111 protein-coding genes and 3 pseudogenes (2 of these 114 only partly in view) are annotated in these 115,343 nt (G+C 44.1%); 76 read left to right on the top strand and 38 right to left on the bottom strand.

Annotation, left to right across the window (positions count from 1 at the left end):
* Nucleotides 1–952: the 3' portion of an amino acid permease gene (locus KXZ66_RS21235; RefSeq protein WP_133954122.1), read on the top strand. The gene continues 452 nt to the left of window position 1, outside the view; 952 of the gene's 1,404 nt are visible here — the last part of the coding sequence; its start codon lies off the left edge, out of view; its stop codon occupies nt 950–952.
* A 72-nt stretch (nt 953–1,024) separates the two neighbouring features.
* Nucleotides 1,025–1,915, top strand: coding sequence for an arginase (gene rocF / locus KXZ66_RS21230; protein WP_003226959.1), 891 nt, complete (start codon nt 1,025–1,027; stop codon nt 1,913–1,915).
* Between the two features lie 33 nt (nt 1,916–1,948).
* Here rocF and KXZ66_RS21225 read toward each other — a convergent pair whose 3' ends face one another.
* A complete protein-coding gene (locus KXZ66_RS21225; RefSeq protein ID WP_003226961.1) occupies nt 1,949–2,065 on the bottom strand; it encodes a Phr family secreted Rap phosphatase inhibitor in 117 nt (38 codons plus the stop codon).
* Nucleotides 2,066–3,163, bottom strand: a complete 1,098-nt coding sequence (rapG, locus tag KXZ66_RS21220; protein WP_017695778.1) for a response regulator aspartate phosphatase RapG — start codon at nt 3,161–3,163, stop codon at nt 2,066–2,068. It lies immediately after the preceding gene.
* 110 nt (nt 3,164–3,273) lie between these two features.
* Here rapG and KXZ66_RS21215 point away from each other — a divergent pair, with 110 nt between their 5' ends.
* The 6 genes from KXZ66_RS21215 (at nt 3,274) to fdhA (ending at nt 7,623) form a co-directional block, all read left to right on the top strand.
* On the top strand, nt 3,274–3,744 hold the full coding sequence (locus KXZ66_RS21215) for a GNAT family N-acetyltransferase (protein ID WP_219144742.1): 471 nt from the start codon (nt 3,274–3,276) through the stop codon (nt 3,742–3,744).
* Between the two features lie 140 nt (nt 3,745–3,884).
* A complete protein-coding gene (locus KXZ66_RS21210) occupies nt 3,885–4,622 on the top strand; it encodes a YiiX/YebB-like N1pC/P60 family cysteine hydrolase (protein WP_101502631.1) in 738 nt (245 codons plus the stop codon).
* Nucleotides 4,623–4,631: 9 nt separating this feature from the next.
* The gene (locus tag KXZ66_RS21205) at nt 4,632–5,795 is read left to right on the top strand and encodes a hypothetical protein (RefSeq protein ID WP_219144741.1); all 1,164 of its coding nucleotides are present in this window, start codon (nt 4,632–4,634) and stop codon (nt 5,793–5,795) included.
* Between the two features lie 15 nt (nt 5,796–5,810).
* The gene (locus tag KXZ66_RS21200) at nt 5,811–6,059 is read left to right on the top strand and encodes a DUF2651 family protein (protein ID WP_003243630.1); all 249 of its coding nucleotides are present in this window, start codon (nt 5,811–5,813) and stop codon (nt 6,057–6,059) included.
* Nucleotides 6,060–6,163: 104 nt separating this feature from the next.
* Nucleotides 6,164–6,334, top strand: a complete 171-nt coding sequence (locus KXZ66_RS21195; protein WP_003244248.1) for a hypothetical protein — start codon at nt 6,164–6,166, stop codon at nt 6,332–6,334.
* Between the two features lie 62 nt (nt 6,335–6,396).
* Nucleotides 6,397–7,623, top strand: a complete 1,227-nt coding sequence (gene fdhA, locus KXZ66_RS21190) for a formaldehyde dehydrogenase, glutathione-independent (RefSeq protein ID WP_095252472.1) — start codon at nt 6,397–6,399, stop codon at nt 7,621–7,623.
* A gap of 33 nt (nt 7,624–7,656) precedes the next feature.
* On the opposite strand, the gene KXZ66_RS21185 is transcribed toward fdhA, so the two are convergent.
* Nucleotides 7,657–8,070, bottom strand: a complete 414-nt coding sequence (locus KXZ66_RS21185) for a hypothetical protein (protein WP_219144740.1) — start codon at nt 8,068–8,070, stop codon at nt 7,657–7,659.
* A 184-nt stretch (nt 8,071–8,254) separates the two neighbouring features.
* Between KXZ66_RS21185 and KXZ66_RS21180 the strand changes: the two genes are divergently transcribed.
* The 4 genes from KXZ66_RS21180 to KXZ66_RS21165 all read left to right on the top strand — a co-directional run bounded on the left by KXZ66_RS21180 (nt 8,255) and on the right by KXZ66_RS21165 (nt 11,560).
* Nucleotides 8,255–8,425, top strand: a complete 171-nt coding sequence (locus tag KXZ66_RS21180) for a CxxH/CxxC protein (RefSeq protein WP_003219122.1) — start codon at nt 8,255–8,257, stop codon at nt 8,423–8,425.
* A gap of 80 nt (nt 8,426–8,505) precedes the next feature.
* Nucleotides 8,506–8,985 carry a 23S rRNA (pseudouridine(1915)-N(3))-methyltransferase RlmH gene (rlmH, locus tag KXZ66_RS21175; protein WP_003226975.1) on the top strand — a complete coding sequence of 160 codons (480 nt, stop codon included), beginning with the start codon at nt 8,506–8,508 and terminating at the stop codon, nt 8,983–8,985.
* Nucleotides 8,986–9,320: 335 nt separating this feature from the next.
* On the top strand, nt 9,321–10,811 hold the full coding sequence (dgt, locus tag KXZ66_RS21170) for a dGTP triphosphohydrolase (protein ID WP_219144739.1): 1,491 nt from the start codon (nt 9,321–9,323) through the stop codon (nt 10,809–10,811).
* A gap of 26 nt (nt 10,812–10,837) precedes the next feature.
* Complete coding sequence (locus KXZ66_RS21165; protein ID WP_219144738.1) at nt 10,838–11,560, top strand: nucleotidyltransferase family protein; 723 nt, start codon at nt 10,838–10,840, stop codon at nt 11,558–11,560.
* 491 nt (nt 11,561–12,051) lie between these two features.
* Here KXZ66_RS21165 and fbp read toward each other — a convergent pair whose 3' ends face one another.
* Nucleotides 12,052–13,977, bottom strand: coding sequence for a fructose-1,6-bisphosphatase (gene fbp, locus KXZ66_RS21160; protein WP_219144737.1), 1,926 nt, complete (start codon nt 13,975–13,977; stop codon nt 12,052–12,054).
* A 490-nt stretch (nt 13,978–14,467) separates the two neighbouring features.
* On the opposite strand from fbp, the gene KXZ66_RS21155 reads away from it, so the two are divergent.
* The 5 genes from KXZ66_RS21155 to KXZ66_RS21135 all read left to right on the top strand — a co-directional run bounded on the left by KXZ66_RS21155 (nt 14,468) and on the right by KXZ66_RS21135 (nt 17,895).
* Nucleotides 14,468–14,617, top strand: coding sequence for an epipeptide YydF family RiPP (locus KXZ66_RS21155; protein WP_014478520.1), 150 nt, complete (start codon nt 14,468–14,470; stop codon nt 14,615–14,617).
* Between the two features lie 57 nt (nt 14,618–14,674).
* A complete protein-coding gene (locus KXZ66_RS21150; RefSeq protein ID WP_003242609.1) occupies nt 14,675–15,634 on the top strand; it encodes a YydG family radical SAM peptide epimerase in 960 nt (319 codons plus the stop codon).
* The gene (gene liaK, locus KXZ66_RS21145) at nt 15,615–16,373 is read left to right on the top strand and encodes a zinc metalloprotease LiaK (protein ID WP_017697257.1); all 759 of its coding nucleotides are present in this window, start codon (nt 15,615–15,617) and stop codon (nt 16,371–16,373) included. The genes KXZ66_RS21150 and liaK overlap by 20 nt, the downstream gene beginning before the upstream one ends.
* Nucleotides 16,374–16,522: 149 nt before the next feature.
* Complete coding sequence (locus KXZ66_RS21140; RefSeq protein WP_014481448.1) at nt 16,523–17,152, top strand: ATP-binding cassette domain-containing protein; 630 nt, start codon at nt 16,523–16,525, stop codon at nt 17,150–17,152.
* A 20-nt stretch (nt 17,153–17,172) separates the two neighbouring features.
* Nucleotides 17,173–17,895: a peptide ABC transporter permease gene (locus KXZ66_RS21135; protein ID WP_219144736.1), complete on the top strand. Its 723-nt coding sequence runs from the start codon at nt 17,173–17,175 to the stop codon at nt 17,893–17,895.
* Between the two features lie 130 nt (nt 17,896–18,025).
* Here KXZ66_RS21135 and KXZ66_RS21130 read toward each other — a convergent pair whose 3' ends face one another.
* Together KXZ66_RS21130 and KXZ66_RS21125 are read right to left on the bottom strand one after the other, a co-directional pair.
* On the bottom strand, nt 18,026–18,184 hold the full coding sequence (locus tag KXZ66_RS21130; protein WP_009968424.1) for a hypothetical protein: 159 nt from the start codon (nt 18,182–18,184) through the stop codon (nt 18,026–18,028).
* 28 nt (nt 18,185–18,212) lie between these two features.
* Complete coding sequence (locus tag KXZ66_RS21125; protein WP_021481059.1) at nt 18,213–18,923, bottom strand: GntR family transcriptional regulator; 711 nt, start codon at nt 18,921–18,923, stop codon at nt 18,213–18,215.
* A gap of 156 nt (nt 18,924–19,079) precedes the next feature.
* Between KXZ66_RS21125 and KXZ66_RS22725 the strand changes: the two are divergent.
* The 3 genes and pseudogenes from KXZ66_RS22725 to KXZ66_RS21110 form a co-directional block, all read left to right on the top strand.
* Nucleotides 19,080–19,238: pseudogene (locus KXZ66_RS22725) on the top strand (PTS transporter subunit EIIB); the annotation flags it as partial.
* 23 nt (nt 19,239–19,261) lie between these two features.
* Complete coding sequence (bglA, locus tag KXZ66_RS21115) at nt 19,262–20,938, top strand: 6-phospho-beta-glucosidase BglA (RefSeq protein ID WP_257475325.1); 1,677 nt, start codon at nt 19,262–19,264, stop codon at nt 20,936–20,938.
* A gap of 288 nt (nt 20,939–21,226) precedes the next feature.
* The gene (locus tag KXZ66_RS21110) at nt 21,227–22,579 is read left to right on the top strand and encodes a polysaccharide pyruvyl transferase family protein (RefSeq protein ID WP_077670845.1); all 1,353 of its coding nucleotides are present in this window, start codon (nt 21,227–21,229) and stop codon (nt 22,577–22,579) included.
* Nucleotides 22,580–22,690: 111 nt separating this feature from the next.
* Here the strand turns inward: KXZ66_RS21110 and ahpF are convergent, their stop codons facing one another.
* The 6 genes from ahpF to gntR form a co-directional block, all read right to left on the bottom strand.
* The gene (gene ahpF / locus KXZ66_RS21105; RefSeq protein ID WP_219144735.1) at nt 22,691–24,220 is read right to left on the bottom strand and encodes an alkyl hydroperoxide reductase subunit F; all 1,530 of its coding nucleotides are present in this window, start codon (nt 24,218–24,220) and stop codon (nt 22,691–22,693) included.
* 13 nt (nt 24,221–24,233) lie between these two features.
* Entirely contained in the window at nt 24,234–24,797 is a 564-nt protein-coding gene (gene ahpC / locus KXZ66_RS21100; RefSeq protein WP_015483942.1) for an alkyl hydroperoxide reductase subunit C, read from the bottom strand.
* Between the two features lie 465 nt (nt 24,798–25,262).
* Nucleotides 25,263–26,669, bottom strand: coding sequence for a decarboxylating NADP(+)-dependent phosphogluconate dehydrogenase (gene gnd, locus KXZ66_RS21095; RefSeq protein ID WP_219144734.1), 1,407 nt, complete (start codon nt 26,667–26,669; stop codon nt 25,263–25,265).
* Nucleotides 26,670–26,691: 22 nt separating this feature from the next.
* Nucleotides 26,692–28,038, bottom strand: a complete 1,347-nt coding sequence (gntP, locus tag KXZ66_RS21090; RefSeq protein WP_003243139.1) for a gluconate permease GntP — start codon at nt 28,036–28,038, stop codon at nt 26,692–26,694.
* Nucleotides 28,039–28,066: 28 nt separating this feature from the next.
* Nucleotides 28,067–29,608, bottom strand: a complete 1,542-nt coding sequence (gene gntK, locus KXZ66_RS21085) for a gluconokinase (RefSeq protein WP_009968422.1) — start codon at nt 29,606–29,608, stop codon at nt 28,067–28,069.
* Nucleotides 29,601–30,332 carry a gluconate operon transcriptional repressor GntR gene (gene gntR, locus KXZ66_RS21080; RefSeq protein ID WP_003243132.1) on the bottom strand — a complete coding sequence of 244 codons (732 nt, stop codon included), beginning with the start codon at nt 30,330–30,332 and terminating at the stop codon, nt 29,601–29,603. The genes gntK and gntR overlap by 8 nt, the downstream gene beginning before the upstream one ends.
* Before the next feature lie 195 nt (nt 30,333–30,527).
* Between gntR and KXZ66_RS21075 the strand changes: the two genes are divergently transcribed.
* Entirely contained in the window at nt 30,528–31,676 is a 1,149-nt protein-coding gene (locus KXZ66_RS21075) for a glycerate kinase (RefSeq protein ID WP_141949333.1), read from the top strand.
* Nucleotides 31,677–31,768: 92 nt separating this feature from the next.
* On the top strand, nt 31,769–32,800 hold the full coding sequence (locus KXZ66_RS21070) for a polysaccharide pyruvyl transferase family protein (protein ID WP_021481049.1): 1,032 nt from the start codon (nt 31,769–31,771) through the stop codon (nt 32,798–32,800).
* A gap of 39 nt (nt 32,801–32,839) precedes the next feature.
* Here the strand turns inward: KXZ66_RS21070 and KXZ66_RS21065 are convergent, their stop codons facing one another.
* Nucleotides 32,840–33,532, bottom strand: coding sequence for an LrgB family protein (locus KXZ66_RS21065; RefSeq protein WP_003227015.1), 693 nt, complete (start codon nt 33,530–33,532; stop codon nt 32,840–32,842).
* Nucleotides 33,502–33,906, bottom strand: coding sequence for a CidA/LrgA family holin-like protein (locus KXZ66_RS21060; protein WP_167568157.1), 405 nt, complete (start codon nt 33,904–33,906; stop codon nt 33,502–33,504). Before KXZ66_RS21060 ends, KXZ66_RS21065 begins: the two co-directional genes overlap by 31 nt.
* A gap of 226 nt (nt 33,907–34,132) precedes the next feature.
* Here KXZ66_RS21060 and KXZ66_RS21055 point away from each other — a divergent pair, with 226 nt between their 5' ends.
* Nucleotides 34,133–34,564 carry a MarR family winged helix-turn-helix transcriptional regulator gene (locus KXZ66_RS21055; RefSeq protein ID WP_003243994.1) on the top strand — a complete coding sequence of 144 codons (432 nt, stop codon included), beginning with the start codon at nt 34,133–34,135 and terminating at the stop codon, nt 34,562–34,564.
* Nucleotides 34,565–34,621: 57 nt separating this feature from the next.
* Here the strand turns inward: KXZ66_RS21055 and KXZ66_RS21050 are convergent, their stop codons facing one another.
* Nucleotides 34,622–35,692, bottom strand: a complete 1,071-nt coding sequence (locus tag KXZ66_RS21050) for an SDR family oxidoreductase (protein WP_172849921.1) — start codon at nt 35,690–35,692, stop codon at nt 34,622–34,624.
* Between the two features lie 130 nt (nt 35,693–35,822).
* Here KXZ66_RS21050 and yxaF point away from each other — a divergent pair, with 130 nt between their 5' ends.
* From yxaF to KXZ66_RS21035, 3 genes are all read left to right on the top strand, one after another.
* The gene (gene yxaF / locus KXZ66_RS21045; RefSeq protein WP_032725021.1) at nt 35,823–36,398 is read left to right on the top strand and encodes a transcriptional regulator YxaF; all 576 of its coding nucleotides are present in this window, start codon (nt 35,823–35,825) and stop codon (nt 36,396–36,398) included.
* 93 nt (nt 36,399–36,491) lie between these two features.
* On the top strand, nt 36,492–37,505 hold the full coding sequence (gene qdoI, locus KXZ66_RS21040; RefSeq protein WP_043940242.1) for a quercetin 2,3-dioxygenase: 1,014 nt from the start codon (nt 36,492–36,494) through the stop codon (nt 37,503–37,505).
* Between the two features lie 107 nt (nt 37,506–37,612).
* Complete coding sequence (locus KXZ66_RS21035) at nt 37,613–38,821, top strand: DUF418 domain-containing protein (protein WP_032725023.1); 1,209 nt, start codon at nt 37,613–37,615, stop codon at nt 38,819–38,821.
* A 29-nt stretch (nt 38,822–38,850) separates the two neighbouring features.
* Here the strand turns inward: KXZ66_RS21035 and KXZ66_RS21030 are convergent, their stop codons facing one another.
* Complete coding sequence (locus KXZ66_RS21030) at nt 38,851–39,306, bottom strand: RDD family protein (RefSeq protein ID WP_015250840.1); 456 nt, start codon at nt 39,304–39,306, stop codon at nt 38,851–38,853.
* Between the two features lie 254 nt (nt 39,307–39,560).
* On the opposite strand from KXZ66_RS21030, the gene KXZ66_RS21025 reads away from it, so the two are divergent.
* Nucleotides 39,561–39,986, top strand: a complete 426-nt coding sequence (locus KXZ66_RS21025) for a DUF5391 family protein (protein WP_021481044.1) — start codon at nt 39,561–39,563, stop codon at nt 39,984–39,986.
* A 100-nt stretch (nt 39,987–40,086) separates the two neighbouring features.
* Nucleotides 40,087–41,319: an outer membrane protein assembly factor BamB family protein gene (locus KXZ66_RS21020; protein ID WP_042976896.1), complete on the top strand. Its 1,233-nt coding sequence runs from the start codon at nt 40,087–40,089 to the stop codon at nt 41,317–41,319.
* 42 nt (nt 41,320–41,361) lie between these two features.
* Here KXZ66_RS21020 and KXZ66_RS22720 read toward each other — a convergent pair whose 3' ends face one another.
* The 3 genes from KXZ66_RS22720 to KXZ66_RS21010 all read right to left on the bottom strand — a co-directional run bounded on the left by KXZ66_RS22720 (nt 41,362) and on the right by KXZ66_RS21010 (nt 43,329).
* On the bottom strand, nt 41,362–41,598 hold the full coding sequence (locus tag KXZ66_RS22720) for an RDD family protein (RefSeq protein WP_257475324.1): 237 nt from the start codon (nt 41,596–41,598) through the stop codon (nt 41,362–41,364).
* 1 nt (nt 41,599) lies between these two features.
* Nucleotides 41,600–41,827 (bottom strand): hypothetical protein, encoded by a 228-nt coding sequence (locus tag KXZ66_RS22715; RefSeq protein ID WP_250540147.1) that lies wholly within the window; start codon nt 41,825–41,827, stop codon nt 41,600–41,602.
* Nucleotides 41,828–41,991: 164 nt separating this feature from the next.
* Nucleotides 41,992–43,329, bottom strand: coding sequence for an aldehyde dehydrogenase family protein (locus tag KXZ66_RS21010; RefSeq protein ID WP_219144733.1), 1,338 nt, complete (start codon nt 43,327–43,329; stop codon nt 41,992–41,994).
* A gap of 142 nt (nt 43,330–43,471) precedes the next feature.
* Between KXZ66_RS21010 and KXZ66_RS21005 the strand changes: the two genes are divergently transcribed.
* A complete protein-coding gene (locus KXZ66_RS21005) occupies nt 43,472–44,614 on the top strand; it encodes a TetR/AcrR family transcriptional regulator (RefSeq protein WP_219144732.1) in 1,143 nt (380 codons plus the stop codon).
* Between the two features lie 517 nt (nt 44,615–45,131).
* On the opposite strand, the gene KXZ66_RS21000 is transcribed toward KXZ66_RS21005, so the two are convergent.
* From KXZ66_RS21000 to KXZ66_RS20980, 5 genes are all read right to left on the bottom strand, one after another.
* Nucleotides 45,132–46,601: a beta-barrel domain-containing protein gene (locus KXZ66_RS21000; protein WP_219144731.1), complete on the bottom strand. Its 1,470-nt coding sequence runs from the start codon at nt 46,599–46,601 to the stop codon at nt 45,132–45,134.
* A complete protein-coding gene (locus KXZ66_RS20995; protein ID WP_041850311.1) occupies nt 46,602–48,785 on the bottom strand; it encodes a peptidase domain-containing ABC transporter in 2,184 nt (727 codons plus the stop codon).
* Between the two features lie 81 nt (nt 48,786–48,866).
* Nucleotides 48,867–49,112: a Blp family class II bacteriocin gene (locus KXZ66_RS20990; protein ID WP_040081239.1), complete on the bottom strand. Its 246-nt coding sequence runs from the start codon at nt 49,110–49,112 to the stop codon at nt 48,867–48,869.
* Nucleotides 49,113–49,135: 23 nt separating this feature from the next.
* Nucleotides 49,136–49,333, bottom strand: a complete 198-nt coding sequence (locus KXZ66_RS20985) for a Blp family class II bacteriocin (RefSeq protein WP_040081241.1) — start codon at nt 49,331–49,333, stop codon at nt 49,136–49,138.
* Between the two features lie 301 nt (nt 49,334–49,634).
* A complete protein-coding gene (locus KXZ66_RS20980; RefSeq protein ID WP_219144730.1) occupies nt 49,635–50,444 on the bottom strand; it encodes an SDR family oxidoreductase in 810 nt (269 codons plus the stop codon).
* A gap of 116 nt (nt 50,445–50,560) precedes the next feature.
* Here KXZ66_RS20980 and KXZ66_RS20975 point away from each other — a divergent pair, with 116 nt between their 5' ends.
* Together KXZ66_RS20975 and htpG are read left to right on the top strand one after the other, a co-directional pair.
* Complete coding sequence (locus KXZ66_RS20975; protein ID WP_219144729.1) at nt 50,561–50,812, top strand: hypothetical protein; 252 nt, start codon at nt 50,561–50,563, stop codon at nt 50,810–50,812.
* A gap of 167 nt (nt 50,813–50,979) precedes the next feature.
* Complete coding sequence (gene htpG / locus KXZ66_RS20970; RefSeq protein WP_003243561.1) at nt 50,980–52,860, top strand: molecular chaperone HtpG; 1,881 nt, start codon at nt 50,980–50,982, stop codon at nt 52,858–52,860.
* A gap of 42 nt (nt 52,861–52,902) precedes the next feature.
* Here htpG and KXZ66_RS20965 read toward each other — a convergent pair whose 3' ends face one another.
* The 5 genes from KXZ66_RS20965 to iolR form a co-directional block, all read right to left on the bottom strand.
* Nucleotides 52,903–54,288, bottom strand: coding sequence for a sugar porter family MFS transporter (locus KXZ66_RS20965; protein ID WP_219144728.1), 1,386 nt, complete (start codon nt 54,286–54,288; stop codon nt 52,903–52,905).
* Between the two features lie 238 nt (nt 54,289–54,526).
* Nucleotides 54,527–54,835 carry a YxcD family protein gene (locus KXZ66_RS20960; protein WP_151262483.1) on the bottom strand — a complete coding sequence of 103 codons (309 nt, stop codon included), beginning with the start codon at nt 54,833–54,835 and terminating at the stop codon, nt 54,527–54,529.
* Nucleotides 54,836–54,838: 3 nt separating this feature from the next.
* Nucleotides 54,839–55,489 carry a hypothetical protein gene (locus tag KXZ66_RS20955; protein ID WP_151869947.1) on the bottom strand — a complete coding sequence of 217 codons (651 nt, stop codon included), beginning with the start codon at nt 55,487–55,489 and terminating at the stop codon, nt 54,839–54,841.
* Nucleotides 55,490–55,750: 261 nt separating this feature from the next.
* On the bottom strand, nt 55,751–56,683 hold the full coding sequence (locus KXZ66_RS20950; protein WP_003243075.1) for an aldo/keto reductase: 933 nt from the start codon (nt 56,681–56,683) through the stop codon (nt 55,751–55,753).
* A gap of 53 nt (nt 56,684–56,736) precedes the next feature.
* A complete protein-coding gene (iolR, locus tag KXZ66_RS20945; RefSeq protein WP_003227050.1) occupies nt 56,737–57,492 on the bottom strand; it encodes a myo-inositol utilization transcriptional regulator IolR in 756 nt (251 codons plus the stop codon).
* Nucleotides 57,493–57,908: 416 nt separating this feature from the next.
* Between iolR and iolA the strand changes: the two genes are divergently transcribed.
* From iolA to KXZ66_RS20870, 15 genes are all read left to right on the top strand, one after another.
* Nucleotides 57,909–59,372 carry a methylmalonate-semialdehyde dehydrogenase gene (iolA, locus tag KXZ66_RS20940; protein ID WP_032725032.1) on the top strand — a complete coding sequence of 488 codons (1,464 nt, stop codon included), beginning with the start codon at nt 57,909–57,911 and terminating at the stop codon, nt 59,370–59,372.
* A gap of 74 nt (nt 59,373–59,446) precedes the next feature.
* The gene (gene iolB, locus KXZ66_RS20935; protein WP_014478486.1) at nt 59,447–60,262 is read left to right on the top strand and encodes a 5-deoxy-glucuronate isomerase; all 816 of its coding nucleotides are present in this window, start codon (nt 59,447–59,449) and stop codon (nt 60,260–60,262) included.
* Between the two features lie 23 nt (nt 60,263–60,285).
* Nucleotides 60,286–61,263 (top strand): 5-dehydro-2-deoxygluconokinase, encoded by a 978-nt coding sequence (iolC, locus tag KXZ66_RS20930; protein ID WP_021481030.1) that lies wholly within the window; start codon nt 60,286–60,288, stop codon nt 61,261–61,263.
* A gap of 32 nt (nt 61,264–61,295) precedes the next feature.
* On the top strand, nt 61,296–63,209 hold the full coding sequence (iolD, locus tag KXZ66_RS20925; RefSeq protein ID WP_003242642.1) for a 3D-(3,5/4)-trihydroxycyclohexane-1,2-dione acylhydrolase (decyclizing): 1,914 nt from the start codon (nt 61,296–61,298) through the stop codon (nt 63,207–63,209).
* A gap of 15 nt (nt 63,210–63,224) precedes the next feature.
* The gene (gene iolE, locus KXZ66_RS20920; protein ID WP_003227062.1) at nt 63,225–64,118 is read left to right on the top strand and encodes a myo-inosose-2 dehydratase; all 894 of its coding nucleotides are present in this window, start codon (nt 63,225–63,227) and stop codon (nt 64,116–64,118) included.
* 14 nt (nt 64,119–64,132) lie between these two features.
* Nucleotides 64,133–65,449: a myo-inositol transporter IolF gene (gene iolF / locus KXZ66_RS20915; protein WP_032725035.1), complete on the top strand. Its 1,317-nt coding sequence runs from the start codon at nt 64,133–64,135 to the stop codon at nt 65,447–65,449.
* 22 nt (nt 65,450–65,471) lie between these two features.
* Nucleotides 65,472–66,506 (top strand): bifunctional inositol 2-dehydrogenase/D-chiro-inositol 1-dehydrogenase, encoded by a 1,035-nt coding sequence (gene iolG, locus KXZ66_RS20910; protein WP_003244482.1) that lies wholly within the window; start codon nt 65,472–65,474, stop codon nt 66,504–66,506.
* A 19-nt stretch (nt 66,507–66,525) separates the two neighbouring features.
* Nucleotides 66,526–67,395 (top strand): sugar phosphate isomerase/epimerase family protein, encoded by an 870-nt coding sequence (locus KXZ66_RS20905; protein WP_086344514.1) that lies wholly within the window; start codon nt 66,526–66,528, stop codon nt 67,393–67,395.
* Between the two features lie 85 nt (nt 67,396–67,480).
* Nucleotides 67,481–68,317 carry a 2-keto-myo-inositol isomerase gene (gene iolI / locus KXZ66_RS20900; RefSeq protein WP_015483926.1) on the top strand — a complete coding sequence of 279 codons (837 nt, stop codon included), beginning with the start codon at nt 67,481–67,483 and terminating at the stop codon, nt 68,315–68,317.
* Between the two features lie 20 nt (nt 68,318–68,337).
* Nucleotides 68,338–69,210 (top strand): 6-phospho-5-dehydro-2-deoxy-D-gluconate aldolase, encoded by an 873-nt coding sequence (gene iolJ, locus KXZ66_RS20895; protein WP_014478478.1) that lies wholly within the window; start codon nt 68,338–68,340, stop codon nt 69,208–69,210.
* A 107-nt stretch (nt 69,211–69,317) separates the two neighbouring features.
* On the top strand, nt 69,318–70,007 hold the full coding sequence (yxdJ, locus tag KXZ66_RS20890; RefSeq protein WP_219144727.1) for a two-component system response regulator YxdJ: 690 nt from the start codon (nt 69,318–69,320) through the stop codon (nt 70,005–70,007).
* Nucleotides 70,004–70,981, top strand: coding sequence for a two-component system sensor histidine kinase YxdK (gene yxdK, locus KXZ66_RS20885; protein ID WP_021481026.1), 978 nt, complete (start codon nt 70,004–70,006; stop codon nt 70,979–70,981). Before yxdJ ends, yxdK begins: the two co-directional genes overlap by 4 nt.
* Before the next feature lie 143 nt (nt 70,982–71,124).
* Nucleotides 71,125–71,898: an ABC transporter ATP-binding protein YxdL gene (gene yxdL, locus KXZ66_RS20880; protein WP_014115765.1), complete on the top strand. Its 774-nt coding sequence runs from the start codon at nt 71,125–71,127 to the stop codon at nt 71,896–71,898.
* Complete coding sequence (gene yxdM, locus KXZ66_RS20875) at nt 71,873–73,741, top strand: ABC transporter permease YxdM (protein ID WP_129010265.1); 1,869 nt, start codon at nt 71,873–71,875, stop codon at nt 73,739–73,741. Before yxdL ends, yxdM begins: the two co-directional genes overlap by 26 nt.
* 13 nt (nt 73,742–73,754) lie before the next feature.
* Nucleotides 73,755–74,102 carry a YxeA family protein gene (locus tag KXZ66_RS20870; protein ID WP_003227084.1) on the top strand — a complete coding sequence of 116 codons (348 nt, stop codon included), beginning with the start codon at nt 73,755–73,757 and terminating at the stop codon, nt 74,100–74,102.
* A gap of 40 nt (nt 74,103–74,142) precedes the next feature.
* On the opposite strand, the gene KXZ66_RS20865 is transcribed toward KXZ66_RS20870, so the two are convergent.
* Nucleotides 74,143–75,108, bottom strand: a complete 966-nt coding sequence (locus KXZ66_RS20865) for an iron-hydroxamate ABC transporter substrate-binding protein (RefSeq protein WP_095252483.1) — start codon at nt 75,106–75,108, stop codon at nt 74,143–74,145.
* Nucleotides 75,109–75,285: 177 nt separating this feature from the next.
* Here KXZ66_RS20865 and KXZ66_RS20860 point away from each other — a divergent pair, with 177 nt between their 5' ends.
* Nucleotides 75,286–75,684, top strand: coding sequence for a hypothetical protein (locus tag KXZ66_RS20860; protein ID WP_003227087.1), 399 nt, complete (start codon nt 75,286–75,288; stop codon nt 75,682–75,684).
* 43 nt (nt 75,685–75,727) lie between these two features.
* Here the strand turns inward: KXZ66_RS20860 and KXZ66_RS20855 are convergent, their stop codons facing one another.
* Both KXZ66_RS20855 and cotNE read right to left on the bottom strand, forming a co-directional pair.
* On the bottom strand, nt 75,728–76,081 hold the full coding sequence (locus KXZ66_RS20855) for a hypothetical protein (RefSeq protein ID WP_043858345.1): 354 nt from the start codon (nt 76,079–76,081) through the stop codon (nt 75,728–75,730).
* Nucleotides 76,082–76,328: 247 nt separating this feature from the next.
* Complete coding sequence (gene cotNE, locus KXZ66_RS20850; RefSeq protein ID WP_003227093.1) at nt 76,329–76,694, bottom strand: inner spore coat protein CotNE; 366 nt, start codon at nt 76,692–76,694, stop codon at nt 76,329–76,331.
* Between the two features lie 90 nt (nt 76,695–76,784).
* Here cotNE and KXZ66_RS20845 point away from each other — a divergent pair, with 90 nt between their 5' ends.
* From KXZ66_RS20845 to KXZ66_RS20760, 18 genes and pseudogenes are all read left to right on the top strand, one after another.
* Entirely contained in the window at nt 76,785–77,219 is a 435-nt protein-coding gene (locus KXZ66_RS20845; protein ID WP_219144726.1) for a DUF3255 family protein, read from the top strand.
* The gene (locus KXZ66_RS20840; RefSeq protein ID WP_003242636.1) at nt 77,200–77,757 is read left to right on the top strand and encodes a hypothetical protein; all 558 of its coding nucleotides are present in this window, start codon (nt 77,200–77,202) and stop codon (nt 77,755–77,757) included. Before KXZ66_RS20845 ends, KXZ66_RS20840 begins: the two co-directional genes overlap by 20 nt.
* A 39-nt stretch (nt 77,758–77,796) precedes the next feature.
* Nucleotides 77,797–78,609, top strand: coding sequence for a sugar-phosphatase (gene yidA, locus KXZ66_RS20835; RefSeq protein ID WP_041850318.1), 813 nt, complete (start codon nt 77,797–77,799; stop codon nt 78,607–78,609).
* 154 nt (nt 78,610–78,763) lie between these two features.
* Entirely contained in the window at nt 78,764–79,750 is a 987-nt protein-coding gene (gene yxeI, locus KXZ66_RS20830) for a penicillin V amidase (protein WP_103804019.1), read from the top strand.
* Nucleotides 79,737–79,964, top strand: a pseudogene (locus KXZ66_RS20825) (hypothetical protein). Before yxeI ends, KXZ66_RS20825 begins: the two are co-directional and overlap by 14 nt.
* A gap of 187 nt (nt 79,965–80,151) precedes the next feature.
* Nucleotides 80,152–81,477, top strand: a complete 1,326-nt coding sequence (locus tag KXZ66_RS20820; protein WP_219144725.1) for an LLM class flavin-dependent oxidoreductase — start codon at nt 80,152–80,154, stop codon at nt 81,475–81,477.
* Between the two features lie 13 nt (nt 81,478–81,490).
* Entirely contained in the window at nt 81,491–81,988 is a 498-nt protein-coding gene (gene snaB / locus KXZ66_RS20815) for a sulfur-containing aminoacid acetyltransferase SnaB (protein ID WP_003242734.1), read from the top strand.
* 24 nt (nt 81,989–82,012) lie between these two features.
* Entirely contained in the window at nt 82,013–82,807 is a 795-nt protein-coding gene (locus tag KXZ66_RS20810) for an amino acid ABC transporter substrate-binding protein (protein ID WP_003227109.1), read from the top strand.
* A gap of 22 nt (nt 82,808–82,829) precedes the next feature.
* Complete coding sequence (locus KXZ66_RS20805; protein WP_003227111.1) at nt 82,830–83,504, top strand: amino acid ABC transporter permease; 675 nt, start codon at nt 82,830–82,832, stop codon at nt 83,502–83,504.
* 12 nt (nt 83,505–83,516) lie between these two features.
* Nucleotides 83,517–84,266, top strand: coding sequence for an amino acid ABC transporter ATP-binding protein (locus tag KXZ66_RS20800; RefSeq protein ID WP_003243284.1), 750 nt, complete (start codon nt 83,517–83,519; stop codon nt 84,264–84,266).
* 16 nt (nt 84,267–84,282) lie between these two features.
* Nucleotides 84,283–85,425, top strand: a complete 1,143-nt coding sequence (gene sndB, locus KXZ66_RS20795; RefSeq protein WP_219144724.1) for an N-acetyl-sulfur-metabolite deacetylase SndB — start codon at nt 84,283–84,285, stop codon at nt 85,423–85,425.
* On the top strand, nt 85,422–86,759 hold the full coding sequence (locus KXZ66_RS20790) for an MmgE/PrpD family protein (protein ID WP_128747293.1): 1,338 nt from the start codon (nt 85,422–85,424) through the stop codon (nt 86,757–86,759). Before sndB ends, KXZ66_RS20790 begins: the two co-directional genes overlap by 4 nt.
* 69 nt (nt 86,760–86,828) lie before the next feature.
* Complete coding sequence (gene eutH / locus KXZ66_RS20785; protein WP_219144723.1) at nt 86,829–87,941, top strand: ethanolamine utilization protein EutH; 1,113 nt, start codon at nt 86,829–86,831, stop codon at nt 87,939–87,941.
* A 72-nt stretch (nt 87,942–88,013) separates the two neighbouring features.
* Entirely contained in the window at nt 88,014–88,841 is an 828-nt protein-coding gene (locus KXZ66_RS20780) for a DUF1206 domain-containing protein (RefSeq protein ID WP_151869956.1), read from the top strand.
* A gap of 132 nt (nt 88,842–88,973) precedes the next feature.
* The gene (deoR, locus tag KXZ66_RS20775; protein ID WP_003227124.1) at nt 88,974–89,915 is read left to right on the top strand and encodes a DNA-binding transcriptional repressor DeoR; all 942 of its coding nucleotides are present in this window, start codon (nt 88,974–88,976) and stop codon (nt 89,913–89,915) included.
* Nucleotides 89,916–90,020: 105 nt separating this feature from the next.
* The gene (deoC, locus tag KXZ66_RS20770) at nt 90,021–90,692 is read left to right on the top strand and encodes a deoxyribose-phosphate aldolase (protein WP_014481389.1); all 672 of its coding nucleotides are present in this window, start codon (nt 90,021–90,023) and stop codon (nt 90,690–90,692) included.
* 80 nt (nt 90,693–90,772) lie between these two features.
* Nucleotides 90,773–91,954: a nucleoside permease NupC gene (nupC, locus tag KXZ66_RS20765; protein ID WP_219144722.1), complete on the top strand. Its 1,182-nt coding sequence runs from the start codon at nt 90,773–90,775 to the stop codon at nt 91,952–91,954.
* Nucleotides 91,955–91,983: 29 nt separating this feature from the next.
* Complete coding sequence (locus KXZ66_RS20760) at nt 91,984–93,285, top strand: pyrimidine-nucleoside phosphorylase (protein ID WP_003227132.1); 1,302 nt, start codon at nt 91,984–91,986, stop codon at nt 93,283–93,285.
* Nucleotides 93,286–93,328: 43 nt separating this feature from the next.
* Here KXZ66_RS20760 and KXZ66_RS20755 read toward each other — a convergent pair whose 3' ends face one another.
* The 6 genes from KXZ66_RS20755 to hutP form a co-directional block, all read right to left on the bottom strand.
* Complete coding sequence (locus KXZ66_RS20755) at nt 93,329–94,756, bottom strand: amino acid permease (protein WP_032725050.1); 1,428 nt, start codon at nt 94,754–94,756, stop codon at nt 93,329–93,331.
* 75 nt (nt 94,757–94,831) lie between these two features.
* A complete protein-coding gene (gene hutG / locus KXZ66_RS20750) occupies nt 94,832–95,791 on the bottom strand; it encodes a formimidoylglutamase (RefSeq protein ID WP_219144721.1) in 960 nt (319 codons plus the stop codon).
* Nucleotides 95,784–97,049: an imidazolonepropionase gene (hutI, locus tag KXZ66_RS20745; RefSeq protein ID WP_128747289.1), complete on the bottom strand. Its 1,266-nt coding sequence runs from the start codon at nt 97,047–97,049 to the stop codon at nt 95,784–95,786. The genes hutG and hutI overlap by 8 nt, the downstream gene beginning before the upstream one ends.
* A gap of 12 nt (nt 97,050–97,061) precedes the next feature.
* Nucleotides 97,062–98,720 carry a urocanate hydratase gene (hutU, locus tag KXZ66_RS20740; protein WP_219144720.1) on the bottom strand — a complete coding sequence of 553 codons (1,659 nt, stop codon included), beginning with the start codon at nt 98,718–98,720 and terminating at the stop codon, nt 97,062–97,064.
* Nucleotides 98,717–100,243, bottom strand: a complete 1,527-nt coding sequence (gene hutH / locus KXZ66_RS20735) for a histidine ammonia-lyase (RefSeq protein ID WP_219144719.1) — start codon at nt 100,241–100,243, stop codon at nt 98,717–98,719. Before hutH ends, hutU begins: the two co-directional genes overlap by 4 nt.
* Before the next feature lie 112 nt (nt 100,244–100,355).
* Nucleotides 100,356–100,802, bottom strand: coding sequence for a histidine utilization transcription antiterminator HutP (hutP, locus tag KXZ66_RS20730; protein ID WP_032725058.1), 447 nt, complete (start codon nt 100,800–100,802; stop codon nt 100,356–100,358).
* Between the two features lie 283 nt (nt 100,803–101,085).
* Here hutP and KXZ66_RS20725 point away from each other — a divergent pair.
* The 11 genes and pseudogenes from KXZ66_RS20725 to wapA all read left to right on the top strand — a co-directional run.
* Nucleotides 101,086–101,248 (top strand): annotated as a pseudogene (locus tag KXZ66_RS20725) (hypothetical protein).
* Between the two features lie 135 nt (nt 101,249–101,383).
* Nucleotides 101,384–102,793 (top strand): arabinan endo-1,5-alpha-L-arabinosidase AbnB, encoded by a 1,410-nt coding sequence (gene abnB / locus KXZ66_RS20720; RefSeq protein ID WP_219144718.1) that lies wholly within the window; start codon nt 101,384–101,386, stop codon nt 102,791–102,793.
* A gap of 305 nt (nt 102,794–103,098) precedes the next feature.
* On the top strand, nt 103,099–103,464 hold the full coding sequence (locus KXZ66_RS20715) for a YwqH-like family protein (RefSeq protein WP_151869958.1): 366 nt from the start codon (nt 103,099–103,101) through the stop codon (nt 103,462–103,464).
* A gap of 11 nt (nt 103,465–103,475) precedes the next feature.
* The gene (locus KXZ66_RS20710; protein ID WP_021481005.1) at nt 103,476–103,745 is read left to right on the top strand and encodes a YwqI/YxiC family protein; all 270 of its coding nucleotides are present in this window, start codon (nt 103,476–103,478) and stop codon (nt 103,743–103,745) included.
* A 19-nt stretch (nt 103,746–103,764) separates the two neighbouring features.
* Nucleotides 103,765–105,381: a T7SS effector LXG polymorphic toxin gene (locus KXZ66_RS20705; RefSeq protein WP_219144717.1), complete on the top strand. Its 1,617-nt coding sequence runs from the start codon at nt 103,765–103,767 to the stop codon at nt 105,379–105,381.
* 16 nt (nt 105,382–105,397) lie between these two features.
* Complete coding sequence (locus KXZ66_RS20700; RefSeq protein WP_015250873.1) at nt 105,398–105,736, top strand: hypothetical protein; 339 nt, start codon at nt 105,398–105,400, stop codon at nt 105,734–105,736.
* Between the two features lie 419 nt (nt 105,737–106,155).
* Nucleotides 106,156–107,985, top strand: a complete 1,830-nt coding sequence (gene bglP, locus KXZ66_RS20695; protein ID WP_049140884.1) for a PTS beta-glucoside transporter subunit IIABC — start codon at nt 106,156–106,158, stop codon at nt 107,983–107,985.
* A gap of 21 nt (nt 107,986–108,006) precedes the next feature.
* The gene (gene bglH / locus KXZ66_RS20690; protein WP_151869961.1) at nt 108,007–109,416 is read left to right on the top strand and encodes an aryl-phospho-beta-d-glucosidase; all 1,410 of its coding nucleotides are present in this window, start codon (nt 108,007–108,009) and stop codon (nt 109,414–109,416) included.
* 102 nt (nt 109,417–109,518) lie between these two features.
* Nucleotides 109,519–109,965 carry a universal stress protein gene (locus KXZ66_RS20685; protein WP_003227162.1) on the top strand — a complete coding sequence of 149 codons (447 nt, stop codon included), beginning with the start codon at nt 109,519–109,521 and terminating at the stop codon, nt 109,963–109,965.
* Nucleotides 109,966–110,116: 151 nt separating this feature from the next.
* A complete protein-coding gene (locus KXZ66_RS20680; RefSeq protein ID WP_049140886.1) occupies nt 110,117–111,052 on the top strand; it encodes a DMT family transporter in 936 nt (311 codons plus the stop codon).
* Between the two features lie 164 nt (nt 111,053–111,216).
* On the top strand, nt 111,217–115,343 hold the 5' portion of the coding sequence (wapA, locus tag KXZ66_RS20675; RefSeq protein WP_219144716.1) for a tRNA nuclease WapA. The gene runs 2,905 nt beyond the window's last position; the window shows 4,127 of its 7,032 coding nt (coding positions 1–4,127); the start codon lies at nt 111,217–111,219; its stop codon lies beyond the right edge, outside the window.

Below are 115,343 nucleotides of genomic sequence, written 5' to 3'. Positions count from 1 at the left end.
GGAATCTGAATTCTGGTTCTCAGGTATTAAAATTTTGATTATCCTTTTATTTATTATTCTCGGCGGAGCTGCCATGTTTGGCCTGATTGATCTGAAGGGTGGAGAGCATGCGCCGTTTTTGACACATTTTTATGAAGACGGGTTATTTCCGAACGGCATAAAGGCAATGCTGATTACGATGATTACCGTGAACTTTGCGTTTCAGGGGACTGAGCTGATCGGGGTTGCAGCCGGAGAAAGTGAAGACCCTGAAAAAACGATTCCACGGTCAATCAAACAGACAGTATGGAGAACGCTTGTCTTCTTTGTGCTTTCCATCATTGTCATTGCCGGCATGATTCCGTGGAAACAGGCGGGTGTCGTGGAAAGTCCATTTGTTGCCGTATTTGAGCAAATCGGAATCCCATATGCAGCTGATATCATGAACTTTGTTATTTTAATCGCGCTGTTATCTGTTGCGAATTCAGGTTTATACGCATCGACACGTATTCTGTATGCGATGGCGAATGAAGGACAAGCCTTCAAAGCGCTCGGCAAAACAAATCAGCGCGGTGTGCCGATGTACTCGTTAATCGTAACGATGGCTGTGGCCTGCCTATCCCTTCTGACAAAGTTTGCGCAGGCTGAAACTGTATATATGGTACTGTTATCTTTGGCGGGCATGAGCGCGCAGGTCGGCTGGATTACAATTTCGCTTTCCCAAATCATGTTCAGACGCAAATATATCCGTGAGGGCGGGAAGATAGAAGATTTGAAATTTAAAACACCGCTGTACCCGGTGCTTCCGCTGATCGGCCTAACGTTAAATACGGTCGTGCTCATCAGTCTTGCATTTGATCCGGAGCAGCGTATCGCGCTGTATTGCGGCGTACCGTTTATGATCATTTGCTACATCATTTATCATGTCGTCATTAAAAAACGCCAGCAGGCGAATCGTCAGCTAGAGCTTTAAAACGTTGTCCGCAAGTCATCTTTGTTATAACCCGCATAGGACATTATCTTAAATGTTGAGGTGGAATCACAGATGGATAAAACGATTTCGGTTATTGGAATGCCAATGGATTTAGGACAAGCACGACGCGGAGTGGATATGGGCCCGAGTGCCATCCGGTACGCTCATCTGATCGAGAGGCTGTCAGACATGGGGTATACGGTTGAAGATCTCGGTGACATTCCGATCAATCGCGAAAAAATCAAAAATGACGAGGAACTGAAAAACCTGAATTCCGTTTTGGCGGGAAATGAAAAACTCGCGCAAAAGGTCAACAAAGTCATTGAAGAGAAAAAATTCCCGCTTGTCCTGGGCGGTGACCACAGTATTGCGATCGGCACGCTTGCAGGCACAGCGAAGCATTACGATAATCTCGGCGTCATCTGGTATGACGCGCACGGCGATTTGAATACACTTGAAACTTCACCATCGGGCAATATTCACGGCATGCCGCTCGCGGTCAGCCTCGGCATTGGCCACGAGTCACTGGTTAACCTTGAAGGCTACGCGCCTAAAATCAAACCGGAAAACGTCGTTATCATTGGCGCCCGGTCACTTGATGAAGGGGAGCGCAAGTACATTAAGGAAAGCGGCATGAAGGTGTACACAATGCACGAAATCGACCGTCTTGGCATGACAAAGGTCATTGAAGAAACCCTTGATTATTTATCAGCATGTGATGGCGTCCATCTGAGCCTTGATCTGGACGGACTTGATCCGAACGACGCACCGGGTGTCGGAACCCCTGTCGTCGGCGGCATCAGCTACCGGGAGAGCCATCTGGCTATGGAAATGCTGTATGACGCAGGCATCATTACCTCAGCCGAATTCGTTGAGGTTAACCCGATCCTTGATCACAAAAACAAAACAGGTAAAACAGCAGTAGAGCTCGTAGAATCCCTGCTAGGGAAGAAGCTGCTGTAATAAGAAAACCCCCGCACCCGCGGGGGTTTTTATTTATCCAATCATTTTCTCAGCGACTTTCATTTCCTGTGAATGGGTTTGATGGTCTGCAATAAACCAACCTGATAAAATCACCGCTGCGACGCCTGCGCCAATCAGAAATCTTTTCATTTATATAACCTCCGTTCGTTTAATCAGTTCTTCAATCTGTAATGCTTCATAAAAAAAGTGGGCAGCTTCTTTGTAAAGCTCAAGTTCCCTATACCGTTCGCCAGCCAAAATGGAAAGTTCTCTTACACTGTCATACTCTTTCTCGGACAACAAGTCATCCATATGTTGTTTGCATAAGTGAAACGTTTCCGCATGACCCCCTTCTGCATAAATGGCATATAAAATGTCTATTTTTGCCTCACATATTCTATTCGGCTCAGCAGTCAATTTTTCCTTCACGTCTTGGTAATAAGATAAGGCCTGTTCTTTCTTTTTGATCTTAAACAGCTCTCGTATCAGCAAGTAGGCAGAATGATAATAATAGGCGGAGCGGGCATACTCATCGTTCCGTAGAGCCTCCTCTAATTTCGAAACCGCTTCTTCTGATTTGCCGCTTTGCGCATGAAGAAGGCCGAAGTTATGCAAAAGCTGGGCTTCAAAAAAATGATCCTCTAATTCACTCGTGATCCGAATTGCTTCGTCCAAATAAGCCTCAGCTTCTTCAAACTGGCTCATCTCTGTAAAATTGCCTGACATGGTAATCAGCGCTGAAGCCAGCTTCTTTTTATAATCTGTCTCTTCTCTGAATGTTTTGACTGCTTGCCGTGTATGATTGAGGGATACAATATTTTGTCCAAGCTTATAATAGAGCTTTCCGACCTTCAGGTGAAATTCGGCTTTTTCAATCGGATCGGGAATGTTGTCGAGATACTGCTCTGCATCTTTATACAGCCCAATGGCAATGTCATAATTATTTTTATAGGCCTCATACATGCCTTCAAACAGAAAAAAGTAATATTTCAGCATGTCAGACGTAGCATTCATATGAGAAGGCTCCTCATGCTGAAAGCCCTGTCCTCTCGCCTCGTGAAGCAAAACCTTGTGGCGCAGTTCCAATAAGGAGAAGTAGGCAAGCACCTCCTGATCCTCTTCCATGTCATCCAATAAAGGCTTCACTTCTTCAAATAAACGGGAGGATTCTTCAACTTCATGTTTCTTGATGGCAAGGTACCAATCGTTGAGCATGCTAGCGATTTCTGCGGGTGCGATTTTATTCATGTGAAACTCCTTTCTCTAGTGACTTATCAATCTCAGTTGCTTATTCTGATAGTAACACCTCTTTCTATTTTATGTAAAATCCTCTAGTCAATATATGAAGGAGAGATGATATGACAATTATGCTGAGCCCAATGCAGACAGAAGAATTTCGGTCTTATCTCACGTACACAACAAAGCATTACGCGGAAGAAAAGGTAAAAGCGGGAACATGGCTGCCTGAAGATGCACAGCTTTTGTCTAAGCAGGCGTTTACTGATCTGCTTCCGAGAGGGCTGGAAACACCCCATCACCATTTGTGGAGCCTCAAGCTGAATGAAAAGGATATCGTTGGCTGGCTCTGGATACATGCTGAACCGGAACATCCGCAGCAGGAAGCGTTTATTTATGATTTTGGGTTATATGATCCGTATCGGGGAAAGGGCTACGCAAAGCAAGCATTGGCGGCATTAGATCAAGCAGCACGCAGTATGGGAATCCGCAAGCTGTCCCTTCATGTCTTTGCCCATAATCAGACGGCGCGAAAGCTATATGAGCAAACCGGATTTCAAGAAACAGACGTAGTGATGAGCAAGAAGCTTTAACGAAAAGGGCCGATAAAGGCCTTTTTCTGTAAATGATATCTAAAAATTCTGTAAATAACCTAGTTACTTTCCTTATTTTCCTAATATAATGTGGGTGAGGAAATTACCTTTCCTACACTCACAAGAAAAGAGGAGATGTAATGAAGTTGAAGAAACGAGTGTCGATGTTTTTGGTAGCGCTTACAATATGCGGCGGCCTATTTGTTTCTCCCGCCAAAGCCGTAAAGACCACAAATTATGCTGAAGAAATCGCCGCACTGCAGCCAGGCACGACACCGGAAGAAATCATGAAATCTGCCAGCCAGATTGCCAAACAGCAGCACGTAAAGCAGGACGTTATCCTAAAACAGTTCTATAAGGAAATCACGGCTGATAAAGCAGAAGGAGACCGGCTCGCCAAGGAAAGCGGCATGTCTATCATGGGCGGGTCGTCCGGCACGAAAAAACTCCCGACAAGCGCGAAAGGCAATATCTATTACACGAACTCCTACACAGCCTACTACAATCACGGCCACGTCGGCATGTACTCCGCTGCTGACAAAATTGTTGAATCTGTCCCGAGCGACGGCGTTAGGCAGATCGCGTATAATGCCAGAGACGTGGAAGACAACTCCATTGTGCAAACCGTCAGCGTATCCTCATCTCAAAAAACAGCTGCTGCCGACTGGGCGGTATCAAAAGTCGGCGACCCATACTCATTTAACTTCGTCAATAACAGAAATACCGGCCATGACGGCGCCAAAAACTGTTCAAAGCTCCTATGGTCTGCCTTTTTGCTGAAAGCAGGCATTGATATAGACAGCAACGGAGGCTTAGGCGTGTATCCGCGCGACATCACAAGTTCTTCGTATACGACAACCATCATGACCATTTACTAGGAGAAGGATATGAAAAAGTGGATGATTACCATCGCCATGCTGATTCTCGCAGGAATCGCACTATTTGTCTTCATTTCTCCTCTCAAAAGCCATAAAACCGTAAGTCAGCAGGATCTCAGAAACCCCGATTTCCTGGATGACAAAGAAGTCCTGCTGTATTTTTCATCCTCTGCAGATCAAGATGCATTTGGCGGCGGGAAAAGCTACGCCCTGTTTATCAGCCAGGACGGGACGCTGTCTTCCTTTAAGATGAAGGGCCTTGAGCTGGGCTCAGCCAAGGTTCACGGTGACAGCGTGATGCTGGAGGACAAAAACACGATCTATACGATTAAAGACGGCCTGAGATCTCATAAAAGAACCTATCAGCACACAGGGGACAGCGCAGGCTTTCTGCAAAACACGGACGGCTTTTACACCTTATACAACTCCGGCTACGACAAAAAGAAAGAAGGATACCGCTCAGAGCTGTACCGCCAAATGGACGGAGAGTGGAAAAAAGACGTCATCCCCTACTACATCCGAGCCTCCGGTTTCCATGATGGCGCCATTTACGCACTCGTCCCGACAGCTGACGAAAAAGGCTATCAGCTCCTTCAGATTCAAGCAGATCAGAAGAAGCTTACCTATCTCAGCATAACGGAATGGCAGTACCGGGAAGGAGCCTCAGTCGAATCCCAGCTTGCCGTGGACGACCAAGCTGTGTATGTTATGGTTCGCGGCCAAAAAGCCCACAATCTCTATCAAATGGTCAAGATCAACAAAAAAAGCGGCAAAGTAGAGCTGCACGATATCGCCGAATACAAAAACGACGAACAAACGATATACAGCTCCATGCCCTTCAGCTTTAAAAACAGCTTTTTCCCTTATGACGGGAACCTGTATTTCATTGACGGCTTCGGAAAGGTACACAAAATCGATGCCAAGACAGGAAAAACAAGCATCGTCTTCACCTTTTCCCCGGACAAAATGAAAGCCGATTTCAAAGAAATCACCCAAAAAGGCAGCAGCCTCTATTTCTTCACATACACGTATCACAAGCCTGCCTACATTGAACAGTACAGCCTGAAAACCGGAAAGAAAATGAAAGAAAAAGAGATTGGGAAGGTAAAGGATGTCGTGACGCCGAAGAGTCATTTGAAGCTGTATGATGTTGAGGTGATGAAGAGGTTTTAAGGCAAGGAGGGTAGTATGGGAGCCATCGCCGTTTTATTTATCGTTTTTGGTTTTCCGATCGTCGCAGGTGTATTTGGTATAGCGGGTCATTTTTTATTTAAAAGATTTTGGGTGGCACCGCTCATCGTTCTTATCACGAGCTTGATATTGTTAGTTACGTTAGCTTCGGGGAATAGCTCATTCATATTTTGGGTTGTTATGTATACGGCAATTGCGTTAGTAACGAGTGTTGCCACATTATTTCTCAGGAAATTTTTTGAGTGATCTCTGTTTATGAAGAGACTGGTGTGAAGTCTCTTTTTTTGTTGAACCGAAGTTTGCAGAGGATTTTGGGTATGGTTTAGAAACGAATCCAAAGGAGGAATTACATGCAGACAAATCGGGTTATTCTTCTGGCAGTTATGATCTGCCTGGTTTCGGCCATTACTGTGTTCTTGTTAAATGGATGTAAAGTCGACTTCTTAGACATCGGCGGAACCATTATTGGATGCTTTCTTGGCATATTTGTTGTTGTAAGAATACAGAAAAAACAGTCGTGAAAAAGGGAAAGAGTCATGCCGAACCGAAGTCATGTTCAAGGACGGAGAGTCCAAACACATGAATGGGAGGAATGGCGTTGACAGGAAACAAAGCGGTTGTGTACAAAGGCAAAGGGACTGTAGCGGTGGAGGATATCAGTTATCCGGAGTTAATCTTGAGGGACGGGCCCGGCGTCCCGAAGGCGAATGTGAATCGAAAATGTGAGCATGGGGTTATTCTCAAAGTCATTACAACCAACATTTGCGGAAGCGACCAGCATATGGTCAGAGGCCGCACAACGGCGCCTGAAGGCTTGGTGCTCGGACATGAAATCACCGGAGAAGTCATTGAAACGGGGCGTGATGTCGAATTTATCAAAAAGGGCGATATCGTATCCGTTCCTTTCAATATTGCCTGCGGACGCTGTGTGATGTGCAAAACGCAGAAAACGCATGTGTGCCTGAATGTCAATCCGGACCGTCCGGGATCGGCTTACGGCTACGTCGATATGGGCGGCTGGGTCGGCGGCCAGTCTGAATATGTCATGGTGCCATACGCTGATTTTCAGCTTTTGGTATTCCCTGAGAAAGAACAGGCGTTAGAAAAGATTCTCGATTTGACCATGCTGTCGGACATATTCCCGACCGGCTTCCATGGAGCTTACACAGCAGGCGTACAAACAGGTTCAACCGTTTATATCGCGGGAGCGGGGCCTGTTGGCTTGGCAGCTGCACACTCCGCTCAGCTCCTAGGCGCCTCCACCGTGATTGTCGGCGATCTGAACGAAGACAGACTGGCACAGGCGAGAAGCTTCGGCTGTGAAACGGTCAACGTACAAAAACACGACCGCCTCGGCGAGCAAATTGAACAAATACTAGGTGAACCAACCGTTGATGCCGCAGTGGACTGTGTCGGCTTTGAAGCATCCGGACACGGCAATCAAGGAGAAGCGCCTGCCGCCGTGCTGAACTCGATCATGGACGTCACCCAGGTCGGGGGTAGCCTTGGCATTCCAGGCTTATACGTGACCGAAGATCCCGGCGCAAAGGATGCGGATGCCAAAACAGGCTCATTAAAAATCCGCTTCGGACTCGGCTGGGCCAAAGCCCACACCTTCGTCACCGGACAAACGCCCGCCATGACATACAACCGCAATTTGATGAAAGCGATCCTGAGCGGCAGAGCGCAGATCGCAAAAGCAGTCAACGCCACCGTCATTTCTCTGGACGACGCGCCAAAAGGCTACAGCGACTTCGACAAAGGCGCAGCCAAAAAATTCGTCATCGACCCGCATGGAACATTGAAGTAAAAGAAAAAGCCGGACGTTCTCAGAACGCCGGCTTTATTGCTGATAATCCGTTTCTTCAATGCGGTTTCCCGTTTCATCCTGTACGATGAATTCCCCTTCGATTTTGTCCAGTCCAATCAAAATATAAGGGTTTTTCTCATTTGCCTTAGGAGCAGGTTTTCGTTTCACAGTTACAATCGTTTCTTTAGGTGAGAATTTGACGTCTGACACTTCAAGCTTCTTATCTTTCTCGCTGCTTCCGAGAGACACAATAACCATTTTTCTTCCTTCTAAAATGGTGAAGACTTGATATCCTTTTACATCATCATGCATTTGAAGGTAATTAGCGTATATTTCTAAGTCTGGACTGCCCTCACTGATTCGATCCTTCTCCAACACCCAATAAGACGGCTGACACCCAGCAAGCAGCAACATGATCACAAAAAGCCAAACCCATTTGAGCTGCAAATGTAGACCTCCCCACACATCGGTTACATCCAAACTAACATACGGGCGAAATAGAGTCATCAACAGCTTGTTTGTCGAATTGTGGATAAAACTCAGCCCGAAGCACTACTAACATGTGAATAAATAGGTTATATTGAGAAGAGAACAATTGTAAAAATGGAAGAAAACATCGGAGGATTTGAACATGAAACAAGCGTATTATTCCTGTGAAGAACACATCGAAACGGTGTTGGATATGTACATAGACGACCACGAGCTGCCGCCCGAAATCAGAAAAATCGAACATACTAACAGTTTATCCACAGCCTGTGAATTATGTGGAGACCCCGCAGTATATATAGTGGGGAACGAATGATCTTACACAAAATACAGAAAAGATATCCACAATTGTGGACAACATATATGAATAACTTGTTTTTAAAGTGGGGATGACCTGTGAATATCAATATTGTGACAATCGGAAAACTAAAAGAAAAATACCTCAAGCAAGGCATTGAAGAATACACCAAACGACTTTCGGCCTACGCAAAAATCGACATCATCGAACTCCCGGACGAAAAAGCGCCGGAAAACCTAAGCGACCAGGACATGAAAATCATAAAAGACAAAGAAGGCGACCGCATCCTATCAAAAATCAGCCCCGACGCCCACGTCATCGCCCTCGCCATCGAAGGAAAAATGAAAACATCCGAAGAACTAGCCGATACAATAGATAAGCTGGCTACATATGGAAAAAGCAAAGTCACCTTCGTCATCGGCGGATCACTCGGATTGAGTGACGCAGTGATGAAGCGAGCGGATGAAAAGCTGTCATTTTCAAAAATGACGTTTCCTCATCAGTTGATGCGACTTATTCTGGTGGAACAGATTTATCGGGCTTTTCGGATCAATCGTGGGGAGCCTTATCATAAATAGAGGCAAAAATTTTTGTATATTGGGCGGATATTTACTATTTGAAGCAGGGGCAGAAGGGGTTGATAAACCTTCTTTTTCTGTTTAAGAGGGGTACTAGATAAACCATACGCAGAGTTGAACTAGGTAAAAGATTGTCTAAGTCACTTCATTAAATAACTATTTCATGAAGTTAAAAAAGGATAGCATCTATAGCATTCTAATTGTAATATTATTATTTTTAAGACTGACTAGGTTAACTTCACCGGTACTTTTATGATTTTCTTTAAGGAAAAATTTAGTTAAAATTATCCAATTTATTTGTTATAATTATTAAAATGTTTTAAGGGGGATATAAGTTGGAAACGAATATTAAGTGGCGAGACTTACTAAATGAAAATAGACATAAAGATAAATATAAAGATGCAGAAAAGATTGCAAAAGAAAACAGGGAAAAGGAAGAGAGAAAAGCCAGTGATTTAAATATGATTCATGATCACAGAAATGAATTTGAACGTGATTATGATCGTATTATGAATTCTTCTTCTTTAAGAAGATTACAAGATAAGGCACAGGTTTTTCCTCTTCAAGAAAGTGATTTTATAAGAACTAGGCTTACCCATTCGATGGAAGTATCGTCGATAGCAAGGTCATTTGGTATATGGCTTGAAAAATGGTTAATTGAAGTGAAAGAAGAATTGGGCAGTGAGGATTATGGGAAAATCCCTGCTATTTTAGCAACTGCAGGATTAGTACATGATTTGGGTAATCCTCCTTATGGTCACTATGGAGAAGATGTTATAAAAAATTGGTTCAAGACATATTTTCAGGAAAATAAGGATATTCCATTAACAAATCCTCAAAAGAATGATTTCATTAACTTTGATGGAAATGCACAGGGGCTAAGAATCTTAACTAGACTACAGTTCTTAAATGATCAATTTGGAATTAATTTTACCTATGGCACATTATCTGTGCTTTTAAAGTATCCATTTGATTCCTCTGATGACTATGCTGTTGAGAATGGGAAATTTGGTTATTTTCAGCAGGATATGGAAATTGGAACAGAAATTATTGACCAAACAGTTAAGATTCCAAGAAAAAGAAATCCTTTAACCTATTTTTTAGAAGCTGCAGACGATATTGCATATTTAGGTTCAGACGTGGAAGATGGGGTAAAAAAGAAAATTGTTCCTTGGGAAAAGATATTTGAAGAACAAATCATAGAAAAAAATATACACGGAATTTATCATGCGTATAAAAGTGATATTGATGGCTTAAAAGAAAAACATAATAAGGCAAAGAAACAGGGTTTTCCAGATTATTTACTGACAAGTGTCCAAAATTTTAAGGTCTGGGCGCAAGGACAAATGATAAGAGAAATTAAAGAGGTTTTTTTAGAAAATTATGAACAAATAATGAATGGTAATTTTGGTGAAGAAGAGTTTTTAAAGAAGACAAATAATGCACATCGTTTAAGAAAATTTCTAAAAAACTTACTTCAAGAATATATTTTTCCTAATAAAGAAGTTTTATCATTGGAGTTAGTTGGTGACTCAGTTTTATCGGACCTACTGACAATGTTTGTAAAGCATTGTATAATTAACGATACAGACGATTTTGAGAATGAATCGAAACCAAAATCGGGCAAGTTATTTAGGATGATATCCGAGAATTTTGTTTTTGTTCACTTAATAAATGACGATTTTAATAACCCAGCAAAGGGTAAAGAAATAAAAAATTTAGATTTATACTCAAAGTTATTATTGATTACAGACTTTATTTCAGGTATGACGGATTCTTACGCATTGGATTTACATCAAAAGCTAAAAGGTGTTAAAATGCCTTAAAAATGACATGAGGGAGGATGATTATCATGGAATTTATGCCACAAATTAGAAATGATTTTTATGATGTTTTATCTAATCGTCCTACCGCCAGAAATTTAATTAGAAATCTAGAGCAGAAGAGTAATTTATTAATGTTTGGTGGATGTATTAGAGATTATTATGAACACCAATTTTATTATATCCCACGTGACTTTGACATCGTTATAACTGATTTAGATCAAGAATTAGAAAGTTTCCTCCAAAAATTTAACTTCAATTATAAGAGGAATAAATTTGGTGGATACAAGATAATAGTAGATGATTTACAGTTCGATATGTGGGAAATTGAAAATACTTGGGCTTTTAAAGAAAACATAGTTGAGTATAAAAGATTCCTTGATCTTAATAAAACTGTGTTTTTAAATATTGATAGTATATTTTATGATTTAAATAAAGGATTGCTATTTGATGAGGGTTTCAGTAATGCAATGACAACCAGTGAAATAGATATTGTATTAACACCCAATCCTTATCCAGAGCTAAATATAGCCCGAGCATTTAGGTACAAATATAAGTATAATTTAAAGTTTTCTAATCAACTTCAAGGGTATCTAAATAAATGGATAAATAACTTTGAGGATAAGTTATATGCTATAAACTATTTAAAAGATATAGAAATAAAAAGATATAAGACTTCTATTATAGACTGGAACTATGAAACTTCTAATACTATATTTCACAGATATAAAAATATAATTGTATCTGGTTAAGAATGGCTTGGGGGAATTTCCTAAGCCATTTTATATTTTGTAGAAAAATTGCTCCCTCTATAACACAAAGAAGTAGGACTAATAATTAATCCTAATCGTTTTTTTGTAATTAAGTTGTATTAGTAATAATTACTTTACCTAGCTTAATTCATTAGGCGATATCGAAATGCATTTTCAATGGTAAATTTTTTGCCTCTTAAATAACTACGGAGAACCGTACCATAAGTAGAGACAAAAAAAGTTATAACTGAAAGTGGTTTTGTCTGAAGTGGATAATGGCTGTGAAAATATCATCGTTATCCGTTTCACGATATAGCTTCTGTATAGGTGAAAAGGTCTTGGGATATATTGATCTTGTAAAATTAAAATTGAATTCAATTGGTATATTTAACGCACTGGTGAAAGGCAAATAACCAGACCTTGTTAGCAATTTGCTATACAAAATGAGAAATCATCAAAAAAAAGAGCCCAGAGAATAATCCCTGAACCCCTCACTTCATATACCGATACTCCCGCAAACTCTCCAAAATCGCAACTTCCTGCAACAGTTCCTCACCCACATTCGTTTCCTTCACTTTCTTCCGCTCTAGCTCTTTGTCCACTAATCGTTTCACCGTTAACACATCGGTTCCGGTGCTTAGGACTTCTGCCTTGGAGTTGAAGTGTTTATGGGCGACGAGCTGCATGCCGTAGGAGTTGTATAGCAGCGTGTAGCCGGCGATGCCTGTTGTGGATTGGTAAGCCTTGGAGAAGCCGCCGTCGATGACGATCATTTTTCCGTTTGCTTTGATTGGGTCTTCTCCTTCGATCTCTTTTACGGGTGTATGGCCGTTGATGATATGGCCGTGATCTGGATTGAGGCCGAATTCTGCCAGGATGTTTCGGCAGGTTGCCTCGTCTTCGCGTAAATAATAATACGGATTTTTCTTTTCTTTATGCGTTTCCTTCTCTTTGATGAAATACCGCTCAAATGTCGTCATGGCACGTTTTCCGAAGAGGGAGGAGTATTCGCCTGTCCATAAATACCAAGCCATATCTGTCGCCAGGTCATCGGTTTCTTCCGGGTGGGCAAAGGCTTCCCGCAAGAATCGTTCAAATACATCGAGCAGCTCACGGCCCGCATACGGTTTATCCTCAATCATCATCGTTTCCATATTGCCATTTTCATCGACAGGAATACAGCCGTGAATCAACAGGTTGCCGTTATATTTTAAATAAAGGCTGCCTTTTTTCATCATAAAATTCATATGGCGGCCCAGCTTTTCGGAATGCTGGACAGAGAATAGCAGCTTGTCTATGACCTCTGCTTCTTCTTCTAATAGCTGATCTGGCTGCTCCGGATTAATCGTCGCAAAGCAGGTGTTTTCCAGCTGATATGTTTTTCCGTTCAGCGTGATTCCGTTTTTGTCATAATCTATTTTCTCTAATAACAGCCGCTCTTCCATATTAAAGTTCGGCCGTCTCTTGATAATCGGGCTCTCGAGCTTGAATTGGATCATCGCAATCGCTTGATGGATTTTTGTGATTTGCTTAATCTCATCCTCTGGCCTGTTGTCGTCTGCTTTTGGACGGAACGCTGGATTATCATCATAATATTTTTCGGCCAGGTTTAGCAGCGGTCTCAGGTTGATGCCGTACACGTCTTCAATAATATCCAGGTTGTCGTAGCGGGCACAGATGCGGATAATATTGGCCAAGCACACTTTGGAACCGGCATAGGCGCCGATCCAAAGGACATCGTGATTTCCCCACTGAATATCGACAGAATGATAGTTGATCAGTTCTTCCATAATTCTATCCGGCTGCGGTCCGCGGTCGTAAATATCGCCGACCACATGCAGATGGTCGACCACCAATCGCTGAACGCTGTAAGCAAGGCCGGTGATCAGCTTATCGGCTTGGCCAAGCTCAATGATCTGATCAATGATTTCGGAGTAATATTGCTCCTTGTTGCCAGCTTGTTCTGTTTTGTATAGCAGCTCCTCCGTAATATAAGCAAATTGGGCAGGCAGTGCTTTGCGTAATTTGGAGCGGGTATACTTGGAGGAGCAATATGAAACGAGCTTAATCATTCGATGAATCGTTTCTTTATACCACTCGTTTAACGCTTCTTTCGCATCAAAGTCATGTTTGATTAACTTCAGTTTGTCTTCCGGATAGTAGACCAATGCTGCTAATTCATCAATTTCTCTATCGTAAATGACACCGCTGAAGATGTCGCGTATCTTCTCTTTGACTCGTCCTGAACCATTACGCAGCACGTGCTGAAATGCTTGATACTCCCCGTGCAAATCACTGACAAAATGCTCAGTGCCCTTTGGCAGGTTCAATATCGCTTTCAAATTGATGATTTCTGTTACCACTTTTTCTTCACAATCGTATTTTTGTGCGAGTAGATCTAGGTACTTGCTTTCCAAAATCGTCCATCCCCTTTTTAGAATAAACCCCTATATATGATCATGTGCATGATAAGGTGAAATTAAAAGTATGACATTATTTTTAAACATTGGACCTTTATATGATAGTACCGCATAACTGCTTTTTATGACAATTGAAACGAGAGAAAGAGATGCCAAATGGGGTAAGCAAGAGCTTAAAACAGCTTTTCAGTAGTATCCATAGAGGATCTTGCAGGTTGGTTTGGGGTAAGATTGTTTGCCTCATGTCTTCCACTTAAAATCTGTATATCCCTTAACTAGTGTAGTCAATATTGATGTTTTACTTTTCATTACGAAGCTTTAAATCAAACTATGGCCTTTCATTCGGTATAGCTTAGAGGGGCTAGAGGACTATAGGCTTTATATACCAAGAATAGTGACATTTTTCAGATTTTTTAGGTACAATATATTGACATGTATTGAATCATATAGAATAATTGGTTTATATTAGAAAAGAAGGAGGGATAATATGAAAAAGGAAAACACTAACAATGAGACTGTGAAAAACTTAGAATTTAAGGGTCTATTAGATGAATCACAAAAGTTAGCAAAAGTGAATGATCTTTGGTATTTTGTAAAATCAAAAGAAAATCGCTGGATTCTTGGAAGTGGTCATTAATTAGAGGGGTACAAAGGAGAGTCTAACTCTCCTTTACCATTTGTTGGGGGATATTTCATGTATAATAAAACTGTATCAATCAATTTAGATTCAAGGTGTAATGCATCCTGTGACCATTGTTGTTTTTCTAGTTCACCAACTTCAACAACCAGGATGGAAAAAGAATACATAAGAGAGTTAGTAACTGAATTTGCAAAAAACAAAACCATTCAAGTGATTTCTTTTACAGGTGGGGAAGTTTTTTTAGATTATAAATTTTTAAAAGAACTAATGGAAATCATTAAACCATATGAAAAACAAATAACGTTGATCTCTAATGGATTTTGGGGTTTGAGCAAGAAAAAGGTCCAGGAGTACTTTCATGATATGAATTCTTTAAATGTGATAGCACTGACTATAAGTTATGATGAGTACCATGCTCCATTTGTCAAGTCTTCCAGTATTAAAAACATATTAGAACATAGCAGGAAATACCCTGATATCGATATTTCTCTTAATATGGCAGTTACCAAAGACAAAATGTCCAACCATATTTTAGAGGAATTGGGGGATTCAATCTTAGGTGTAAAGATAACAAAATTTCCAATGATATCAGTTGGCGCTGCTAAAACTAGAATTAAGCAAGAAAACATACATAAATTTTACAGTCTTGAAGATGAAGATTCCTTACATTGTCCCGGATATGACATTGTATATCATCATGATGGAGAAATTTATCCATGTTGTTCCCCTGCTATTTTTGAAACGAAAATAACCCTAAGGGAAGAATATAACCAAAGTTTCGAAAGAACCGTGGAAAAGTTAAATTCCAATTTGCTATTATTTATTCTTAGAAAAGAAGGATTCAAATGGTTTTTGAATATTTTAAAAGAGAATAACAAGATAGAGGAATTTGACATTCCTTATGAATTTTCCTCTATTTGTGGAGTTTGTGGTTCCTTATTCAACTCTGCAGAAAAAATAAACTACTTCTATCCTTATATGGAAAAATACTATAATGAAAATTTTAAAGTATGAAGATGAAAAATATGAAGTGCTTGTGCAAAACAACGTATTTATAAAAGACAAAAAAAGCGGAGAATACTATAAAAATAGTTTAAATTCTCTGTCAGATGAACAATTATTACGTTTTAAAATGTATAAAGAGAAAGTATCACCAAAGTTTTTTTATCTGTTCTTATCCTTTACGGCTCTCATGTTCATATTAAATTATATTCATTTAATAAAATTGCAAAATGGATTGTCCTCAGTATTTTACGGCTGGAAAATGTGGATAATTATAGTTATTTACTTTATAATGAATATAGTGCTTCATGAACTGGGACATATTTATTCCTTAAAATTTTTCGGGAAAAACTTTGATAAAGTGGGATTCAAACTGAATTTTTATGTATTTCCTGCTTTTTATGTCCAATTGAATGAAACCTATATGCTATCAAGAAATGAAAAGATAATCGTTCATTTATTTGGCTTGTTTATCAATTATTTTTTAATAAACACATTAGAATTAATAAATCAATTTACATTTTCCAGTGAAGCATTAACTATGGCATTTATGCTTTTCTCGTCTACTTTATTGTGGAACTTAATTCCAATACTGAATTCTGATGGTTACAAAATTCTTTTAGCTTTTCTGAGCTTAGATGAATATAGCCGTTTTAAGACAAATCATTGGTTAGTTCTTACGATTCAAATTATAGGGATTGGCCTTGCAGTGAATTCAGTTGTACATTGGATATTATATATTGTAAACTAGAGTAAAAGATCTCCAAATTAGCCATCTAAAAACATTTCTTGCGCTTCCAGATCGGAAACGAAAGAGGTACCTCAAAAGCTTAGACATTAGTAACAAATCACAAGGCAGAACATTTTATTATTATGCAAATATTTCCTAGGAGTATGTATATGAATATAGCGAATTACACTTTAAAAGTGAAAGGCAAAACGTTACTTCAGGACACCGACTTGCATTTTTCGAGCGGGAAAATTAATCACGTTGTCGGAAAAAATGGAGTCGGTAAATCACAGCTTGCTAAAGACTTTTTGTTGAATAATAGCAAAAGAATCGGCAGAGATATTCGTCAAAATGTTTCTTTAATATCCAGCTCTTCGAATATACCTAATGATGTTTCTAAGGACTTTTTATTACACTTTTTGAGTAAAAAATTTGATGCAGAAATGATAGATAAAATCGCACATTTACTTAATCTGGATAATATTGATGGAAAAGTTCTGATCAAAAATTTGAGTGATGGACAAAAGCAAAAATTAAAATTGCTCAGTTTCTTATTAGAGGATAAAAATATTATTGTTTTAGATGAAATAACGAATTCATTAGACAAAAAAACGGTTATAGAGATTCATGGCTTCTTAAACAAGTATATTCAGGAGAACCCCGAGAAGATTATCATCAACATTACACATGATTTGTCTGATTTAAAGGCGATAGAAGGGGATTATTATATATTTAATCACCAAGAAATTCAACAATATCATTCAGTGGATAAATTAATTGAAGTGTATATAAACGAGTAATAAAACAGTGGGGGCTTGAGATGAAATTAGAGTTTAAAAAGAGTATTAGCAATAAAGTTATCATTATTTTAGGAGCAATGTTTGTATTTTTATTTTTGCTGGGTTATTTTTTACTTGTTGGAATTGATAAAGTCAGCAATGTTACACCTGAAATGTTTTTCTTTAGCTCCTATACTGTTGCGACCCAGTTTGGTTTGATGTTATTTTCATTTGTTATAGCTTTCTTTATTAATAGAGAGTATTCAAACAAAAATATTCTCTTTTACAAGTTAATTGGAGAGAACATCTATACTTTCTTTTATAAAAAGATAGCTGTTTTATTTTTAGAATGTTTTGCATTTATAGCGCTAGGCCTGCTAATCATATCGTTGATGTACCATGATTTTTCGCATTTTGCATTATTACTTTTTTTATTTTCTGCAGTTATACTGCAGTATATTCTAATTATCGGAACTATAAGCATGTTATGTCCTAATATATTAATTAGTATAGGTGCCAGTATCGTTTATTGGATGACTTCTGTTATCTTAGTAGCTATAAGCAATAAAACGTTTGGTTTCATTGCTCCTTTTGAGGCAGGTAACACTATGTATCCCCGAATAGAAAGAGTGCTGCAATCTGATAACATGACACTTGGGAGTAATGATGTTTTATTTATTATTTTTTATTTAGTTTCAATTATTATCATAAATGCGATTATCCTTCGCTTTTCTAAAACTAGATGGATCAAAATGGGCATTTAATAAAGGAAGCTACTTCACAATGAAGTAGCTTTTTATGTGCACCTATATATCATTAACATCAAGATTAATGCATGTGACTGGCTGAGTTTGTTAAGGGAAGGATGTTTTTCTGTTTGCATCGCCCAAACTATTATTGTTTTTCTTTCACCATCTTTACAAAGAGGAAAAAGATAATGAATACGATAAAGTAGTTCATCGGATTCTTAACGATACTCATCTCTAGTGAAATCTGTAAGAGTATCCAGAGCGCAAAGATGGCTAGTATTGCAGGAATGATGATTTTGTACATGTCGACCACCTTCCATAGTGAAGCAGCCCTATAATAAAAAACTATTAGCCTGTACGACAAACTGCGACTGCTTATAATTATACGAAATCTTCGAGTAATCAAACGGCTGCCCATTCGTCAGGTGAAAAATACTTTCTATATACAGCTTCGGCAGTCCAGCCTCTAATCCCAAGTATTCCGCTTCCTCCTCATTAAGCTGGTCCACGTGCAGAAACAAATCAGAAAAACCAATCTTCAACCCCAGTCCTTCCCGGATGTAATGGAAGATGGAGTGGGAGACGATTTCGTTGTTTAAATACGTCACGATCAATTTGTTGTAATAGGATTCTTCGTAGCAAAGGGTCTGGCCATTGATGTAACGGACCCTTTTGACATAGTAGATGTCCTCGTCCATTCCGATGTTCAGGTTTTCCGCCGCTTCCGGAGTTGGCTTTCTCACGTCTAGTTCGATAACTTTTGAGGTGACGTTGAAATCCTCGAGGTCTTTTTTAAATCCTTGATTCGACAGAAGGCTGATATAGCCTTTTCGTTTATGTTTTCTGACGAAAATGCCGCTTCCTCTGACCTGAAAGATCGCGCCTTTTTGCTCTAATAGCTCGAGGGACTTTGTGATGGTGCTTTTGCTGACTTCAAACTGGGCCATGAGGGTTTCTAGGACTGGCAGTTTGTCTCCCTGCTGAAGCTGGTGTTCTTCTATATATGTTTCAATTTCCGCTGCGATTTGCTGGTATTTTAACATACGCATTCCTCATTTATTCGTTTAGTTTCACTTGTCAAAATTATAGCATAAACCGCTTACAATGATAGTTAGTGCGTAAATATTTTGTTTCGGCATTGATAAATTATACCGGTACAATTATAATGAAAGCGTAACCAAAACGAAGGAGTGGGTGAAATGTCGGGGAAAGTGAGAGATTATACGAGACTAGCAAAAGACATTTTAGAGGCCGTAGGCGGGGAAGAGAATGTGATTGGGGCTTCTCGCTGCGCTACCAGACTTCGATTGGTGCTGAAGCGGTCTACCCCTAAAGCGAAGGATATCGTGAAATCGATGCTACCATCCCGGCGTCATTACGGTTGTCATGGTGGCGCCTACAAAGCCTGCGTTCAGCGTCCGGCGTCGAATTGCTTGCGCACATCTGGCTGGATACGGTGACATTAGGCGGCACGCCTTTTTCCTTGAAGGTAAAAGAAGGCGATACCGTCAAAAAAGGCGAAGTGCTTGTTGAGTTTGATAAGCTTTCATTGAAGAGATTGAGGAAAGTGCATTGCATCAAAAAAAATTTACAGTCAAAAGCTGAGGAGGAATTAAACATGGGAAACATGCCGAAGGATTTTTTATGGGGCGGTGCTTTAGCTGCCCACCAATTTGAAGGCGGATGGAATCAAGGCGGTAAAGGGCCGAGTGTCGTCGATGTGATGACAGCGGGTGCGCACGGCGTGCCGAGAAAAATCACGGATACGATTGAAGAGAACGAGTTTTATCCGAACCATGAAGCCATTGATTTCTATCACAGATACAAGGAAGATATCGCTTTGTTTGCAGAAATGGGATTAAAATGCCTGCGGACGTCCATCGGCTGGAGCCGCATTTTTCCGAAAGGCGATGAGGCTGAACCGAACGAAGCGGGTTTGCAGTTTTATGATGATGTGTTTGATGAATTGCTGAAGCATGGGATCGAGCCGGTCATTACCCTGTCTCACTTTGAAATGCCGCTGCACCTGGCAAGAGAATATGGCGGCTTCAGAAACCGGAAAGTCGTGGACTTCTTCGTCAACTTTGCAGAGGCTTGCTTTACCCGTTACAAAGAGAAAGTGAAGTACTGGATGACATTTAACGAGATCAACAACCAAATGGATGTGAACAATCCGCTGTTCCTATGGACGAATTCAGGTGTTGTGGTTGGCGAAAACGAAAACGCCAAGGAAGTCATGTATCAAACGGCGCACCACGAATTAGTGGCGAGCGCCTTAGCAGTGGCAAAAGGAAAAGACATCAATCCAGAGTTCCAGATCGGGGCCATGGTATCACACGTGCCGATTTATCCTTTCTCCTCCAATCCTAAAGATGTGATGCTGGCTGAAGAAGAAATGAGGCAGCGCTATTTCTTCCCTGATGTGCAGGTTCGCGGTTATTATCCAAGCTACGCGTTGAAGGAATTTGAGCGAGAAGGCTACAATATCACATTCGAAGACGGCGATGATGAGATTTTAAGAAACGGAACCGTCGATTACTTAGGCTTCAGCTATTACATGTCAACAACTGTGAAAAGCGATGTGAAAAATGATAACACTGGCGATATTGTAAATGGCGGCTTGCCGAATGGTGTCGAAAATCCGTACATCACTTCGAGTGACTGGGGATGGGCGATTGATCCAACCGGGTTGAGATATACGTTAAATCGTTTTTATGACCGATACCAAATCCCGTTATTCATCGTTGAAAATGGCTTTGGCGCAGTGGATACGCTGGAGGAGGACGGCAAGGTTCATGATCCGGAACGCATTCAATATTTAAAATCGCATATTGAAGCATTGAAAAAAGCGGTCACGTACGATGGTGTTGATTTAATTGGCTACACGCCGTGGGGCATTATTGATATTGTCTCCTTCACAACTGGCGAAATGAAAAAACGCTACGGCATGATCTATGTTGATCGTGACAATGAAGGAAACGGATCCATGAAGCGGTATAAGAAAGATTCCTTTGAGTGGTACAAAAACGTCATTCAAACGAACGGCGAGGAACTATAAGAAGCTGGCCCGAATCGAGCACGTTTACCGAGTGCCTGATTCGGGTTTTTGGCATGATCCGAGCCGATATCCAATAATGGGAATAGATTACTAGCGCTGATTGCTATGTTATGATTTCACCTGTAAGATCCTTTTTTGTATAATTTAATATTAGAATGGAAGAAAGGGAGAGAGTTTGTGAGTAAAAAGGGATGAAAGCGGGTGTCCGGCTGAAGTTTTAAGATCATGATAGAGTTCCCTAAGCAAATCTCCTGAAAGTAAATTTGGCGAGGAAGGGGCAACATCACATTGAAAAACATTTTAATAAGAGCTGGCATATCACCATTTGATACATTTAATGCAGCTGAAATGATTGTTCGCAACTCCATTGGCGGCAACGTAGGAAACCTAGTATATGCCTACAGTGTGTTTCGCACGCTGATGACAGAAGGAACGACGATTACTCCTGATTATTATCGGATTAATCCAGCGGATGCTGAACAAATTAATAAAAATTATGATATGTATATTATTCCGCTGGCAGATGCATTCCGCGAGGATTTCGTGCCTTCTTTACGGAAATATACCCAATTAATTAAGAAACTAACCATTCCGGTTGTTGTGATTGGTGTTGGTTTGCGGGCTCCGTTTGAACCAAAATTAAATGAAGGTTTTCCTTTTGATGAGGATGTAAAAGCGTTTGTACGTGCTGTGCTGGAGAGATCAAATATGATCGGTGTCCGCGGTGAAATTACAGCGAAATACCTTTCCAGATTAGGCTTCCGTGAAGGCATTGACCATACGGTGATTGGCTGTCCTTCTATGTATGCGTTTGGCAGAGAACTGAAGATAAGAGAAACTAATATCACAACAGAATCTATGGTGACGGTTAACTCATCAAGACTGTCTCCAAAGCATGTGCTGGACTTCATTACGAGAAGCATGAAAGAGTTCCCGAATCATTACTTTATCCCGCAATGGCGAAAAGAAATGATTCTGACGTATGCGGGTGCGCCTGCGCTAGCGAAGCCTGCTGATAATTATCCGGTCAGCATGGAAGACCCGGCTTATCAGAATGATAGAGTCCGATTCTTTTTAAATGTGCCGACTTGGCTGGATTTCCTGAGAAAAGCCGATTTGAGCTTTGGCGCAAGGCTGCATGGAAATATCGCAGCGACGATTGCCGGTACACCGAGCCTGTTGCTTCCGAAAGATGCCAGAATGCGTGAATTAGCTGAGTACCATCAATTAACGCATGTCATGGCAAATGAGATAACCGATCAGACAAAACTGTCAGAATTAATTGAAACACTTGATTTTCATCAGCCTGAGAAACGGCAAGCGCAAAACTTTGACCATTTCATCAGCTTCTTGAATCAAAATGAATTAGACCATATTTATAAAGAGAAAGCGATTCCTGATACCGTTCCTTTTGACGAAAAACTATCTAACACGAAGCTTCTTCCGCCTGTGACTACAGTTAGCGGCTGCAGTTCCACAGAAACAGCGAAACGCTGGGAAGCGCTGATGGCATTAGAAAATGCCAAAAAGGAAAAAACCATTAAAGATCTGAAAAAAAAGGTCAAAAAGTATCAGGGCACGTTAAATAGAAAATCAGTGCGTATCGCTTTAAAAACAGCAAATATGCTGAGTGTGAAGTGACCATTCACTAACATTACAACTATATTACAGTTGTATAAAACTTGCAATATTTTTGGAATAAAAAAGAAAGCCGCAATGCTGCCAATCTGGCAATATTGCGGCTTTCTTATATTAGTTACGGATTAGGTAATCAAACGCGCCGAGGGCGGCAGTTGCACCTGATCCCATAGAAATAATAATTTGGTTGTACGCACTGTCTGTGCAGTCGCCGGCAGCAAATAAGCCTGGTACGCTTGTTGCGCCGTGTTTGTCGACAATAATTTCGCCCATGCGGTTGCGTTCAACCGTTCCTTCTAACCATTCTGTGTTTGGCACGAGACCGATTTGGACGAATACACCTTGAAGTTCAACGTGTTTTTCTTCGCCTGTTTCGCGGTCTACATATGTGATGCCGTTAACGCTCTGATCACCTGTGATTTCTTTTGTTTGTGCGTTTTTCACGACAGTAACGTTAGGCAGGCTGTAGAGACGTTTTTGCAGGACTTCGTCTGCTTTCAGTTCCGGCGCGAACTCTAGCACAGTAACATGATTCACAATACCTGCTAGATCAATCGCTGCTTCGATACCAGAGTTTCCGCCGCCGATTACCGCAACGTCTTTGCCTTCAAACAATGGCCCATCACAGTGCGGGCAGTATGCGACACCTTTGTTTTTGAACTCTTGTTCACCAGGTACGTTGACATTTCGCCAGCGTGCACCTGTTGAAAGGATCACTGTTTTACTTTTCAGGACAGCGCCGTTTTCGAGTTCAAGTTCGAACAGATCTTTCTTCTCAAGGCGTTTCGCACGCTGAAGGTTCATGACATCAATATCATATTCCTTCACATGCTCTTCAAGACTTGCCGCTAACTTCGGTCCTTCCGTCGCTTTGACGCTGATGAAGTTTTCGATGCTCATGGTGTCGAGAACCTGTCCGCCGAAGCGCTCAGCGACAACACCAGTGCGGATGCCTTTACGTGCAGTGTAGATCGCTGCACTTGCACCAGCAGGTCCGCCTCCGACCACAAGAACGTCAAACGGCTCTTTGTCAGCAAACTCAGATGCATCTGTGCCGCTGCCCATTTTCGCAAGAATTTCTTCAAGCGTCATACGGCCGCTTCCGAAGGATTCGCCATTCAGGTAAACGGTCGGCACTGCCATGATGTTTTTGCTTTCAACTTCTGCTTTGTATGCTGCACCGTCAATCATCGTGTGCGTAATGTTCGGGTTCAGCACGCTCATCATGTTTAAAGCTTGTACAACATCAGGACAGTTGTGGCATGTCAGGCTGATATAAGATTCGAAGTGGTATTCACCGCTGATCTTCTTCACCTGATCAATGACTTTTTGGTCCACCTTAGGCGGTCTGCCGCTCACTTGGAGCAACGCCAACACTAATGATGTGAATTCGTGGCCCAGAGGGATACCAGCGAAAGTTACGCCAGTGTCTTCTCCGACACGATTGACACCGAAGCTTGGCGTTCTGTTTAATTCAGCTTTTTCAACTGAAATTTTCGATGACATGGAAGCCAGCTCATCAACGAGAGCCAGCATGTCCTTTGAAATGTCATCTTCGCCTGCGCTAACTTTGAGAACAATGTCATTCTCAATTAGCTGCATATATTGATTTAATTGTGCTTTGATATTTGCATCAAGTACCAATTGAATGCACTCCTTAGATTTTACCTACTAGATCAAGGCTAGGTGTAAGAGTTTCGCCGCCTTCTTCCCATTTAGCCGGGCAAACTTCACCTGGGTTTTGACGAACGTATTGAGCTGCTTTTACTTTGTTTACAAGGTTGCTTGCGTCACGGCCGATACCGCCTGCATTGATTTCAACAGTTTGGATAACGCCGTCTGGATCGATGATGAATGTTCCGCGGTCAGCAAGACCAGTTTCTTCGTCAAGAACATCGAAGTTGCGAGAAATTGTTTGAGATGGGTCACCGATCATTGCGTAAGTGATTTTGCCGATTTTTTCAGAGCTGTCATGCCAGCCTTTGTGTACGAAATGAGTATCTGTAGAAACAGAGTATACTTCAACACCTAATTCTTTAAGAGCAGCATATTGTTCTTGAAGATCTTCAAGCTCAGTTGGGCATACGAAAGAGAAATCTGCTGGGTAGAAGCAGAATACGCTCCATTGGCCTTTCAAATCTTCGTTTGTTACATCGATGAATTCACCGTTTTTGAATGCTTTTGCTTCGAATGGAAGTACTTCTTTACCGATTAATGACATAATGTATATTCCTCCTAAAAATGTATTAGAAAGCATATTCGCTTTCAATAATAATTCTAATTATATATGAATTATTAATTAATATATATTTTTTGTCAAGCGATAACCTACTTTTTTTCATCTTAATAAAGGTGTGACAGGTAGGATTTAGGCATTTCTTTTATAACAAATGAGAGGCTGATTCTCAATTAGACAAGGTTTTCAGGGATTTTTGTAAATCAGAATGACAGGCCGTTTTGGCATTTGAACATTTTATGACACCATGGTCAAGGGCAAAGGACAATGGCCAAAAGCAGAATAGAACGGAACAGCAAGCTGCTGTCACATGATGATCTTGGGGATTGTTTCTAGCTATTATTGTATCACTGTTTATGATATTTAAAACATAACTTATGTCTTCTGTTGTTTGGGATAGAAGAAAAAAACACGGTTCAGTTGAAAACTGACCGTGTTTTTGATGACAGGTTATTCAGACCAATTCGTATGGAAAACGCCGTCCATATCAGTCCGTTCGTACGTGTGAGCGCCAAAGTAATCGCGCTGTGCCTGCAAGAGGTTCGCATTGGAACGCCCTGTGCGGTAGCCGTCGTAATAAGAGAGCGCGGTAGTTAAGCATGGGAAAGAGATTCCAGTGCTGATGCCCTCGCAAACGACTTTTCGCAGGCCTGTTTGATAGTCATGGAGCTTATCTGTGAAATAAGGCGCGATCAGCAGGTTTGCCAGATTTGGCTGCTCACTGAATGCTTCGCTGATCACGTTTAGGAAATCAGCGCGGATGATGCAGCCGCCTCGGAAAATCAAGGCAATGTCTTTGAGCGGCAGATTCCAGCCGTAAAGCTCAGATGACATCTTATATTGGGCAAAGCCTTGTGCATAGGCGCATACTTTCCCCATGTAAAGAGCCTGTCTGACGTATTCAATCCAGGTGTCTTTATCCAAGTGTTTTTCTTCGGCTTCCGGGCCTGCTAATACATCTTGAGCTGCCATCCGTTCTTCTTTTAAGGATGACAAGTAGCGGGCGAACAAGGACTCTGTGATGATCGTGGACGGGATGCCGTTATCAATCGCCTGCATGCTCGTCCATTTTCCAGTGCCTTTTTGGCCGGTTTTATCAAGGATGACATCGATCAGAGGCTGTCCTGTTTTTTCGTCTTTTTTGCGTAAAATCTCAGCTGTAATCTCTATTAAATAGCTTTTAAGCTCACCTTGATTCCATGTTTCAAAAATAGATGCAATTTCATCGAGCGGCAGACGAAGCGTTTCTCTTAGAAACGTATACGCTTCTGCAATCAGCTGCATGTCGGCATATTCAATGCCGTTGTGCACCATTTTTGTAAAGTGCCCTGCCCCTTTTGGTCCGATATAGACACAGCAAGGGTCATCTCCGACTTGGGCTGCGATTTTCGTCAGGATAGGAGCGGCTTTCTCATAGACGTCGCGATCTCCGCCCGGCATGATGGAAGGCCCTGTTAACGCACCGACTTCACCGCCGGAAATGCCGACTCCCAGGTAGCCGATCCCTTTTTCCTTCAGCTCGTCATATCTTCTTTCTGTGTCTTCATAGTGGGAGTTTCCTCCGTCCATGATGACGTCGCCTTCTTCAAGCAAAGGCTTTAATGATTGGATGACGGAATCTACGGGTTTTCCCGCTGTGACCATCAAAAAGATTTTTCTTGGTTTTTCTAACGATTGAACAAAGTCCTCAAGCTCGTAATACGGGCTGAGAGATTGTCCATCCAGCTTTTGGATAAGCTGGTCCGTTAAATCTCTGGTGTAATTATAGACAGCGACGTTTTCGCCTTTATTTGCCATGTTTAAGGCGATGTTGCTTCCCATTACGCCTAAGCCTATGACACCAATCGAATTGAACATGTGTTACAGCTCCTTCTTAATTTCATACAACTAAACTTAACAATAAAATGAATCCCAGTCCAGCAACGGAAATAATGGTTTCCAGCAATGTCCATGTGGCGAATGTTTCTTTCATGCTTAATCCGAAGTATTCCTTGAACATCCAGAAGCCGGCGTCATTGACGTGTGAAGCGATGACACTTCCGGCTCCTGTTGCGAGTACGACTAACGCCAGGTTAACATCAGAATGGCCCAATAACGGAATGACCAGACCTGTTGTGCTTAGTGCGGCAACAGTCGCCGATCCTAGAGAAATGCGCAGGATCGCTGCGATGAGCCATGCCAGAATGATTGGCGATAATGCCGTTCCTTTGAATAAGTCTGCTACGTAATCGCCGACACCGCCGTTGATCAGCACTTGTTTGAAGGCGCCGCCTCCTCCGATGATCAAAAGCATCATGCCGATTTGTGAAATGGCAGTTGAACAAGAATCCATCACGGTTTTGACTGGAATGTTGCGCTTGATGCCCATTGTATAGACTGCGACCAATAACGAAATAATCATAGCAGTCGATGCGTTTCCAATCAATCTGATAAAAGCTAAAACTCCGTTATCTGCAAACCCGATTGTTTCTTGAAGCAGGTCGATAATGGTCGCGACCGACATGATGATAATCGGGAGCATTGCAGTAAAGACACTGATTCCAAAGCCGGGTGTTTCTTCAAGGTTAAACGTTTTTTGTGTGCCGAGTGATGCAATATTGCCGTTTTTCGCAAATGATGCAGGAACGATTTTTTTCGCGAACTTTGTAAATAACGGCCCTGCGATGAGCACTGTCGGAACAGCAACAATAAAGCCGTACAGCAGCACTTCTCCAATGTTTGCGCCATACTCACCGGCGATCGCCGTAGGTCCCGGGTGCGGCGGCAGGAAACCGTGTGTGACGGATAGTGCCGCGACCATCGGGATTCCGAGAAATAAAATAGAAATCTTCAATTCTCTTGAAATCGCAAAGACAATCGGAATTAATAGAACCAGTCCTACTTCAAAAAATAACGCAATCCCAATAATGAATGAGGCAATGACAACGGCCCATTGAATATTTTTCTCACCGAATTTGTTGACGAGCGTCATCGCAATGCGCTGTGCGCCTCCTGAATCCGCGATCAGTTTGCCCAGCATCGCACCGAGTCCGAAGATGAGCGCGATGTGGCCAAGAGTCCCCCCTATTCCTGCTTCGATGGAGCTGACAACTTTATCGAACGGCATCCCGAGTGCCAGTGCCACGCCGAACGATACGACCAGCAGGGAAATAAATGTGTTTAATTTTAAGCCCATAATCAGAAATAGTAATGCTAAGATCCCAAGTGCAACGATGATTAACGGCATGGTAATGCCCTCCCCTTCATGTCATGTACTATTTGTGTGTGATTAAGCCCCTCTGATAATCTGCAATTTGTGTATATTGATTTTCTAATAATCTTGATAGATTGATGAAAATCGGCATTAATGTTCTGTATTCCTTGGCTGAGTCTTCGATCGGCGTATGTCTGTATGTGCTGCCGATCATATCGGACACGGCGTCGAAAGAATCGATTTTTCCTGTTGCATACAGGCCTAAAATGCAGGCGCCGAGACATGAGCTTTCGTAGCTTTCCGGAACGACAACCTCTGATTCGAAGATATCCGACATCATTTGGCGCCAAACCTCCGACCTTGCAAAACCCCCTGTCGCTTGGATGCGGGTTACCGGGCCATCCATGCATTCAGTTAACGCCAAGAACACCGTGTACAGGTTGTAAATGACGCCTTCCAATGCCGCGCGTATCATATGCTCTTTCTTATGCGACATGGTCAAGCCGAAAAATGAGCCGCGTACATCCGGATTCCACAACGGAGCGCGTTCTCCGGCAAGATATGGGTGGAACAGCAGACCGTCAGAACCGGGTCTGACGCGTTGGGCAATTTTCGTCAGCACGTCATATGGATCAATGCCCAGCCGTGTCGCTGTTTCGATTTCGGAGGAGGCAAACTCGTCTCTGATCCAGCGAAGGACGATGCCCCCATTGTTCACAGGTCCCCCAATAACCCAATGCTTGTCCGTCAAGGCATAGCAAAAAATTCTCCCTTTTTCATCGGTTTGCGGCTTGTCAATAATCGTCCGAATGGCACCGCTTGTACCGATGGTGACGGCGATTTCACCCTTTTTAATGGCGTTGACGCCGAGGTTGGACAGCACGCCGTCGCTGGCGCCGATGACAAAAGGCGTTTCCGGATCGATTCCCATTTGGATCGCTATTTCCGGGCTGCAGTGCTGAAAGATCTCGGTTGTCGGCACGAGTTTGGATAAGTGATCCGGCGTGATGCCTGCGATGCGCAGTGCCTCTTCGTCCCAATCCAAGCCCTTCAGGTTCATCATGCCTGTCGCTGATGCCAATGAGTAATCGATGACATACTCATTGAACAGCTGTTTAAAAATGTATTCTTTGATGCCGATATATTTTTTTGCCTTGGAAGCGATTTCTTTTCTTTCATTCGTGATCCAGGCAATTTTACTTAACGGTGCCATCGGATGAATCGGTGTTCCCGTCCGTTTGTACACCTCATGTCCGTTCAATTCCTCTTTGATCTTATGCGCCCAGCCTTCACTTCTGTTGTCGGCCCATGTAATGCATGGCGTCAGCGGCTTGTCATTTTCGTCGATTGCAATGACGCTGTGCATGGCGCTGCTGAACGAAATGAAAGAGATCCGTTTTTCGGGATGCTGTTTTGTAATTCTCGCTGTTGTATGGATGACTGCCTGAAAAATCTCTTCCGGATTTTGTTCAGCTGTTGAGATGTCCGGTGTATAGAGCGGGTAGCCGATGCTTTCTTTCTGTACCACATCTCCGTTTTCACTGAACAGCACAGCTTTTGTGCTTGTCGTGCCGATATCGATTCCTAACATATAACTAGTCATTGTTGTATTCAGCTCCTTTTGCCAGCATTTGTTGTGAGAGCCATAGGTCTTCTACCTTATCCTGCACATCATCAAAGTTTTGGTGAAGAGACTGAATCATCAGCGCCCTATCCTTTGTTTTGATGGCTTGAATATAAAGCTCGTGGTTATCTAAAATCCTTGTGAAGTCTTCATACTTTTCCTTTAACCGTACCCGCATCGATAAAAGAATAAAGCTTTCCATGACGGGTTTTAGATTGTTCCAGATCATCTGAATGTATGAATGATCAATCGCTCGGATAATCGTTTCATGGAACAGCACATCTTGAAATGAAAATTCGTCAGCGTCCTCATATTTGATTGAGACTTTCATCATCTCAAGAATTTTGCTGAGATCCTTAACTAAAGGCTCAATGTCTATTTTGACAAGCCGTTCAAAGACAAATGTTTCTAATAGTAACCGCACATCATAAATTTCCGCGATTTTCTTCTCAGTTAAACCAATTACGACCGCTCCCATTCGTTCTAAGCGGATGATTTTTTCGGATGCGAGTATTTTTAGCGCTTCGCGAACCGGCGAACGGCTTACTGAAAACTCGGCGGCGATTGTATTTTCTGATAAAATGGTACCGCTTTCAATCAGGCCTGAAACGATCCGCATTCTCAGCTCGTATGCGACACGAACCCCGGTTGACGCTTTTGAGAGCCATTTTGCGGGATACAACAGGTCTTTGGAGTCTAGCATACACTCACCTTCCTCACTCAAGGAGTATACTTGTATACAAGTATGATAACGTGAATATTTCTTTTATGCAAACACTTTCATTTCTAATTTTTAATAAAATTTTTCCCAATCATTATGGTATTTATTTCTAAATGGAATATGGTACATTGGAGATAACTAGCATAAGTGAATCATGTTTTGAAAGAGGGGATTTGGATGAAAATCATCATTGCACCTGATTCTTTTAAGGAAAGCTTATCAGCTCTGGAGGCAGCCGAAGCGATAGAAAGAGGTTTCAAATCGGTCTTTCCGGGTGCTGATTACAGAAAATTGCCGGTGGCGGACGGCGGCGAGGGAACCGTTCAATCTCTAGTCGATGCGACCAACGGAAGGATCATAGAGCAAGTTGTCACAGGGCCGCTGGGGGAACCGGTGAAAGCTTTCTTTGGCATGATGGGAGATGGGAGAACAGCTGTGATTGAAATGGCTGCTGCTTCAGGGCTGCATCTGGTGCCTATTCATAAGCGAAATCCGCTCATCACTACAACAAGGGGAACGGGAGAATTAATCGGAGCGGCTCTTGATGCAGGAGCGGAGCGTTTGATTATCGGAATCGGCGGAAGCGCCACGAACGACGGGGGAGCCGGGATGATTCAGGCATTGGGCGTAAGGCTTCTTGATAACTCAGGCCGCGAGATTGGCCCAGGGGGCGGCGCGTTATCTCAGCTTGCATCAATAGATGTTAGCGGGCTTGATTCCAGATTGCGGAATGTCAAACTGGAAGTTGCCTGTGACGTGGACAATCCGTTAACAGGACCAAAGGGTGCTACGGCTGTTTTCGGGCCGCAAAAAGGCGCGACGGCCGACATGCTGGATGTACTAGACCAGAACGTAAGCCATTTCGCTGATATGGCAGAAAAAGAGCTCGGATCAACCTTCCGAGATACAGAGGGCGCCGGTGCAGCGGGCGGTCTTGGATGGAGCCTGCTGACTTATCTTCAGGCTGACCTGAAAAGAGGCATTGATATTGTCCTTAATGCGATTGATTTTGAAAGTATCGTTCAGGATGCAGATCTTGTGATTACCGGCGAGGGACGAATCGACAGCCAAACGGTTCATGGAAAAACGCCGATCGGCGTAGCCAAGGCGGCTAAATCATACGATGTGCCCGTCATCGGTATTGCGGGATCAGTATCACGAGACAGTGATGCCGTCTATCAACACGGGATCGATGCGCTTTTCAGCATCGTCCCCGGAGCCGTGCCGCTAGAAGACGCGTTTGAACATGCCGCGGAATATATGGAAAGAACGGCGCGGGACATTGCAGCGTCTATCAAATTGGCGAAAACGATGTTTCTGATATAGCCGATGCACATGCCAATGCATAGCCATCCTTCTTTTTGGGTAGAGACAGTTAACACACAATGAGGAATTCATCCCAGAAGGAGGACGCAGATATGACTGTACAAGAAATCAAAGGCAAAAAACTAGTAAAAGGCATTGCGCCAAATGTGGAGCCGGAAGCTCTGTTAAATGATAAACGAAAAGTATTTTTGTTTGGTTCCCCTAGTTACACAAACATTGGCGACCAAGCGATTGCGTATGCGGAAGAGAAATTTGTCAAAAATCATTTTCCGTATTATGAATACATTGAGATTATGGATTATGCGACGGATGAGGGCATTGAACTGGTGAAGGAGATCATTCGTGAAGACGATATTGTCTGCTTTACAGGCGGAGGGAATTTAGGAAACCTTTATCTTGATATTGAGGAAGACAGAAGAAAGGTCTTTTCGGCGTTTAAAGACTACAAATCAATTTCTCTGCCACAATCCGTTTATTTTGAGGATACAGAGGAAGGACAGAAGGAAAAGAAAAAAACACAGGATGCGTACCATCAAAATACAAACTTAACGATTGCTGCGCGTGAGACGCAAACACTGGATGTTGTGAAAGAGACCTTCAACTCCAATGTGATCTTTACACCGGACATGGTGCTTTCCTTGGATATTGTGCCGCGAGAGCTCGAGCGGGACGGCGTTCTCTTTATTTTAAGAGCGGATAAGGAGAAAGTGACTGACGAAGATTTTATTTCACAGATGAAGCAATGGGCAGAAAAAACAACTTACACAGAGCGTACCGATACGGTGCTGGATACGGTAGACACCATCGATTACGCTGATCGTGAAAAGCATTTTATGGAGATGCTGGACCGCATCGGCTCCAGTAAATTGGTGATTACCGACCGCCTTCACGCGATGATTTTTTCGATTATCACCAAAACACCTTGCCTTGTCTTTGGAAACAGCTATGGCAAAGCCAAACATTCATATCGGGATTGGCTTGAAAGCTTAAACTTCATTGAATATACGGATAAGAATGATGTTGAGGAGCTGGAGCGCATGATTGACCGCCTGCTTCAAGCAGAACCGAATGACGTTGATTTATCTAAGGACTTTCAGCCGTTGATTGATTTTTTTGCTTCTTAAACGAAAAAGACTGCCCTCCCCCGGGGCAGTCTTTCTTTGTTAAATATGAAACAGCCAGACGACGAGCGGGCCGAAGAATGAGCCGAGCACCGCACAAAGCGTCATGGAGACGGAACTCATGGATACGGCCAATTCCCCATATTCCAACGCTTTGGAGGTACCCAGTGCATGGGAGGCGCTGCCTAATGCAATGCCTTGTCCAAGGGAACTGCGTATGCGAAGCCATTTTAGGAAAAGAGGCCCGAGGATGACGCCTGAAAAGCCCGCAATCATGACAAATACGACTGTCATGGAAGGGACGCCGCCAAGACCGGCGGCGATCTGAATAGCGACAGGGGTTGTGATCGACTTTGGCAGAATGGATAATAAGAGATCATGATCAATCCCGAATGCTTCTGCGAAGATCAGCCCGCTGATCATTCCCATGCATAATCCGACCAGGACGCCGCCTAGAATGGGAACACAATGTTTGACAATGATATGCCATTGTTTATAAAGCGGATAGGCCAGTGCCACGACAGCCGGCCCAAGCAAAGAATTGATCCATTTCCCCCCGATCATATAGCCTTCATAGGAAACATGAAACATCATCAAAGCCGCTACAATCAAAATTGTCGTTGTCAGAACAGGGATAAGAAATGGAAGCGGGAATCGCTTATAGAGTTTGACCATCGCTAAATAAGCGGCAACTGTTAAAAGAATTATAATGATCGCGATACATGCTTGCTGCATTTCTCTTTCTCCTTTCGTTTTTTTGCTTTTTTCTCTAATAGCTGGCTGGCGAATCCAGCCGCAATGATCGTGACGATGGTGCTCAGAACGACTGTAATCAGCAGCATCAGACCATTGAATGAAATGAGAGACGGATAGTTTATCACTCCTGTCATTGCCGGGATGAACAACAATGGAAGGAAGGATAATAAAAACCCTGCTCCGTCTTCAATGAGGGAGACGGGAACAATACGGAGGCCCAAGCAGACCAGAAGCAATACCAATCCAACGATGCTTCCTGACACGGGTAAATGAAACAGATGCTGAATGGCTTCCCCGATCATAAAAAATACATATAATATCAACACTTGCAAGATAATTCGTATGACTTTCACATCAAGTGCTGCTCTCCAATCAGAACAGCTTCCTCCTTTCTGGTGCTTGCTTCTAAGATGGTTCTGAGGAATCGCTTTACTTTCTTTTTATATGATTGTACTATACAAGTATAATAATTGATTTAGTCATATAACGACTTGTATTTATTCAGTTAATGTACATTTGTATTATACAAGTATATATGATGTTGTCAATGCCGGAGATTGGAATAGGGAGCGAGAGCGATTGCAAAATCAAAATCCAGTTGAATTAATTGAATATGAGCTGACGACTTTTATCAGGAGAGCTGTTTATCTGGATCAATCGGAGAAAAGAACAGGGAATTTGGAGAGATCTTCGTACTTATTACTGAGACAATTGGATGAGTTTGGGCCTGCTCGTGTTAAGGAATTGGCAGAATCGTTTAAGCTTGATATTTCTACTCTTTCAAGACAAGCAGCTGCATTAGAGGCAAAGGAGCTCATCTATCGTTTCTCAGACCCGTCTGATGGGAGAGTCAGCCTGTTTACCATTACAAAACTCGGCAAACAACTATTAAAAGCTGATCAGCAAAAGCGCCTTGAACGTTATGAACAGATGCTGAAAGAATGGTCAACACAGGAAAAAGAGATGTTTGGCGAGCTACTGCAGCGTATGAACAAGGCTTTTATCGATTAACAGCTAAAAAACCCATGGTTCCGCTGGAACAGCATGGGTTTTTCTTATGGTCAGAGATTATCTGCATCGTTTGGCGGCAGCCCAAGCCACTAGTCCGGCAACAACAGCCGCCGATACAATGGGGCGCTTCGTCGCTTTCGTGTAGTAGCTTCTTGACCTCATCCATCCTTTATTTGTGCCTCTGTCATGCATACCGCAGCCCGCATCATAAAGAGCGCTTTCTTCTCGCGGTTTGGACGGTCTTTCGGCATGCTGGCTGTGATACATGATTTTTTCCATCAGTCTGTCGGTCAGACGAGGGAAAAGCGCGCCCAGCATGGCGATGGCTTTGGCCTGTGACCCGATGTACATGTCGCGCTTAGGGTGTTCGGCGGCAAACAGGATCGCTTCGGCGACTGCTTCCGGTGGATAGATCATGGAGCGGTAATGAGCCGGCTGTTTGTCGAGGTAGCTGTGCGCATGCTCGTTATATGGTGTGTCAATTCTGCCCGGGTGGATGAGCGTTACCGAGACGGGCGCCTGTTCCTTTTCAAGCTCCATTCGGATGCTTTCCGTCCAGCCGTGAAGCGCAAATTTGGCAGACGCATATGTGGATTGAATGACTGTTCCCCTGTCTCCGAACAGGCTTCCTACATTAATGAGTGCGCCCGGCACACCTCTGCCGGTGTAGTGTTTGACAGCCGCTCTTGTTCCGTAAACAGGTCCCCAGAAATTTGTGTCGAACATGCGCTTCATGTCTTCGACGGTGACGTCCATGGCATGTCCGAAAGTCGAGACGGCCGCATTGTTGACCCATGTGTCAAAGCGGCCGAATGTGCTGATCGCGGTTTCTGCGATGCGGTTGACGTCCTCTTCTTTTCCGACATCCGCCTTTACCCATATGGCGTCGTGCCCTTTTTCCTTAAGTTCATCAGTGAGCTCCTTCAGCGCGTCTTCATTTCGCGCTGCTGCCACGACCTTTGCGCCTTTTTCTGCTGCCATTCGTGCCGTGACAAGTCCGATACCGCTTGAAGCGCCGGTAATGACGATTACCTGATCCTTGAGTTTTTTCAGTTTGATCTTCGTTTTCATGCCGGGGTTCTGTTGTTCAAGCTGCTCTGTATTCGTGACTGAATGATCAATTGTCATTGAGAGATCCCTCCTAGACGCTGTTTTTGTACATTACCCCATCCGGAAGGGTCTTACCCCTTTTGACAATCACAGGGTTCTTTTTTATATTATATAAGTCGCTCTACCATACCTAGGAGGGAATGTTTTAATGACTAGCAGAGGAGATTCACGTGAAAAAATCCTTCACACGGCGTCACGTCTGTTCCAGCTGCAAGGATATCACGCGACAGGTTTGAACCAGATTGTAAAAGAAAGCGGTGCTCCTAAGGGATCGCTTTATCACTTTTTTCCGAAGGGCAAAGAAGAACTAGCAATTGAAGCGGTTACATATACGGGTAAGATCGTTGAACATCTGATACAGAAAAGCATGGATGAATCCTCTGATCCTGTTGAAGCGATTCAGCTTTTTATCAAAAAAACAGCCAGCCAATTTGATAACACAGAAAGCATTAAAGGTATTCCAGTCGGTTTGCTGGCGAGTGAGACAGCGTTAATCAGTGAACCGCTGCGGACGGTTTGCATGAAGGTGTTTAAAAGCTGGGAAGCGGTTTTTGCCAGAAAATTAATGGAAAACGGATTTGCAGAAGAAGAAGCAAATCAGCTTGGAACGCTGATTAATTCGATGATTGAGGGCGGCATCATGCTTTCGTTAACGAATAAAGACAAAACGCCTCTTCTTCTCATTGCCGAACAAATACCAGTGCTGGTGAGAAAAAAAGGGTAGCATTTTGTTATCCTTTCTCCTACAATTATATAGAACGGTCTAGACAAATAAATGATAATATATAGACTGGTCTAAATTGGAGGAAGCGATAATATGAAAACATTATGTAAACATTCATTGCCTAAAGAAAAAATGCCTTATTTGCTCCGGAGCGGAGAAGGCGAGCGCTATCTGTTCGGCAGACAGGTTGCCACGGTGATGGCGAATGGGAGGAGCACAGGTGATTTGTTTGAGATCGTGCTTCTTTCCGGGGGAAAAGGAGATGCCTTTCCGCTTCACGTCCACAAGGACACACATGAAGGAATTCTCGTTTTGGACGGGAAACTGGAACTGACACTTGATGGTGAACGCTATTTATTAATATCAGGTGATTATGCCAACATTCCGGCGGGAACACCGCACAGCTACCGGATGCAGAGCCACAGAACAAGACTGGTATCTTACACGATGAAAGGAAACGTAGCGCACTTGTATTCCGTTATTGGGAATCCGTATGATCACGCTGAACATCCGCCGTACGCAAGCGAAGAAGTCTCAAACGAGCGATTTGCAGAAGCAGCCGCTGTAGCGGACATTGTATTTCTAGATGAAGGAAAGCCTGCATGTTCGGCCAAATTAGCGGAACTTACAGAGCTGCCAGATGGAGCGGTTCCATACGTTCTTGAATCTGGAGAAGGAGATCGCCTGTTGACTGGAGATCAGCTTCACCGCATTGTGGCTGCACAAAAAAATACAGATGGCCAGTTTATCGTCGTATCCTCTGAAGGCCCTAAAGGTGACCGAATCGTTGATCACTACCATGAACATCATACAGAAACATTTTATTGCCTTGAAGGTCAGATGACGATGTGGGCAGATGGCCAGGAAATTCAGCTGAATCCGGGAGATTTCCTGCATGTCCCTGCAAATACCGTTCACTCCTATCGCCTTGATTCTTACTATACAAAGATGGTGGGCGTATTGGTTCCTGGTTTATTTGAACCGTTTTTCCGGACGTTAGGCGACCCGTATGAAGGCCACATCTTCCCATGTGAGCCTCAGGCTTTGCGCTTTGATCGCGTTTTGCAGAATATCGAAGCATTAGATTTAAAGGTGATGAAACCATAAAGATGACAAGATTGTAAGGTTTTCATGCCGGCCTGACACCTAAATCGATGTTTCCGCGCTTCATTTTTTCATACCCTTAAGGTACAGAAAAAAGGAGCGTGATGGCTATGTCTTCATTACAGCCGACTTTAACAAATGAGCGGATCGGTGTGCTTGATGTGCTGAGAGGAATGGCGATTTTCGGCATCTTATTTGTCAATCTGGCACATTTTAGTTATCCGGATATGTATTTGTCTATGCTTGGAAAAGAGAATTTTTTCATGGATAAGTGGTCTGAAGCTGATTTTGCCGCCGCAGACATACTGAAATTCTTCATTCAAACAAAATGTATTTTATTGTTTTCCTTTTTATTTGGATTTGGCATGGTTGTCATGATGGAGAGAGCAGAAAACAAAGGGAAACGGTTTGTTCCGTTATATGTGAGAAGGTTAATGGCGCTTCTCTTGTTTGGAACGATTCATGCCTTTTTGATATGGGACGGGGATATTTTAACAGAATATGCCCTGCTCGGTTTTGTCCTGCTCTTGTTTCGAAAAGCAAAGCCGAAAACACTGCTGATATGGGCGGTCTCTTTGTATCTTCTGTTTTCCATTCCGTTCATGTTGACAAGTTTTGATCAATCAAACGGACAGGAATGGGTACAAGCGGTAACACAGCAGGCAAAACAAGCGATTCATGTTTATGGAAGCGGCAGCCTGAGGGACATTGCAGAACAACGGATCCATGATCGTCTTGTTTACATGTCTTCGAATGGCATGCTTACGTATAATCCGCTCAACTTTTTCTTTGCATCCATTCCATATTTCAGCATGTTTTTGCTGGGAGCTGCGGCAGCAAAATCACGGTATTTGCATGAACCGGAAAAGCATCGCAAAGGATTAAAACGATTATGGATGGCTGGGCTTGTCATCGGCATCGGCGCCCATGTGCTGTACAGTGTAACGGAAAAGGAACTATTTCTGCTGATTGGCGCGCCTTTCCTCATGTTTTTCTATGTTACAACGGTTGTCTATCTTTATCATAAAACAAAAGTGAGAACAGTGTTGCAATCATTCTCCGCTGTTGGGAGGATGGCATTTACCAATTATTTGATGCAGTCTATTGTGTGTACTTGGATTTTTTATCATTACGGCTTGGGCCTGTATGGAAAAGTGTACCCTGCTGCGGGCGTGCTCATTACAATTGCTGTTTGTGCCGTTCAAATGGTCTTCAGCCACCTTTGGCTTCGTGTCTTTCGGATGGGGCCGTTTGAGTGGCTGTGGAGAAGCGCTACGTATCTGTCGTGGCAGCCTATTGTAAAGAAAACAAAAGTCTAGATGCCTATTGGCGTCTAGACTTTTTTCTATTATTTATACACGACACGTGTTTTGCAAATGATGTCATGCAGGCCTTTTTTCTCTCCAAAGGCGATCATGATAAACCCGATATAAAAGATGATTCCAGATAAGATATAGGCAAAGTAACGGCCAATTCCCTGTCCGACAGAAACCCGTTCGCCTTGTTCATTGACCACTTTCAGGCCAAGAATTTTTTTGCCAAGTGTGCCTTGCATTTTAGAAGCTGTGAGCAGCCCGTAATATAATACGCTGATGACGATCATGATCAGCATAGTAGGCAAAAATGCAAGCGTCATGTATTTCACTAAATACTCTTCTTCCGTCATGTAAGGGTTTGTTGCCACAGCCCCAGCTACAAAAACAGAATTGATCACAAATAGAATAATATAACTAGGAACAGATACAATAATGCCATCAATAAAATAAGCTAAAAAACGAATCCAAAATCCTGCTGGTTTTTCCATGTATTTTTCTCTCTCCTCTGAATTAATCTGGAATAGTATACTTTGAAAAACAAGTACATGCAATATGGTATGGTGATAAAATCCTGATATTACAGAAAAATGAGTCTTTTATCCTTTGTTTTTTACTATATAAATATACTAGAAAGAAGCATAGCATTTGTGTATGCATTCTGGAATTTTTTAATAAATAATGAATTTTCTACACAGCTCTCTTATAATGAAAAGGTTAATATTTCTATCTAAGGAGGAGTTTGATGTCTAGAAAAAACAGCGTGGCGATCATGACAGCCATTTCTGCGTTTCTTTTTTGCGCTGTGATCGTGGCGGCTTCACTTTCGCCGCTGGCCGGAACGGGAGCGGCGGCCAATCAGTTTAATTCAGTTGGCATGTGGTCAGCTGTCGGTATGATCCTTGTATTGTATTTCATTCCATTTCTCGTTTATATGCTCGGAGTCGATGCAATGAGGTATGTCATGGCGGTGCTTTGCGGCTTCGGGCTTTTGATTCATTTGTCTTCGGCCGGTTTTATCTTGATGTTTAGTTTCTTTAGTGACCATCTGCTTTCTGAGGTGATCTTTGTTTTCGGAATTAGTCTCGCTGCGGCTGCTGTCAACGTCATTTGGTTTGTGTCTGCATTTCGGCCGGGTGCTGAAAAAACGTCTGCGCATACACTTACATAGTTTTCTAGTTTGTGATGGTTTTGTGAAATAGATTTATAAAATGGATGAATATGTTATGATGGTCACAAATTAGAAGTTACATATAATGGGGGTCTCAATGATGGTCAAGTCATTTCGTATGAAAGCTTTGATTGCGGGAGCTGCGGTGGCGGCGGCTGTTTCGGCCGGCGCTGTTTCTGATGTGCCCACTGCCAAAGTGCTTCAGCCGACAGCTGCTTATGCGGCGGAAACGGTGTTTTCTCAAAATAATGGAGCATCTGGCTTTTTGCCAGGAAGATATGATGTACAAGCGATGGCGCCTGCCATGTTTAACTGGTCACGCGAAAGCCGGTTCGCCGGAAATACAGACGGGACGCTGAAATGGCAAAACGACATCAGAACGACTCCGCAAAATGGAGCGGGGGCTGTGATTGACGGAGACGGCACAGTATATCTTCATTCCAGAGACGGGGAAATGAAAGCCTTTAATCCAGACGGCTCAGTCAAATGGGTGACTGGCAATCTTGGAAAAACATATACGCAATCTCCTGTACTTGGGACCAACGGCGTTATCTATTTGGCATCCTATGACAAAAAGATTTATTTTATTGACAAAGAAACGGGAGAAATTTTAACAACGGTTCCGTTAAGCGGCGGGCCAAGCTCTGAAACGGTGATCGGTTCAGACGGGACGTTGTATTTCTCAACACTTGATAATTATGTTCACGCGATCAAACCGACGTCAAAATCAACCTGGACAGAGCGCTGGAAGTTGAAAACAAATGGTGTCGTCAGCTCTGTGCCGGTGCTTGCCAAAAACGGCACCGTGTATGTCGGCACATATAATTACGTGTTTTATGCGATCAACTCCGGAACCGGACAGGTGAAATGGTCCAGAACGACGTCAAATGCGTTTAAAGGATATCCGGTGATTGATAAGGACGGAAACATTTATGCCGGCAACCAAGATGGACAGCTGTATGCCTATACATCAACAGGCAGTTTGAAATGGACATTCCCGTTAAACGGGTTCTCCAGCTCATCTCCTGCGATTGATCATAATGGCAATATCTACATCGGCTCAGGAAGCGGCGAGCTGTTTTCCATCAGCAAAAACGGGGATATGAACTGGTCATTCTACACAGACGGCCCTGTCAGAACGGCGCCGCTGATTGACGCGAAGGGAACGGTTTATTTCGGGTCAGATGATATGAAGGTTTATGCGGCAGACGCAAACGGCAATGAATTATGGAGCTATCAAACCGACAGCAACGTCGTGTCTTCTCCTCAGCTCGCTGAGGACGGAACGCTTTATATTGGAAGTTATACGAAGCTGATGGCTTTTGGGAAATAGTAAAACAGGCTGGCGAGGTTAACTCGGCAGCCTGTTTTTTGATCAATCAAGATATTTATTTTTATAGACAACTTTTGTCCCGCAAATATAATCGTGTAATGCCAGTTTAGAGGGGAAAGCCGCCATAATGTAACCGATATACAAAATTCCGGATGGTATGTAAGCGAAGAAACGGCCGAAGCTGTGCCAAAAAGAAATACGCTCACCATGCTGATTGACAACGATGATGCCCATGAGTTTTTTTCCCAATGCTGCTTGCATGTTTGAAGAAGTCAGCAAGCTATAGTAAAATAGCGAAAATAAATATGATGGCCAAAACAGGGATTGTGCCAATGATCAACATGAAAAACTCATATTGGGCTTCTGACATGTGTGTACCTGCCGCATCAATGAGTGGCAACACAATGAAGGTGTTAATGAAAATCATAATGAAAGAGAATATAGCTATAATAAATACATCAATAATAGAGGCGGCTGCCCGAATCCAAAATCCTGCTGGTTTTTCCATGTATCATTTTACTCCTTTGAAGTTTTCTGGGATATTATACGTTAGAGGCTGCAGGGTTTGGTCTCGTAGTAAAAATGGTATTTTATCACTTTTAATCTCTTTATTTAGGTGATATAAAGATAAAAAAAGAACCTGCAAGATGATGCAGATTCTCTTCGTTACGATTATTTGGAGGCTTGAATAAATACACCCTTCTCATGAGAAAACTCTTTGAATCCGTATACCCCATGATAGGAGCCGATTCCGCTTGTGTTTACGCCGCCGAATGGCAGGTTGACGTCACTGAAATGGACGACGACATCATTGATGGTGGCATTTCCTGATGTCGTGTGCTGAAGGACGTTGTCAATCAGGTCTTGGTTTTTGCTGAACACATAAAGTGCAAGCGGTTTATCGCGGTCATTTACGTAATCGATGACCTCGTCGATGTCTTCATAGTTCATCATTGGCAGGATCGGTGCGAAGATTTCCTCCTGCATGATTTTCATGTCAGGCGTGACGTTTTTCAAAACGGTTGGCGAGATCGTGCGGTCGCTGGCATCGAATACGCCGCCGAACACCACTTCCGCCCCTTTTTCGATGGCATCGTCGAACAGATCTTTGACGCGGTTGAAGTTGCGGTCATTGACGATCTGCGTAAATTTGCTGCGGTCTGGGTTATGATCATCCTCCATAAATCCAGCGTTGACGACTGTTTGTAAAATCCCCGCGAACCGGTCCTGAACGTCTTTTTTAATGAACAGGTAATCAGGTGCGATGCAGGTTTGGCCGGCGTTTACGAATTTCCCGACGGCGATCTTTTTCGCTGCGTCCATCAGATCGTATTCACTGTCGATAATCGTCGGGCTCTTGCCGCCAAGCTCAAGTGTGACAGATGCCAAGTGTTTGGCAGCCGCTGTCATGACGATTTTCCCGACATTTGTGCTTCCAGTGAAGAAAATGTGGTCGAACGGCTGATCAAGTAGTTCGGTTGCCACCTCAACCTCTCCTTCAAAAATCGCGACTTCTTTTTCATCAAAAGCGTCTCTTATCACTTTAGCGGCAATGTTGCTCGTGTTCATCGTGAAATCGGACAGCTTCACAATCGCGCTGTTTCCGGCTGCGAGAGAAGCGGCAAGCGGCGCCATCGTCAGCATAAACGGATAGTTCCACGGGCCGAGGATGAGTGTGACGCCTTTAGGCTCGTACATAAGAATTCCGTTTGCGTCAGGGCTTAACGATGAACCGACTTCTTTAGGCGCCATCCATTGTTCCAGGTTATTCATATTATCTCTGATCGCTTTTTTTGTTCCTTCGATTTCCGCTTTTTTGACCTCGTGATATGGTTTGCGGACGTCTTTGCGGATCGCTTCGATGATTTCTTCTTCATGTTCGATGACGGAATCTAAAAAGCGTTGAAGCTTTTCTCTCCGCTGTTCCGCTGTTGAAGCGCGCAAGGCTTTTTGCTGTTTTTTCTGAAGCTGAAAGACACGCTGGATGTCGTCCTTTACTTGCTGTTCCATTGTAAAATCCTCCTCATTTGCTTTCTTCTTTTCTCGGACCTATTATAAGGTGGTACCTTTTCTGTAAGAAAGACAACGGTGAACCATCTATACGTTACCGTACATATATCGAAGATCTGTCTAATGATTGGAGGTGTCTTTTGTGCCGGAATCTGCCGAAGCTCAAGTGAAAGAGGCGCTGCTGGCTTTATTGAAAGAAAGAGATATTCAACACATCACAATGAAAGAAATCGCTGAGAAGGCCAAAGTGAGCCGCGGATCGCTCTACCTTTATTATGAGGATAAGTTTTCAATCATTGAGGATGTGATCGAAGACATGAAGGAAGGACTGGGCAAAGCGCTTTTTGACGCCTTCAGTCATATGGATACCCTTCATTTGAACAAAAAACGGCAAACGGTGCATCCGACGCTGTCCTTTGTTCATGAGCATCGATCCTTTTTTTCTGTGATGATGAACAGAGGGCATTTCCATCGTTTTTTTAGGGATGTGTTTCAGCAGGATGTGCTGCTGACTCCGGTCCATGTGAATTTGACGCCGATCGAACGGGAAATTTACGGACATTACCGGGCCTTGTACACGTACGCGATTATCCTGTATTGGCTGAATGAGGATGCGGCCGCGACTCCGGAAGCTATCAGCCAAAAGGTATGGGAGCTTGTTTCTCAAAAGAGATTTTATTGGCTGTTTGGACAAGCTGTGCCAGGAGAGCGAGAGAAGGACAAGCAAATCGACAGGCGTGTGGTTCGAACGAGAGAGGCGCTCCAGAAGGCATTTCTGGACGTGCTGGCGGAGAAAAAAGACTACGCAGCCATCACAATTTCGGATATTACCCGGAAAAGCAATATCCGCCGTGCAACCTTTTATGATCACTATGCCAATAAGGAGGAATTGCTCCAAACCATGATACAGCGATCATGTGCGGAGATCATTGATCACCTGACGATTGCCTCAAGTCCGAATGAGCTTTCCTTCGAAGAAGCGGAGGAGGCGCTCGCCGGCCTGCTTTCTGCTTTAGACCGCATGCCTATTGTCCATTTGCTCAATCGGGACTGGGTTGTTCCTCATGTGATACCCGAGTTGCTCAAAGCGTTGGAATCATTTTATCTGCATCAGCAAACTAATATTCCTGCGGAGAAAAAGCTTTATGCCTATTATGTATCGGCGATGATTATCGGGCTGATATTGTATCGACTCGATGAAGGGAAGGCGCATGCGCCGGAAGTGCTGGCGAGGAAGTTTTTGCAGTTTTTGGATGTGAAGAAGTATAAGGTTGTATTGCTATAAACGAGAGAAACCAGCCAGTGGCTGAAATGGAAGGCCGGAGAGTAACTTCAGTATGTTATGAAAAGAAAACCTAAGAGAGGTAACGTTTACAGGATATAAATTTGCCCGGATAGTCAGTCCGGGCTTTGTGTCGTTATGTCACTTGGTCTTGTGAGTTTCTTTCTTTTCTTTCAAAGTGAAATTTAAAAATAGAAGGGCTAAAAGAATTAGCGCAATGTTCACCGACCAAGATTTCCAGCTTGAAGTAGGATCTAAAATCGTATTGAAGAGCAAGTGAATGATAGAAGAAAATGAAAAGAGTAAAAATAATAGTTTGTTTTGCGACATAAATTGCTTGACCTTTCTGTTGAAAATTTAGTTGTAATTATAGCATAATTACATAAAACAAGAAATAAATCCACAAAAATGAAATTGCATAATAGTTTATTTTGAGTGGTTCACTTATTCTAAGTACATTATTTCAGACCGGTGAGTAACCCATAAACAGATTGCCTCTGTTGGATTTATATTTATTATATTATTGTAAATGTAGTATTTCTAGTAGATAATCAATGTACCTTTTAGAATCCACTATAATTGATACATCGGTCTGCATTCCATTTTTTAAGTGTAAAGTTGATCCGTTATCGTTCATAACTTTATTTTTCTCTATTGTGCTTTCAGCAATATAAAATTTTTGTCCGTTTTGATCACTAATACTGTCTGGACTTATTTTTGTAATGACACCTTTGATGGTTTGATTTGTATTTTCAATATGGAATCTTACTTCATCTTTTTCATTAATATTTGTGATCTCATGACTCGGAATATAAATATTAGCTTTAAGCTTCTCTTTATCAGGGATAATAGTCAAAATAGCAGTGCCTGCTTGTAAATTGTCACCTGGAGATATATTTGTTAGTACATTAACATAGCCGTCACTTTCTGCTTTTATTTTATATTTTTCTAATTGTAAATCTATCATCTTTAGATCATCCTCTTTTGATTTAAGAGTGGTCTGAAGATCTGTTTGCTTTTGAGATGTCTGATTTAGCAAGTTTGTTTTGAGCTGTTCAATAGAAAGCTTATAATTTGTTTCCTCTGAGTTATCGGAATCACTGTCAGAATCGTCACTTTTAATTGAACTGTTAATCTCATCAAGAGATTGATTTAATTCGTCTTTTTCTTCACTTAGTTTTACTAACATATCTTGTTTTAAACTTTCAAGCTGTCCGTTCAAGTTCTCTTTCTGCTGTGAAAAACGGTTTTTATCGAGCTCATCTTTCATCTTCCGTAGATCATCAAGCTGCTGCTCTACATTTTGTTTGTTAGTTTGATAACTATTATAGTAAGAACTGTACTTATCATCCTGTTTGGCAAAGGATTTATTGTTTTTAATGGAGTCTTGCAGATCAGAAATTCTTTGAAGCTTTAGTTTGACTTTGTTTTTTGTCTTATCCAGACTATCTTTTATGCTTTCTTTCTGCTTCTTAAGTTTTTTCTGCTGAGTTTTTGCATTTTCTTTTGATGACTCTAACAAAATACTTTGTTTTTCGTACGAGAGATATTGATCTTGATAACCCCAATGATCGTCCTCACTGAATAAATTTTTGTCATTTTCAATACTTTTTTTTAGAGTTTTGTTTAACGCAGCTTGTTCTTTTAAATCTTTGATATCTGCTTTAACAGCTTTTTTCTGCGCTTGGATTTCCGTATTGTCTAGAGTTAATAGAGTATCTCCCTTTTTCACCTTATCAACCTGTTTAATGTCAACTGTTTTTACTTTGCCGGCTATCTCGTTTGTTACGTTGCTGTTAGGCTTTGTATATTGGATGTCAGCTGTCGTTTTTAGAATCACTTCTTTCTTTCCATAGAAACTAAAAACAATACATGCAATAAGTAAAGCTATCAGTATATATGTAAAGAAAACACCAATTGGTTTGGGTTTTGATTCATAGAATTCTCTGCTATCCTTCAAATCATGTAAATTGAAAAAGTTACGTTTCATCTAAATAGTCACCATCCCTCTGGATGGCATTTGGTTCTCCCACAACTCATAGTACTTGCCTTTTTTCTTCAATAAATCATTGTGGTTCCCATACTCTATGATTTCTCCATTTTCCATGACAAATATTTTGTCACAATTCATAATTGTACTCAAACGGTGAGCGATTATAATCGTAGTTATACCAACAGTCTGATCGTATATCATTTTTGATATTCCCTGTTCGGTAGTCGTATCGAGATTGCTTGTTGATTCATCCATTATGAGAATGTTAGGTTTTCTTAATAATGCTCTGGCAATTGCGAGTCTTTGCTTCTGGCCTCCAGATAAATTAGACCCGTTTTCCTCTACGAGAGTATCGTATCTCATTGGTAAATCATTGACAAAATCGTGTACATTTGTTTGTTTGCATACTTCTATAATCTCTTCAAAGGTAAAACTGCCTGAGTTACCGAGCAGAAGGTTTTCAAAAATGGAACCCTGTATAAAGTGAGATTCTTGAGGGATATAACTTATACTTTCTCTTAATGAATGAGCATGAATATCATTGATATGATAACCATTAATTAAAATATCACCAGACTCAGCTGTATAAAATTTCATTAAGAGCTTAGTTAGAGTAGATTTTCCGGAACCGCTCTCTCCAATAAAAGCGACTTTCTCCCCTTTATCTATACGTAGTGTAATATCTTTTAGGATTAGTCGCCGAGTACCATATCGAAAGTTAATTTTAATAAATTCAATTGGGCCATTAATAGACCCTGGCGTTGTTATTTGAGCATCCTTATCTTTTATTTCGTGTTCTACTTCTAGTATTTCTCCCAGTCGTTTAGAAGCAACAGAAGCTGACTGGAGTTTCGATTGAAGGCCTATTATGTTCTGTAAAGGATTCAAAAAATATGTTAACAATGCATTGTATGTAATGAGCTGACCTATTGAAAGAGTTCCTTTCATCACTTGAGTTGAACCAATCCACAATATGAATGCTCCACTTGCTAAATCCAAAAACATTTTAATAGAATTTTGAAGATTATCGATAACTCCATGCTTAAAAGCAGAGCGCAAATATTTCACAAATCTCTTTTCTGTCTCATATGACATCATATATTCAGCATTATATGCTTTAATTGTTTCAATACCGTTAAGTGTCTCAACTATTTTTGAAGTCAGCTGAGCATTGTTTTCCATTTCAGTATTGTTGATGGATTCATATGGCTTCATAAAAAACCAAACTGTAAGAACATAAAATGGGATAAAAGCCAATGTAATTAAAAATAAAGTTGTATTTTGTAGATATAAAAAGATGCCTACCATTACAAGCATTACTGTATCAAGTACTACTGATAGAGAGGCGCTAATAATAGCATCAATTACTTTGCTAGCATCATTAAATCTAGATATAATCTCCCCGATCTTTCTAGTGCTAAAAAACTTCATCGGTAAGCTAAGTACATGTTTGAAATAACCAAACATTATTGAAATACTTAATTTTTGGCCCAATAATATCATTAAATATTGCCTAAAGGCTGTTAAAAGGACTTTAAATAAGTACATAATGATGAGGCCGAATGAAAGTATATGTAACGTGCTATTCAATCTATTTGGTAAAATCTCATCAATGACCGTTTGAAAATAAAAAGTCCCCATAATACCGAAAACTGTAATGATAAAGGATGCTAAAATTGTGTGGATGATCAATGATTTTTGATGAAGTATTAATTTGAATATATCACTTCGTATAGTACTGGTCTCTACATGGATCTTATATGTTTCAGAAGGAGTCAGTAAAATTAAGATTCCTGTCCAAACCTCTAAAAATTCTTTTTTTGTGTACTTAATGATTCCGCGGCCAGGATCTGCAATGATAATCTGGTCTTTTGTAATTTTATGAATAACAACATAATGTAATAATTGTCCATTAAGAATGATATGTGCAATAGCCGGCAGTGTAAAGGGTTCTTCTAAAGCTGTTTTGTCAGCTTTTACTCCTTTTGCTGAAAAGCCTAATTGTTCAGCTGCTCTGACTAGTCCAAGTGCGCTTGTGCCTTGTTTATCTGTTCCCGCAATATCTCGAATTTTATTTATTGATAATTTGGAGCCGTAATGCTTCAATATAGTGGCTAGACAAGCTGCTCCACAGTCTTTTTCATCAATTTGTTTTACATATTGGTACTTTTTAAAGAACATCTAAATACTCCATGATTCTAATTATTTTAAAAAAGAAAGACAATCTGTTAATCAAACAGATCGTCTTAAGTTAAGGGATTTTTAAGCCCCTTTATATCCTAAGTAACCACCGATGGCTCCTCCAACTACAACACCAGCGGCAACTCCCCATGCTCCACCTAGTCTTCCATATTTCGCGCCATTTTGGGCCCCTTTTACTACACCGCCTAGTATAGCTCCTCCTGTGAGTCCTCCAGCTACACCATCACCATAGCCTGAACCCCCTTCTACTAACTCAAGCTGATTATCAGATAAGACTTCAAAACTTTTATTTTCTAAATTATTCATATGTATATTCCCCTAACATTGTATTATTTTCTGTGATCCAAAGCGTAACCAATAGCGTATGCAGCAGCTCCATAATGAGCCCCAACAAAAGCGCCCGCTGGACCACCAAACATTCCTCCGATTGCAGCTCCATCAGCAGCAGCAAATAGAGTATTCTTCGTAACATTTTGCCAGTTTCCGCCTTCCACTTTTTCTAATTCTAAATTAGATAATTCTTTCATAAATAACCCTCCTTTTGTACTGGTTTCCTAGTTATTCTAGTATAAATTATTGGTAAAATCAATATCATTTACTATATTTTTCTTTGGTAATTAACTTACTTTTAGATGATGAAGATGTTGGAGTTTATTTAATTTCTTTTGGACAAACGACTTGACTTTAAATGTATATTCAAGAGGATAAATTGGATTATTACTATAATGTTCTAATAATCTACTGTATAAGATTTTTGAAATGCTAATCCTAAATTCAATAAAAGAGGGCAGATTTCTATCCACCCTCTCTTAATGAATCATCTGAATTTTATTTCCACTTCTCATCAATCAGCATCTTCCCAGGCCATGTATATGCCATGATGCCGCCGTCTGCGGTGATGTCTTCTCCTGTAACGTATGAGCTGTCGTCTGACGCGAGGAACAGCGCTACTGTTGCCATTTCCTTCGGCTTACCGAGGCGTCCGAGCGGCGTGACCCATTTGTTGGCTTCGCGGAATGTTTCACCCATTTCCTGTTCTTTGGTGCCTGCTAATTTGTCAATCAGCGGGGTTTCGATCGTACCCGGCGAAATGGAATTGACGCGGATGCCGTCTCGTGCGTAGTCGATGGCCATCGCCTTTGTCAGGTTGGTGATACCGCCTTTTGCGGCGTTATAGCCGGAGCGGTCAAGATCCGCGGCACGGCCTGACATGGAGGAGGTGTTGATGATAGAGCCTCCTTTTTCGAGCATGAGCGGAATCAGATATTTGCTGCAAAGGAACGTGCCGCGCAGGTCAACAGCGATAATGCGGTCAAACAGGTCAACCGGATATTCATGCACCTTTCCGCCCTCCTGATCAACGCCGGCATTATTAAACAGAATATCAATCGTTCCGCATGCATCCTTGATTTGATCAGCAAATGCTTTCACACTGTTTTCATCTGACACATCGAGGTAAAAGGATTCGGCCTGTCCTCCGTTTTTTCTGATTGCATCCACTGTTTCTTCCATTTGATCTGTATTGATATCTCCGATGATCACGCGCGCGCCTTCATTGGCAAAAACCTCTGCCGTCGCTTGACCAATGCCGGTCGCGGCGCCTGTGATCACTGCTGTTTTGTTTTCAAGTCTTCCCATGATACGAGACCTCCTTTTACTATTTGTCTTCCCGCTATGTGCAGTCATAAACATGCGAGAAAAGGAATGCCAGCATATGTTAAGATGGATTAGAAATTGTTGGGAGGTTTGCAAGTTTGAAGGTACAGCATAAGAAGGAGCTCACATTTTATTGCTTCGTGACCATTCCAGCTGCATTTGTTGTGCTGACTGTCATCTCTTTTGTTTTGCGAGAGATTACGTTTCCGGTGACTGCAAGCGCATTTCTGAATGCTTCATGGCATAATCTATTGTTTTTGATACCGTTCGGTTTGTTTTTCTACCCGGTGCATATATGGATGAAGCGGGAGTTTGGCCGCTGGAATGACACAGAAAAAAAGAGAGGATGATGAAGCCTCTCTTTTTTATGAGAATGAGTGAGAAAAAGAGTGAAAACAAATCCAACTAATGTTAAATTTACATATATATGCATCTATCAATCTAATTGACAATTGTCATCTTATGTGATAAATAGATGCTGAAAAGGGTTTACATAATGGTAAAGGAGCGATCAAGAGTGGCAAAAAAAGAGTTTAAAGCAGAGTCTAAACGCTTGCTGGATATGATGATTAACTCCATTTATACCCAAAAAGAAATTTTCCTGCGCGAGTTAATCTCCAATTCGAGTGATGCGATTGACAAAATCTATTACAAAGCGCTTACGGACGATGCGCTTACGTTTGATAAAGACAGTTACTACATAAAGGTCGCAGCTGACAAAGATGCGAGAACATTAACCATCTCTGATACGGGGATCGGAATGACAAAGGATGAGCTTGAACAGCATCTTGGAACAATTGCAAAAAGCGGTTCCCTCGCGTTTAAAAAGGAAAACGAGCTGAAAGACGGACATGACATTATCGGGCAGTTCGGTGTCGGTTTTTACGCGGCATTTATGGTTGCCGATGTCGTGACAGTCATCAGTAAAGCGCTTGGCAGCGAAGAGGCTTATAAATGGGAGTCTGCGGGTGCAGACGGCTATACGATTGAGCCGTGTGAAAAGGATTCTGTCGGTACAGACATTATCCTGAAAATCAAAGAGAACACAGAAGATGACAGCTATGACGAGTTTTTAGAGGAATATCGTTTAAAAGCGATCATCAAGAAGTACTCCGACTTCATTCGCTACCCGATCAAAATGGATACAACCATTAATAAGCCGAAGGAAGGCAGCGAAAATGAATTTGAAGAGGTGCAGGAAGAGCAGACGGTCAACAGCATGGTGCCGATCTGGAGAAAAAACAAAAGCGAGCTGACAGATGAGGATTATGAAAAATTCTATGCTGAAAAGCATTACGGGTTTGATAAACCGCTCACACACGTTCATATCAGTGTGGATGGAGCCGTTCGCTACAACGCGATTCTATTCGTCCCTGAAAACATGCCGTTTGACTACTATTCCAAGGAATATGAGAAAGGCTTGGAGCTGTATTCCAATGGCGTGCTGATCATGAATAAGTGCGCAGACCTGCTACCGGACCACTTCAGCTTTGTGAAGGGCATGGTCGATTCTGAGGATCTGTCGCTGAATATTTCCAGAGAAATGCTGCAGCATGACCGCCAGCTGAAGCTGATCGCGAAAAACATCAGCAAGAAAATCAAAAGCGAGCTGCAAAGCCTGTTGAAAAAAGACCGCGAGAAATACGAGACGTTCTACAAGTCGTTCGGCAGACAGCTGAAATTCGGCGTGTACAATGATTTTGGCGCGAATAAGGATCAATTGAAGGATCTCCTATTATTCTACTCTTCAAAAGAGAAAAAACTGGTCAGCTTAGACGAGTATGTTTCCAGAATGCCAGAGGAGCAGAAATTCATTTATTACGCGACCGGTGATTCTTACGACCGCATTGAGAAACTGCCGCAAACGGAAATGGTGGCAGACAAAGGCTATGAAATCCTCTACTTTACTGAGGACATCGATGAGTTTGCAATTAAAATGCTGGCTTCTTATCAGGAAAAAGAATTCAAGTCCGTATCAAGCGGAGACCTTGGCATAGACACGGATGAGGATCAAAAGCAGTCCGAGGAAGAGGAAAGCAAGTATAAGGATCTGTTTGAGGAAATGAAAAACATTCTGTCAGACAAAGTGAAAAACGTCAGAATCTCAAAACGGCTTAAATCACATCCAGTCTGCCTTGCTGCTGACGGCGAAGTGACAATTGAGATGGAAAAAATCTTAAACGCGATGCCTGACAGCCAAAATGTGAAGGCAGAAAAAGTGCTGGAGATCAACCCAAATCACGAGGTATTCCAAACGCTGCAGGACGCGTTTGAACAAGATAAAGAGAAGCTGAGCCTGTACACAAACCTTCTGTACAATCAGGCGCTTCTCATCGAAGGCCTGCCGATTCAGGACCCTGTGGAATTTACGAACAATATTTGCAAGGTCATGGTGTAAACAGAAAAAGGAATCGTCCCATAAGGAGACGATTCCTTTTTTTTATAATGTACGCTCATTCAGCATTTGGTTTTGGGTGCTTTTCTTCTTTTTAAACCGGTTTTTCAGGCTTGCTTCAATTTCCTCCAAGCTTTTCCCTTTGGTTTCCGGCACCATGTAGAAAGCGAAGAAAAATGAGAGAAGACAAATGACTGAGAAAACCATAAAGACCCATGCGATGCCCATTGCGCTTAGCATCAGCGGGAAGACGAGCGACACGATCAGGTTAGCTGCCGATAACACCAAAGTCGTGAACCCTGTCGCGGCTCCGCGCGCTTTGGACGGGAAGAGCTCAGGCATGAGCACCCACACTACCGGACCCCATGTCGCCTGGTAAAAGACGATATAGACGCCGAGAAAGACTACTGTCATCCACGCTGTTGATGCGGAAAGCCCCAGTGTCAGGAGCACGCCTGATAAAGCAGCAAGGCTCAGTGTGATGCCGACACTTCCCCAGATCAGAAGTTTTTTGCGTCCGACACGGTCAATTAAGATCATGGCAGTGATACACATGATGACGTTGAGGATGCCGATCCCCATTGTGCCGAGCGCCGAAGCTGATGTGCCAAGACCGGCCTTCGTAAAAATGGTTGGCGCGTAGTAGATGACCGTGTTAATGCCGACCGCCTGCTGGAAAATGGCAAGGCCGACGCCAATCAGAAGCATGGGGCGAATCCATTTGGCTTTCAGCACGCCAAGTGTCGTTTCTTTTTTCTCCGCTTCCCCTTGCTTCATCTCTGCCAATTCCATTTCGATGTCTTTGGGGTCATGAGTGATGTTCATGATGCGTCTCGCTTCTTCTTCACGGCCGCGCTTCACGAGCCATCTTGGCGATTCCGGCATGAACGCGATGCCGATTAATAGAAGCACGGCAGGCACTGCGGCCAGACCGACCATCCAGCGCCACGCTTCAAACGGTGTGAACAGGTAGTTCACAATATAGGCGAGCAAAATTCCTGTGACAATCATTAAGTTGTTCATTGTGCCGAGTGTACCGCGAATTTTTGTCGGTGCCATTTCGGAAAGATACACGGGCACAAGCGCCGTTGAACCGCCGACGGCCAATCCGAGTATCACCCTAGATGCAATCAGCATGCCGATTGTTTGAGAAAACGCGCAAGCGAGCGCACCGATAATAAAAATGATGGAAAGGACAAATACAACCTTTCTCCTGCCCCAGCGGTCTGAGCATGTGCCGCTCAAGGCAGAACCGAAAATCGCGCCAAGGAGCAGCATGCTGACAACCAATCCTTCTGTCAATGTCGTTAAAGGAATATCGTTATTGATAAACAGGAGTGCTCCGGAGATAACACCTGTATCGTAACCATATAGCAGTCCCCCTAAAGCGCCGAAAAAGTAGATCATATATTTCCTTGTGTCTTTCTTCACAAATGTCTCCTCCTCAGTTGTTGAGCCAATGAGTATCTAAAAATATGTAACAAAGTTAATAGATTAGTACCCATTTCCTATCTCATTTGAAACATTTGTTTTGAAAAAACGGAAACATTAAAGCCAAAAGAGATGATCACAGATCCGCTGAGTTTAGGAAAAACGAAATAACTTTATGCTCAGAGAAACCATTATAAAAAACCTTACCCGCGCGGAGTAAGGTTTGATTAAGACATTTTTATTCTTCTGCTTCGTTGACGAGAACCAAGGCGGAGAAGCCTTTTTTCTTATCAAATTGCAATTCAACGACGGTAACGTCCGGATTGAAGTTGTGGTATTCCTCTAAGAACTGAATAATGCCTTCTGAAATGTCATCTGACATAAGCTGCTTGTGGTGCAGGCCAAATGTAGCTTCAGCGAAGAACCCTGTACGCTTGTTGTACGATAGTTCTTTTACTTCAACGTCTTCAGGGTAGATATCTTCTTCATTAGAAATATACACGCAAATTCCGTCTACAATTTCTTGCTCATTTAATATTAATCTCATTGCCTAAAATCTCCTTCTATACGTCTTCGGTGCTTTAAATGCGCGAATCAATGCGATGACAATGATTAAAATAATGATCAAAGCAATGATATCAACGATCCAGGCAATGGGTGAAGCGCCATACGAAACATAGCCTGGGCCTCCGACTGGATGATAGGTGTAACCCCATGGGTGCATCATGCTGATCATGAACATACCCATTGTAAATCCGCTATAATATCCAAACCATCCTGATGGCGCGAAACCTGCGTGATAGTAATGATTGACTGAAACATAACGTCCGCCAACATAAGCTTTAGACGTTTTTCCGCTGTATGTCTTTCCGCTTACTTTTGATGTAGCGCCGGAAAAGGTCCCTGACGATTTTTTAGAGCTTGATGAGCTTGCCTTTTCCGAAGGCTTCTTTTTAAGCGAAATCGATGATGATGAATCGTCAGACGTCTTGGATTTTTTGCTAGAAGAGCTTGATCCTGAGCTGTAGCTTGATTTCGGGCTTGATTTATAGCTTCCGCTGTATGACGAGCTTGAACTTCGGCTGCTGTAACTAGATGATGAGCGGCCGCTAAAGCTCTTTGCATGAGAAATCGTTGATGGCAGCAGTACACCTAAAGCAACGGTTACTGCAACTAAGGCTTTTACATATTTAAGTTTCATTCTGTTTCCTCCATAGACCATCGAAACGGTCCGCTATTCTGACCAGCAAATAAAAGAAGCTGGGTCAGCTTTATTTCATATGAGCTAGATGATATGAACGTTTCATACTTTTGCTTTCTCAATCACTTTCTTTCTGAGATAAACTACCTTTATTTTATCGGATTTATGGCTCATTTTGTAAGGTTTTGCTTCAAAATCAGTTATTTAGGAATTTATCGCACAAAAAAACAGCCTTCTCCATTGGAGAAGGCTGCTTTCTTCTTATGCGAACAGCTTATCAATAAATGAAATATCCTCTTGAGAAAGCGTCACGTCGGCTGTTTTGATGTTATCAATCAGCTGATCGGCACGTTTTGCTCCCGGGATTAAAATATCAATTTCCGGTCTTGCTAAATACCAGGCCAATACGATGTGAGGGATATCCACGTTGTGTTTTTCGGCAATCGGCGCAAGCTTGTTGACCTTTCTGATATTTTCTTTGAAACGCTCACCCTTGAAGTGTTCCTGTTCGTTTCGCAGGTCGCCTTCTGGGAACGTTGTATCTTCTGTATACTTTCCTGCCAATAAACCTGATACGAGCGGGAAGTAAGGGATAAATGAAATATTATGCTCCTTCGTATACGGGAAGAATGTTTTTTCCGCTTCACGGTTTAACAGGTTGTATTCGCCTTGCAATACATCTACCAAACCGTCTTTGTTTGCTTCTTTCAATTGCTCTAAAGAGAAGTTGGATACACCGATGGAACGGATTTTTCCGGCTTTCTTCATCTCATTCAGCGCGTTAACGGCTTCATCCTTAGGCGTATGTTCGTCAGGGAAGTGAATGTAGAACAAATCGATATAATCGGTATTCAAGCGCTTCAGGCTTTCATCAACTGATTTTTTAAGAAAATCTGGTGAATTATCAAAGACAAAGTCATTGCCTTGTTTTCTGTGAGCGGCTTTTGTCGCGATGACAACATCTTCACGGTTGAATTCACGCAGCACTTCACCAATTAATTCTTCGGAACGGCCGATCCCGTAAATGTAAGCGGTGTCTAACATTGTCACGCCATTACGGATCGCCTCGCGCACCAATTCTTTTCCGGTTTCTTCATTTAGGTTCGGGTAGAGGTTATGTCCTCCGACAGCATTTGTTCCTAATCCGATAGGGAATACCTGCAAGTCTGATTTTCCGAGCTTCGCTTTTTTCATGATCTGCCTCCTAGAATAAAATGGATGATAGACTCTCAACACTATTGTAAACGTTAGGCCAGATGAATGCCGATTTGATGCTCATTGCAGTACTGCGTGTACTCGTCGTCTAATGGCTGAGAGGTCACAATGCAATGCAGCCTGTCAAACGGTGCATACGTCAGAAGCGTTGATTTTCCGAATTTAGAATGGTCAGCCAATAGATACACTTCTTTTGCTTTTTCCGAAATCCTCTTTTTAATTTCATACTCCAGCAGGTCCGAATTGGTCAATCCGTGTGTCAGCGTCGTTCCGGTAGCAGACATAAAGGCTTTGTTGATATTGTACTTATCAAGCATAGCCGGGTCGTCCATGCCGACAAAGGAGCGGGTTTTTCTCTTATAGTTGTTTCCGATAATGATTAAGTTGATATTCTTCAAAGCTGACGCCGCATTGATAATGTCTAAACTGTTGGTTAAGATGGTGACATTTTTGGCTGGATCAAGCGTATCAAGAATAGACTTTGTCGTCGTTCCTGAATCAATGAAGACCAAATCGTGATCTTCAATAAATCGGGAAGCATAATGGGCGATTTTTGTTTTTTCATCCTGGTGCTGAATGGTGCGATTTTCAAAAGGAACTAATGCGGTTTTTTCAATAGATGTTACGCCGCCGTATACTTTTTCAATCGCACCCTTTTCTGTAAGCTTGTTGATATCACGTCTGACTGTGTTTTTGGAGACATTGAACACCTGGCACAGCTCATCTAAGGAAACAGTGCCATGCGATAAAATGTACTCCTCCATTTCCTGAATCCGCATCAGTTTCATATTAAAAACTCCTTCTTGAATCTTTACGTAACATAAATATATAATGAAAACCAAAAGTTAATCAATAGTTGCTTAAAAAATGATAACATCGGTGTATATCTTTTGCAAGGTTCGACGGGCTTCTCTTACCTCTCTTACTTGATTAAAAGATTAATATAATAAAAATAATGAAAAAATTTAGTGTTTATGATTGACTTATGGGTATTATGCGATTAGAATATAACCAAGAAATGACCAAAAAGTAACCTGTTGTGCATGAAATGGTTGCTTGTATGTAAATATGCATCCGCCATTTATTTTTTTGGTTTTTTTGAAAGCGTTTAATTCTTGGCTTGCTGAAAAGTGGATATTGATATGAATCTATCCGGAACCATCCATACAAGTGTATGTGTTTACTAATGAAGGAGGCAATAAGAATGGCAGAAATCAGAAAATTAAAAAACTACATCAACGGTGAATGGGTTGAAAGCAAAACAGATCAATATGAAGATGTCGTCAATCCGGCGACGAAAGAAGTACTATGCCAAGTGCCGATTTCTACACAAGAGGATATTGATTACGCAGCGCAAACGGCGGCTGAAGCATTTAAAACATGGTCAAAGGTGGCGGTTCCGCGCCGTGCCAGAATTCTATTTAACTTTCAGCAGCTGTTGTCTCAGCATAAAGAAGAACTGGCTCATCTAATTACCATTGAAAACGGAAAAAACACGAAAGAAGCTTTAGGTGAAGTGGGACGCGGGATTGAAAACGTAGAGTTCGCCGCTGGAGCACCTTCCCTGATGATGGGTGACTCACTTGCTTCCATCGCAACGGACGTTGAAGCGGCGAACTACCGTTACCCAATCGGAGTTGTCGGCGGAATCGCGCCATTCAACTTCCCGATGATGGTTCCTTGCTGGATGTTCCCGATGGCGATCGCGCTCGGCAACACATTTATTTTAAAGCCATCTGAGCGGACTCCGCTGTTAACAGAGAAATTGGTTGAGCTTTTTGAAAAAGCGGGCCTTCCGAAAGGGGTGTTCAACGTCGTATACGGTGCGCATGACGTTGTGAACGGCATCCTTGAGCATCCCGAAATTAAAGCAATTTCATTTGTAGGCTCCAAGCCAGTAGGCGAATACGTCTACAAAAAAGGAAGCGAAAACTTAAAACGCGTTCAATCTCTGACTGGCGCGAAAAACCATACGATTGTCTTGAACGATGCGAATCTTGAAGACACGGTCACAAACATCGTTGGAGCTGCCTTCGGTTCTGCCGGTGAACGCTGCATGGCTTGTGCGGTTGTGACAGTTGAAGAAGGAATCGCCGATGAATTTATGGCGAAGCTGCAGGAAAAAGTGGCGGACATTAAAATCGGTAATGGCCTTGATGACGGCGTGTTCTTAGGACCGGTGATTCGCGAAGACAACAAGAAGCGCACGCTCAGCTATATCGAAAAAGGTCTTGAAGAAGGTGCCAGACTCGTATGTGACGGACGTGAAAATGTGTCAGACGACGGCTACTTTGTCGGCCCGACGATCTTTGACAATGTCACAACAGAGATGACGATCTGGAAAGATGAAATTTTCGCTCCGGTCTTATCTGTCATTCGTGTGAAAAACCTGAAAGAAGCGATTGAAATCGCCAATAAGTCTGAGTTTGCGAACGGCGCCTGCTTGTTCACATCCAACTCAAACGCAATCCGCTACTTCCGTGAAAACATTGATGCGGGAATGCTAGGAATCAACCTTGGGGTGCCGGCTCCAATGGCGTTCTTCCCATTCTCAGGCTGGAAATCTTCATTCTTTGGAACGCTGCATGCGAACGGAAAAGACAGCGTCGACTTCTATACACGTAAAAAAGTGGTAACGGCAAGATATCCGGCACCTGATTTCAACTAAACGATGAACAGCCGAACGGCGTCCATGTGCGCTGTTCGGACTCATTCTGCCAATAGAAAGAGGAGGGCTTCACTATGAGTTATTTGTTGCGTAAGCCGCAGTCGCATGAAGTGTCTAATGGGGTCAAACTCGTGCACGAAGTAACGACATCCAACTCTGATCTCACTTATGTAGAGTTTAAAGTGTTAGATCTTGCATCAGGTTCAAGCTATACAGAAGAATTGAAAAAACAAGAAATCTGTATTGTGGCGGTAACGGGAAAAATTACAGTGACAGATCATGAGTCGACTTTTGAGAATATCGGCACGCGTGAAAGCGTATTTGAACGAAAACCGACAGACAGCGTCTATATGTCAAATGACCGTGCATTTGAGATCACAGCGGTCAGCGACGCAAGAGTGGCGCTTTGCTATTCTCCATCGGAAAAGCAGCTTCCGACAAAGCTGATCAAAGCGGAAGACAACGGAATTGAGCATCGCGGGCAATTTTCAAACAAACGTACTGTTCATAACATTCTTCCGGATTCAGACCCTTCAGCTAACAGTCTATTAGTAGTTGAAGTCTATACAGACAGCGGCAACTGGTCCAGCTACCCGCCTCACAAACATGACCAAGACAACTTGCCGGAAGAATCTTTCTTAGAAGAAACGTACTACCATGAGTTAGACCCGGGACAGGGCTTTGTATTTCAGCGCGTATACACAGATGACCGTTCTATTGACGAGACAATGACTGTGGAAAATGAAAACGTTGTCATCGTTCCTGCGGGATACCACCCGGTAGGCGTTCCGGACGGATACACATCCTACTATTTAAATGTCATGGCAGGGCCGACGCGAAAATGGAAGTTTCATAACGACCCGGCGCATGAGTGGATTTTAGAACGCTAACAAGTGAGGAGTGGCTGTTTACGATGAAGTATACATTCAATGAAGAGAAGGCTTTTGACATTATTGCCATCGGCCGGGCATGTATTGACCTGAACGCAGTCGAATACAACCGCCCAATGGAAGAGACGATGACATTTTCCAAATACGTCGGCGGTTCACCTGCGAATATCGCGATCGGCAGCGCGAAGCTTGGCTTAAAAGCGGGCTTCATCGGCAAAATTCCGGATGACCAGCATGGAAGATTCATAGAGTCCTATATGAGAAAGACCGGCGTTGATACAACACAGATGGTTGTTGATCAAGATGGACACAAAGCAGGCCTTGCATTTACAGAAATCCTCAGCCCTGAAGAATGCAGCATTTTAATGTATCGCGATGATGTGGCGGATCTTTATCTTGAGCCTTCAGAGGTAAGCGAGGACTATATCGCAAATGCGAAAATGCTGCTTGTTTCCGGGACAGCGCTCGCCAAAAGCCCGTCACGGGAAGCGGTATTAAAAGCTGTTCAATACGCGAAGATGCATCAGGTTAAAGTGGTGTTCGAACTGGATTACCGCCCGTATACGTGGCAGTCATCAGATGAAACAGCCGTTTATTATTCTTTGGTTGCCGAGCAGTCTGATATCGTCATCGGCACACGCGATGAATTTGATGTGATGGAAAACCGCACAGGCGGAAGCAATGAAGAATCCGTCAATCATTTATTTGGCCATTCAGCCGACCTCGTTGTCATCAAACACGGCGTCGAAGGCTCTTACGCATACAGCAAATCCGGCGAGGTATTCCGCGCCCAAGCGTACAAGACAAAAGTGCTGAAAACCTTTGGAGCTGGTGACTCCTATGCGTCAGCCTTTATCTATGGCCTTGTCAGCGGAAAAGACATTGAAACGGCATTGAAATACGGCAGTGCTTCAGCTTCCATTGTGGTGAGCAAGCACAGTTCGTCAGAAGCGATGCCGACTGCGGAAGAAATCGTACAGCTTATTGAAGCACAGTCATAATTGAAAAAGATCGAGTAAAGGTGGGATCGTTTGTGGGTAAGAAAATTCGCTTAACAACAGCACAGGCGCTGATTAAATTCTTAAACCAGCAGTACATCCATGTTGATGGAAAGGAAGAGCCTTTTGTCGAAGGGATTTTCACAATTTTCGGTCATGGAAACGTATTAGGGATCGGGCAAGCGCTTGAGCAGGATGCAGGCCATTTGAAAGTCTATCAAGGGAAAAATGAACAAGGAATGGCGCATGCGGCCATGGCGTACAGCAAGCAAATGCTGAGAAGAAAAATATATGCAGTGTCTACATCCGTCGGACCAGGAGCGGCTAACTTGGTGGCGGCAGCCGGCACTGCATTGGCAAACAATATCCCAGTTCTCTTGATTCCGGCAGACACATTTGCGACAAGACAGCCAGACCCTGTACTGCAGCAAATGGAGCAAGAATACAGCGCGGCGATTACGACAAACGATGCATTGAAACCTGTATCGAGATACTGGGACCGCATTACGCGCCCTGAGCAGCTGATGAGCAGTTTGCTGCGCGCGTTTGAAGTCATGACTGATCCGGCAAAAGCAGGTCCGGCAACGATTTGTATTTCTCAGGATGTTGAAGGGGAAGCATACGATTTTGATGAAAGTTTCTTCGTCAAACGGGTTCACTATATTGATCGCATGCAGCCGAGCGAGCGCGAGCTTCAAGGTGCGGCGGAGCTGATTAAATCCAGCAAAAAACCTGTGATTCTCGTCGGCGGAGGCGCAAAATATTCCGGTGCGCGCGATGAATTGGTTGCCATTTCTGAAGCCTATAACATTCCGTTAGTTGAAACGCAGGCAGGAAAGTCTACCGTTGAGGCAGATTTTGCGAACAACCTTGGCGGAATGGGCATCACAGGTACACTTGCGGCAAACAAAGCGGCCCGCCAAGCTGATTTGATTATCGGCATCGGCACAAGGTATACAGATTTTGCGACATCCTCTAAGACCGCTTTTGATTTTGATAAAGCGAAGTTTTTGAACATTAACGTCAGCCGAATGCAGGCGTATAAACTTGATGCATTCCAAGTGGTGGCGGATGCGAAAGTGACGCTTGGCAAACTGCACGGCTTGCTTGAAGGCTATGAGAGCGAGTTCGGCACAACGATCCGGGAGCTGAAGGACGAATGGCTAGCTGAACGCGAGCGTCTCAGCAAAGTGACGTTTAAGCGGGAAGCATTTGATCCGGAAATCAAAAATCACTTTTCTCAAGAGGTCCTGAATGAATATGCTGACGCGTTGAATACGGAGCTTCCGCAAACAACGGCATTGCTGACAATCAACGAGACGATTCCTGAAGACAGCGTCATCATCTGTTCAGCAGGCTCACTCCCAGGAGATTTGCAGCGTCTGTGGCATTCTAATGTTCCGAATACGTATCACCTGGAGTATGGATATTCTTGCATGGGCTATGAAGTGTCCGGGACACTCGGTCTTAAACTGGCCCACCCTGACAGAGAAGTGTATTCAATCGTCGGAGACGGCAGCTTCCTGATGCTTCATTCTGAATTGATCACGGCGATTCAGTACAACAAGAAAATCAATGTGCTGCTCTTTGACAACTCAGGATTCGGATGCATCAACAACCTGCAAATGGATCACGGCAGCGGCAGCTACTATTGCGAGTTCCGCACAGATGACAACCAAATCCTGAATGTCGATTACGCGAAAGTCGCTGAGGGATACGGCGCGAAAACCTACCGCGCAAACACAGTAGAAGAATTAAAAGCGGCGTTAGAGGATGCGAAGAAACAGGATGTATCAACATTAATTGAAATGAAGGTGCTGCCTAAAACAATGACGGACGGCTATGACAGCTGGTGGCATGTCGGGGTGGCAGAGGTATCTGAACAAGAAAGCGTTCAGAAGGCATACGAAGCAAAAGAGAAAAAGCTGGAATCTGCGAAGCAGTATTAGAGGGGAGGCACCAAGATGGGCAAAAATGAAATCCTGTGGGGAATCGCTCCCATTGGGTGGCGGAATGATGACATGCCTGAAATTGGAGCGGGAAATACACTTCAGCATTTGTTAAGTGATATCGTTGTCGCACGTTTTCAAGGCACGGAGGTCGGGGGCTTTTTCCCCGAACCTGCCATCCTGAACAAAGAGCTGAAGCTTCGGAATTTACGCATTGCAGGAAAATGGTTCAGCAGTTTTATTTTGCGTGACGGACTTGGTGAAGCGGCAAAGACATTTACCCTGCATTGTGAGTATTTGCAGCAAGTAAACGCGGATGTCGCAGTTGTCTCTGAACAAACGTACAGCGTGCAAAGCTTGGAGAAAAACGTGTTCACAGAGAAGCCGCACTTTACGGATGATGAATGGGAGCGGCTTTGCGAAGGGCTGAATCACCTTGGCGAAATTGCCGCTCAGCATGGCTTGAAGCTTGTCTATCATCATCATCTCGGCACTGGTGTCCAAACAGCGGAAGAAGTGGACCGCCTGATGGCAGGAACAGACCCTGCGCATGTACACCTCCTCTATGATACAGGCCATGCGTATATTTCTGACGGCGATTACATGGGGATGCTTGAGAAGCATATCGGCCGCATTAAGCATGTGCACTTTAAGGATGCCCGCCTGAATGTCATGGAACAATGCAGGCTCGAAGGACAATCGTTCCGGCAATCATTTTTAAAAGGCATGTTTACGGTTCCCGGTGACGGCTGCATTGACTTTAGAGAAGTATATCAGCTGCTGTTGAAGCACAGTTATTCCGGATGGATTGTCATTGAAGCTGAACAAGACCCCGATGTTGCAAACCCGCTGGAGTATGCATTGATTGCGAGAAACTATATTGATCAGCAGTTGTTGGATCTGGCTTAATGGGGAATAAACATATGGGCAATACCAATGGAGATTCAGCCTTCAATAAACGGACAATCGCGGCAGCATTGGCCAACTATATTGATGCCGGTTCAATTGTGGCAGGCTCCGCCGGTTTATCATTATGGGTCAGTTACCTTAAGCTATCCGATACACAAATCGGGCTGCTCGGCGCGCTGAGCGCAAATGCGATTTCTGCCGCTGTCGGCGCACTGCTTGGCGGGTTTCTGGCTGATAAAGTCGGACGGAAGGCTGTTTATACCAATAGTATGCTGGTTTATGCACTAGGGATTTGTTTGGTTTTGTTCGGGGTTAATTTCCCCATGTTGTTAAGCGGTTACATCATTATCGGTTTATCAGTAGGAGCTGATATAACCGCGTCATGGACCATTATTGCGGAAAATGCGCCAAAGAAGAATCGGGCCAGGCATTGCGGCGTAGCACAAGTCGCTTGGGCCGCGGGCGCTGTCGTTGTACTGCTCCTCTCCGTACTGGCCGGTGACTTGGGACTCTTGGGGAATAAAATCGTATTTGCCCATCTGCTTGTGATTGCGCTGATTACGTACATCCTGAGAATCAGGCTTCCGGAATCAGACGCCTGGCAGACAAAAAATCAGCCGGAGGATGCTCAGGCAGAGAAGCCGGCTGTACTGAATAAGACATCGTATTTTGATTTGCTCAAGCCTATGTATCTAAAAAGCATATTGTTTTTGATGGGTGTGTACTTGGTTTGGAACTTAGCTGCCGGGGTCATGGGCTTCTTTATGCCATACATTTATCAGCAGGTCGGCGGTGTATCTGCCAACATGGCCAACCTTTTGCAAATGGGGCTGTTTATCTTCACAGGATTGGGGGTCGCCTTGATCTTCATGCCCTTTGCCGACAAATATAGAAAAACCGTATTTGGAATCGCCGCTTTCATGGCGGTGATTGGGTGGACACTGTTTCTGCTGCCAGTTGAAGGCCTGCCGATTCTGCTCCTGTTTATTGTCGTGATCGGCATCAATAACGGAGCAGGGCAGCAAGCGAACTATCAGTTATGGGCCAGTGAAATCTTTCCTACGCAATATCGTGCTTCCGCACAAGGGCTGATGTTTTTTCTTGTCCGTATTTCAATAGGGATTTGGAGTCTGTTTGTCCCAATGATTATCACCAATTTCGGCATTGGAACGATGGCTGCAATTCTTCTCGGATGTGTGACGGCCAGTATGATCATCGGGCTGCTCTTTGCGCCGAATACGTCTGGCAAGTCGCTTGAACAAATTCAAGAGGAACTCTACGGGTCTCCTCAGAGCCAAGTAAAGCAAGGAACAGAAAGCAAAATCATGTAACCAACAGAAGGAGTGGCTGTCAATGAGTTTACGTATTGGCGTAATTGGAACTGGAGCAATCGGAAAAGAACATATTAACCGCATCACGAACAAGCTGTCAGGCGCGGAAATCGTAGCTGTAACGGATGTTAATCAAGAAGCTGCACAAAAGGTCGTTGAGCAATACCAATTAAACGCGACGGTTTATCCGAATGATGACAGCTTGCTTGCAGACGAAAATGTAGACGCTGTTTTAGTGACAAGCTGGGGGCCTGCGCATGAGTCAAGCGTGCTGAAAGCCATTAAAGCCCAGAAATATGTGTTCTGTGAAAAACCGCTCGCGACAACGGCTGAAGGATGCATGCGCATTGTCGAAGAAGAAATCAAAGTGGGCAAACGCCTTGTTCAAGTCGGCTTCATGCGCCGTTATGACAGCGGTTACGTACAGCTGAAGGAAGCACTCGATAACCATGTGATTGGCGAACCGCTTATGATTCACTGCGCGCACCGCAACCCGACTGTAGGAGATAACTACACAACCGATATGGCCGTAGTCGACACACTTGTTCATGAAATTGATGTACTGCACTGGCTCGTCAACGATGACTACGAGTCCGTTCAAGTCATCTACCCGAAAAAATCGAAAAACGCGCTGCCGCATTTAAAAGATCCGCAAATCGTTGTGATTGAAACAAAAGGCGGTATCGTCATCAATGCTGAAATCTATGTGAACTGTAAATACGGCTATGACATTCAATGTGAAATCGTCGGAGAAGACGGCATCATCAAGCTTCCTGAACCATCAAGCATCAGCTTGAGAAAAGAAGGCAGATTCAGCACTGATATTTTGATGGATTGGCAGAGACGCTTTGTCGCTGCGTATGATGTGGAAATCCAAGACTTTATTGATTCGATTCAAAAGAAAGGCGAGGTCAGCGGACCGACGGCATGGGACGGCTATATTGCTGCTGTCACGACTGACGCGTGTGTAAAAGCCCAGGAATCTGGACAAAAAGAAAAGGTTGAATTGAAGGAAAAACCGGAATTCTATCAATCTTTTACAACAGTTCAAAACTAAAAAACAGAGGAGTGAAAATATGAAATTAGCATTGGATCCATCCATGTATCGTGATGATTTAACTTTAGAGGAAATGGTCTATAAAACGGCAGAGCTCGGCTATGAATATATCGAATTATCGCCGCGCGAGGATTTTTGCCCGTTTTATAAATATCCGAAAGTCGATTCAGCAAAGATCAAACAATTAAAGCGTCTTTTAAGAGATACAGGTGTTAAGCTTTCATCGCTTCTTCCTCTTTACCACTGGGCGGGACCCGATGAAGACCGCCGGCAGGCAGCAGTGCGCAATTGGAAACGGGCAATCGAAATTGCGGTTGAACTTGAAGTGGATTTGATGAACAGCGAATTCAGCGGTTCGAAATATGATCCTTTAACAAGTGAAGAAAAATTTATCAAATCCATGGATGAGCTTCTGCCAGTCTTTGAAAAAGAAGGCGTGAAACTCAATCTTCAAGCCCACCCATACGATTTTATCGAAACGCACAAAGGTGCGATGGATATGATCCGCGCGCTTGACAAGGATTGGATCAATCTTGTCTACTCGACTGCGCACACGTTCTTCTATGATGACGGCAAAGGCGACATCGAGACCATGTTTGACGAAGCCGGCGACCGCCTCACACATGTTTTATTTGCAGATACCTATAATCATAAAGCGGCTCATGGCCTTCGCTACATCGTCAATCCGCCTGACGCGAAAGTAACGGTTCACCAGCATTTGGACATTGGCCAAGGCGAGGTTGATTTTGATACGATTTTCAGAAAACTGAGAGAGATGAAGTTCGACGGAATTGCGACGAATGCCGTATTTGCTTGGGTCGATGAAAGAGCGGATGAATCAAGCCGATTTATGCTTAAGAAAATGAAAGAAGAATTAGGTCTGGCATAAGCTGAGCATGGAGTTCGGCGGGATATGGCGACAGCCTTCCTGCCGAACTCCCTTCATATCTAAAACGCAGATGGGGGAGTCTGGCATGAAACTTTGTTTTAATGAAGCGACAACATTGGAAAACTCAAACCTTAAACAGGATTTAGAACTATGCGAAAAGCACGGCTATGATTATATTGAAATCCGCACAATGGATAAGCTGCCCGAGTACTTAAAAGATCATTCATTGGCAGATCTTGCGGAATATTTTCAAACCCATCACATCAAACCGCTTGCTTTAAACGCGCTTGTTTTCTTCAACAACCGTGATGAAAAGGGCCACAACGAGATCATCACTGAATTTAAAGGCATGATGGAAACATGCAAAACCCTCGGTGTGAAATATGTGGTGGCCGTTCCGCTTGTGACAGAGCAGAAGATTGTAAAAGAAGAGATCAAAAAGAGCAGTGTAGACGTGCTGACTGAGCTGTCAGATATCGCGGAGCCGTACGGCGTAAAAATCGCGCTTGAATTTGTCGGCCATCCGCAATGTACGGTCAATACGTTTGAACAGGCGTATGAGATCGTAAACACAGTTAACCGTGACAATGTCGGGCTTGTCCTTGACAGTTTTCACTTCCATGCAATGGGTTCAAATATTGAGAGCTTAAAGCAGGCGGACGGAAAGAAAATCTTCATCTATCATATTGATGATACAGAAGATTTCCCAATCGGCTTTTTAACAGATGAGGATCGTGTATGGCCGGGACAAGGGGCAATTGACTTAGATGCCCACTTATCAGCACTGAAGGAAATTGGCTTCTCTGATGTTGTATCGGTTGAGCTCTTCCGGCCTGAATACTATAAGCTGACTGCTGAGGAAGCCATTCAAACAGCGAAAAAAACAACAGTGGACGTCGTATCAAAATACTTCAGCATGTAATGGATAAAGGAGGGGTGGACATGGCTTTTGTATCGATGAAAGAGCTTCTTGAAGATGCAAAGCGGGAGCAATATGCAATTGGCCAGTTTAATATCAACGGCCTGCAATGGACGAAGGCGATTTTGCAGGCGGCGCAAAAGGAGCAATCACCGGTCATCGCCGCGGCTTCCGATCGCCTGGTCGACTATTTAGGCGGATTTAAAACGATTGCCGCCATGGTAGGGGCGTTAATAGAGGACATGGCAATTACCGTTCCGGTCGTGCTTCATCTCGATCACGGCAGTAGTGCGGAACGCTGCAGACAGGCCATTGATGCCGGATTCAGCTCAGTGATGATTGACGGCTCCCATCAGCCGATTGACGAGAATATCGCAATGACAAAAGAAGTCACCGATTATGCCGCAAAACACGGCGTATCAGTAGAAGCCGAAGTCGGCACGGTCGGCGGAATGGAAGACGGACTGGTCGGCGGGGTCTGCTATGCCGATATCACGGAATGTGAGCGGATCGTCAAAGAAACCAATATCGACGCGCTGGCCGCCGCCCTCGGCTCTGTACACGGCAAATATCAGGGTGAGCCGAATCTCGGATTTAAGGAAATGGAGGCTATCTCCCGCATGACTGATATTCCCCTCGTTCTTCACGGGGCATCCGGGATTCCGCAGGATCAGATCAAAAAAGCCATCACGCTCGGCCACGCGAAGATCAATATCAATACGGAATGTATGGTAGCGTGGACAGACGAAACACGCCGCATGTTCCAGGAAAACAGCGATCTGTACGAACCGCGCGGCTATTTGACACCCGGCATTGAAGCCGTGGAAGAGACAGTGCGAAGCAAAATGAGAGAGTTCGGATCAGCCGGTAAAGCAGCTAAGCAGCAGGTCGGCTAAAGAGACCAGAAACCGCCTTGATGGCGGTTTTTTTGTGCGGTGTTGCGTCCATACGCCCAAAACGATTATGATGATGGCAGCAGTGTAAGAAACGGGAGTGGTTCAGTTTGAATAAAATCATGATTGTGGAAGACAGTGAAGACATTCGCGGACTATTGCAGAATTACCTTGAAAAATACGGATATCAAACAGTGGTCGCCGCGGATTTTACAGCTGTTCTTGATGTCTTTTTGCGGGAAAAGCCCGATGTGGTGCTGCTTGATATCAATTTGCCGGCATATGACGGATATTATTGGTGCCGGCAGATCCGCCAGCACTCCACAAGCCCGATCATCTTTATTTCTGCCAGAAGCGGGGAAATGGATCAGGTGATGGCGATTGAAAATGGGGGAGACGATTATATCGAAAAACCGTTTTCTTATGATATTGTGCTTGCGAAAATCAAAAGCCAGATCCGGAGGGCGTACGGGGAGTACGCCGCAAAGCAGGGAGAGAAAGTGGTTGAATATGCTGGCGTTCAGCTCTTTGTGGAACGGTTTGAACTGCGTTTTCAGGATGAAAAAAGCTTGCTTTCTAAAAAAGAAAGCAAGCTTTTGGAAGTGCTGCTTGAGCGGGGAGAAAAGGTGACGAGTCGGGACCGTCTCATGGAAAAGACGTGGGACACCGACATATTCATCGATGATAATACACTTAACGTGTATATCACGCGGCTCAGAAAAAAACTGCGGGAGCTGAATGCGCCTGTTTCTATTGAAGCGGTGCGGGGCGAAGGCTACCAGCTGAGGGCGCAGCCATGAAGCTGTTTCTCCGGTCTCATGCAGTGCTGATTCTGCTTTTTCTCCTTCAAGGGCTGTTTGTCTTCTTTTATTACTGGTTTGCGGGTCTTCATTCTTTTTCTCACTTGTTTTACATATTGGGCGTGCAGCTTCTTATTTTGGCGGGCTATCTTGCCTATCGCTGGTACAAAGACCGCGGCGTGTATCATTGGCTCAGCTCGGGGCAGGAAGGGACGGATATCCCGTATCTCGGTTCTTCAGTGTTCTGTTCAGAGCTGTATGAAAAGCAGATGGAGCTGATCCGGCTGCAGCACCAGAAGCTCCATGAGACCGAAGCCAAGCTGGACGCGCGGGTGACGTATATGAATCAATGGGTGCACCAAGTAAAGACGCCGCTGTCGGTCATTAATTTAATCATTCAAGAAGAGGATGAGCCCGTTTTTGAACAAATCAAAAAAGAAGTCCGGCAGATTGAATTCGGGCTGGAGACGCTTCTTTATTCTTCAAGGCTCGACCTGTTTGAAAGGGATTTTAAAATTGAAGCGGTTTCCCTGTCCGAGCTTCTCCAATCAGTTATTCAAAGCTATAAACGATTTTTTATTCAATATCGCGTTTATCCGAAAATGAACGTTTGCGATGATCATCAGATTTACACCGATGCCAAATGGCTCAAATTTGCGATCGGCCAAGTGGTCACAAATGCGGTCAAGTATTCAGCAGGCAAGAGTGACAGACTTGAGCTGAATGTCTTCCGCGATGAAGACAGGACGGTGCTTGAAGTTAAAGATTACGGTGTCGGGATTCCCTCACAAGACATCAAGCGGGTGTTTGACCCTTATTACACCGGTGAAAACGGGCGGCGTTTCCAAGAATCTACGGGAATCGGCCTCCATCTCGTCAAAGAAATTACAGGTAAGCTCAATCATACGGTGGACATCAGCTCGTCTCCCGGTGAAGGGACGTCAGTTCGATTTTCATTTCTTACAAAAATGTAAGGCTGCGTTAAGAAAACAACATAGCCCGCTTTGTTTCCCCTTGATAACATGGATTTATGTCAAGGGGATTTTTATGTTGAACGTCCCGGCACTACATGAAAGCAGCCCAGATCAACAAGAATAAAACCATAAGGAGGATTTTCATGGCGAATATGCTTGAAGTCAAACATATAAATAAAACCTATAAAGGACAAGTATCCTATCAAGCCTTAAAGCAAATTTCATTTTCAATAGAAGAAGGCGAGTTCACGGCGGTGATGGGGCCGTCCGGGTCCGGAAAAACAACGCTTTTGAATATCATTTCAACGATTGACCGTCCAGATTCAGGCGATATCCTGATTCACGGAGAAAACCCGCATCGTCTGAAGCGGACAAAGCTCGCTCATTTCCGCCGCAAGCAGCTCGGATTTGTGTTTCAGGATTTCAACCTTCTGGACACGCTGACGATCGGTGAAAATATCATGCTGCCGTTAACGCTTGAAAAAGAAGCGCCGTCTGTCATGGAAGAAAAACTGCAAGGCATCGCGGCAAAGCTCGGAATCGAAAACCTGCTCAACAAACGGACGTTTGAAGTATCCGGAGGACAGCGCCAGCGTGCCGCCATCGCAAGAGCGGTCATTCATAAGCCGTCACTCATCCTGGCCGATGAACCGACGGGCAACCTTGATTCCAAAGCGTCAAAAGACGTCATGGAAACGATGCAGAGCCTGAATCAGGATGATCATGTCACGGCTTTGATGGTGACCCACGATCCTGTTGCGGCAAGCTACTGCCGCCGCGTCATCTTTATAAAAGACGGCGAACTGTTTAATGAGATTTACCGCGGGGAAAACCGCCAAGTATTTTATGAACAAATTCTCGATGTGCTGTCTATGCTGGGGGGAAACGCAAATGACCTTTCTTCAGTTCGCTTATAAAAACGTCACGAGAAACAAAAGGGCCTATCTTGCATTCTTTTTAAGCAGCGCCTTTTCCGTTTTGATTTTCTTTACCTTTGCGATGTTCTTGTTTCATCCGGCATTAAAGGAAGGCTACCTGAATAACATCGCCAAAAAAGGCTTAACCGCTGCGGAATGGATGATCTTTGTTTTTTCTTTCTTATTTGTTCTGTATTCGGTTAACGCATTTTTGAAATCGAGAAATAAAGAATTCGGCATTCTGCTCATGCAGGGCATCACGCCGGGTCAGCTGAGAAAGCTCATTACGGCGGAAAATATGATCATCGGCGTCATGTCAATTGCAGCCGGCATTATCGGAGGATTCATTTTTTCAAAGACGTTCTTTACGGTCGGCGCTTATATTTTAGAAATGGACGCGCTGCCTTTGTATATGCCTTGGAAAGCGCTCGGTATTACGGCCTGCGGATTTCTGCTCTTATTTTTCTTTTTATCGCAGTTTACGATCCTTTTTGTCAGATCAAATACGGTTATCAAATTAATAAAGGGCACTGGCAAGGTTAAACCGGAGCCTAAGCCGTCTGTGCTTCTGTCCTTATTCGGCATCGCCTGTCTGTGCGGCGGGTACGGCATGGTTCTGAAAGGCAATGTCCACGGGGCCGAACCGTTTATCATTTTACTGCTCACCGTCATCGGAACATATTTCTTTTTCAGCCAAAGCAGCATATGGATTCTGCGCGCGCTGAAGAAGTGGAAAACCTTTTATCTGCGCGGGAAAAACATCATTTGGGTTTCTGACCTTGTCTATCGTCTAAAAGACAACGCCCGCCTGTTCTTTATTGTCAGCATTATTTCCGCGGTTGCGTTTACTGCGACAGGCGTGCTCGCAATGTACAAATCGACCGTCGGAGCGGAAGAGTCCGCTTATGAAATGGAGTATTTATCTTACAGCAACAATCCAAAAGAACAGACTCATTTGAAAGATATTGACCATGAACTGAAAACACACGGCTTTACGTATAAGAAAGACAAAATAGATGTTTCCTATGTTCGCTATCAGGAAGGAGAAACTGTTCCCCCTGTTTACATGATCAGCAAATCGGATGTATCAAAATACTTCCATGTTAAGCTGAGCGGCCTGAAAAATGATGAGGCTGTCTATTTCCCGGGCACGTATGACCGCAATTTCAAAAACGAAGCGCCGGATCAGCTGAAGCTGCTGAACCAAAAAGGGGAGCTGTCTGATCAAAAACTGTCGGTAAAAGAAGTCAAAAAACCGTTGATCTCATTGAATGCCATCATCGCGGTGAATGATCAAACCTTTGATCAGCTGAAATCACTCGGTGATAAAGCGTCATTATACGGTTACAGCTATGATCATTGGAAAGACAGTCTTGAGATCAGCCAATCCTTGCAAAATGAGATTTACGGCAATTATATCGACGTGCATTCTGATTTTGCTTCAAAAGCCGGGACTTACTATGATACGGTGCAGCTGCCGAGCCTGAGTTTATTTATCGGCCTGTTTATCGCAATTGTATTCTTTGTCGCGGCAGCAAGTTTCTTATATTTCAGGCTGTTCACTGATTTAGATGAAGACCGGGAGCGCTACCGTTCACTGGCCAAAATCGGCCTGAGTGAGCGTGAAATGGCACAAAGCGTGACAATACAATTGGCGATTCTTTTCTTCTTTCCATTTGTCATTGCCGTCATGCATACACTGTTTGCCTTGAGAACATTGGCTGTGGAAGGCTATTCTGATGTCGCGGGGCCGCTCAGTCTCACCATCGGAGGGTTTTTCATTTTTCAGCTTCTATTCTTCCTCGCGGTGCGGTCAAGCTATTTGAAAAAAATGAACAAGTAAGGGGAGTGCAAAGATGAAAAAAGCAATGGCAATCCTGGCCGTCTTGGCGGCTGCTGCCGTAATATGCGGGCTTCTCTTTTTTCATAACGATGTTACAGACAGATTTAATCCGTTTATTCACCAGCAAGATGTCTATGTTCAGATTGATCGAGATGGCAGACATCTTAGTCCGGGCGGTACTGAATATACATTAGACGGATATAATGCATCCGGGAAAAAAGAAGAAGTGACCTTTTTCGCCGGCAAAGAGCTTCGGAAGAACGCGTATTTGAAGGTAAAGGCGAAAGGAAAGTATGTCGAGACTTGGGAAGAAGTCAAGTTTGAAGATATGCCGGACTCCGTACAGTCAAAATTAAAGTGAATCATAAAAAACGGCACAGCGTCATGACTGTGCCGTTTTTTTATTTTTTATTTTCTTCGGCCCGTTTGATCAGCATGTCGGTGATGATATCCACCTGTTTGCTGACAGAAATCGGGTCGTACGGGTAGAACGTGTCAAAGTCATTGATAAACACGCGATTATGTTTAACAGCGTCAAGATTTTTCCAAATAGAGGAATTCTCCAGCTTGTCGAGTGTTTTGCTTTCGCCTTTCGGGTTGTAATCCGTAATGAACATATAATCTGCGGCATACTCAGGAATAACCTCTTGAGAGAGCTGTTTCATCTCTCCTTTTTTGATGACATCTTGCTCAATTTTTTCAGGCGCTTTTAACCCAAGTGCATTGTATACAGCTTGGCCGCCGCGTCCGCCATTGTCATTGAACACCCAGAATTCGCCCTTGTCTGTGTTTTCATAAATGCCGAAGGTCGCATCTTTGTCGATGACGCCGGCAATTTTCTTCTTAGCTGCTTCCGCATTTTTGTTAAAGTCAGCCATAAAGGATTTTGCTTTGTCTTTCGCTCCGGCGATTTCTCCGAACATGCTGACTGTGTCTTCTACGTTTTTCGCTGTGTTATAAGGTATGACAACAGTCGGAGCGATTTTCTTTAATTTATCAACATTCTCTTCATTCATGACAACAATTAAGTCAGGCTGAAGCTCCATCACTTTTTCAACGCTGATTGGATCACCAACATCCTTCACATTTTTCAGCTTTGATTTTAAAAACGGATTATCAAATGACCATGAGCCTGAGCCGACCACATTGGCCCCGACAGACAGCAATTCACCGGCATAAAAATCAGTGACGATGCGTTTCGGATGTGCAGGAATGTTGACGTTCCCTTTTGGTGATTTGTATGTTCTCATTTCTGTTTTTTCGGAAGCAGAATCGCTTGAGCTCCCTTTAGAAGCGGTGCCGCTGCAAGCGCTGACAAACATGAGAAGCAGCACAAGCATGCCCACGAGCAATATGTTCTTTTTCATCAAGAACCCTCCCACTATGTATCTCAATAGATTAGTAATGATTATCATTATCAATTAATAATATAGCAAGAAACCTGTTCCCCGTCTATCACTATTTTTAAGGGAGAAAGTTTTTCCCGTTTATGGGTGACGCGGTATGCCTAATCGATTATTATAGGTAAATAGGAGGAGAAAAATATGGGAATTACAAAAAGAGGTTCCGCTTGGGAATGGCTGCATAGCTGGTGGATGCTGTTTATTTTCATGCCTTTTGCCATTACCAGTTTTTTTGCCTTTTTATTTATTGGCATCAAGGTTAGAAATAGAAAGTGGATCATGTACGGCATCATTTATTTTTTCATTTTTGCGTTTGGTTTTGTATTGCCCGATCTGCCCGGTGTTTTTATTGTGGTCCCGTTATGGGCGGTGACCATTATTCATGGATTTAAAGTGCGCCCGCTGTATTTGATTCAGCTGGATGTCTACAAAGATCATGTGGAGGCGCGGGCTTTTGCCGAGGCAAGAAGTGAAGCCGAGAGCAGATTTCATGCACCGAAACAGTCTATTCAGGATATACATATTCGCAAAGAACAGTAAGAAAAAAAGCTCAACACTCGCATTGTGTTGAGCTTTTTATATGTTACTGCTGATAGGATTGCTGCTGAAATGGCGTGTTTTGGCCGAATGGAAGTGTAGACACATTCGTATTCATGACGCTGGATTGTCCAGTAAGTTCCTGTTGCATTTGGTTGCACATGTTGACAACCTGCTGGCACTTTTGAATCGCCATGTCATGCCCGTGCAGTGCTTGCTGAATGGTATGTGCAGCTTGTTGTTCGTGGTTTAGAATCTGCTGCAGCATTTGGATGTTTTGCTGTTCCTGATGAAGCATGTGGCGATATTGCTGGCTGCTTTGCTGTGTTTGCTGAATGAGCTGCTGAGCAGTCTGGCGGCATTGATTCAGCTGCTGCAAGCCGTGTTGTGTATTATGCATGAATGATCCCTCCATGTATCGATTGACGTGAGTCGGTATTATCATGCAACCTGAATGAAAAGAAATTCTGCAAATGAGGAACTACAATTATTTTCCTCAGCCCCTCTGTCTTTGAATGAAAACGGTAAAGATTGTATACTGGGTACAAACCCTTTTTATGTAAATGTTCCGTTTTAACATATAAGAATGGCGGAAAACGAAACCCTGAGATGGGAGAATCGTATTCCGCTTTTTTTCTTTGTTTCGCTCAGAAACCGCCTTCCCCTGCAGTAAATGGGATATTCAGCCGGTTTTCTACTGTACGGAGGCGCTGATTGAGCCGGTTTAAGCGGCGTGTATGACGTTCAACAGCCTGGCTTAGCTGATTGACCTGTTCGGCAATCCGTGCAATTTCCCGATTTTGACGGCGGTCTTCGTTTGTCAGACGGGTTAATTCTCTTGACTGCTGTTCATTTTGCCGTTCAAGTGCTGCGATTCTTCTTTCCAATGCCGGCTGTCTGTCCATTTGGTATGGATCGTATACATCCTGCTGCGGATAAGGATTGTACTCATAGTGGCTATAGTAAGGTTCCTGCTGAGGCAGCTGAGGGCTGTAATATTGATAAGGGTTCATTATGATCAATCTCCTTGTGGGTGAATTCCTTATAACTTATGTAGTCATTGGCACAGTGGCACGGCATTCGCCCAAAAAGAGGAGGAAAGGATGGTGATCCCCTTGAGAAACAAATATGGCATTTTGTTTTTAATTGCTGTATGCATCATGGTATCGGGCTGCCAGCAGCAAAAAGAAGAGATGCCGTTTTATTACGGAACGTGGGATGAGGGGCTTGCCCCCGGGCCAACGGACGGCGTGAAATCAGCAACAGTCACATTTACCGAAGACGAGGTTGTGGAAACGGAAGTGATGGAAGGAAGAGGAGAGGTACAGCTGCCTTTTATGGCATACAAGGTGATTTCCCAAAGCACTGACGGGTCTATCGAGATTCAGTACCTCGGCCCCTATTATCCGCTCAAAAGCACGCTGAAAAGAGGAGAAAACGGGACATTGATATGGGAGCAAAATGGCCAGACAAAAACGATGACAAGAATCGAATCAAAGACCGGCAGGGAGGAGAAAGATGAGAAATCAAAAAGCTGAAAGACTGGTGGCAGCGGGGCTTGTTTTACATATCATTCAATGGATATTTATATTATGGGCTTTTCTCAAAGTCAAACATTTATTTAGTGACTATACGATCTATAACCCTAATGTCATCAGCGGCTCCATGCAGTCCTTATCGTTTATACAAATGATGCGCGCTATGATGTACTCAGGGGCAATCGTGAATTATGTGTTGTTTTTTGCCCTTGTATTGCTGATTTATGGCATAGTGCTTCATGCCATCCTGATCGTTCTGGAAATGGCGGCTTACGTCATGATCAGACGGAATCCATCATCTTCATGGGGGTTCTTTTTCATCGCGGCGGGTGTGAAGCTTGCCATCTTGAATATAACCGGCATTCCTTTTCTAGCTGCCGGCTTTCTGCTGATGAAACAGAAAAAAGCAGAAAACGGCGTCAAGGCAGAAAGAAAGCGGAAACCGCGCTTGCGTATCCGAAGACAAGGGCGGCGTCTAAACAGAATCCGGAGAAAACCATCTCTTCCGGTTGAATATCAAAAAGAAAAAACGATATGATGGGACTATAGCCTGAAAACGACATGAAGGAGATGCAGGATGTACAAACTAATTGCAATTGATATGGATGGAACACTTTTAAATGATCATCATGAAGTAACAGAGGAGGTCCGCGACGCCCTTCACGCGGCAAAAGCGGAAGGTGTCAAAATTGTGCTTTGCACCGGCCGGCCTATCGGGGGTGTGCAGAGATATTTAGATGAACTGAATTTAATTGAAGAAGGCGACTATGTCATTGCGTATAATGGAGCGCTTGTTCAAAATACGCATACAAATGAAGTGGTCTCGGAGCTGTCTCTCGGTTATGATGATTTGACTTCATTATATGACCTGAGCTTAGAGCTGAAGACGCCGATGCATTTCTTTGACTCATCTAATTTGTATACGCCTAACCGGGATATTAGCGAATTTACCGTATACGAATCCTATGTGACACAGGTGCCGCTTCATTTCCGCAAGATTGACGAGGTGCCAAAAGATATCCTCATCCCGAAAGTGATGTTTATTGATAAACCGGAGAACTTAAACCGCGTCATTACATCGATTCCAAAAGACGTGAGAGAAAAATATTCAATGGTCAAAAGCGCGCCTTTCTTTTATGAGATTCTGCACCCGGAAGCCAGCAAAGGAAATGCTGTACGCCAGCTGGCTCAGCTGCTTGGAATTGAACAGGCGGAAGTCATGTGCATAGGCGACAACGGGAACGACCTGACAATGATCGAATGGGCGGGCTGCGGGGTTGCCATGGCAAACGCCATCCCAGAAGTATTGGAAGCCGCAAACTTTCAAACACGCTCCAATAATGAACATGGTGTTGCGCATGCGATTCACGAGCTTGTTTTGGCTAAATAATAAAAAATCCAGCCTTCTAAAGGCTGGATTTTTTCGTTTTATTTGATGTAATGTCAATTCTTTGACGAACCGATTTGACTTTCGTTATGCTGATAAAACCAATTCGTTCACAATATGTATGATATTAATCTGAATTGAAAAGGGGACTGATCAAATGTGCACAAGTCTTACATTGGAAACTGCTGACCGTAAACATGTATTAGCGAGAACAATGGATTTTGCATTTCAGCTGGGGACGGAGGTCATTCTCTATCCGCGCCGTTACAGCTGGAAGAGTGAAGCTGACGGAAAGGCCCATCAGACACAGTACGCGTTTATCGGTATGGGGAGAAAACTTGGAAATATATTATTTGCCGACGGTGTTAATGAAAGCGGTTTATCATGTGCTGCACTTTATTTTCCTGGCTATGCGGAGTACGAAAAAACGATACGGGAAGATACCGTTCACATTGCCCCGCATGAGTTTGTGACATGGGTACTGTCAGTCTGTCAGTCTTTGGAAGACGTAAAAGAAAAGATTCGATCTTTAACGATTGTAGAGAAAAAATTAGATCTATTGGATACAGTTTTACCGCTTCACTGGATATTGTCAGACCGGACGGGCCGAAGCCTGACGATAGAACCGAGAGCAGACGGCCTCAAAGTCTATGACAATCAACCTGGTGTCATGACGAACAGCCCCGACTTTATATGGCATGTAACCAATCTGCAGCAATATACAGGAATCAGACCGAAGCAATTAGAGAGCAAAGAGATGGGCGGATTAGCCCTTTCTGCTTTTGGCCAAGGCTTAGGAACTGTTGGTCTGCCGGGGGATTATACACCGCCTTCCCGGTTTGTCAGAGCTGTTTATTTGAAAGAACATCTAGAGCCGGCGGCCGATGAAACGAAAGGTGTAACAGCCGCTTTTCACATTTTGGCAAATATGACGATACCAAAGGGCGCAGTGATAACGGAAGAAGACGAAATTCATTATACGCAATATACTTCCGTGATGTGCAACGAAACTGGAAACTACTATTTCCACCACTATGACAATCGGCAAATCCAAAAAGTGAGTTTATTTCATGAAGACCTTGACTGTTTGGAGCCTAAAGTGTTTTCCGCTAAAGCAGAAGAGAGTATTCATGAGCTTAATTAATTCACATCAATCAGCTGATTCCGGTTTGAATATCTGGAGTCAGCTGTTTTTTTATACAATCGTTACGGCGTCTGAATGGATAGGCGGTTTGCAAAAGCGAAGAAAAGGCAAAGGAAATGGCGAAATCTTATATAAAATTCTTGGATGAAAACTGAGTCTTTGCTTCATTAGACTCAGTTTTCTTGCCGATATAGAGGTTGCACTAGTTGAATGAATCAATGCCTTTCCACCATCTTGGTCACGCAAGGGTCTCTTCGCTTGAATAGAAAAAATTATCTTAACTCATTGACAAACGTCCAAGACAAAGGTACATTTTGATTTATTCATATTAAACGACTAGGAATATAGGAGTTTATTTTTCGGATTATTCAGCCTAAAAACATGATAAAAGGAGTATCGCCATGACAAGCAAAAAGAAACAAATCAAATTAGGGGTATTTTTAGCAGGTACAGGCCATCATGTTGCGTCTTGGCGGCACCCGGACGCGCCGTCAGATGCGAGCATGAATTTGGATTATTTTAAAGAGCTTGCGAAAACAGCGGAGCGAGGCAAGCTGGATATGCTGTTTTTAGCGGACAGCCTTTCAATTGACAGCAAATCACATCCAAATGTATTAACAAGGTTTGAGCCATTCACCCTGCTCTCTGCTTTGGCGCAGGTCACATCAAAAATCGGACTGACAGCAACAGCCTCCACTACATACAGCGAGCCATTCCATATTGCCAGACAGTTTGCTTCATTGGATCATCTGTCCAATGGCCGTGCCGGATGGAACGTCGTCACTTCATCTATTGAATCCACAGCGCTGAATTTCAGCGGTGAAAAGCACCTTGAACACCATTTGCGCTATCAGCGGGCAGAGGAATTTGTCGAGATTGTAAAGGGGCTTTGGGATTCATGGGAAGAGGACGCCTTTATCCGTAATAAAGAAACGGGTGAATTCTTTGACAAAGAAAAAATGCATGAGCTGAACCACAAAGGAGAATATTTCTCGGTTCGCGGACCTCTGAACGTTTCAAGAACCCCGCAGGGCCAGCCGGTCATTATCCAGGCAGGATCATCAGGAGACGGAAAAGCGCTGGCTGCCAGAACAGCAGAAGTAATCTTCACAGCACAAAACCACCTGGAATCAGCTCAGGAATTTTATCAATCCATTAAAGAACAGGCAGCGGAATTCGGACGTGATCCAGAAAAAATTGCCATCATGCCGGGTATTTTCCCAATCATTGCCGATACAGAAGAAGCAGCGCAAGCCAAATACAAGGAGCTTCAAGATCTGATTATCCCATCTGTCGGTCTGCAAATTCTCCAAAATTACTTAGGCGGAATTGATTTGTCGGCATATCCGCTTGATGGGCCGCTGCCGAAGCTTGACGCAGGTGCTTCCAATGCGGTGAAGAGCCGCTTCAAGCTTGTTCAGGAAATGGCTGAACGTGACAATATGACGATACGAGAGCTTTACAAATACGTTGCAGGCTCCAGAGGCCACCATATCTTCGTCGGCACGCCGGAGCAGCTCGCCGACAAGATGCAGGAATGGGTGGATACGAAAGCGTGTGACGGGTTTAACATCATGCCTCCGCTTCTTCCAGAAGGAATTGAAGTGTTTGTTGATCAAGTGGTTCCGATTTTACAGGAGCGCGGCGTGTTCAGAAAAGAATATGAAGGCACAACATTACGAGAGCATTTCGGTTTGGAAAAGCCGGTAAACCGCTATGCAAAGTAAGGAGGAACGCTAGATGAAGCCACGATACCGCCTTGCAGTTGAACGTGATGCCGAACAGCTTCTCGAGCTGACATTGCGGGCTTATGAACCGATTCGAAAGCTCGGCATTCGTTTTGCTGCCGCTCATGCGGATTTGGATTTGGTGCTGAAAAATATTCGGGAAAATGCTTGCTACGTCATGGAAGAAGACGGGCGGATCATCGCGACCATCACCTTGAGAATGCCTTGGGGAAAACAGCCGGGACCGTATGGTGTTCCGCATATCTGGTGGTTCGCTGTGGACCCCGACACCGGTAAAAAAGGAATCGGAACAAAGCTGCTTCAATGGCTGGAGGAAACAATCCTTCGCGATACGTTAAAGGTTCCGTTTGTCTCACTCGGAACAGCGGATAAGCATCCGTGGCTGATTGAGATGTACGAACGAAAAGGATATGTCCGCTCAGGTGAACAAGACCTTGGAAAAGGGCATATCACAGTCTATATGAAAAAACAATTGCGACATGATCTATAAAAATAGAAAAGGCGGGAAAATCAAATGAAGATGAAAAAATGGACAGTGCTGGTCGTTGCTGCATTATTAGCGGTGCTCTCAGCTTGCGGCAATGGAAACAGCAGCAGTAAAGAGGATGACAATGTGCTTCATGTCGGTGCGACAGGACAAAGTTACCCATTTGCTTATAAAGAAAACGGAAAGCTGACAGGCTTTGACGTGGAAGTGATGGAAGCAGTCGCTAAGAAAATTGACATGAAACTGGACTGGAAGCTGCTTGAATTCAGCGGGCTGATGGGAGAGCTTCAAACAGGCAAGCTTGACACCATTTCCAACCAGGTAGCTGTGACAGACGAACGTAAGGAAACGTATAACTTTACGAAACCATACGCTTATGCGGGAACACAGATTGTCGTCAAAAAAGACAATACAGACATCAAATCAGTAGACGATTTAAAAGGCAAGACAGTCGCAGCCGTTCTCGGTTCAAACCACGCGAAAAACCTTGAAAGCAAAGATCCTGATAAAAAAATCAATATCAAAACGTACGAAACACAAGAGGGTACGCTGAAGGATGTTGCGTACGGCCGTGTAGACGCTTATGTCAACAGCCGAACTGTATTGATCGCGCAAATCAAGAAGACCGGTTTGCCATTAAAGCTTGCAGGAGATCCGATTGTTTACGAACAGGTTGCATTCCCATTTGCCAAGGACGATGCGCACGACAAGCTCCGCAAAAAAGTCAATAAGGCGCTAGATGAATTGCGTAAAGACGGAACACTGAAAAAACTCTCTGAAAAATACTTTAATGAAGATATCACAGTAGAACAGAAGCATTAAGAAACGGCGGTGAATCACCAGAATGAACACGATTGATTGGGAATTCATGATATCAGCGTTCCCGACTTTAATTCAGGCCCTTCCGATCACGTTGTTTATGGCCATAGCGGCTATGATTTTTGCCATTATCGGAGGACTTATTCTCGCACTCATTACAAAGAACAAAATTCCAGTGCTTCATCAGCTGTCAAAGCTGTATATATCCTTTTTCCGAGGCGTGCCGACACTGGTGCAGCTGTTCTTAATCTATTACGGGCTGCCGCAGCTGTTTCCAGAGATGAGCAAAATGACAGCTCTCACAGCCGCTATCATCGGGTTAAGCTTAAAAAATGCAGCATATTTGGCAGAAATCTTCCGGGCTGCCCTCAATTCTGTTGATGACGGGCAGCTGGAGGCGTGCCTGTCTGTCGGTATGACAAAATTTCAGGCATACAGACGGATTATTTTGCCGCAAGCGATCCGAAATGCGATCCCGGCAACGGGCAATACATTTATCGGGCTCCTGAAAGAAACGTCACTGGCCTTTACATTAGGGGTCATGGAGATGTTCGCCCAAGGGAAGATGTACGCTTCAGGAAACCTCAAATATTTTGAGACGTACTTGGCGGTTGCGATCGTCTATTGGGTTCTTACCATGATCTACAGCATGTTGCAGGACTTGTTTGAACGTGCCATGAGCAAGCCATACCGGACTTAGAGGTGAAATCAGTTGATAACAGTAAAAAATATTCGCAAAGCGTTTAAAGATCTCGTCGTGCTCGACGGAATCGATCTAGAAGTGAAACGCGGAGAAGTGGTGGCAATCATCGGTCCGTCCGGTTCCGGAAAATCAACGCTTCTCCGGTGCTTAAATTTATTAGAGCGTCCGGATCAAGGCCTTATTGAAATCGGAGAAGCCAAACTGAACGCGGAAAAGTTTACACGCAAGGAAGCACATCGGCTTCGCCAACAAACGGCCATGGTCTTTCAAAACTACAATCTGTTTAAAAATAAAACGGCTCTGCAAAACATTACAGAAGCTTTAATCGTGGCTCAACATAAACCACGCGACGAAGCGAAACGTATTGGAATGGAGATTCTGAAACAAGTCGGTCTGGAGCATAAGGCTGACAGCTATCCGATCACAATGTCCGGCGGCCAGCAGCAGCGAATCGGCATCGCGCGGGCGCTTGCGGTCAATCCGCATGCGATTTTGCTGGATGAACCAACGTCAGCGCTTGACCCTGAGCTCGTCACAGGGGTGCTTCAGGTCATCAAGTCCATTGCGGAAAAACAAACAACGATGATCATTGTTACACACGAAATGGCGTTTGCAAAAGAGGTTGCTGATCAAGTGATTTTTATGGCAGACGGCCATATTATCGAGCAGGGAACGCCAGAGGAATTGTTTGACCATCCGAAAAACGAACGGACGAAACGATTTATCAAGCAGGTGGGAGAGCCTGCAGAGCTTATATAAGAAGGAGAGAAGAACAATGGCCGACAAAACGTTTCATACCCGTTTAATCAATATGCGGCGTGATCTTCATGAACATCCTGAACTGTCATTTCAAGAGATTGAAACGACGAAAAAAATCCGCCGCTGGCTTGAGGAGGAGCAAATCGAAATACTTGATGTTCCTCAATTGGAGACTGGTGTGATTGCAGAAATCAAAGGACGGGAAGACGGCCCCGTGATAGCAATACGAGCGGACATTGATGCGCTCCCGATCCAAGAACAGACGAATCTCCCATTTGCATCTAAGGTTGATGGCACAATGCATGCATGTGGACACGATTTTCATACTGCTTCTATTATTGGCACAGCGATTTTGCTGAATCAAAGAAAGGCCGAGCTGAAAGGTACAGTCCGCTTTATCTTTCAGCCGGCAGAAGAAATTGCCGCAGGAGCAAGAAAGGTCATAGAAGCTGGCGTACTTGATGGCGTTTCCGCGATTTTCGGCATGCACAATAAGCCGGATCTGCCTGTCGGGACCATTGGTGTAAAGGAAGGTCCGCTCATGGCAAGTGTTGACCGGTTTGAAATCGTCATCAAAGGGAAAGGCGGACACGCCGGCATCCCGAATAACTGTATTGATCCAATCGCTGCAGCCGGACAAATCATCAGCGGGCTGCAATCTGTGGTCAGCCGCAATATCAGCTCACTGCAAAACGCAGTCGTCAGTATCACAAGAGTACAGGCGGGCACGTCGTGGAACGTGATTCCAGACCAAGCTGAAATGGAGGGGACGGTTCGAACCTTTCAAAAAGAAGCGCGGCAGGCTGTTCCGGAGCATATGAGACGAGTGGCTGAAGGAATTGCAGCGGGCTATGGGGCACAAGCAGAATTCAAGTGGTTTCCTTATTTGCCTTCCGTTCAGAATGACGGCACATTTTTGAATGCGGCATCCGAAGTTGCGGCACGGCTTGGCTATCAAACCGTTCACGCTGAGCAGTCTCCGGGCGGAGAAGACTTCGCTCTGTATCAAGAGAAGATTCCGGGATTTTTTGTCTGGATGGGAACGAACGGGACGGAGGAGTGGCATCATCCGGCCTTTACACTGGATGAAGATGCCCTTACGGTTGCCTCACAATACTTTGCGGAGCTGGCGGTTATTGTATTGGAGACCATCAAATGAGCAAACAAGGGCTGACAGCAGGTCTTGCAGCGGCTGTGAGAACATCACAACCTGAGCATTCAGTTGACGCGATTCGCGAAGCAAAAAAAGGATTACTTGATTTTACTGCCGCTTCATTCGCAGGAAGAGAAGATAAAGGAATTCAAAAGCTCCTCCGTCTGATAGAGGATGAAGGAGGCCGGCCCCTTGTTCCTATTATCGGACAGGGCAAAAAGGCCGCGCCATTACAATCCGCGATGCTGAATGGATTTATCGCCCATGCATTGGATTTTGATGATGTCCACTCCGATGTAAGAGGACACCCCAGTGCAGTCATCGTACCGGCCCTTATTGCATCTGCCGCTCGCGGACATGACGAGCGGCTTCTTGGCGCTTATATTGTTGGTGTTGAAGTGATGGCACGGCTGGGAGAATCAATTGGCAGCCGCCACTATGAAAAGGGCTGGCATAATACAGGAACGCTTGGTGCCATCGCTGCTGCCTGCGCCGTAGGTTATGCTGAGGAGCTGACTCAGGAAGAGCTGGAAAAAGCAATTGGTTTTGCGGCTACGCAATCTGCTGGGATGAGGGTGCAATTTGGAACAGAAATGAAACCGCTGCACGCCGGTTTGGCGGCTCAGGCTGGCTTGCTGGCCGTTAAGCTGGCCCAATCAGAATTTGGCGGGTCCCGCACGGCATTTGATGGAGAAACTGGTTTCTTCAGTCTGTACGGTGACGTTGAAAAAGCACAACACACTTTGCTAAACGATTGGGGGGCACCGTGGAGAATTGTGCAGCCGGGTCTATGGTTTAAAATCTATCCATTTTGTTCCGCGGCACACCATGCTGCAGATGCGGTACGACAGCTTATCTCCGAAGAAACCATTTCTGCTGCCAATACCGAACGTATTGAAGTGATATTTCCGCCAGGCGGAGATGCTGCATTGACGGAAAGATCTCCAAAAACTGGAGAGGAAGGCCGTTTCAGCGTTGAATATGTGATTGCTCTTGCTTTGCATGGACACGGCCTGACCGTTGAACATTTCAGCAGCCAGCCGATCCCAAACGGGGTTCAAACGACAATGGGGCGAATTCAGCGCGTATATGACAATGCTATTCAGCCGGCTCCTCATGCCGTTCCAAAAGGCCGTTTCACGATTGTCCGGGCCTATTTATCAGACGGCCGGATTTGCGAAGCGCGTGTGGACTGCCCAAAAGGGGCGCCAGGAAATGAGCTGTCTGAAGAAGACATAAAAGAAAAATTGACATTAACGGTCCCGCAAGAAAAAGCGCGGAGAATCATAACAGCCGTTGAAAAAGCCGATATAAAAGAATTTTTAGCTCATATTGAATAAGATCAACTCTATTCGGTGATTTCAGATGATATGATAAAACCAATCATACGTTTGAAAAAGGAGAAAACCATGACGGTGAATGACGCGGTTGTATTCATTTTGGCTGCCTTTTTACTATGGGGAGCGGCGGATTATTGTTTGGGAAACAGATGGGGGCTAGGCGAGCGGTTTGCGGACGGCTTTAAGGCTATGGGGCCGCTGGCGCTGTCCATGATCGGAATTGTGTCGCTGGCGCCCGTGCTGGCAGCAATCCTGATTCCCATTGTTGCTCCGTTTTACACGGCGATTGGCGCGGACCCTTCTTCCTTTGCCAACACCATTTTGGCGATTGATATGGGAGGATATGCGCTGGCTGGAGAAATGGCGAAAGATCCGCAGGCCGGGCTGTTTTCATGGGTGTTTTTAGGAACAATGATGGGACCGGCAATCGTCTTCACGATGCCCGTCGCTCTTGGCATCATCGAAAAAGAGGATCATCTGTATTTTGCGAAAGGCATATTAATCGGGCTGTGCACAGTGCCGATCGGTTGCTTAATCGGCGGATTATGCGCAGGCTTTGACATCGGCATGATAGGTAAAAATCTTCTGATCCCGAGTCTGTTATCTGCTGTGATCGCTTTTGGGTTATGGCGATACACCGACAGAATGATTCAGTTGTTTCATCTCTTCGGGAAAGCGGTCAGTGTGGTTGCGATTATCGGGCTTGCAGCTGTTTCTGTTGAAACGATGACCGGCATTGTGCTGATTCCGGGAATGGAGAATGTCGAGACAGGGATACAAACGACAGGGACCATCGCCATTGCCTTGGCAGGGGCGTTTCCAATGACGGCTTTTATTACAAAAACCTTTAAAAAACCGCTTCAGGCCCTGGGGAAACACCTTCATTTAGATGAGACAGCAACAGCAGGATTAGTGACCTCTTTGGCGCATCATATCCCGATGCTGGCTTCATTAAAGAATATGACGCCGAGAGGAAAGGTTATCAATGTCGCGTTTGCGGTCAGCGGCGCCTTTGTACTCGGCAGCCATCTCGGTTTTGTAGCTGGAATGAAAAAAGAAATGGCGGCGGCCATGATCATTGGGAAATTAGCAGGCGGAGTCACAGCTGCCGCAGCGGCTGCTTGGATGACACCTGCACAATCAGCTAAACAGCAAAAACGTATCTCAGCCAGCCATAGCTGAGGCAGAAGCTGTTTCAACTTTGTCCAATCGGGAATGTTACAGTAAAGATTTCTGTGAAAGAGGGTTGGACACATGGCGGTGAAAGACCGGTACATGTCAAAAATAAAACAGGAAACCAAGCCTTGGATCAAACGATTCGGGAGGCTTGGTTATTTTGCATTCGGCGGCGTTTTTATTCTGCTTGGGGTTTTGGCCTTTATGACGGCTGCCGGGGCAGGCCGCGCGAAAGATTCGAGCGGAGCTCTCCAAACGCTATCACGCATGCCGTATGGGTCACTATTGCTTTTTTTAATAGGTATTGGCCTTATCGGCTATGTGATCTGGATGGTGTTAAGCGCGATCAAGGACACGGAGGGGCACGGAAATAGCAGGCGAGGCCTGTCACGGAGAATAGGAAACTTTTTCAGTGCCGCCGTTTACACATCCATCGCTTGGAATGCCTTGCAATTTGTGTTTGGCCAAGGGGACGACGGCACTTCAGAACAGACGTGGTCCGCTTATGTATTGGCGCAGCCATTCGGCCAATGGCTCACAGGGCTTACGGGTGCGGGTTTTATCGTATTTGCGATTGTTCAATTTATGAAAGGTGTTCGGGCTGCTTTTATGAAAGAATTTGATACGTCAAAAATGAACAAACAAATGATATGCATCACGAAAAACACCGGACGCGCAGGCAATATCGCCCGGGCCATTATTTTCTCTGCTATCGGCTATTTTCTCATCAAGACAGCCATGACCGCTGATCCCGACGACACAAGAGGCTTTGACGGTGCGCTCGCCGAACTCGCGCAGCAGCCGCATGGCAAATTGATTCTGTCTATATTGGCATTAGGCCTGATCCTATATGGAATGTACGCCATTATGAAAGGCATTTATCAGCATATGACCTGGGAGAAATAAGCTCTGGGCAGGTTGTGCCCAGAGCGTTTTTCAGTTTCTTAGAAATCAGGTGGATGAAAGCCGGCGCCAGCCTGTATAATAAAAGCAAATCAAAAGCAGTTTTATCAGGACTGATCCACAGGGAGGTGCAGAATGGATCGGGAAAAACAACAATTAAGCATAGAAGCGGCAAGGCTTTACTATCAGTCTGACTACAGTCAGCAGCAAATTGCTGAGCAGCTCAACATTTCAAGGCCAACCGTTTCCCGGCTGCTGCAATATGCGAAAGAAAAAGGGTATGTCCAGATTCGCGTCATGGACCCATTTGAGGATTTGGATGCGCTCGGTTCCATACTTGAAGAGAAATACGGGCTCCTTGAGGCGCATGTTGTGTTTTCCCCGACACCCGATTATGCAGGAATTACACATGACCTAAGCCGCTATGGTGCAGAATATATGCATGAAACGGTAAAAGACGGCGACATTGTCGGCGTCAGCTGGGGAACCACCATGTATCAAATCGCGCAAAACATGCAGCCGAAGCAGGTAAAAGGCGTCGAGGTCGTCCAGCTGAAAGGCGGCATCAGCCATTCCCGGGTAAACACGTATTCGGCTGAAACGATTCAGCTGTTTGCAGAGGCTTTTCAAACGATGCCGCGCTATCTCCCGCTTCCCGTCGTGTTTGATAATGCGGATGTGAAGCGAATGGTGGAGAAAGACCGTCATATTGAGCGGATCATCGAGATGGGAAAGCAGGCGAATATCGCTCTCTTCACGGTGGGGACTGTCCGTGATGAAGCGCTGTTGTTCCGACTCGGATATTTTAACGAAGAAGAGAAAGCCCTGCTGAAAAAACAAGCCGTGGGGGATATTTGTTCACGCTTTTTTGATGCGAAAGGGAATATTTGCAGCAGCGCCATCAATGACCGGACCATCGGTGTTGAGCTTCAAGACCTTAGACTGAAGGAACGCTCCATTTTAGTTGCCGGCGGAAGCAGAAAAGTATCTTCCATTCACGGAGCATTAACCGGAAAATATGCCAACGTTTTAATCATTGACCAGCATACCGCGAGGGCGCTTGTTAATGATTTGTGACACGTTCAAACCTTTCATTGAACAAAATTTCAATTACCAATTTACATATGTTCAAAAGTCGGTTATGCTAAAAAATATCTTAACAAAAAAGGAAGTGTGCGAAGGATGTCATTAGCCAACATAATTGATCATACAGCTTTGAAACCGCATACACAAAAAGCGGACATTCTAAAACTAATTGAAGAAGCGAAAACATACAAATTTGCTTCAGTATGTGTCAATCCGACATGGGTGGAGCTTGCTGCAAAAGAGCTTAAGGGAACTGGAGTCGACGTTTGTACGGTCATCGGCTTCCCGCTCGGTGCCAATACAACTGAAACAAAAGCGTTCGAGACAAAAGACGCCATTTCAAAAGGCGCCACTGAAGTGGATATGGTCATTAATATTGCCGCTTTAAAAGACAAGGAAGACGATGTGGTGGAAGCTGATATCCGCGGTGTAGTGGAAGCTGCAGCCGGAAAAGCGCTTGTCAAAGTCATTATCGAAACGTGCCTTCTGACTGATGAAGAAAAAGAACGTGCATGCCGTTTAGCGGTGTCTGCGGGAGCGGATTTCGTAAAAACATCAACAGGCTTTTCTACAGGCGGCGCAACGAAGGAAGATATCGCCTTAATGCGCAAAACAGTAGGACCTGATATCGGCGTGAAAGCATCTGGCGGAATCAGAACGAAAGAAGATGTAGACACAATGGTAGAGGCCGGAGCAAGCCGAATTGGCGCCAGCGCAGGCGTTTCTATCGTAAAAGGAGAAAATGCATCAGGCGGAGACAACTATTAAGAGCTGACGGAAGGCAGACTGCTTTCCGTTTTCTGAGGAAACAGTAATTGTAAGCGAATACAAATAAAGGAGAAACACATATGAAGTATTTGATTGGGATTATCGGTTTAATCGTGTTTTTAGGCCTCGCGTGGATCGCGAGCAGCGGCAAAAAAAGAATTAAGATCCGCCCAATTGTTGTTATGCTCATTTTGCAATTTATTCTTGGCTACATTCTCCTCAATACCGGAATAGGGAATTTCCTCGTGGGAGGATTTGCAAAAGGATTCGGTTACCTGCTTGAATACGCGGCAGAGGGAATTAACTTTGTGTTTGGCGGCTTGGTGAATGCGGACCAAACGACATTCTTTATGAATGTTCTCTTGCCAATCGTGTTTATTTCCGCTCTGATCGGGATTCTGCAAAAGTGGAAAGTCCTCCCGTTTATTATTAGATATATCGGCCTTGCCCTCAGCAAGGTAAACGGTATGGGAAGATTGGAATCGTATAACGCAGTGGCTTCTGCGATTTTAGGGCAGTCAGAAGTATTTATCTCCTTGAAGAAAGAACTCGGTCTTTTAAATCAGCAGCGCTTGTACACGCTTTGTGCATCTGCGATGTCAACTGTATCAATGTCGATTGTCGGCGCGTATATGACAATGCTGAAACCGGAATATGTTGTAACAGCACTGGTCTTGAACTTATTTGGCGGTTTCATAATTGCTTCTATTATTAATCCGTACGAGGTTGCAAAAGAAGAGGATATGCTTCGTGTTGAGGAAGAGGAAAAACAATCCTTCTTCGAAGTGCTCGGAGAATACATCCTTGACGGTTTCAAAGTAGCGGTTGTCGTCGCTGCGATGCTGATTGGATTTGTCGCGATTATCGCCTTGATAAATGGCATTTTTAATGCAGTATTCGGTATTTCGTTCCAAGGCATTCTTGGATATGTGTTTGCTCCATTCGCTTTTCTTGTGGGTATCCCATGGAATGAAGCTGTTAATGCGGGAAGCATTATGGCAACAAAAATGGTATCGAATGAATTTGTCGCCATGACGTCGCTCACGCAAAACGGTATCCATTTCAGCGGCCGTACAACAGCGATCGTATCGGTATTCCTTGTGTCATTTGCGAACTTCTCCTCAATCGGAATCATTGCCGGTGCCGTAAAAGGACTGAATGAAAAGCAAGGAAATGTCGTCGCTCGTTTCGGCTTGAAATTATTATACGGTGCTACGCTTGTCAGCTTTTTATCAGCAGCAATTGTGGGCTTGATTTACTGAACTTAATCGAAAAGGATCGGTGACCAAACATGAGAATGGTAGATATCATCATCAAAAAACAAAACGGAAAAGAACTCACCACTGAAGAAATTCAATTTTTCGTGAACGGCTATACAGACGGAAGCATTCCTGATTATCAGGCAAGCGCGCTTGCTATGGCGATTTTCTTCCAGGATATGAGTGACCGTGAACGCGCGGACTTGACGATGGCTATGGTGAACTCCGGTGAAACGATTGATCTTTCTGCCATTGAAGGAATTAAAGTGGATAAACACTCCACCGGCGGCGTCGGCGACACGACAACGCTCGTTCTCGCTCCGCTTGTTGCGGCTCTTGATGTGCCGGTTGCTAAGATGTCCGGCCGCGGCCTCGGCCATACGGGCGGCACGATTGATAAGTTAGAGGCAATCGACGGCTTCCACGTGGAACTGACGAAGGATGAATTTATTAAACTTGTGAACCGCGACAAGGTTGCGGTCATCGGCCAAAGCGGCAATTTAACGCCGGCTGATAAAAAACTGTACGCGCTTCGTGATGTAACGGGAACGGTCAATTCCATTCCGCTCATTGCAAGCTCGATTATGAGCAAAAAAATCGCTGCCGGGGCGGACGCCATCGTGCTTGACGTAAAAACGGGAGCGGGCGCCTTCATGAAAACAGAAGAAGACGCTGCTGAACTTGCCAAAGCGATGGTACGGATCGGAAATAACGTCGGCCGTCAAACAATGGCTGTCATTTCAGACATGTCCCAGCCGCTCGGCTTTGCGATCGGAAATGCGCTTGAAGTCAAAGAAGCGATCGACACACTCAAAGGCGAGGGACCTGAGGATCTTCATGAGCTTGTCTTAACGCTCGGCAGCCAGATGGTTGTGCTTGCGAAAAAAGCCGATACATTGGACGAAGCAAGAGCGAAGCTGGAAGAAGTCATGAAAAACGGCAAAGCGCTTGAGAAATTCAAGGATTTCCTGAAAAACCAAGGCGGCGACAGCTCAATTGTTGACGATCCGTCTAAGCTTCCGCAAGCCGCATATCAAATTGATGTGCCTGCCAAAGAAGCGGGTGTCGTCTCTGAAATCGTCGCGGACGAAATCGGCGTCGCGGCGATGCTGTTAGGTGCCGGCCGCGCCACAAAAGAAGACGAAATCGATTTAGCCGTCGGCATCATGCTCCGCAAAAAGGTCGGCGACAAAGTAGAAAAAGGGGAACCGCTCGTAACGCTTTACGCCAACCGAGAAAACGTCGATGAAGTCATCGCAAAAGTCTATGACAACATCCGCATCGCAGCGGAAGCGAAGGCGCCGAAGCTGATTCATACGTTAATTACAGAATAAAAAATAAAGCACATCCCATGCTGAGCGGGGTGTGCTTTTTTAATTATAGGATGTGATCGGCTGGATATTCCTCTTGGCTGATTTTTTTCGCTTTTGTAACATTTCTTTTGAAATGGTAGATGAGATAGCAAAGGATGATACAAGGAACTCCGCAGAAAAGTGCGATTCTTTGATTGGGATCAAAAGCAAGACCGATACAAGAAGCAGAACATAATAAGAGAGCGGCTATAGGCATAAGAGGATAAAGCGGCGTGCGAAATGTCAGATCTTTTACATTCCCCCCTTTTTTCAGAAATCTCTTTCGAAACAAGAGTTGGGACAAGGCAATGCTCATCCAGACCACGACTCCTGCAAATCCAGCAATTGCGACCATCACCACATAGACAGTTCCAGGGGCCACGATACTGGAAACGAGAGATAAACAAGATACAGCCATACTGATCATTAAGGCATTTAAAGGAATGCCTTTAGATGTGACTTTCTTAAAACGGGAGCTGATCATGTTTTCATTTGCTAACGACCACATCATACGGGTCGAAGCATATAAGCCTGAGTTGGCGACAGACAGCAAGGCTGTTAATATCACGAAATTCATAATATCAGCAGCGTAAGGGATTCCGATCTCCGCAAATACGGCTACAAACGGGCTTTCAATCACGCCTGCGTCCTTCCACGAAATCAACCCGGATAATATGAAGACAGCGCCAATGAAAAAAATCACGGTTCTCCATGCGACATTACGGATGGATCGCGGAATATCCTTTTGAGGATTTGCTGATTCTCCTGCTGTAACGCCGATTAACTCTGTACCAGAAAAGGCAAAACTCACAGATATCATTGCGATAAAAACGGCGAGAAAGCCATTCGGAAACAATCCGCCATGGTCCGTGAAGTTTGACAACATAGGAGCATCCGCCGTTCCGTTTAAAGAGATCAGGCCAAACATGGCGGCTCCTCCTAAAATGATAAATAAAATAATGGTGACAATCTTTACGCTGGAAAACCAAAATTCAGTTTCCGCAAATAACTTAACTGAAAATGCGTTGCATATAAAAAGAAGGGCTGCAAAAATCGCACTCCACATCCATACACTGCTGTCAGGGAACCAGCGCTGCATGAGAATACCGGATGCGGTAAACTCAGAGCCTACCGTCACCACCCAATTGATCCAGTACATGATGCCGACCATAAAACCGGTAGATGGACCGATAAATGTTGTAGCATATTTTTGAAAAGAGCCGGTTACCGGCATGGCAACCGACAATTCGCCGAGACATTGCATGACGAGGTACATCATCAACCCGCCGATTACATAAGCGAGTATCGTACCGCCGGGTCCGGCTTGATGTAGCGTATAGCCCGTACTGAGGAAAAGTCCTGTGCCTATGACGCCTCCCAATGAGATCATAAATAGGTGCCTGCTTTTCATTGTGCGTTTTAGCTGTTGGCTGCTGTTCTCCTGAAGATTCACTGTCTCGCCCTCCTTTTAGCTGCCATTCCTAAGGCAGATGAGTTTCTTATACCTAAAATACAACCTGCCAGAAGATCACTTGAATGTGGAGAGTTTCATTCCTTTTAATGCGTGTAACAGAACATGAGCTGCAGCTCTGCTTGTCATATCTCGAAAATCGAGGGTAGGGTCGACTTCAACAATTTCAATCCCGGCAACATTGGGCTGTTGTGCGATGTACTTAACTGCTTCAAGCAATTCGTCTGTATAGAGGCCGCCCGGGCCAATCGCTGGACAGCCGGGTGCATGGGACTGGTCTAAGACATCCATGTCAACAGATATAAAAATGAAATCTGTTTTATCTTGAACAACAGGCAAAATCTCTTTTATCGTTGGGATTAGTCCTTTTTCCCGGATCATGTCCATCGTGTGAATGTTCACGCTATGTTTTTTTGCATATGCTTCATAGGCCTGGCTGTTGCTGAATTCTCTGATACCCAGCTGGATCAAATGTTGACCTTCAATGATCTCTTCATCCAAAAGGCGGCGGAAGGGGGTGCCGTTTGTCAGCCCCCCGTCCTCCGTATTGCGAACATCGTGATGGGCATCAAATTGAATCACTGCTGCTGTTCCTTTCGTTTGTGCTATCGCTTTTATAGTGGAGTAGCTGATCGAGTTATCTCCCCCGAGAATGAGCGGCACCCAATCCGGATGGTCCGAAAGCAAAGCGTGCATGGTTTGGAAAATGTGATGATGTGACTTTGCAATATCAGTGACATGAATATCGATATCCCCCAGATCATATAGAAGCTCTGATACGACGTGCTCTCCAAGCTCAGCAGAATAGGCTGATGAATGTTTCAGAGACTGGCGTATTGTTCCGGGTGCAAAGCAAGCGCCTGAATGACTGATGGATGATTTTGATAGGGGGACACCTATCAACGCCGGTCCCTTAATGTCTTGGCCGTCCCATGTTGCGATCAGGTCGCTCATTTTTGTGACATCCCGGTCTTTAAACGAAGACCCGGCTTCTCTGAGAAAAGGGTACTTATCCAAGAATGGCTCCCTCCCTGTTGACAACAATTGTTCCGTTTTTCATGACTTGATGTACATGATTGACCCCGTAGTGATACGGAATATACATATAGTTCGAGGCTTGCCAAATGACTAGATCAGCTGAGCGGCCAGCTTTGAGCTGACCGGCTTCTTCACCTTTCCCTATGGCATATGCGGCATTGACTGTGACCGCATGCCATATTTCTTCTGCAGTCATTTTCAGATGAAGCGCGGCAATGGACATAATCAGCTGGATATTTTCAGTCGGCGAGCTGCCAGGATTAAAATCCGTTGCCAAGCTGACACATACACCTTCATCAATCATAGCTCTAGCCCTGGCGTATGTGCTTTTGCCAAGATAAAATGTCGTGCCCGGCAAGAGGACGGCGATCGTTCCTGCCTCAGCCAATTTCTTTATGCCTTCGTCCGATGCACCTACCAAATGGTCGGCTGAGACGGCCTTTAGTTCACCTGCTAATTCAGCTCCTCCAAGCGGATCGATTTCATCTGCGTGTATTTTTAATCCGAAGCCTGCCTCAGCTGCTTTTTGTAAATAACGGCGGGATTGGCTGACTGTAAAAACGCCTGTTTCTGTAAAAATATCAGCAAAGCTGGCGAGCTCCTGCTCTTTGATTTCCGGCAAAAGGGAAAGCATTTGATCCAGAAATTGATCTGGATCGTTTTGATATTCGGGAGGAATCGCATGGGCTCCCATAAATGTGGAAACAAGGTCAACAGGCTGGCTTTCATGCAGTTTTTTTGCGACACGCAATTGTTTGAGCTCTGTCTCTTTTTCCAAGCCGTAGCCGCTTTTCACTTCTGCTGTGGTTGTGCCGTAGGACAGCATTCTTTGCAGATGAAAATGGGCTTTTTGCAGCAGCTCTTCTTCTGAAGCCGCCCTGGTATCCTTGACTGTAGACAGAATCCCGCCGCCCTGCGCCAGAATATCCAAATATGAAATGCCCTGAAGCTTAAGGTTCATCTCCTTTTCACGAGATCCGCCAAATACAAGATGGGTGTGCGGATCAACGAGGCCAGGCGTTACAAGGCGTCCCGAACAGTCAATGATTTCGTCTGCCTCGTAACCGGCTTCAGCCCCTTTTTGTCCGGCGAACACAATTTTCTGTTCATGGATGCCGACAACAGCGTCTTCGATCACATGAAGATCCTGCATGCTTTTGCCTGCCCGCGGGCCGCTGCTTTCCATCGTCAAAAGCTGACCGATGTTGATGAGAATCGTATCAATTTGCTTTGGCATGTCATCACTCCTTTATTTTTGCATCGGCACGATAATGTCCTGTTCCTTCGCTACTTCAACGGCACGTTCATAACCCGCATCCGCATGACGGATAATGCCCATTCCTGGGTCGCTCGTTAAGACCCGCGCGAGCCGCTCGTCGGCCAGCTCACTTCCATCGGCCACTGCAACCATGCCGGCATGAAGGGAATAGCCCATTCCGACGCCGCCGCCATGGTGGAAGGAAACCCAGCTTGCACCCGCCGCCGTGTTGACAAGCGCATTTAGCACAGCCCAGTCACCGACAGCGTCACTTCCGTCCTTCATCGCTTCTGTTTCCCGGTTTGGAGAGGCGACAGACCCGCAGTCCAAATGATCTCTCCCAATAACGACAGGCGCTTTTAGCTCCCCGGTTCTAACCAGCTCGTTAATGGCGAGGCCCATCTTTTTTCGTTCTCCATATCCAAGCCAGCAGATACGGGACGGCAAGCCTTGGAAGGTGACTTTTTCCTGTGCCATATCAATCCAGCGGTGAAGGGCTTTATTTGTCGGGAACAGCTCTTTTAATAACGCATCCGTACGGTAAATATCTGCCGGATCTCCGGAAAGCGCCGCCCAACGGAACGGCCCTTTTCCTTCACAGAATAAGGGGCGGATGTAGGCAGGGACAAACCCCGGAAAATCGAAGGCATTCTCCAGCCCTTCATCCTTTGCGACTTGCCGGATATTGTTGCCGTAGTCAAATACAATAGAGCCCTTTTGCTGAAAGGCCAGCATGGCTTCGACATGTTTTTTCATGCTTTGCTTCGCAAGGCGCACGTAAAGCTCTGGAGTGTCTTGACGCAAACGGTCAGCTTCATCAAGGGAATAGCCCTCGGGAACATAACCGATTAAAGGGTCATGGGCAGATGTCTGATCTGTCACAATATCAATTTTGACGCCTCGGTTCAAAAGTGTGTGATGCACCTCAGCTGCGTTTCCGAGAAGTGCAATGGACAAAGGTTTTCCTGCCCGCTTTGCCTCTTCAGCCCAAGCTAAGGCTTCCTCAATCGATGCTGTTTTTCGATCGCAGTATTTTGTTTCGATCCGCTTGTCGATGCGTTTCTCGTCAACCTCGACGGCAATCACGACGCCTTCATTCATCGTGACTGACAGCGGCTGGGCGCCTCCCATTCCGCCGAGACCCGCTGTCAGCGTCAACGTTCCTTTTAAGCTGCCCCCGAAGTGCTGTCGCGCCAGCTCAGCGAAGGTTTCATAGGTTCCTTGCAATATGCCTTGTGAGCCAATGTAAATCCAGCTGCCAGCCGTCATCTGTCCGTACATCATTAACCCTTTTTTCTCAAGTTCGTGGAAATGCTCCCAGTCTGCCCACTTCGGAACAAGGACAGAATTTGCTAAGAGCACGCGCGGGGCCTGCGGGTGTGTACGGAACATGCCAACGGGCTTTCCGGATTGCACGAGCAATGTTTCATCATTTTTTAGTGTTTTCAAGGAATGCTCAATGGCGTGAAAAGCGTCCCAATCTCGTGCGGCTTTGCCAATCCCGCCATATACGATGAGGTCCTCCGGCTTCTCAGCGACTTCCGGATCAAGGTTGTTTCGAAGCATCCGAAGCACTGCCTCTTGCTCCCATCCTAAGCATTCAAGCTCTGTTCCTCTGTTGGCACGGATTGATTTTTTTACATTAGTCATATGTTCATCCCCCTTAGTTCTTTATTCTGATGGTCAGGTATTAAAGATTCTTTCTTCAGCCAGTCAGTCAAGCGTTCAATGTCATAGGAAAAAACACGGTCCTGCTGAATGGACGGCACGACTTTTCTCATTTCTTGAAAAAGCTGTTTCGTATAGGACGCAGCATGTTCTATGCCTCTGTATTCAACAGCCTGCAATGCGCAAATGGCTTCGATCGCAATGACTCTCCTTGTATTTGCGATCACCTGATAAGCATGCCGAGCGGCGATGGTTCCCATGCTGACATGGTCCTCTTGGTTGGCGGATGACGGAATGGAATCCACACTTGCAGGATGGGCCAGTGTTTTATTTTCAGAAACGAGTGAGGCCGCGGCGTACTGCATGATCATTGCACCGGATTGCAGACCGGGATGAGGGCTCAGGAACGGCGGCAGGTCATTCAGCTGCGGATTCACAAGTCGTTCGATCCTGCGCTCTGCGATATTCGCAAGCTCTGATATTGCGATTTTCAGAAAATCCATGGCAAAGGCGATCGGCTGTCCGTGAAAGTTTCCGCCGGAAATCACTTTGTCACCGTCATTGAAAATGAGTGGATTGTCTGTAGCTGCGTTCATTTCAATCTCTAATTTTTCTTTGACATAGCCTAGTGTCTGCCAAGTCGCACCGTGTACTTGCGGAATACAGCGCAATGAATAGGCATCCTGAACCCGCAGTTCTCCCTGGGAGGTTGTCAGGCCGCTGTCAGATAGATAAAAGCGAATTCGTTCTGCGACATCGATCTGCTCCTGATAGCCGCGGGCTGAGTGAATATCCTCGTCAAATGCATCGATAATTCCCCGCAAACCTTCAATCGTTAAGCTGGCAATGCGTTCTGTTTGATAGGCTAGTTTCTCAGCTTCAATGTAGGCGACCACTCCCATTGCAGTCATGGCCTGAGTCCCGTTAATCAAGGCAAGCCCTTCCTTGGATGTCAGCGTTACCGGTTGAATACCTGCTTTTTTCAAGCCTGTCATTGCCGGCATTCTTTCCCCCTCAAAAAAGACTTCTCCTTGCCCGATCAGCGCAAGCGCCAGGTGGGAAAGCGGCGCCAGATCTCCGCTTGCGCCAAGTGATCCCTGCTGGGGGATGACAGGATGGACGCGTTTATTTAAAAAAGCAAGCAACTGTTCGATCAGCTCAGCGCGTACACCGGAAAAGCCTTTTAACAGCGCATTGGCGCGCAAAAGCAGCATTGCCCTGGACACACACTCAGGAAAAGGGTCGCCGACTCCGCAGGCATGAGAAAGGATTAAATTCAGCTGCAGCGCCACCGAGTCTTCTTTCTGAATCAGGACATCGCTGAATTTGCCAAATCCGGTGTTGATGCCGTAGATTGTCTTTTCGTCGCGTACAATCCGTTCCACTGCCGCTCTGCTTTTTTTCACGCGCTCCATACTTTCCTCGGAAGCCGCTGCCTCCTCAAAATCAAACAGCACACGAGCGACGTCGGCTGTTGTCAATGTAGAACCGTCTAAAGTCACCATAAGCCCAACTCCTTTTTCTTTACTTTGGTAAAGCACCCATACAAAAAGGAGCTATGCTGTGAACTTCTGTTTCCACGCATAGCCCCCTATCGTCTAAGATCTATGGGCTGTTTCATATGTGATTAATTCCAACACCGAATGTCTCGTGCTCAAGACCTTTAATCGGCGCCCCGATTGTTCCGTAAAGCGAGACAGCAATCCAATCGCCTTCCGCTTCACTTTCATAAGGATTTCCCCTCAAAACGGCAAACCTCAAGCCCACCGTCCGAAGCAGCGATCCCAGCAGCATTTCACCTCTGGTCACGCCATGCAAAGCCTCCATCGTCGCATGATAAAGCGCATGTGACTCCCGATAACCCTCAGATTGAATGACACCGCTCTTTTTGGAAGCGGTTTCAATTGCGGCTACTACTTTATGCGCGTCCATTGATCCTACCTTGCCAAGACAGACCCTCCATCCGTCTCGCTCCAGCTCCTCAACCTGCGTACTTTCTTCCGCCTCATTCAGCAGCAGGAGAACAGACAGCCGGCCGATCCGACGCTCTTTATGCAGTGTCATATGAATCACTCAATTCCTAAAAATTCTGATAACTATTAACTGAGTATTATATTAATTGGTTCAGCAGCAGAAGTCAAAAGATTTTTTACAGTCTTTAACAAGTTAGATTGCTATTGTAATAGCGCGACGCAGAAAGCAGGACGGGCTTTTTCAGCGATTGCACACGATATCCAGAAGGTAACCGGCCGATGTCCAGCCGAATGACATCCTCAGTACAGCCAAGCCAACTGACTCCGGTGTTGACGGGCAATCAGGCATCATCTTAAAAAACGCCGACAACGAAATGGCTGTATCACAGTCGATGCAAAACCTGACAAAGCAGTTATTACATGTACGCGAATGAAAAACAGAGTGATGAAAGAAGGAGAAACAGCAAAAGAGTTGAACTATGAAGGAGAGGATATGCAAGTAGCAGTTCTGCGCAAAACAGACAGACATCAGTCTGACTATGTAAGAGAACAGTGAGAAATCACCTATCTGTTTGAATATGAAAACATTCGGCTGTTTTAATAGGCCGGGGTATCTTCATAGGGAAATGTAAGCGTTTAAAATTTGATAAAAAAGAGAGGCGAATTGTTTAGATGTTCAACCGATTGTTCCGTGTATGTTTTCTTGCAGCTCTTATCATGGCCTTCACCCTCCCAAACTCCGTCTATGCACAAAAACCTGTATTTAAAGAAGTCAGCGTCCATGACCCTTCCATCATTGAAACAAACGGCACCTTTTATGTTTTTGGATCTCATCTCGCTTCAGCAAAAACAAATGACCTTATGCAATGGCAGCAGCTGACCAACAGCGTAAGCAATGACAACCCACTTATTCCGAATGTCTATGAAGAATTAAAAGAAACCTTCGAATGGGCCCAATCGGATACTCTTTGGGCGGCTGACGTCACGCAGCTGGCGGACGGCAAATACTACATGTACTACAACGCCTGCCGCGGCGACTCACCAAGATCCGCCATGGGGGTTGCCGTCGCTGACAACATCGAAGGGCCATACAAAAACAAAGGCATCTTTTTGAAATCAGGAATGGAAGGCACAAGCAACGATGGAACACCGTATGACGCAACAAAACATCCGAATGTCGTCGACCCGCATACCTTCTTTGATAAAGACGGCAAGCTGTGGATGGTGTATGGATCATACTCAGGCGGCATTTTCATACTTGAAATGAATCCGAAAACGGGCTTCCCGCTTCCTGGACAGGGATACGGGAAAAAACTGCTTGGCGGCAACCATAGCAGAATCGAAGGCCCGTATGTTCTCTACAATCCAGACACCCAATACTACTACTTATACCTATCATATGGCGGTCTTGATGCAACAGGCGGCTATAACATACGTGTGGCCCGCTCCAAGAAACCAGACGGTCCTTACTATGATGCAGAAGGCAATCCAATGCTCGACGTCCGCGGCAAAGAAGGCACATTCTTCGACGACCGTTCCATCGAACCATACGGCGTCAAACTCATGGGCAGTTACACTTTTGAAACAGAAAATGAAAAAGGAACCGGGTACGTCTCACCAGGCCACAACTCCGCATATTATGACGAAAAAACCGGGCGTTCCTATTTAATCTTCCACACCCGCTTCCCGGGCAGAGGTGAAGAACACGAAGTCAGAGTCCACCAATTGTTCATGAACAAAGACGGCTGGCCGGTAGCAGCGCCATATCGTTATGCGGGCGAAACACTGAAAGAAGTAAAACAAAAAGATATCACAGGAACATACAAACTCATCCAGCACGGAAAAGACATCTCAGCCGACATCAAAAAAACCATCAACATCCAGCTCAACAAAAACCACACCATTTCCGGGGAAATGACTGGAACATGGAAGAAAACCGGAAAAAATACAGCTGAACTTATGTTAGCTGGCAAGAAGTATAATGGCGTATTTTTACGCCAGTGGGATTCGGTGAGAGAGAAGAACGTGATGACGTTTAGTGTGTTGAATGGCAGCGGTGAGGCTGTTTGGGGATCTAAATAAGATGGAGAAGCGCCTTCGTAGGAAGGCGTTTTTTTATGAGCTTTATTGACTATAAGAAATGGTTAAGTGGGAGAAAAAATAAAAATGAAAGAGAGATTAAAGACTTAAATAAAAAGTCCCTCCTATGATTATTTTCTCCCTCTCATAAGGTGATGAGATCTATTTTTAGCATTTTAGAACCAGTTAAACATCTCTCAAGACAAACCTTTTTACCTATTTATCCAATATGACCCATCATGTAACATGAAAATAGTCTGTATTGTAAAGAATTTACACAGTTTGATAGAAACACGAGGTGTTGCGGCATGCATAGTGAAATGTTGTTACATTCGGTAAAAGCCGACTTACATGAAAAGCAGGAACAGATCCATCAATTAAAACAAGTGCTGCACGAAATCAGGCAAATCAAACACGAATTCTCCGACGCCCAGCATCTCATTCACCGGCCTCATCTTAACCGGGAGGCATGGAGAGGAACACATGCTCAGCGGTTTGAAGATATTCGTGAAGGAATGAACAAAGCATATCAGCAAATCAAAAGCGATCAAGTCAGCGGAATCATCGAAAGCATAGAAGGAAAAATCCACTCATTAGAGGGCGATGTCTATTCCATAAGACGCCAAATTACGAGGATAGAGCATGAAATAGAGAAGGAAAAACATAAAAAGTGAGGTGAGCACAAATGGCACAGGAAATTAAAATGGTGTATGGCACAGTGAAGAAAGGGCTTTCTCAGCTCAAGAATTCAGCTGAACTCAAGTCCTCCTTGCCCGGCCATCTCTCAGGCAGAAACCATTTGAATGTTGTGAAGTCCATCGAGCAATTAAATAAGGACATCAAAGAGCTCACTGAAGCATATGCGTCTGTTCTGGCCAAGCATATCGCACAAACGGAAAGCGCGGTAAACGCCATGAAGGAAACGGACGAAAACATATCATCTTCCATGAAATAAAGCGCGGGAGGACAAGGGATTGAAAACATTAGATGTCCACGCTCTTCACGAGGGCATTCAGCATACAATTGAGAAACTGGACAAGCAAAAGCAACAGCTGGAGAAGCTGGAAAAAAGCGTTGAGCATCTGGCAGGCATGAAGGATGCGCTGAAAGGAAAAGGCGGAGATGCCATCCGGACCTTTTACGAGGAGTGCCACAAGCCTTTTCTCCTTTTCTTTGGCATGTTTATCGACGAATACAAAAAAGTGCTGAAACAAACACAGCATGCGATTTCCTCTGTAGAATCTGACTCCCATGGCATGATTGCAGAGGCTTTTCTCTCACACGATGCAAGACACGGGGTCAAGCATGCACGAGAAGTGACAGAACAGCTCACAGACGCAGTGAATCGCCAGACATCAGCCATTGATCACATCGTCAGCCTGCCGACAGTCAATGATTCCTTTTTTCGGATGGAAACAGAACAGGCTGAGCGACTGATTTCGGACACCCTGAATAAGCTCTTTCAATTTGACGGCCAGCAAACCCAAGCACTAGAAACCGCAAAATCAGATTTTCAAACGATGAAAAAATATATAGACCAGCTTGAAACCATGTACACCGGTCCGAAAATTGAAATCACAGGCTACAAAAGCGGCTCCATCTTGAAATCGCAGGAGGAAGAAAACATCAACCAAACCTTCGGCGCCATTAACCCGCAAATGAAGCAGGCGGATGATTCTCCGATGGAGATGATGTTGAAGAAAATAGCCGAGAATGAAAAGTCTAAAGTGGATTCAGTTGTCAAAACGGGTGATTCTAAAAAGGTAAGTAAAAATATCATCGTTATCAATGGTAAAGTGTATAATACGAGTGAACATAGAGAACATATAAAAACTGATTTCTCAAATGCAGAGGTTAAGCAAGTCGTTTATAATGATACACTTTACAATGTATACATATCTGGTAATGACATGAAGCTTGAACCTGTCGTCTCGCTTTCGGACATTAAAGTGGATGAGAATGGATATGTGAAAATTTTAGAGACAGCTGTAGAACTTACCGGCGTGTATGATCTTTTTAAGGCAGCCACGGGCAGAGATCCGGTATCAGGCGAAAAAGTCACAGGAAAAGACCGTGTTGTTGCCTCCATAAACTCAGTACCATTTGCCAAAATAGCTAAGTTAGAAAAGTTAATAGATATTAATAAACTTATTAATGATGGGAAAAAGGCTAAGAAGGCTGCGGAAGTTAAAAACGTTGCTAAGGATACGGGTAATGGTGTACCTTCTTATGGAAAGAAGTCAGTACCTAAAGGACCTTACAGAGAAGTACATGGATTCCCAGTTAAAGTAAAGCCAGGTGCTCAAGAGAAACATATTCCTAATACGCCAAATTACAAACAAGAAATAGCAAATGGTAAAAACAAGAGTATTTTCTATGGTGATAATAAAACAGCACAGGAATTGCTTGATAAGTTTGCAGGAAAAGGTCAACTACTACCAAACGGTAAAAAAGAAAGAGTAGACTTTGGTAAACCAATTGGAAAATACTATGATCGTGATACTGGTGAATACATTGAAACTACTAGAGGAATGATTCATTACGGAAAAGACGGAGCGCATATAGTGCCTTCAGAACCATTAAAGAAGTAATAAGAGGAGGATATACATGGAATATGATCCTTTAATAAAAGCGTTAAAAGAGTATAAAGATAGTGACTTGATAATAGAGTGGGATAGTGGATTAAAGATTATTGGTGAACCAGACACACTCTTTGAAACAGACAATGGGTTGGATGACGATGATGTGAATTTTATCGAATATTATGCAGTTACATTTCAAGTAAATGATATTTTAGCTCATCCTACTAGTGAAGAAAGTAGTTTATATAATTGGTTAATACAAAAGAAAGGTTCATTAGTTGAAATTTCACTTTATGATGATCCGCCAAGTGCAGTTTTTTTAACTGACGGAGAAAGTATATGGAAAAGGGATAGTCAAAAATAAAACATATACCTTGATGGGCTAATGCCTTTCAAGGTTTTTTACTTTTATATTAAGTCAGCTGATATATTTGATAGTATTTTCGGAAAAATAAAACAAAATATACAAAATGGCTTACCGTTATAAAAAATAGTCCTTATTGAGCAATCACCTTAGTCAACACCAAAAATGAAAGCGTTGACATCCCGCAAATCTAGTGCTAAAGTATACCTACAAACAAATAAAACGACCCGTCAGGATTGTTACTGTGAAAGCAGGCAAAACCTAAATGGTGCAGGTGCAGGAGGAGACTCTCGCAATCTGTGTCATTTAGGTTTTTTTTATTCTCTTTTAGGAGGTGATGCGGCATTTGATACAAAAAAAGCTGGTGAAAGGCGGCCACCTTTCATCCAGCAGTCCCCCCATAAAAAGGAGGTATACACATGGATTATGATAAATTATCGAAGGACATATTACAACTCGTAGGCGGTGAAGAAAACGTTCAGCGCGTGATCCACTGCATGACGAGGCTGCGTTTTAATCTTCATGACAACGCGAAGGCGGATCGCAGTCAGCTGGAGCAGCTGCCTGGAGTGATGGGCACCAATATCAGCGGCGAGCAGTTTCAAATCATTATCGGAAACGATGTGCCGAAGGTGTATCAGGCGATTGTGCGGCACAGCAATCTCAGTGATGAAAAGAGCGCTGGTTCATCCTCTCAGAAAAAGAATGTGCTGAGTGCGGTCTTTGATGTGATTTCTGGTGTGTTTACCCCGATTTTGCCTGCGATTGCGGGAGCGGGGATGATCAAAGGGCTTGTTGCGCTGGCAGTTACGTTTGGCTGGATGGCGGAGAAGAGCCAGGTTCATGTCATTTTAACGGCTGTCGGTGACGGCGCGTTCTACTTCCTGCCGCTCCTGCTAGCGATGAGTGCGGCGAGAAAATTCGGAAGCAATCCGTACGTAGCGGCAGCCATTGCGGCGGCGATTCTGCATCCGGATTTGACAGCCCTGCTCGGTGCGGGGAAACCGATTTCCTTTATCGGGCTTCCTGTAACCGCTGCCACTTATTCGTCAACGGTCATCCCGATTTTGCTGGCGATTTGGATTGCTTCGTACGTAGAAAAATGGATTGACCGTTTTACACACGCATCTCTCAAATTGATTGTGGTTCCGACATTCACGCTATTGATTGTCGTGCCGCTGACATTGATTACAGTCGGTCCGCTTGGCGCTATTTTAGGAGAATACTTGTCTTCTGGGGTCAATTATTTGTTTGATCATGCAGGGCTTGTGGCGATGATTTTGCTGGCGGGTACATTCTCTTTAATCATTATGACGGGCATGCACTATGCCTTTGTGCCGATCATGATCAACAACATCGCTCAAAACGGCCACGATTATTTACTGCCGGCTATGTTTTTGGCGAATATGGGGCAGGCGGGAGCATCATTTGCCGTCTTCCTTCGCTCCAGAAACAAAAAATTTAAATCACTTGCGCTTACCACAAGCATCACGGCGCTGATGGGGATTACAGAACCTGCGATGTACGGCGTGAATATGCGATTGAAAAAGCCGTTTGCGGCCGCTTTGATTGGCGGTGCAGCCGGTGGCGCGTTTTACGGCATGACGGGTGTTGCTTCCTATATCGTCGGGGGGAATGCAGGTCTCCCGAGCATCCCTGTCTTTATCGGCCCAACGTTTATTTACGCGATGATCGGCCTTGTGATTGCGTTTGCGGCGGGAACAGCAGCTGCGTATTTGCTTGGATTCGAGGATGTGCCTTCTGACGGCAGCCAGCAGCCGGCAGTGCATGAGGGCAGCAGAGAGATCATTCACAGCCCGATTAAGGGAGAAGTGAAAGCCTTAAGTGAAGTCAAAGATGGAGTATTTTCTGCCGGGATCATGGGAAAAGGATTTGCCATTGAGCCTGAAGAAGGAGAAGTTGTGTCGCCTGTTTGTGGAAGCGTTACCACCGTTTTTAAAACAAAACACGCAATTGGCATTACGAGTGATCAGGGAGCTGAAATACTCATACACATTGGATTGGACACGGTAAAGCTGGAGGGACAATGGTTCACGGCTCACGTCAAAGAAGGCGACAAGGTCGCACCGGGAGATCCGCTCGTGTCCTTTGATCTGGAGCAAATCAAAGCCGCGGGATATGACGTCATTACCCCGGTGATTGTGACCAACACAGACCAATATTCGTTTTCGCCGGTGAAAGAGATCGGTAAAGTGCAGCCAAAAGAAGCGCTGCTTGCTTTATCTTAAAAAACTGATGGGGTGATCAATATGAGTTCAAATGCAAAACGATTTCCAGAAGGATTTTTATGGGGCGGCGCAGTTGCTGCCAACCAAGTGGAGGGTGCTTATAACGAGGGTGGTAAGGGGCTTTCGACAGCTGACGTATCGCCGAACGGGATCATGTCTCCATTTGATGAATCAATGACTTCCTTGAATCTGTATCACAACGGGATTGACTTTTATCATCGTTATAAAGAGGATATCGCCTTATTTGCAGAAATGGGATTTAAGGCGTTCCGCACATCGATTGCGTGGACGAGAATTTTTCCGAATGGCGATGAAGAGGAGCCCAATGAAGAAGGCCTCAACTTTTATGATGATCTGTTTGATGAGCTGTTAAAGCATCATATTGAGCCTGTCGTAACCATCTCTCATTATGAAATGCCGCTCGGTTTAGTGAAAAAGTATGGCGGCTGGAAGAATCGCAAAGTCATAGAGTTTTATGAACGCTATGCCAAAACGGTTTTCAAACGCTATCAACACAAAGTGAAGTATTGGATGACGTTTAATGAAATTAACGTGGTGCTCCATGCGCCATTTACCGGAGGCGGTCTTGTTTTTGAAGAAGGAGAAAACAAATTAAACGCGATGTACCAGGCGGCACACCACCAATTTGTGGCCAGTGCTCTTGCTGTCAAAGCGGGTCACGACATCATTCCTGATTCGAAAATCGGCTGTATGATAGCGGCAACGACAACCTATCCGATGACTTCTAAGCCGGAGGATGTCTTCGCGGCAATGGAGAATGAGCGCAAAACACTTTTCTTCTCAGATGTTCAGGCAAGAGGCGCATACCCGGGATATATGAAACGCTATCTGGCAGAAAACAATATTGAAATTGAAATGGCTGAAGGCGATGAAGAGCTCTTGAAAGAACATACGGTGGATTATATTGGATTTAGCTACTACATGTCGATGGCGGCGAGCACAGATCCGGAAGAGCTTGCAAAATCAGGGGGCAACCTGCTGGGCGGAGTCAAAAACCCTTACCTCAAATCATCAGAATGGGGCTGGCAGATTGATCCGAAAGGCTTGCGCATCACGCTCAACACCTTATACGACCGTTACCAGAAGCCGCTGTTCATCGTTGAAAACGGCCTTGGCGCTGTAGACAAGGTTGAGGATGACGGCTCAATTCAGGACGATTACAGAATCAACTATCTGCGTGATCATTTAATTGAAGCGCGCGAAGCCATTGCGGACGGCGTTGAATTAATCGGATACACATCATGGGGGCCAATTGACCTTGTCAGCGCATCTACTGCGGAAATGAAAAAGCGCTACGGCTTCATTTATGTAGACCGGGACAATGAAGGAAATGGAACATTTAACCGCATCAAGAAAAAAAGCTTCAACTGGTATCAGCAGGTTATCGCCACAAACGGAGAGAGTCTCTGACAATTTTTTGAAAACTCATGCGCTTCAATTGACAATAACGAAATGCAGGCGGACAATAAAAGAGAAAGATGAACCACCCACAGTCCGAAAGGCGGGAAGAGCATGTTTAACAAAATGTTAGTTGCGATTGACGGATCAGACATGAGTGCAAAAGCGCTTGATGCCGCAGTGCATTTGGCAAAAGAGCAGCAAGCGGAACTAAGCATTCTTCATGTGGGGAGAGAAGCCGTCGTCACGACTTCTTCTCTGACGGGAATTGTCTATGTGCCTGAACACTTTATTGATGAAATCAGGAACGAGGTTAAAAAAGAGGGCCTGAAAATCCTTGAAAATGCAAAAGAAAAAGCAGCCGAAAAAGGCGTTCAAGCTGAAACCATTTACGCGAATGGCGAGCCGGCGCATGAGATACTAAATCACGCAAAAGAGAAAGGCGTCAGCCTGATTGTAGTTGGCAGCCGGGGGATCAGCGGCCTGAAAGAAATGATGCTTGGAAGCGTCAGCCATAAAGTGTCTCAATTATCAACATGCCCGGTTTTGATTGTTCGATAGATTTGTAAAAAAAGCGCCCTTGGGCGCTTTTTTTTATTTAGAATAGAAGTGTTATAATATCTACATGTAAAAAAGAGGAATTTTATGTGTAGATTTCTGAATTCACAAAAAACAGTTTATGCTATGCAGTATTGGAGGTAGAATACGTTTGATGCAACAGGATCTTTCCATATCGTCAAAACAAAAATCAACAGCCGTAATCAAAATGGTCATCTCTATGGTGATTTTCGGCTCCATCGGCTTTTTCTCAGAGCATACCAATCTGCCGTCATTTGAATTGGTCTTTGTCCGCTGCCTTTGCGCGACGCTGTTTTTAGGTCTTTGCTGGCTGGCGTCCGGCCAGTATAAAACTGAAAAATGGAGCAAGAGAGACGTGCTGCAAACATTGGCGTGCGGTTTCTTTCTTGTATTCAACTGGGTGTTTTTATTTAAGTCTTTTGAAGAAACGTCCGTTACAATTGCCATCTCCGTTTATCATCTAGCGCCGGTGCTTGTTCTTCTTCTGGGGAGCTTCTTCTACAGAGAGAAATTAAATGTGATCTCCGTCAGCTCCATTATCATCTGCTTTCTGGGAACTGCGCTGATTTCCGGGATTAACGGCAGCACTTCATTGACACAGCTGATGGGATCAGGGATCATATGGGCAGTTCTCGCCGCACTGTTTTATGCGTTCACCACTTTATTGGGAAAAGGCATTCACAATCTCAGTCCTTACACGACCACCTTCTTGCAGACGGGTTTAGGGGTTATCATCCTGATTCCGTTTATTCGCTTTGGCGCTTTTGCTGACCTATCTCAGGGAAACTGGATTATGGTGGTATCTACCGGCATCATCCATACGGGTATTGTATATTTGTTGTTTTTTGACAGTTTACGATTTTTATCAACGAAATTTATTTCAATCATTGTATTTCTCGACCCCGCTGTCGCGATCGTGCTCGATACCGTCTTCACAGGCTTCCGCCCTGACCTCTATCAAACGCTTGGCATCGTGCTGATCTTTGCGGGCATGGCCTTGACGCTTGTCAGGAGGCAGGGGAAGGCGAATGTGGCAGCTGAGGGTACGGATATTGAACAAATGCAATAATGGAAAAAGTAAAAAGGCCTATGCGGCCTTTTTTTATTTTAGGTCAATAGACTCTCGTTAATCCTTAAAATAAGATAAATTTTCTAGAAAAATATTGTAATAATATTTCATTCTAGTTAAGATTATTGAGTGAATATTACTTTTATTACAAAAGGAGAGAGAAAATGAAAAAAAGAAAGAGGCGAAACTTTAAAAGGTTCATAGCAGCATTTTTAGTGTTGGCTTTAATCATTTCATTAGTGCCAGCAGATGTACTGGCAAAAACCACAGAAGAAGAGAATGGAAATCGTATTGCTGCCGATGATCCAGAAGAAACTCTTCAGAAAGAACAAACTGAGGAAGCTGTACCTTTTGATCCAAAAGATATAAACAAAGAGGGTGAGATCACCTCTGAAAGAACAGAAAATACAAAACTCTATTATGAAGGTGACGGTGTCTATAAACAGGAAGTATATCTTGATCCTATTCATACAAAGGAAACACCTGATGCCGACTGGGAAGACATTTCTCCTGAGTTAAAAGAGTCGACAAGCAAACAAGTCGAGACAGAGAACGCCATTTTGAATTCAGATTTTCAAAAGCAAATGAAGAACGGGCTTTACGCGACTTTTGAGCATAATGACCATAAGGTTACATATTCACTTGTAGAAGCGAAAGGCCCGAATAAAACTTCACTTACTCCGAAAGATACCTCAGCAGATTATAAGACTGACAGTAATGAGATTGTGTATCCGGATGTGTTTCCGAATATTGATCTCCAGACTTTCACATTCAATGAAAACATAAAAGAAGATTTAGTCCTTCATCAGTATAATGGATACAACACATTTACATTTCAGTTAAAAACCGATTTGCAGGCTAAAGAACAAGAGGATGGATCCATTGATTTTTCTGATGAAAAAGGAAAAGTTGTTTTTTCTGTGCCTAAGCCTTTTATGACGGATTCAAAACTAGATGAGCTTTCCGGCGAGGTTGAACGGTCAGACAAAGTCAGCTATAAGCTGGAAAAGAATGAAGAAGGGTATTTGCTTCATCTTACGGCAGACGAGAACTGGCTGAAAGACCCAGAACGCGTATATCCAGTATCTATCGACCCGTCAACTTCTTTATCTGTTTCATCGGATACGTTTGTCATGAGTGCCTACCCGACGACGAACTATTCGGCCTCCTCACAAAAATGGGATGCTAATTTAAAGGCCTATGTACTGAAAACGGGCTATTATGACAAAACAACAGGCACAAACTATGCGTTCATGAAATTTAACAACCTAAAGCCAATTCAAAATATGACTGTCACTAAAGCTACATTAAAAACATACGTAGCCCATTCCTATTATGGAACAAAGGCAACCGGTCTTTGGCTGGATACGGTCAACAGCAATTATGATAATGCAAAAGTGACATGGAACACCAAACCGGCATCTAAAAATATCGGAAAAGCCGACGTCCATAAAGGACAGTGGGCGAGTTATGATGTGACCGCTGCTGTAAAGTCATGGAACTCCGGCGGGGCCAACTATGGATTTAAGCTTCATACAAACGGAAACGGCAAGGAATATTGGAAAAAACTAATTTCTTCAGCGAACTCCGCCAATAAACCATATATTGAAGTGACGTATACCATTCCAAAGGGAAACACACCTACAATCAAAGCCTATCACAACGGCGATTCCACTGGTTATTTCGATATCAGCTGGAAAAAGGTTGAAGGCGCAAAAGGATATAAGGTATGGATTTACAATGGTAAGGAATATCAAGCGATTTCTGCAGGCAACGTCACGTCGTGGAGCACAAAAGGTAAAAAAATCTGGCCTGCGAGCGCAGAAATTGCCTCCAAGAGATATAAACTGCATCTGGACGGCAAGGATGGAGCTGAATTGGCATTAGATCCATCCCCGGTCTATAAGAATTCCGGCGGAAGCTATGCTACAAGCAAAAACTATTGGATTGGCGTCAGTGCGATATTTGACCAAGGTGAAGGAGCGATGTCCGCACCGGCAAAGCCCGTTATCCCTAATGTAGGAAAAGCACAAGCACCGTCTGCAAAGGGCTACAATAATGGGAATGCCACAGGATACTTCGACCTTTCTTGGAAAGCTGTATCCGGTGCAACCGGCTATAAGGTTCAGGTGTTCAATGGGAAAGGCTTTGAGACACTTGATCTCGGAAATCAGACGTCTTGGACCACAAAAGGGAAAAAGATCTGGCCGACAAGTGCAGAAATCAAGGCGGGAAAATATGCTCTTCACCTAAAGGACGGAAGCGGAGCAGAGCTGCCGATCAATCCCGGACCAACCTATAAAAACGCCGGGGGAGATGGAGCCAAAAAAAATTACTCGTTTAAAATTATCGCATACAACAAAGATGGCGAAGCCATTGCATCCCCGGCTGCTAACCCGGCACTTCCTGATATCGCTAGGCCAAAGAATTTAACTGGCTATTTGTATACAAATACAAAATCGAGTCAAACGGGTTATGTGAATTTGATATGGGAAAAGGTTCAAAATGCGAAAGGCTATAAAGTTAACATTTACAACGGTAAGGAATATCAGTCCTTTGATGTGGGTGACGCGGATCATTGGACAACCCAAAATAAAAACATTTGGCCGACTTCTGAGGAAATCAAAGCCGGAAGCTATAAGCTTCATACAGATGGAAAAGGCGGGGAATTAGCCCTCGATCCATCACCTGTCTATAACAATGCAAATGGGAATTACAAAGGGAAGAAGAATTATTCTTTCACGCTTGTCGCCTATGATGCGAATGGTGAAACGATTCCAACGGCGCCCTTTAACCCAACGTTCCATGAAGGCGCAGAATTCCTTGGGACAGAAGAATACTGGTCTATCATTGATATCCCAAGCGGCCAGTTAAATGGTGCGACAGGCAATGTCATTGTGAATGAAGAAGATTTGTCAATTGACGGACGCGGTCCGGGACTTGGCTTATCGAGAACCTACAACAGTCTTGACAGCTCTGATCACTTATTTGGACAAGGCTGGTATGCTGATGCAGAAACATCTGTCATCTCAACGGATGGCGGGGCAATGTATATCGATGAAGACGCTACGACACATCGATTCACGAAAAAAGCCGATGGCACGTATCAGCCGCCGACCGGTGTATATCTTGAATTAACAGAAACAGCTGATCAGTTCATATTAAAAACAAAGGATCAAACCAATGCTTATTTCAATAAAAAAGGCGGCAAACTCCAAAAAGTAGTGGATGGCCACAACAATGCAACTGTCTATACTTACAATGACAAAAATCAACTGACCGCCATTACAGATGCATCAGGCCGCAAGCTTACATTTACCTATGATGAAAACGGCCATGTGACTTCCATCACAGGACCTAAGAATAAGAAAGTCACCTACTCATATGAGAATGATTTGCTGAAGAAGGTTACAGATACAGACGGGACTGTTACAAGCTATGACTATGATGGCGAAGGACGCCTTGTCAAACAGTATTCAGCCAACAGTACCGAAGCAAAGCCTGTCTTTACCGAATATCAGTATAGCGGACACCGTCTCGAAAAAGCGATCAACGCTAAAAAAGAAACATATGTCTACAGCTATGATGCTGATAAAAAGACACTTCTCATGACACAGCCAAATGGCCGGAAGGTACAGTATGGCTATAATGAAGCGGGAAATCCGATTCAGGTCATTGATGATGCTGAAGGGCTAAAAATTACAACGAATACAAAATATGAAGGCAACAATGTCGTAGAAGATGTCGATCCAAACGACGTGGGCACCGGAAAAGCAACGGAAAGCTATCAATATGACAAAGATGGCAACGTTACGTCGGTTAAAGACGCATATGGAACTGAGACATACGAATATAACAAAAACAACGATGTCACAAAAATGAAGGATACCGAGGGCAATGTCACGGATATTGCTTATGACGGACTGGATGCTGTATCCGAAACCGATCAGAGCGGAAAATCATCGTCAGCAGCCGTTTATGATAAATACGGAAATCAGATTCAATCCAGCAAAGATTTATCAGCTTCAACTAATATTTTGAAAGATGGAAGCTTTGAAGCGCAAAAATCCGGCTGGAATCTGACTGCCTCTAAAGACAGCGGCAAAATTTCAGTCATCGCCGATAAAAGCGGAGTTCTTTCCGGATCAAAGGCATTGGAAGTCTTGAGCCAATCAACGTCTGCAGGAACCGATCACGGGTATTCCTCAGCGACTCAAACAGTTGAACTGGAGCCGAATACAACCTATACATTAAGCGGGAAAATCAAAACGGATCTAGCGAAATCAAGAGC

Origin of the sequence: Bacillus sp. LJBS17 (genome assembly GCF_019334685.1) — a bacterium.
In the GTDB taxonomy this organism is placed as follows: domain Bacteria; phylum Bacillota; class Bacilli; order Bacillales; family Bacillaceae; genus Bacillus; species Bacillus subtilis.
This window is presented reverse-complemented; position numbering and strand designations above follow the sequence as displayed.

Excerpts from the sequence above, each read along its gene's own strand:
- rocF (WP_003226959.1), top strand. The coding sequence starts at position 1,025 with ATGGATAAAACGATTTCGGTTATTGGAATGCCAATGGATTTAGGACAA.
- KXZ66_RS21225 (WP_003226961.1), bottom strand. The coding sequence starts at position 2,065 with ATGAAAAGATTTCTGATTGGCGCAGGCGTCGCAGCGGTGATTTTATCA.
- rapG (WP_017695778.1), bottom strand. The coding sequence starts at position 3,163 with ATGAATAAAATCGCACCCGCAGAAATCGCTAGCATGCTCAACGATTGG.
- KXZ66_RS21215 (WP_219144742.1), top strand. The coding sequence starts at position 3,274 with ATGACAATTATGCTGAGCCCAATGCAGACAGAAGAATTTCGGTCTTAT.
- KXZ66_RS21210 (WP_101502631.1), top strand. The coding sequence starts at position 3,885 with ATGAAGTTGAAGAAACGAGTGTCGATGTTTTTGGTAGCGCTTACAATA.
- KXZ66_RS21205 (WP_219144741.1), top strand. The coding sequence starts at position 4,632 with ATGAAAAAGTGGATGATTACCATCGCCATGCTGATTCTCGCAGGAATC.
- KXZ66_RS21200 (WP_003243630.1), top strand. The coding sequence starts at position 5,811 with ATGGGAGCCATCGCCGTTTTATTTATCGTTTTTGGTTTTCCGATCGTC.
- KXZ66_RS21195 (WP_003244248.1), top strand. The coding sequence starts at position 6,164 with ATGCAGACAAATCGGGTTATTCTTCTGGCAGTTATGATCTGCCTGGTT.
- fdhA (WP_095252472.1), top strand. The coding sequence starts at position 6,397 with ATGGGAGGAATGGCGTTGACAGGAAACAAAGCGGTTGTGTACAAAGGC.
- KXZ66_RS21180 (WP_003219122.1), top strand. The coding sequence starts at position 8,255 with ATGAAACAAGCGTATTATTCCTGTGAAGAACACATCGAAACGGTGTTG.
- KXZ66_RS21165 (WP_219144738.1), top strand. The coding sequence starts at position 10,838 with ATGGAATTTATGCCACAAATTAGAAATGATTTTTATGATGTTTTATCT.
- KXZ66_RS21155 (WP_014478520.1), top strand. The coding sequence starts at position 14,468 with ATGAAAAAGGAAAACACTAACAATGAGACTGTGAAAAACTTAGAATTT.
- KXZ66_RS21150 (WP_003242609.1), top strand. The coding sequence starts at position 14,675 with ATGTATAATAAAACTGTATCAATCAATTTAGATTCAAGGTGTAATGCA.
- liaK (WP_017697257.1), top strand. The coding sequence starts at position 15,615 with ATGAAAATTTTAAAGTATGAAGATGAAAAATATGAAGTGCTTGTGCAA.
- KXZ66_RS21140 (WP_014481448.1), top strand. The coding sequence starts at position 16,523 with ATGAATATAGCGAATTACACTTTAAAAGTGAAAGGCAAAACGTTACTT.
- KXZ66_RS21135 (WP_219144736.1), top strand. The coding sequence starts at position 17,173 with ATGAAATTAGAGTTTAAAAAGAGTATTAGCAATAAAGTTATCATTATT.
- KXZ66_RS21130 (WP_009968424.1), bottom strand. The coding sequence starts at position 18,184 with ATGTACAAAATCATCATTCCTGCAATACTAGCCATCTTTGCGCTCTGG.
- KXZ66_RS21125 (WP_021481059.1), bottom strand. The coding sequence starts at position 18,923 with ATGTTAAAATACCAGCAAATCGCAGCGGAAATTGAAACATATATAGAA.
- ahpC (WP_015483942.1), bottom strand. The coding sequence starts at position 24,797 with ATGTCATTAATCGGTAAAGAAGTACTTCCATTCGAAGCAAAAGCATTC.
- gnd (WP_219144734.1), bottom strand. The coding sequence starts at position 26,669 with ATGTTCAATTCGATTGGTGTCATAGGCTTAGGCGTAATGGGAAGCAAC.
- gntP (WP_003243139.1), bottom strand. The coding sequence starts at position 28,038 with ATGCCGTTAATCATCGTTGCACTTGGGATCTTAGCATTACTATTTCTG.
- gntK (WP_009968422.1), bottom strand. The coding sequence starts at position 29,608 with ATGACTAGTTATATGTTAGGAATCGATATCGGCACGACAAGCACAAAA.
- gntR (WP_003243132.1), bottom strand. The coding sequence starts at position 30,332 with ATGCTAGACTCCAAAGACCTGTTGTATCCCGCAAAATGGCTCTCAAAA.
- KXZ66_RS21075 (WP_141949333.1), top strand. The coding sequence starts at position 30,528 with ATGAAAATCATCATTGCACCTGATTCTTTTAAGGAAAGCTTATCAGCT.
- KXZ66_RS21070 (WP_021481049.1), top strand. The coding sequence starts at position 31,769 with ATGACTGTACAAGAAATCAAAGGCAAAAAACTAGTAAAAGGCATTGCG.
- KXZ66_RS21065 (WP_003227015.1), bottom strand. The coding sequence starts at position 33,532 with ATGCAGCAAGCATGTATCGCGATCATTATAATTCTTTTAACAGTTGCC.
- KXZ66_RS21050 (WP_172849921.1), bottom strand. The coding sequence starts at position 35,692 with ATGACAATTGATCATTCAGTCACGAATACAGAGCAGCTTGAACAACAG.
- yxaF (WP_032725021.1), top strand. The coding sequence starts at position 35,823 with ATGACTAGCAGAGGAGATTCACGTGAAAAAATCCTTCACACGGCGTCA.
- qdoI (WP_043940242.1), top strand. The coding sequence starts at position 36,492 with ATGAAAACATTATGTAAACATTCATTGCCTAAAGAAAAAATGCCTTAT.
- KXZ66_RS21035 (WP_032725023.1), top strand. The coding sequence starts at position 37,613 with ATGTCTTCATTACAGCCGACTTTAACAAATGAGCGGATCGGTGTGCTT.
- KXZ66_RS21030 (WP_015250840.1), bottom strand. The coding sequence starts at position 39,306 with ATGGAAAAACCAGCAGGATTTTGGATTCGTTTTTTAGCTTATTTTATT.
- KXZ66_RS21025 (WP_021481044.1), top strand. The coding sequence starts at position 39,561 with ATGTCTAGAAAAAACAGCGTGGCGATCATGACAGCCATTTCTGCGTTT.
- KXZ66_RS21020 (WP_042976896.1), top strand. The coding sequence starts at position 40,087 with ATGGTCAAGTCATTTCGTATGAAAGCTTTGATTGCGGGAGCTGCGGTG.
- KXZ66_RS22715 (WP_250540147.1), bottom strand. The coding sequence starts at position 41,827 with ATGGAAAAACCAGCAGGATTTTGGATTCGGGCAGCCGCCTCTATTATT.
- KXZ66_RS21010 (WP_219144733.1), bottom strand. The coding sequence starts at position 43,329 with ATGGAACAGCAAGTAAAGGACGACATCCAGCGTGTCTTTCAGCTTCAG.
- KXZ66_RS21000 (WP_219144731.1), bottom strand. The coding sequence starts at position 46,601 with ATGAAACGTAACTTTTTCAATTTACATGATTTGAAGGATAGCAGAGAA.
- KXZ66_RS20995 (WP_041850311.1), bottom strand. The coding sequence starts at position 48,785 with ATGTTCTTTAAAAAGTACCAATATGTAAAACAAATTGATGAAAAAGAC.
- KXZ66_RS20990 (WP_040081239.1), bottom strand. The coding sequence starts at position 49,112 with ATGAATAATTTAGAAAATAAAAGTTTTGAAGTCTTATCTGATAATCAG.
- KXZ66_RS20985 (WP_040081241.1), bottom strand. The coding sequence starts at position 49,333 with ATGAAAGAATTATCTAATTTAGAATTAGAAAAAGTGGAAGGCGGAAAC.
- KXZ66_RS20980 (WP_219144730.1), bottom strand. The coding sequence starts at position 50,444 with ATGGGAAGACTTGAAAACAAAACAGCAGTGATCACAGGCGCCGCGACC.
- KXZ66_RS20960 (WP_151262483.1), bottom strand. The coding sequence starts at position 54,835 with ATGAGATTAATATTAAATGAGCAAGAAATTGTAGACGGAATTTGCGTG.
- KXZ66_RS20955 (WP_151869947.1), bottom strand. The coding sequence starts at position 55,489 with ATGAAACTTAAATATGTAAAAGCCTTAGTTGCAGTAACCGTTGCTTTA.
- KXZ66_RS20950 (WP_003243075.1), bottom strand. The coding sequence starts at position 56,683 with ATGAAAAAAGCGAAGCTCGGAAAATCAGACTTGCAGGTATTCCCTATC.
- iolR (WP_003227050.1), bottom strand. The coding sequence starts at position 57,492 with ATGAAACTGATGCGGATTCAGGAAATGGAGGAGTACATTTTATCGCAT.
- iolA (WP_032725032.1), top strand. The coding sequence starts at position 57,909 with ATGGCAGAAATCAGAAAATTAAAAAACTACATCAACGGTGAATGGGTT.
- iolB (WP_014478486.1), top strand. The coding sequence starts at position 59,447 with ATGAGTTATTTGTTGCGTAAGCCGCAGTCGCATGAAGTGTCTAATGGG.
- iolC (WP_021481030.1), top strand. The coding sequence starts at position 60,286 with ATGAAGTATACATTCAATGAAGAGAAGGCTTTTGACATTATTGCCATC.
- iolE (WP_003227062.1), top strand. The coding sequence starts at position 63,225 with ATGGGCAAAAATGAAATCCTGTGGGGAATCGCTCCCATTGGGTGGCGG.
- iolF (WP_032725035.1), top strand. The coding sequence starts at position 64,133 with ATGGGCAATACCAATGGAGATTCAGCCTTCAATAAACGGACAATCGCG.
- iolG (WP_003244482.1), top strand. The coding sequence starts at position 65,472 with ATGAGTTTACGTATTGGCGTAATTGGAACTGGAGCAATCGGAAAAGAA.
- KXZ66_RS20905 (WP_086344514.1), top strand. The coding sequence starts at position 66,526 with ATGAAATTAGCATTGGATCCATCCATGTATCGTGATGATTTAACTTTA.
- iolI (WP_015483926.1), top strand. The coding sequence starts at position 67,481 with ATGAAACTTTGTTTTAATGAAGCGACAACATTGGAAAACTCAAACCTT.
- iolJ (WP_014478478.1), top strand. The coding sequence starts at position 68,338 with ATGGCTTTTGTATCGATGAAAGAGCTTCTTGAAGATGCAAAGCGGGAG.
- yxdK (WP_021481026.1), top strand. The coding sequence starts at position 70,004 with ATGAAGCTGTTTCTCCGGTCTCATGCAGTGCTGATTCTGCTTTTTCTC.
- yxdL (WP_014115765.1), top strand. The coding sequence starts at position 71,125 with ATGGCGAATATGCTTGAAGTCAAACATATAAATAAAACCTATAAAGGA.
- yxdM (WP_129010265.1), top strand. The coding sequence starts at position 71,873 with ATGACCTTTCTTCAGTTCGCTTATAAAAACGTCACGAGAAACAAAAGG.
- KXZ66_RS20870 (WP_003227084.1), top strand. The coding sequence starts at position 73,755 with ATGAAAAAAGCAATGGCAATCCTGGCCGTCTTGGCGGCTGCTGCCGTA.
- KXZ66_RS20865 (WP_095252483.1), bottom strand. The coding sequence starts at position 75,108 with ATGAAAAAGAACATATTGCTCGTGGGCATGCTTGTGCTGCTTCTCATG.
- KXZ66_RS20860 (WP_003227087.1), top strand. The coding sequence starts at position 75,286 with ATGGGAATTACAAAAAGAGGTTCCGCTTGGGAATGGCTGCATAGCTGG.
- KXZ66_RS20855 (WP_043858345.1), bottom strand. The coding sequence starts at position 76,081 with ATGCATAATACACAACACGGCTTGCAGCAGCTGAATCAATGCCGCCAG.
- cotNE (WP_003227093.1), bottom strand. The coding sequence starts at position 76,694 with ATGAACCCTTATCAATATTACAGCCCTCAGCTGCCTCAGCAGGAACCT.
- KXZ66_RS20845 (WP_219144726.1), top strand. The coding sequence starts at position 76,785 with ATGGTGATCCCCTTGAGAAACAAATATGGCATTTTGTTTTTAATTGCT.
- KXZ66_RS20840 (WP_003242636.1), top strand. The coding sequence starts at position 77,200 with ATGAGAAATCAAAAAGCTGAAAGACTGGTGGCAGCGGGGCTTGTTTTA.
- yidA (WP_041850318.1), top strand. The coding sequence starts at position 77,797 with ATGTACAAACTAATTGCAATTGATATGGATGGAACACTTTTAAATGAT.
- yxeI (WP_103804019.1), top strand. The coding sequence starts at position 78,764 with ATGTGCACAAGTCTTACATTGGAAACTGCTGACCGTAAACATGTATTA.
- KXZ66_RS20820 (WP_219144725.1), top strand. The coding sequence starts at position 80,152 with ATGACAAGCAAAAAGAAACAAATCAAATTAGGGGTATTTTTAGCAGGT.
- snaB (WP_003242734.1), top strand. The coding sequence starts at position 81,491 with ATGAAGCCACGATACCGCCTTGCAGTTGAACGTGATGCCGAACAGCTT.
- KXZ66_RS20810 (WP_003227109.1), top strand. The coding sequence starts at position 82,013 with ATGAAGATGAAAAAATGGACAGTGCTGGTCGTTGCTGCATTATTAGCG.
- KXZ66_RS20805 (WP_003227111.1), top strand. The coding sequence starts at position 82,830 with ATGAACACGATTGATTGGGAATTCATGATATCAGCGTTCCCGACTTTA.
- sndB (WP_219144724.1), top strand. The coding sequence starts at position 84,283 with ATGGCCGACAAAACGTTTCATACCCGTTTAATCAATATGCGGCGTGAT.
- KXZ66_RS20790 (WP_128747293.1), top strand. The coding sequence starts at position 85,422 with ATGAGCAAACAAGGGCTGACAGCAGGTCTTGCAGCGGCTGTGAGAACA.
- eutH (WP_219144723.1), top strand. The coding sequence starts at position 86,829 with ATGACGGTGAATGACGCGGTTGTATTCATTTTGGCTGCCTTTTTACTA.
- KXZ66_RS20780 (WP_151869956.1), top strand. The coding sequence starts at position 88,014 with ATGGCGGTGAAAGACCGGTACATGTCAAAAATAAAACAGGAAACCAAG.
- deoR (WP_003227124.1), top strand. The coding sequence starts at position 88,974 with ATGGATCGGGAAAAACAACAATTAAGCATAGAAGCGGCAAGGCTTTAC.
- deoC (WP_014481389.1), top strand. The coding sequence starts at position 90,021 with ATGTCATTAGCCAACATAATTGATCATACAGCTTTGAAACCGCATACA.
- nupC (WP_219144722.1), top strand. The coding sequence starts at position 90,773 with ATGAAGTATTTGATTGGGATTATCGGTTTAATCGTGTTTTTAGGCCTC.
- KXZ66_RS20760 (WP_003227132.1), top strand. The coding sequence starts at position 91,984 with ATGAGAATGGTAGATATCATCATCAAAAAACAAAACGGAAAAGAACTC.
- hutI (WP_128747289.1), bottom strand. The coding sequence starts at position 97,049 with ATGCCAAAGCAAATTGATACGATTCTCATCAACATCGGTCAGCTTTTG.
- hutU (WP_219144720.1), bottom strand. The coding sequence starts at position 98,720 with ATGACTAATGTAAAAAAATCAATCCGTGCCAACAGAGGAACAGAGCTT.
- hutH (WP_219144719.1), bottom strand. The coding sequence starts at position 100,243 with ATGGTGACTTTAGACGGTTCTACATTGACAACAGCCGACGTCGCTCGT.
- hutP (WP_032725058.1), bottom strand. The coding sequence starts at position 100,802 with ATGACACTGCATAAAGAGCGTCGGATCGGCCGGCTGTCTGTTCTCCTG.
- abnB (WP_219144718.1), top strand. The coding sequence starts at position 101,384 with ATGTTCAACCGATTGTTCCGTGTATGTTTTCTTGCAGCTCTTATCATG.
- KXZ66_RS20715 (WP_151869958.1), top strand. The coding sequence starts at position 103,099 with ATGCATAGTGAAATGTTGTTACATTCGGTAAAAGCCGACTTACATGAA.
- KXZ66_RS20710 (WP_021481005.1), top strand. The coding sequence starts at position 103,476 with ATGGCACAGGAAATTAAAATGGTGTATGGCACAGTGAAGAAAGGGCTT.
- KXZ66_RS20700 (WP_015250873.1), top strand. The coding sequence starts at position 105,398 with ATGGAATATGATCCTTTAATAAAAGCGTTAAAAGAGTATAAAGATAGT.
- bglP (WP_049140884.1), top strand. The coding sequence starts at position 106,156 with ATGGATTATGATAAATTATCGAAGGACATATTACAACTCGTAGGCGGT.
- bglH (WP_151869961.1), top strand. The coding sequence starts at position 108,007 with ATGAGTTCAAATGCAAAACGATTTCCAGAAGGATTTTTATGGGGCGGC.
- KXZ66_RS20685 (WP_003227162.1), top strand. The coding sequence starts at position 109,519 with ATGTTTAACAAAATGTTAGTTGCGATTGACGGATCAGACATGAGTGCA.
- KXZ66_RS20680 (WP_049140886.1), top strand. The coding sequence starts at position 110,117 with ATGCAACAGGATCTTTCCATATCGTCAAAACAAAAATCAACAGCCGTA.